Here is a 111104-nt window from a genome sequence, read left to right on the forward strand (position 1 = left end):
GCGGCCGACAAGCAGGCGGAAGGAGCGATCCGCGCGCTGATCGAACAGGAGTATCCGGAGCACGGGATCATCGGCGAGGAGTTCGGCGCGGTGCGCCAGAACGCGTCGCATGTGTGGATCATCGATCCGATCGACGGGACGCGGGCCTTCATCTCCGGGCTTCCGGTCTGGGGCACGCTGGTCGGGCTGAAGGTCGACGGCGCGGCGCGCGCCGGCTTCATGTCGCAGCCCTATACGGGCGAATTCTTCGTCGCCGACGGCGAAAAGAGCCAGCTGATGCGCGACGGGCATTCGCCGGTCACGCTTTCGACCCGCAAGCACCATTCGGTGGCGGAGGCGACGCTGTTCACGACGACACCGGCGCTTTTCGGCACCGGGTCGATGCGCGAGGCCTGGGATCGGCTGGAATCCAAGGTACGGCTGTCGCGCTACGGCTGCGATTGCTACGCCTTCGCGATGCTGGCGGCCGGATTCACCGACATCGTCATCGACCCGGGCCTGAAGACCTACGACATCGCGGCGCTGATCCCGCTGATCGAGCAGGCCGGCGGCGTGGTGACGACCATGGACGGCGGCACCGCCATCAATGGCGGCGACGTCGTCGCGGCGGCGACGCCCGAGCTGCACGCCGCGACGCTGGACATCATGAACCGCTAGAAATCAGTCACCGCTTCCCGGAATGAAGGCCTCGACGGCGGCGAGAAGCTGCTCGCGATAGACATCGGCCTCCTGCATCAATTCATGGCGCGCGCCGTCTATCGTCAGCAGCGACGCGGAGCGCAGATTGGCCGCCAGGGATTCAATCGCCGCGTTCGACACGATGCGCTCCTCGCCGGCCATGAAGACCAGGATCGGGATCACGGTCTGGGCCATATGCGCGGGATCCCTGACGCGGTCGATGGCCTTGAAGACGGCGGTCATCCATGTCGCCGAGGGGCCGCCGAGCGCCAGCTCGGGGTGGCGAATGGGGATGGAGATGTTGCGCGCGTAGCGGTGGGCGCCCGTGGTCAGGGGATTGATCTCGAAGGGCTTGCGCATCCGTTCGGCCGACCCGCCGGAGACGTAGAGATTGCCGAGGCCGAGAAAGGCCATCGATTTCGTGACCGCGCGCATCGCCGAATGGCGGAAGTTGGAAACCGGCAGGCCGAGAAACGGAGCCGACAGCACGATGCGCCGGATCCGGTTGACCATGGCGGGCGCCGTGTAGAGCGCGACGAGCGCGCCGGTCGAATGGGCCAGCATGAAGAAGGGCGGCCGGCAGTCCGGCAGCACGACGTGCTCGAAGACCGTTTCCAGATCGATGGCGTACTGGTCGAAGGAATCGACATAGCCGGCATCGGTGCGCTCGAAGAAGCGGTCGGAGCCGCCCTGGCCGCGCCAGTCGAAGGTCGCGACGTCGAAGCCGAGCCGGCCGAGATCGGCGATGGTCTCGAAATATTTCTCGATCGTCTCGTTGCGCCCCTGCAGGAGAAGAATCGTGCCCTTGGAAGGCTGATGTTCCGAGCGGAACAGCGCATAGCGGATCGAAAACCCGTCGGGCGTTTCGATGAAGCCGTCGGAATGGATGTCCGGAGCGGGATTGGTATCGGAAAACCGGAGTGTGGTCATGGCTGGCGAAGGTCTGCCTGCGGAAGCGGTCGCACAAGGTCTAGGGTTCGTCCGCTCAAACGTCAAAGAAAAACCGGGGGCGCCGCGAAGGCACCCCCGGCAAATGACCGGACAGGAAGGGACGATACAGTCCGGCCAAGCCCTGTCCGGTCAGTAGATGCCGAACGAATAGGTGAAGCTGCCGTTCGAGCCCTGGAAGCGGACGCCGGGCTGGTGGCCATGGCGGTGCAGCGGCTGGCGCGACAGGATGCGCGCGGTGCGACCGTCGACGACGAGCCGGACCGGGCCGCGGTAGCCGCGGGCATGGACGACATAGTCTCCGCGGATCCGGCGAACGTCACGGATGTGCCGGAAACCGCGGTGGCGCAGCGAGCGGACGATCACATGCCGCGGCAGGACGCGGTGATGGCCGCGATGGGCGCCGGGACCGCGATAATGGACGAGTTCGACCGGTGCGGCCGTGGCGGCGCCGGTAGCCGGTGCGGCGGCAGGCATGGCGGAAGCAGCGCCGAATGCGCCGATGGACAGGAACGTGGCGAGGGCGGTGGTGGTGAGAGCGTTCTTCATGGTCAGTCTCCTCTTTCGGGTTCGTGCCGGGGCGTCCGGCGGTTCGTTTCCCTGATCGTGGAGACAATTTGCCCGATGCCGGCTGAACGGAACCGGAAGGGCCCGTTCATCCGGCGTTCATGCCGCAAAAGGGCGCTTTGGCGGTGGTCTTGAACCGCTCTTCGGCAATCACCAAATAGGTTCTGCGGACGCCCCAACGGGTCCGCTGGCATCACCGGGTTGCGCCTATGAAGGGCAATCGAACATGCCAAACGCAAACCAGTCGCTCACGAATGGAGGACATCCAATGCGTCACGTCGATTATTCGCCCCTGTTCCGTTCCACCGTCGGTTTCGACCGTCTTTTTTCGATGCTGGACACGCTTGCCCAGCCGGAAAACAACGGCCAGACCTATCCGCCCTACAATATCGAGCGGACTGGTGAGAACGCCTACCGCATCACCATGGCCGTCGCCGGTTTCTCCGAAGACGACCTGACGATCGAAGCCCGCTCGAACGTGCTGAGCGTCGCCGGCGCCAAGCCGGAGGAAAGCACCGAAGAGAAGCGCGAATTCCTGCATCGCGGCATCGCGTCGCGGGCTTTCGAACGTCGCTTCCAGCTTGCCGACTATGTCGAAGTAAAGGCCGCCGAACTGAAGAACGGCCTGCTGCATATCGACCTGCAGCGCGAAATCCCCGAAGCGATGAAGCCGCGCAAGATCGATATCAAGAACGGCAAGGACGCCAAGCAGATCGAGGCCAAATCGGTCAACTGATCCCGCCGCGCGCCGGTTTCTCCCGGCCGGAAAGCGCGAGGATGAAAGGCGGGGGAGACCCCGCCTTTTTTCGTTTCAGGATTTTCCGGACGCGATGTCAGCGGAAACGACGGCCGAGAAGGTGGTCGAGCGACAGTTTTCCCGGACCGTTCACGACGATCATCAACAGGACGAAGATCCACAGCATGCGCTGGTCGAAGATGATCGCGTCGGGAAACCGGTCGAACATCGATCCGATGAACTTTCCTTCCAGACCCAGATAGGTGACGTCGACATAGCTCTGCACGACGATGAAGACGATCATGCCGAGCGCCGCGACGCGGCTGAAAAGGCCGACGACGATCAGCAGCGGCAGCAGGATCTCGGACCAGGTGCCGAGAAGGACGATGACGTGCCAGGGGAAGAACGGCAGGGCCGTTTCGGAGTAACCGTATTGCTCGAATATCGGCGGCAGGATCGAGGCATAGGCGCCGGTCGAGGGATGCAGGAAGCCGAACAGGCCGTCGCCGAGCTTGTTCCAGCCGGAATTCAGGTAATAAAGCAGCAACAGGCTGGCGAAGACGAAGCGGGCGGCAAAGCCGTTGAACCATCCCGAAAGAAGGCGTTCCAGCCCCGAAAAAACCGCCTCATGAAGCCGGACGATCGCGCCGAGCGGCGCGGGAAGAGCGTGTCCCCGGATGTGTTTCATGTCTGCCGTGTCAGCCATGGCGATCTCCCCGTCCTCGTTATTGCGCCGTTTCGGCGGCGATGAATGCGCCGGTGGACAAGATCCCGCCGATCGCCTCGTTTATGTCGAATGTTTCCGCGGCCTCCATGCCGGCCTCCGCGGCCTCGCCGAGCGTTCCGCCGGACAGGAGGCGTTCAAAGAAGGCGTCGTGGCCGTCGGGCAGGGCGGTGACCATAATCTCCGTGCCGGGCCTGGTCACGAGCACGCTTTGGGCGCGCGCGGCATCGATCCGGCCGACCGTGTCCTGGCTGCGGTTGGCGTCGAAGATGTCGAAGACCGCGAAACCCGAGCGCACGAGCGCGGCGGCGGGGTGCGGCCGGAACGTCACGTCGGCGAGACAAGCGGGATCGATCGCGGCCAGCGCCTGCGGCGCCAGCGGCTCCAGATCGGCGGCGTGATAGGCCGTCAGCCAGGCGCGCTCGACCCGCGCGACATCGGCGAGATAGGGCATGCGCGCAGCGTGTTCGAAATCCGCGACGAACGCCGGAAATTCATGGCCGTAGAGAAACAGGAGCGGCGAGACCGGCGGATGGGCGCGCACGAATTCACGCGCCATGTCGCGGAAGAAGGATTCGCCGGTGATGCGCTGCACCGCCGGAAAGGTATCCGCCAGGGCGTTGATCAGGCTGACCGTGACATTGTTGCGATAGACATTGAACCGCTTGTCGGCCTGTTTGCCGTGCGGTCCGGTGACGGTTTGCGGCCTGGCGCGCGCCGGGTCGAGAATGGCGGCGCGGAACCCGACGGCGTCGAGGTCATGGATGTCGTCAGCCGACGGCATGGCTGATTTTCCCGTGGCTCTTGCCCATCATGAAGGAATGCGCGGCTTCGTCGAGAATCCGGTCGGCGGCGGCGGCCTCGGAACGCAAAACCGGCCATTCCGGCAGATCGGAATCCCATTCGATCAGCGTCGGGATCGGGCCGGCCTGCCTGACGACGATGGCGTAGAGATCCCAGACCGCATCGGCGACCGGGGCATCGTGGCTGTCGATCAGCAGGGGCTCGCCCTCGTCGTCTTCCTGCACGGCGTGGCCGGCGAGATGGATCTCGCCGACATGTTCCATCGGATAGTCCATCAGGTAGGAGAGCGGCGAAAAGCCGTGATTGGTGGCGGAGACGAAGACGTTGTTGACGTCGAGAAGCAGACCGCAGCCGGTGCGGTGCACGATCTCGCGGATGAAGTCGGTTTCGCTCATGGTCGAATTCTCGAAGACGACATAGGTCGAGGGGTTTTCGAGCAGCATCTGCCGGCCGATGACTTCCTGCATGCGGTCGATGTGATCGCAGACATGGGCAAGCGTCTCGTCGGTGTAGGGCAGCGGAAGAAGGTCGTTCATGAAGACGTCGTCATGGGTCGACCAGGCCAGATGTTCGGATACGAGCCCCGGTTCGTAGCGGTCGACCAGCGCCTTGAAGCGGGCCAGATGGTCTTCGCTGAGCGGTTGCGGACCGCCGATCGACATGCAGACTCCGTGCAGCGACAGCGGGAAATCGCGGCGAACACGCTCCAGCGCGCGATGCGGAAAGCCGCCGTCGCCCATGTAGTTTTCGGCATGTACCTCGAGGAAACCGACCGGATCCGGGTCGTCCAGGATGGCGTCGAGATGGGTATGCTTGAACCCGACCCCGGCCGAAGCCGGGATACGGGCGGTTCGCGCTGCAAACCGGGACGTGCCGGCGGCCGGGGCCGGGTCTTGCGAAAGGCGGGTCCTGTTCATGGCAGTATCTCCGATTTGCAGCGTTTTCAGGCGATCAGGCCGGCCGGTCGCGGTCGAGAGGCTCGGTCGAGCCGTGGCGGCCGCCCGGAACCATGATGTTGGCGCAGGTGCCGCCGGGGACGAAGACCCAGGCATTACCCTGGAAGTCGACCGTCGACGTGCCCTGGCAGGTCGTGCCCGGGCCGGCGGCGCAATCGTTCAGTCCGGCGAGCGCGACGCCGTAGCATTTCTCCTTGCCGGCATCCATTGCCGCCTTGCCTTCTTCCTGCGTCAGCGGCCCGGCATGGGCCATCGACGCCATGGCGGTTGCGACTGCGCCAGCGAGAATGGCGCTGCTAAGTGCTGTCTTGGTTGTCTTGGACATGTGAAGCTCCTCTGTACTTCGGGTGCCGGGCTTTCGGCCGTCCGGCGAGGCCGGGTGCCGCCGGAAACCCGGCGGCGGGGAAGGCGGAAATATCCGCCTCCATTTCGCCTCGCGGCGAAATTCGGGAAACCGCCGCGGTCAGGCCGGACGGTCGCGATCGAGCGGCTCGAGCGAACCCATGCGGCCGCCCGGCAATTCCATCGATTCACAGGTGCCATCCTCGACGTATTTCCAGGAGTTGCCCTGGTAATCCATCGTCGACGTGCCCTGGCAGGTCGTGCCCGGACCGGCGGCGCAGTCGTTCTGGCCGGCCATCGCGACGCCGTAACATTTCACGTTGGCGGCGGCGGCGTCGGTCGCGGTGACGAGCTGCGCCCCCGAAATGGCGGCTGCGACGGCGCCGGCGAGAATTGCGCCGCTGAAAGCGGACTTGGTTGCTTTGGACATATGTGACTCCTCTGAAGGTCGTTGGCCGGGCTTTTCAGCCGCCCGGTGACCGCAGGAGTCGCAGAGGCGTCAATAAAACGGAAATCAACGCGGCGTTATCGGCCGTCACTTCACCGTGAGGAAAAGTTGAGCGGCGATTTTTTCCTTATGCGCCAAGAGTTTCGGCGAAGCGCTCGATATCGGCCTCTTCCGTCGCAAAGCTCGTGACCATGCGCACGATCGTTTCCGAGGCGGCGAGACCGAGATTCATTCCCGCCGGCTCCGGCCAGTCGTAGAAGCGGACACCGGCTTCCTGCAGGCGCTCGAACTCGGTTTTCGCGAGCACGGCGAAGACCTCGTTTGCCTGCGGCGCCCAGGCAAGGCGGGCCTTGTCGCTCGCGGCGATCGCGCCGGCCAGCGCCTTGGCCATGGCGTTGGAACGGGCGGCCATGTCGAGCCAGAGGCCGTTTTCGAAATAGCCGAGAAACTGCGCGGCGGCGAAACGCGACTTGGAGAACAATTGCCCGGAGCGCTTGCGCAGATAGGCCATGTCGCGCGCCATGGCGGGATCGAAGAAGACGAGCGCCTCGGCGCACCAGCAGCCGTTCTTGGTGCCGCCGAAGGACACGATATCGACGCCCTGGCGCCAGGTCATGTCGGCGGGCGAGCAGCCGAGCGAGACCAGCGCATTGGCGAAACGCGCGCCGTCCATGTGCAGCGGCAGGCCATGGTCGCGGCACACGGCGGCAATCGCGGCGATCTCGCCGGGGTCGTAGACGGTGCCGATTTCCGTCGCCTGCGTGATCGACACCGCCATGGCGCGGCCGATGTTGACGTTGCCCGGCGAAAACGGCTCGACCGCGTGGCGCAGGGTTTCGGCCGAGAACTGGCCGTTCCCGCCTTGCACCGGGCGGATGCGCACGCCGCTTGCCAGAAACTCCGGCGCGCCACCCTCGTCCTCGCGGATATGGGCGTCGGGATGGGCGAAGGCGACGCCGCCGGTACGGTTGACGGCGGCAAGCGCCAGCGAATTGGCTGCCGTGCCCGTCGGCAGGAACCAGACCGAGACCTCGTGCTCGAAGATATCCGCGAACCGCTGCTCGGCCTCCCGGTCGATATCGCCGGTCCCGTAGGCGGCGTTGAAGCCGCCGGCGTGCCTTGCGAGGGATGCCGAGATTTCGGGATGGGCGCCGGCCCAGTTGTCGGAGGCGAAGAACATGTCGGTTTCCCTTATTGCCTGGCCGCGGGGATCGCTCAGACTACCAATTGCGAAAGGAAGTAACCCGATTCGCCGCTCTGGCGACATTTTCGATCATTTCCGAGGCGATTTTTTTGCATTTGCATCTTGAGAAAAGTCCCGGTATCTGTCATACGAATATGACAGTAATGCTGTCCTATTTTGCATTGAGGGTCAAACGGTGTGGAAATCGCCGTTCGATCCGTATACGCGTCTGCAGGCGCAGGGCACCGATCCGATCCTGACGAGCGGTATTCCGACCTCACCGGCAGCAAGGCCGGCGAAGCGTCGGAGCGACGGTCCAGGGCGGGTGTCAGCCATGGCCCGAAATGCTAGATAGGACGACTGAAACGCGCGCTTGCGCCGAGACGGAGGATTGAGCGATGACCTGGATGCCGCAATCCGGACCTGCCATATCGGGCGGGAACACCGGTTCGAAAGCCACGGCCGACCGCAAGACCGCCGCCGGGTCGCCGGGGGCGCAGGGGCTTTACGACCCGCGCAACGAGCACGATGCCTGCGGCGTCGGCTTCATCGCGCACATGAAGGGCAAGAAGTCCCACAAGATCATTTCCGACGGCCTTGCCATGCTGGAAAACCTCACCCATCGCGGCGCGGTGGGCGCGGATCCGCTGATGGGCGACGGCGCCGGCATGCTGCTGCAGATCCCGGACGAACTGTTCCGCGCCGAATGGGCCGAAAAGGGCGTCACGCTGCCGCCGGCCGGCGAATATGCCGTCGGGCATTTCTTCATGCCGCAGGACGAAGAACTCTGCGCGCATATCGAGGACATCATCGCCAATGTGGTGGCCGAGGAAGGCAAGGAACTGATCGGATTCCGCGACGTGCCGGTCGACAATTCGTCGCTGTCCAAGGCGCCTGATATCGTGGCGACCGAGCCGGTTCACCGCCAGGTCTTCATTGCAAAAGCGGACGACCTCGAAGGCGGCGATGCTTTCGAGCGGCGGCTGTTCATCCTGCGCAAAGTGATTTCGGCGCGCATCCATGCCGAGACCGAAGGCCGCGACAACGGCTTCTACCCGGTGTCGATGTCGTCGCGCACCATCGTCTACAAGGGCATGTTCCTGGCCTTCCAGGTCGGCGCCTATTACAAGGACCTGACCGACGAGCGCTTCGTCTCGTCGCTGGCGCTGGTGCACCAGCGGTTCTCGACCAACACCTTCCCGTCCTGGAAACTGTCGCATCCCTACCGGATGGTCGCGCACAATGGCGAGATCAACACGTTGCGCGGCAACGTCAACTGGATGGCGGCGCGGCAGGCCTCGGTCCAGTCGGAACTGTTCGGCGACGAGATCGAGAAGCTGTGGCCGATCTCCTATGAAGGACAGTCGGACACCGCCTGCTTCGACAACGCGCTCGAATTCCTGTTCCAGGGCGGCTACTCGCTCGCGCATGCCGTCATGATGCTGATTCCTGAAGCCTGGGCCGGCAACAAGCTGATGGATGACCAGCGCAAGGCGTTCTACGAATATCATGCTGCGCTGATGGAGCCGTGGGACGGCCCGGCGGCGGTGGCCTTCACCGACGGCCGCCAGATCGGCGCGACGCTCGACCGCAACGGGCTGCGGCCGGCACGCTATATCGTCACCGACGACGACATGGTCATCATGGCGTCGGAAGCCGGCGTCATCACCGTTCCCGACGAGAAGATCGTCACCAAGTGGCGGTTGCAGCCGGGCAAGATGCTGCTGATCGACATGGAAGAGGGCCGCATCGTCTCCGACGAGGAGATCAAGCGGCAGATGGCGACAATGCACCCCTACACGGAATGGCTGGAGAATACCCAGCTGATCCTGGAGGAGCTGAAGCCCGTCGCGCCGCGCGCGCTGCGCGAGGATGTCAGCCTGCTCGACCGGCAGCAGACCTTCGGCTACAGCCAGGAAGACACCAAGATCCTGATGGCGCCGATGGCGACGACCGGCCAGGAAGCGATCGGCTCGATGGGCACCGACACGCCGATTTCGGCGATGTCGAACAAGTCGAAGCTGCTCTACACCTATTTCAAGCAGAACTTCGCCCAGGTCACCAACCCGCCGATCGACCCGATCCGCGAGGAACTGGTGATGAGCCTCGTCTCGTTCATCGGCCCGCGGCCGAACATCTTCGATCTGGAAGGTGCGTCGAAGCGCAAGCGGCTCGAGGTGCGCCAACCGATCCTGACCAATGGCGACCTCGAAAAGATCCGTTCCATCGGCCACACCGAGGACCTGTTCGACTCCAAGACGCTGGATACGACCTACAAGGCAAAGGACGGCGCCGCCGGCATGGCGGGCGCGCTCGACCGGCTGTGCGACCGCGCCGAACAGGCGGTGCATGGCGGCTACAACATCATCGTCCTGTCCGACCGGCAGGTCGGGCCGGACCGGATCGCCATTCCCGCGCTGCTGTCGACGGCGGCTGTGCATCATCACCTGATCCGCAAGGGGCTTCGCACCTCGGTCGGCCTCGTCGTCGAATCCGGCGAACCGCGCGAAGTGCACCATTTCGCCTGCCTCGCCGGCTACGGCGCGGAGGCGATCAATCCCTATCTCGCCTTCGACACGCTGCTCGACATGCATTCCAAGGGCGAGTTCCCGCCGGAAGTCGACCGTTATGAAGTGGTCCACCGCTACATCAAGTCGATCGGCAAGGGCATCCTGAAGGTGATGTCCAAGATGGGCATCTCGACCTACCAGTCCTATTGCGGCGCACAGATCTTCGACGCGGTCGGCCTGTCGAGCGAGTTCGTCAAACAGTACTTCACCGGCACGGCGACGACCATCGAGGGTATCGGGCTGGCAGAGGTCGCGGAAGAAACGGCGCGGCGGCATCGCGCGGCGTTCTCCAACGACCCGGTGCTGATCAACGCGCTGGAGGTGGGCGGCGAGTACATGTACCGCGTGCGCGGCGAGGAACATGTGTGGACGCCCGACGCGGTCGCCTCGCTGCAGCATGCCGTGCGCCAGGGGCAGCCGGACACGTTCCGGGCGTTCTCCTCCCAGGTTAACGCCGATGCGCGCCATGCCAAGACGGTCCGCGGCCTGTTCCACATCAGGTCCGCCGAGGAGACCGGGCGCAAGCCGGTCGCCATCGACGAGGTCGAGCCGGCATCGGAAATCGTCAAGCGGTTCTCGACCGGCGCGATGAGTTTCGGCTCGATTTCCCGCGAGGCGCACACGACGCTGGCGCGGGCGATGAACGCGATCGGCGGCAAGTCGAACACCGGCGAGGGCGGCGAGGAGCCGGACCGCTATCTGCCGCTGCCCGACGGGACGGCGAACCCGGAGCGCTCGGCGATCAAGCAGGTCGCCTCGGGCCGGTTCGGCGTGACGACGGAATTTCTCGTCAACGCGGACATGATCCAGATCAAGGTCGCGCAGGGCGCCAAGCCCGGCGAGGGCGGCCAACTGCCCGGCCACAAGGTCGACGCGACCATCGCCAAGACGCGGCACTCGACGCCGGGCGTCGGCCTGATCTCGCCGCCGCCGCACCATGACATCTATTCGATCGAGGATCTGGCACAGCTGATCTACGACCTGAAGAACGTCAATCCGGCGGCCGACATCTCGGTCAAGCTGGTGTCGGAAGTCGGCGTCGGCACGGTCGCGGCCGGTGTCGCCAAGGCGCGCGCCGACCACATCACGATCTCCGGCTATGACGGCGGCACCGGCGCATCGCCGCTGACCTCGCTGAAACATGCCGGCAGCCCCTGGGAAATGGGCCTTGCGGAGACACACCAGACGCTGGTGTTGAACGGTCTGCGCAGCCGCGTGGCGCTGCAGGTCGATGGCGGGCTGAGGACCGGGCGCGACGTCATCATCGGTGCGCTTCTGGGCGCCGACGAATACGGCTTCTCAACCGCGCCGTTGATCGCGGCCGGCTGCATCATGATGCGCAAGTGCCATCTCAACACCTGCCCGGTCGGCGTGGCGACGCAGGACCCGGTCCTGCGCAAACGCTTCAAGGGCACGCCCGAGCACGTGATCAACTACTTCTTCTATCTCGCCGAGGAAGTGCGCGAGCTGCTGGCGTCGATGGGCTACACCAAGCTCGACGAGATCATCGGCGAAACCCAGTTGCTCGAACAGGAAGCGCTGATCGAACACTGGAAGGCGCGCGGGCTCGACTTCTCCAAAATCTTCTACAAACCGGAAGCCGAGAAGAGCGCGACCTACTGGACCGAGCGGCAGAAGCACCCGATCGACGACATTCTCGATCGCAAGCTGATCGCCGAGGCCGCACCGGCGCTGGAAAGCCGGCAGGCCGTCCATATCGATACGCCGATCCACAATGTCGACCGGTCAGCGGGCGCGATGCTGTCGGGCGAAGTGGCGAAGCGCTTCGGCCACAAGGGGCTCGCCGACGACACGATCCATGTGACGTTGCGCGGCACGGCCGGCCAGTCCTTCGGCGCGTTCCTTGCCAACGGCATCACGTTCGACCTGATCGGAGACGGCAACGACTATGTCGGTAAGGGCCTGTGCGGAGGCCGGCTGATCGTCAGGCCGCCGGAAAACGCGAAGATCATCGCCGAAGAGTCGATCGTCGTGGGCAATACCGTGCTCTATGGCGCGATCCAGGGCGAGGCCTATTTCCGCGGCGTCGCGGGCGAGCGCTTTGCCGTGCGCAACTCGGGCGCGGCGGCGGTCGTCGAGGGCGTCGGCGATCATGGCTGCGAATACATGACCGGCGGAGTCGTCGTCGTGCTCGGCCAGACGGGCCGCAACTTCGCGGCCGGCATGTCGGGCGGCGTGGCCTATGTCCTCGACGAGGACGAAACCTTCGAGACGCGCTGCAACATGGCGATGGTCGAGCTGGAACCGGTGCCGGAAGAGGACGACATCCTCGAGAAGCTGCACCACCATGGCGGCGACCTCGCCCACAAGGGCCGCGTCGACGTCTCCGGCGACATGACGCGGCACGACGAGGAGCGGCTGCTGCAGCTGATCTCCAACCACCGTCACCTGACCGGCTCGACGCGCGCGGCGCATATCCTGGAGAACTGGGAGAACTTCCGCTCGAAATTCCGCAAGGTGATGCCGGTCGAATACCGGCGTGCGCTGGAGGACATGGAGCGCATGCGCATGAACGTGGCGGCGGAGTGAGCGGATGATCGTTTCGACCACCAACACGATCGAGGGCCGCCGGATCGTGGAATACAAGGGTGTCGTCACCGGGGAAGCGATCCTCGGCGCGAACATCTTCCGCGATTTCTTCGCCGGCATCCGCGACATCGTCGGCGGACGCTCCGGCGCCTACGAGAAATCGTTGCGCGAGGCGCGCCAGATCGCGCTGCGCGAAATGGAAGAGGAAGCGGCCCGGTTGGGCGGCAACTCCGTCATCGGGGTGGACCTCGATTATGAAAACATCTCGGCCGGTAGCGGCTCGATGCTGATGGTCTCGGCATCGGGCACGGCGGTCGTCATTGAATAGTTCCGGGAATTGACATGGGCAAGGTAACGGGTTTCCTCGAAATCGACCGGCACACGCCGAAATATCAGCCGGCGTCGGACCGCATTCGCCATTTCAAGGAATTCACGCTTCCGCTGGAAGACGGCGAAGTGGTCAAGCAGGCGGCGCGCTGCATGGATTGCGGCATTCCGTTCTGTCACGGGCCGACGGGCTGTCCGGTCAACAACCAGATCCCGGACTGGAACGATCTGGTCTACAATGGCGACTGGGACTCGGCGATCCGCAACCTGCATTCGACCAACAACTTCCCGGAGATTACCGGCCGTATCTGCCCGGCACCGTGCGAGGAAGCCTGCACGCTGAACCTCGAAGACATTCCCGTCGCCATCAAGACGGTGGAGCAGGCGATCGCCGACAAGGCCTATGAGAGCGGCTTTGTGGTGCCACAGCCGGCGGTCACGAAGACCGGCAGACGAGTCGCCGTCATCGGCTCGGGTCCGGCGGGGCTTGCCGCCGCGCAACAGCTCGGACGCGCCGGCCACGAGGTGCATGTGTTCGAGCGCGAAAGCCGCGTCGGCGGGCTGATGCGCTACGGCATTCCCGACTTCAAGATGGAAAAGCACTATATCGACGCGCGCGCCAAGCAGATGGAAGGCGAGGGCGTGACATTCCATGTCAACGTCAATGTCGGCGTCGACAAGACGGTTGCGGAGCTGGCCGCGGAATTCGACGCGATCATCTATTGCGGCGGTTCGGAAAAGCCGCGCGACGCGGGCATTCCGGGCGACGATTTTTCCGGCGTCCATCCGGCGATGAACTATCTCGTGCAGCAGAACAAGCGCGTGGCGGGCGAGAATATCGCCTCGGTCGCCTGGCCGTCGGATCCGATCCTCGCCAATGGCAAGCATGTCGTCGTGGTCGGCGGCGGCGATACCGCGTCGGACTGCATTGGCACGGCGTTCCGGCAAGGCGCGGTGAAGGTCACGCAGCTCGACATCCGGCCGCAGCCGCCGGAAAAGGAAGACAAGCTCGCGGTCTGGCCGTACTGGGCGACCAAGATGCGCACCTCGTCGAGCCAGGCGGAAGGCGCGCAGCGCGAATTCCAGGTCGCGACGCTGGAATTCATCGGCGAGAACGGCCAACTGACGCATGTGAAATGTTGCGAGGTCGACGACAGGCGCAAGCCGATCGCCGGGACGGAGTTCTTCATCCGCGCCGATCTCGCCTTTATCGCGATCGGCTTTTCCGGCCCGCTGGACACCGGCGTGATCGGCGAACTCGGCGACACGCTGAAGATCGACACCGACCGGCGCGGCGGCACCTCGGTCAATGCAGACGAGACCGACTACAAGACCACGGTCGACAAGTTTTTCGCCGCTGGCGATGCGCGGCGCGGCCAGTCGCTGGTCGTCTGGGCGATCCGCGAGGGACGCCAGGCGGCGCGGTCCGTCGACGAGTTCCTGATGGGCGAGACGACGCTGCCACGCTGACGCCGCGTCACGGCTTGAGCCAAATCAAGGCGGGTTATCCGATTCGGGCGGATATTCTCTTCGTTGAATATGACGAAGGGGGTTTTCCATGTTCACGTTGTTTCTTGCCGCCTATCTCCTGACCGCGCCGACGCTGATGGGGATCATCGTGATCGGGCTGCTCACCGCCGGCATGTCCTCGGCGAATTACATCATCATGGCCGCTGTGGTCGGCGCCGTCGTCGCCGTTCCGGTGGCGTGGCTGCTGTCGCGCAAACTCGAACATCTCTTCGACGCGCGACGCGGATAATCCACAGTCCGGGACGTTTTCCCGCCAGGTGCGAAAGCGTTGTGCATCGCGCACCGGCACGGTTGACCCGGTCTTGCGGATGCGGCATCGGTGGATGAACATTTCCATCGATTCAGGAGCCTGCCCATGTCCGACGTGAATGGCGTCGCCCGCGACCAGTTGCGTGCATTCATCGAGCGTATCGAGCGTCTCGAGGAAGAAAAGAAGACCATCGCCGACGACATCAAGGATGTCTATGCCGAGGCGAAGGGCACCGGTTTCGACACCAAGGTGCTGCGCAAGGTGGTGAGCATCCGCAAGCAGGACCAGAACGAGCGCATGGAGCAGGAAGCCGTGCTCGATCTCTACCTGCACGCGCTCGGCATGGCGCCCGCGCCGGAAGAAGAGGGCTGACGCCGGTTCTGCGGCGGCATCAGGGTAACCAAACCCAAATTGCCGTTTCCGGCGATGGCCGGTAGGGTCTTCCTGTCGCACAGGAGACCGCATTGGACGACATTCATCACGGCTTCCCGCTGGTCGACATCGCCATCGTCATCGTGATCGCGGTGCTGGCCGGCCTTGGGCTCATGCGCCTGAAGCAGCCGCCGCTGGTCGGCTTCATCCTGGCCGGCGTCATCATGGGGCCGACCGGCTTCGGGCTGATCAGCAACAATGACAACGTCACCGCGCTCGCCGAAATGGGCGTGCTGGTGCTGCTGTTCTTCATCGGCACCGAATTGTCGCTGAAGGCCTTCGTGGCGACGCTGAAACCGGCGGTCATCGTGGCCGCGGGCCAGCTCGCCGCGGCGATGCTGATCGGTTTCGCGATTGCGTGGCTGACCGACGCGACCGTCGCCGAGGGCACGATCCTCGGCTTCATCATCGCGCTGTCGAGCACGGTCGTGGCGATGAAGATGCTCGACGACATGGGCGCGTTGCGTCGCATGCCGGGCCGGATCACGGTTGGCGTGCTGATCGCCCAGGACATCGCGGTCGTGCCGATGCTGATCCTGGTCTCTTCCTTCGGGGGCGCCGAAACCAGTGCGCTCGGGCTGTTGGCGAAGATCGCCGTCGCCGTCGGATTGCTCGGCGCGCTGCTGTGGTGGCTGGGGCGGAGCCCGAAAATCAAGGCGCCGTTCGACGAGCAGGTGGGCGATAATGTCGAATTGCTGGCGCTCGGCTCGCTTGCCGCGTGCTTCGGCGCGGCGGCGATATCCGGCACGATCGGCCTGTCGCCCGCCTATGGCGCCTTTGTGGCGGGCCTGGTGATCGGGAACTCGACCCTGCGCAACAAGGTCATCCCGGTGATCGAGCCGATCCAGAGCGTGCTGCTGGTCGTGTTCTTCCTGTCGATCGGCCTGCTGATCGACCTGACCTATATCCGCGAACATTTCGGCGTGGTGCTCGCGGCGTCGCTCTTCGTCGTCGCGATGAAGACGATACTCAACGTGTTCCTGCTGCGGATCGCGGGCTTCGACCGCGAGACGGCGCTGGTCGGCGGCCTGTCGATGGCGCAGATCGGCGAATTCTCCTTCGTGCTCGCCGCCGCCGGTTTCACCGCCGGCGCCCTCGGCTACGACATCTACCGCCTGTCGATCGCCGTTACCGCGATCACGCTGCTGTTCTCGCCGGCCTGGATGGCGCTGATGCACCGGGTCGAGGAAATCGCGATGGAGAACTATTCCTCCTATCGCGAGGCGCTGGCCGAGGCCTATCACGACGAGATCGAGAACGTCGAAGAGGGGCTGTGGTGGGTGAAGGTCCGCTACCGGGCCGGGCGGATCGCGCGGCGCAAACGCCGCGAAAAGAAAACCGAACTGAAGAAAGCGAAGGCGGCCGAGGCCGCACAGAAGGAGCTCGTTGCAAGCGGGGAGCCTGCAACCGGGACGGAGGAATCCACGGGTCAACCGCCCGGCTGACATTCCGGCGCGACCAAATCGACGTGTCTTGCGGTCAGTTGGTCAGCGGGATCTGAAGCGTCAGGGGCTGGCCGTCGCCGCCGCTGCCGCCGGAGAATTTCGCCACCGCGAGGAATGTCACCGCCTTGCCGGAGAACCGGCGCGGATCGGGCGTGGGGAATTTCCGGAAGCCTTCGATATAGACCTCGGTCGGCGCTTCGCGCAGCGCGTTCCGGATGAAGATGGGACGCTCGGAAGCGCGACCATGGTCGGTGACCGACAATTGCGCGGTCATCCAGGACCCGAAGCGCGAGGGATTGATCTCGTCGACCGGAACAATATCGGCGCCGGGCGTTTGGTCACGCTGTGTCGAGGCGGTTGCCAATGCCGGCCGCGGCGATTTTTCGGTTGTCGCAACGCCGGTATCGTAGCTGGCGATGACGCGCGGATCTTCCTCCGCCGGCAGGGAGGCGAGTTGCACATCGCCGTTGTGCGCGGGGCGCGGGCCGGGCGTCGGCGGCGCATAGGCGGCGGCCAAGGGCGCCGGGACCTGATCCCGGATCTGATCCCGGATCGACGGTTCTTCGAGCGATGCGACAGCGATTTCGGGCTGCGGCTCGGGCCGCGGGGCCGGGCTCGGCAGCGGAATACGCATCGCCTGTTTCGCGGGCGCTGCGGCGCGGGAGGCGGATGCGATCAGGGCCTCGACCGTCGGGGCCCGCTCGGACGGCGCGCGCGCCGCCGCGTTCAATGCGGCTTCGATCTCGGCCGCCGAGCGGCGTGCGGTCAGCGGCGTGCGATCGGCGGAGGCGAGCAGAACCGGCGGTCTGGAATCCGGCAGCGGGATATCCGCCGGCGGGACGGGGGCAGTCTGCGGCGAAGCGGATGCGATCAGCTCCTGCTGCGGCTGGCCGGCCGGAACGAGAGCCTCGGGGCGGGGCGCGAATTGCGGCAGCGGCGTCTCGCGCGGCGCCAGCGCGGCAATCAGCGTGCCCGGCGTTTCTACCGGCTCCACCGGTTCGGGCTGCGGCTGCGGCTCGCTGCGGATGACGCTTGTTGCCCGCGCGACCGGCGCGGCCGCCTCGACATTGTCCTCTTCCTCGTCGGCGCCGCCGCCAAACAGATTGGCCAGCAATCCGCCGCTCTTCTTGCCGCTGCGGCCGGTTTCGAGGGACGCGATCGCCGTTGCCTGGCCCTTCTTCTTGCGCGCCTGGTAAGAGGCAAGCGCCTGCTGATAACCGGGAAGCGGCTTGCCGTCCGGCGGCAGGTGCAACGTCTTGCCGTCCGGGAAAATACGCACGAGCTGATCGCGGCTCATACGCGGCCAGGCGCGCACGTTTCCGGTATCGAAATGGACGAAGGGCGACCCGGACTTCGGATAGTAGCCGACGCCGCCGCCCTGCAGCTTGAAACCGATCTCCCGAAGCCTGGAGAGCTTGACGCCGGGGATGAAGAAATCCATCGCCTTGCCGAGCATGTGCTGGCTTTTCTTGGCCTGTCCGCCGCGGGTCCGGCGCAACATCTCGTTGGTGGCCGGCGACCGGTAGCCCGAAACGACGTGAATGTAATCCCTGGAGCCGGACATCTGGTAGGCTTCCCAGATGATGTCGAAGAGCTGCGGGTCCATCTTGGTCGGCTCGTTGCGCCGCCAGTCGCGCAGGAAGCGGTTGAGCTTGTTCAGGCCGCTCGGGATGTATTTCCCGTCCTTCTTGAAGGTGATTTCGGCGCGTTCGCCGGTGTGGATGAAATAGAGTTTCAGCGTCCGGGTTTCGGCGGATGCGGATGCCATCGCCGCAAAAGACACGGACATCACGACGCAGGAGAACGCGATCATGCGCACTGCCGTGTGCATGGCCTCATGGCAGATGCCAGTCGCCCCTCTTGTCGTTCCGAATATCAATACGCACCAACCTGTGAAGACAGAGCCGTTACGGAAGCTAGCGGAAACATGGTTAACCGCATGTTATCGAGGTGATCGCACCGTAGTCCTGCAGTATCCAGATTGAATGCGCGAGATTGGCAGACGTGCACAAGACTATCCCCGGTCTTCCCCTTTCGCCATGGGTGATGGCCGGGAAATGCGGTGATAGGATGGCAAGAAATCGCAGTTTTCGGAACGCCAAACGCCCTTGGTTACCAAACGCATAAGCGTTTTGGCTTGAGCGGCGCGTCAGGCCGTGCGGGCGCCGTTACTCGGCGGCGATGCCGGTATCGCCGAGATTGTATTCCTTGAGCTTGCGATAAAGCGTCGAGCGGCCGATGCCGAGGCGGCGTGCGACTTCGCTCATCTGGCCGCCATAGTGCTCGATCGCGAAGGCGATGGCTTCCGATTCCAGCTCGACCAGCGGGCGGACATTGCCCGTTTCGTCGAGGATGCGAAGCGTGTCGCCGACGTCGAAGGCTTCCGACCAATCGGACGTGTCGCGCATCGAGGGCGTATTGTTGCTGTTGTTGCCCGACGGCGAGGCCCTGTCCCGCTCGGAACCGGATTTGTCGGGTTCGCCGATTTCCTTCGGATCGATGCCGTGGACCTGGGCGGAGATTTGCGGGAAATCGTCCTCGGCGAGCGTGTTGCCGTCGCACAGGACCATTGCGCGGAAAACCGCGTTCTGGAGCTGGCGGATGTTGCCCGGCCAGTCATGCGCCTGCAGGAGGGCCAGCGCCCGCGGCGAGATGCCGCGTGCCTTGAAGGCCGGTTCCTCGCGGCGGTAGGTCTCGATGAAATGGTGCACCAGCTGCGGGATGTCGGATTCGCGCTGACGCAGCGGCGGCACGAGTATCGGGAAGACGTTGAGCCGGTAGAACAGGTCCTCGCGGAAATGGCCTTCCTTGATGGCGGCGATCAGGTCGAGGTTGGTTGCCGAAATGATGCGGATGTCGACCTTCCTGGACGACTTGGCGCCGACGGGTTCGATCTCGCCTTCCTGGATGGCGCGCAGCAGCTTGACCTGGGCGTCGAGCGGCAGTTCGCCGATCTCGTCGAGGAACAGCGTGCCGCCATTGGCCTCCAGGAATTTGCCGGTGTGCTTTTCCGTGGCGCCGGTGAACGCCCCCTTCTCGTGACCGAACAGGATGCTCTCGATCAGGTTCTCGGGGATCGCGCCGCAGTTGACGACGACGAACGGCTTGTTCTTGCGGGCGCTGTCAGCCTGGATGGCGCGGGCGATGAGTTCCTTGCCGACGCCGGATTCGCCTTCGATCAGGACCGGAATGTCGCTTGCCGCGGCCTTGCGCATCAGCATCTTGACGCGGTCCATGGCCTCGCTGCCGGCGACCATGGCGCGCACGGCGGAGGTGCCGTCGTAATTCGCGCCGAGGCCCGAGGCCTGTTTGGACGTGACCTTGAGCGCGGCCTCGAGCGCCGACTTCAGGCGTTCAGGCGAAACCGGCTTGACGAGAAAATCGAAAGCGCCGGCGCGCATGGCGGTGATGACGACGTCGATGCCGCCCTGCGCGGTCAGCACGATGACCGGCGTCTCGACGTCGCGTTCACGCATGGCGCGCATCACCGTCAGACCGTCGATGTCCGGCATGACGAGGTCGAGCAGGACCGCGCCGAACGGATTGGCATTCGAACCGTCGATGGCGTCCAGCGCGGTGGCGCCGCCTTCGCAGACACGCGCCGTATGGCCGAGCTTTTGAACCGCTGCTTCAAGCAGACGGCGCTGGACCGGATCGTCGTCGACAATGAGGATTTGCGCACTCATCGCTTGAACAGCTTCGAACCTTTTGTATGTTTCATGCGAGGGGAGAAATCCCCGGCATCTCTGTGCGCCAAGTTGGCACATATTCATGAAATGCGGGCTAAGGCGGTCCGTACAAATTTAACGATTGCAAGGCCTTAGGGCTGGCGACCGCAATGAGGCATATGAAAATGGCACATGTTCCGCTTCCCAATCCGGCCGGTGTCCCGATGCGCTCCGCGGGGCAAGCCGGCGCCGTGGTCGAGGATTCGCCCTTCGGCGAGCTTCCGGAATGGAATCTTTCCGATCTCTATCCGGGGCTGGACGCCCCCGAACTGAAGAGCGACCTGGAAAAAGCCGAACGCGGAGCAGTCGCCTTCGCCGAGGAATGGAAGGGCAAGCTCTCGGTCGCCGCCGCCAATGGCAGCCTCGGCAGGGCGGTCGCGCAGTATGAAGGTTTCGAGGAACTGCTCGGCCGCATCATGGCCTATGCCAGCCTCGTCTATGCCGGCGAGACGGCCGATCCGGTCAAGGCGAAGTTCTACGGCGACATGCAGCAGCGCCTTACTGACATCAGTTCCGACCTGCTGTTCTTCGCGCTCGAACTGAACCGGCTCGAGGACGAGGAAATCGAGCGCGCGCTCGCCGCCGACACGGAGCTGGCGCATTACCGGCCCTGGATCGCGGATCTGCGGATGGAGAAGCCATACCAGCTCGAGGATCGCGTCGAACAGCTGTTCCACGAAAAGTCGCTGACCGGGCGCGGCGCGTTCAACCGTCTCTTCGACGAGACGATGACGGCGCTGCGCTTCGAGGTCGATGGCAAGGAACTGCCGATCGAGCCGACGCTGAACCTTCTGCAGGACCATGTGCGGGCGAACCGCGAAAAGGGTTTCCGCGCGCTTGCGAAAACCTTCTCGGCGCATCTGCCGACCTTCACGCTGATCACCAACACGCTGGCCAAGGACAAGGAAATCTCCGACCGCTGGCGCGGATTCGAGGATATCGCCGACAGCCGGCATCTCGCCAACCGCGTCGAGCGACCGGTGGTCGACGCGCTGACGGCGGCCGTACGCGAGGCCTATCCGCGCATCTCGCATCGCTACTACGCGATGAAGGCGCGCTGGCTCGGCCTCGACGTGCTGGAGCCGTGGGACCGAAACGCGCCGCTGCCGGAAACGCCGCAGGCGGCGATCGGCTGGGTGGAAGCGCAGGAAACCGTGCTGTCGGCCTATGGCGCGTTCTCGCCGGAGATGGCCGACATCGCGCGCCAGTTCTTCGAGAAATCATGGATCGACGCGCCCGCCCGGCCAGGCAAGGCGCCGGGCGCCTTCGCGCATCCGACCGTGCCGTCGGCGCATCCCTATGTGCTGCTCAACTACATGGGCAAGCCGCGCGACGTGATGACGCTGGCGCATGAGCTCGGCCATGGCGTGCACCAGGTGCTGGCCGGCGAGCAGGGCGCGCTGATGGCGCAGACGCCGCTGACACTGGCCGAAACGGCGTCGGTCTTCGGCGAGATGCTGACCTTCCGCTCGATGCTGGAACGCACGCATGAGCGCCGCGAGCGCAAGGCGATGCTGGCGCAGAAGGCGGAGGACATGATCAACACCGTGATCCGCCAGATCGCCTTCTACACGTTCGAGCGCAAGGTTCACACCGAGCGCAGGAACGGCGAACTGACGTCGGAGCAGATCGGCGAATTGTGGATGAGCGTCCAGGGCGAAAGCCTCGGGCCGGCGGTGCGGCTGGAGACCGGCTACGAGACCTTCTGGGCCTATATCCCGCATTTCATCCATTCGCCGTTCTACGTCTACGCCTATGCCTTCGGCGATTGCCTGGTGAACTCGCTCTACGCCGTCTACCAGGACGCCGAATCCGGCTTCCAGGCGAAATATTTCGACATGCTCAGGGCCGGCGGTTCCAAGCACCATTCCGAACTGCTGGCGCCGTTCGGCCTCGACGCGTCCGATCCCGCCTTCTGGAGCAAGGGTCTCAGCGTGATCGAGGGGATTATCGACGAATTGGAGGCGATGGACGCGTGAGACGCATGCGATGACCGCAATTCCGCGCGCCCTCTCCATCGGGCTTTCGCCGCTCGCCGATCCCGCCCGCTGGCTGGAGCCGGACGACCGGCTCGCCGCCCAGCTCGGCGAAAAGGAACGGCTGATCGCGACCTATCCGAAGCAGGTCTTCATGGCCGAACCGGACACGCTCGACGCGCAGCGCGAGATCGATGCGCTGCTGCGGGCGCATCTCGTTGCGGCCTTTCCGCAGACATACCGCGCCGGGGGCGATGCCGTCATCGTCGCCGGACGGCGGGTGGAGCGGACCTCGGGCGACGACCGGGTCCTGCAAAATACGGCGCGTCTGGTCGCCGACGATCTCGTGATCATGCGCAAGCGCGCCGACGGCTGGACGCTTGCCGCCGCGTCGCTATGTTTTCCGACCTTCTGGAATCTGGCCGAGAAATTCGCACGGCCGATCACGGCGATCCATGCACCCGTGCCGGGCTTTTCGGAGGGAACGCGCAACGCCGTGCTGGTCGAGCGCATCTTCGACAAGCTGCAGGTGGGACAGCAGGTGCAACGGTCGAACTGGTCGGTGCACAATGACGGCGAGCTGCACCACATCGAGCCGCACGGCATTCCGATCAACTGCTCGGACGCGGCTACGATGGCGAGACTGTTCCTGCGGCGCGAATACCAGACGCTGACCAAGCTCCCCGCCAGTGGCGACATCCTGTTCACGATCCGGGTGCATACCGATCCGCTGGAGGACATCGAGAGCGTGCCCGGCCGATGCGCGGCGCTGGCCGACCGGCTGATGGAACTCGATGCCGAGGGGCTCGCCTACAAGGGGCTGACTGCGGGACGCGACCGGCTGGTCGGCTATCTCCGGCACGCCGCCGAGGTGGCCTGAACCGACTGCCGGACGAAAAAGCGCCCGACCGGCGCTTGACGGATCGCGCGCCGCCGATTTAACGGGCAATGCGGGCGAAGAGCGCCCGTTCACTTCCCTCTGGCCGGATTGCGTGTACCCGATGGGCAGCCGCCCCGCTCCCTATGTCTTCTTCGGGAACGATTTCGACTCCAGCACGATGCTGTTCGATGCGCCGCGCGACATCGTGACGGCGCGGAACGGGCCGGAACTGAGAGACGCCTTCGCGGTCCTCGAACGCGCGCGCCGGGACGGCTATTGGTCCGCCGGATTCGTCGCCTACGAGGCGGGGTCCCATTTCGACGAGGCGCTTGCGCCGCGCGCGCACGGCAGGGCGATGCGGACACCGCTCCTGTGCTTCGGCCTCTTCGACGGTCCCAAGACCGATCCCGTCGGCGCACGGGACTCGGGCGACGAAGGCGTCTTCCTTTCCGGACTGCGCTCTGACTGGGACCTCGATACCTATGCGGAGAAATTCGCGGTGCTGCACGGCCATCTTCGGGCGGGCAATTGCTACCAGGCGAATCTGACATTTCCGATCCGCGGCGAATGGCGGGGCGATGTCCTCGACGCCTTTCACGGGCTGGCGGCGCGGCAGCCTGCGCGGTATGGCGCCTGCGTCAATCTCTGCGATCCCTGTCTGGTCTCCCGGTCGCCGGAACTGTTCTTCAAGGTCGATCGCGACGGCTGGATCGAGACCCAGCCGATGAAAGGCACGGCGCCGCGGCGGACCGATCCCCGCGCCGACGCGGAGGAAATCCGCAAGCTGAGGGAGGATGCGAAAACGCAGGCCGAGAACCGCATGATCGTCGACCTGCTGCGCAACGACATCTCGCGGATCTCCGAGGTCGGCACGCTCGACGTGCCGGCGCTGTTCGAGGTCGAGACCTACCCGACCCTGCACCAGATGATCAGCCGGGTGCGGGCGAAGCTCCTTCCGGAGACCTCGATCCACGATATTTTCTCGGCGCTGTTTCCCTGCGGATCGATCACCGGTGCGCCGAAGATCGCGGCGATGGAGATCCTCGACGACCTGGAAACCGCGCCGCGCGAAGCCTATTGCGGAGCCATCGGCTATATCGCGCCGGGAGGCGAGATGCGCTTCAATGTTGCCATCCGCACCATCTCGCTTTTTGCGGACGGCGAGGCCGTCTTCAATGTCGGCGGCGGGATCGTCTTCGATTCGGTCGCGGAGGCGGAATATGAGGAAGCGTTGCTGAAGGCGCGTTTCGCTGCGGGGGACAGATGGATTTCGCGTTGATCGAAACCCTGAGACGGGAGCCCGGCGAAGGCTTTATCCGGGGAGACCTGCATCTCGACCGGATGGAAGCGTCGGCGGCGGCGCTCGGCTTTGCCTTCGACAGGGCTCGCGTGCTTTTCGAAATGGAGAAGGTCGCGACAGGCGAAACGCCGCTTCGCGTGCGCCTGGAACTGGCGCGGAACGGCGACGTGACGGTTGCCGCCGCGCCGTTCGATCCGCAACCTCCCGACACGACGTGGTGGGTTGCGATCGCGTCGGCGCGGCTGGATTCGCGGGACGCGCTGCTGCGCCACAAGACGACGCGGCGCGACACCTACGCCGCCGCGCGGGCGGAGTTTTCCGGCGCCGAAGCCGACGAGGTCATTCTGCTCAACGAGGACGGCGCGGCGTGCGAAGGCACGATCACGAACATCTTCGCGCGGTTCGAGCCGAATCGGCCGCTCCTGACGCCGCCGGTTTCCTGCGGGCTGCTGCCGGGCGTGCTCAGGAGGACGCTGCTGGAGAGGGGAGCGGCGAGGGAAGCGACGTTGACGCCCGGCGATCTCGCCGGGGTGTCGGAGCTTTTCTGCGGGAATTCGCTGCGGGGACTGATCCCCGCAGCGCTGATCTGAGCCTTATTCCGGCAGGATGCGCACCGCGCCCTTGTCGGCGGAGGCGGCGAAGGCCGCATAGGCCTTCAGCGCGGTCGAGACATTGCGCTTGCGCGGGCCGGAAGGTTTCCAGCCGGCGGCATCCTGTTCGGCGCGGCGCTTTGCCAGTTCGGCATCGTCCACGGCAAGGTTGATCGTGCGGTTCGGGATGTCGATCTCGATCCTGTCGCCGGCCCTGACGAGGCCGATGGCGCCGCCATTGGCCGCCTCGGGCGAGGCGTGGCCGATGGAGAGACCCGAGGTCCCGCCGGAGAAACGGCCGTCGGTGATCAGCGCGCAGTCCTTTCCGAGGCCCTTCGACTTCAGATAGCTGGTCGGATAGAGCATTTCCTGCATGCCCGGTCCGCCCTTGGGGCCCTCGTAGCGGATGACGACGACGTCGCCGGCCTTGACCTCGTTGCCGAGGATGCCCTTGACCGCCGCGTCCTGGCTTTCGAAAACCACAGCCGGGCCGGAGAATTTCAGGATCGACTCGTCGACGCCGGCGGTCTTCACGATGCAGCCGTCGAGCGCGATGTTGCCATAGAGCACGGCAAGGCCGCCATCCTTCGAGAACGGATTCTCGACCGAGCGGATGACACCCTTTTCGCTGTCGGTGTCGAGTTCGCCCCAGCGTGACGACTGGCTGAAGGCGACCTGGGTCGGCACGCCGCCGGGCGCGGCCTTGAAGAATTCGCGCACCGATTCCGAGTTGGTGCGGGTGATGTCCCACCGGTCGATGGCGTCGCCCAAGGTGGCTGCGTGCACGGTCGGGCAATCGCGATGGATCAGGCCGCCGCGCTCGAGCTCACCGAGAATGCGCATGATACCGCCCGCGCGGTGGACGTCCTCCATGTGCACGTCGCTCTTGGCGGGCGCCACCTTCGAGAGGCACGGCACCCGGCGCGACAGCCGGTCGATGTCGTCCAGGGTGAAATCGATTTCGCCCTCATATGCGGCCGCGAGGATATGCAGCACCGTGTTGGTCGAACCGCCCATGGCGATGTCGAGCGACATGGCGTTCTCGAACGCTTCCTTCGAGGCGACATTGCGCGGCAGGACGCTTTCGTCCTCCTGCTCGTAGTAGCGCCGCGCCAGATCGACGATCTGGTGTCCGGCCTCGACGAAGAGGCGCTTGCGGTCGGAATGGGTGGCCAGCGTCGAGCCGTTACCGGGCAGGGACAGGCCGAGCGCCTCGGTCAGGCAGTTCATCGAGTTGGCCGTGAACATGCCGGAGCAGGAACCGCAGGTCGGGCAGGCGGACCGCTCGATCGCCTGCACTTCCGCATCCGTGACCTTGTCGTCGGCGGCGGCGACCATGGCGTCGATCAGGTCGAGCGCCTGGGTCTTGCCGTTCAGAACCACCTTGCCGGCCTCCATCGGACCGCCGGACACGAAGATCGCCGGGATGTTGAGGCGCAACGCGGCATTCAGCATGCCGGGCGTGATCTTGTCGCAGTTGGAGATGCAGACCATGGCGTCGGCGCAGTGCGCGTTGACCATGTATTCGACCGAGTCGGCGATGATCTCGCGTGACGGCAGCGAATAGAGCATGCCGTCATGGCCCATGGCGATGCCATCATCGACCGCGATGGTGTTGAATTCCTTGGCGACGCCGCCGGCGGCCTCGATCTCGCGGGCCACCAGCTGGCCCATGTCCTTCAGGTGAACATGGCCCGGCACGAACTGGGTGAAGGAATTGACCACCGCGATGATCGGCTTGCCGAAATCGCCGTCCTTCATGCCGGTGGCGCGCCAGAGGCCACGGGCGCCGGCCATGTTGCGGCCATGAGTGGTGGTGCGGGAACGATAGGCGGGCATGTCGAAATCCTGTTCTTGCAATTCCTCGTGCGGGGCAAATAGCGCGGATTTGCCGCGACAGAAAGGGATTCATTGCGCAATCCGCGGCGCAACGGCACATTGCCGGGTGCGTTTTTCCTTTATTGTGACAGTCGCGTGTGATTTAGCGGCACCCATCGACAGGGTCAGAGTACGGGGAGCCTATCCGAAATGGCGAAAGAGAAATGGCCGGTATACGGCGAAATCACCGGTCCAATCGTGATGATCGGTTTCGGCTCGATCGGCCGTGGCACGCTGCCGCTCATCGAGCGGCATTTCTCCTATGACAAGGACCGGTTCATCGTCATCGAACCGCGCGGCGACGAAACCCTGAACGGACTGATGGAAGAACACGGGCTCCGGCATGTCCAGGCGGCGTTGACCGAGGAAAACTACAAGGACATCCTGAAGCCGCTTCTCACCGAAGGCGGCGGTCAGGGGTTCTGCGTCAACCTCTCCGTCGACACGTCCTCGCTCGACATCATGAAATACTGCCGCGAACTCGGCGCGCTCTATATCGACACCGTCGTCGAGCCGTGGCTCGGCTTCTATTTCGACGAGAAGGCCGACAATTCGACGCGCACCAACTACGCGCTGCGCGAAACCGTGCGCAAGGAGAAGTGCAAGCATCCGGGCGGCACGACCGCGGTCTCGTGCTGCGGCGCCAATCCGGGCATGGTCTCCTGGTTCGTCAAGCAGGCATTGGTCAATCTTGCGCGCGATATCGGCCTCGACTTCACCGAGCCGAAAACGGACGACCGCGAGGGCTGGGCGAAGCTGATGAAGAAGGCCGGGGTCAAGGGCATCCACATCGCCGAGCGCGACACGCAGCGTTCCAAGACGCCGAAGGAGCCGGACGAGTTTTCCAACACCTGGTCGGTGGAGGGCTTCATCGCCGAGGGACTGCAGCCGGCCGAACTCGGCTGGGGCACGCATGAGGACTGGAAGCCGAAAAACGCGCACAAGCACAAGAAGGGCTGCAAGGCCGCGATCTGGCTCGACCAGCCGGGCGCGTCGACCCGGGTGCGGACATGGTGCCCGACGCCCGGCGCCCAGTACGGCTTCCTCGTCACCCACAACGAGGCAATCTCGATCTCGGATTTCTTCACGGCGCATAACCGGAAGGGCGAGGTGACCTTCCGTCCGACCTGCCACTACGCCTATCACCCGTGTAACAACGCCGTCTTGTCGCTGCACGAGATGTTCGGCCAGGCCGGAAAACCGCAGTCGCAGTTCAACGTCATGGACGAGAACGAACTCTATGACGGCATCGACGAACTGGGCGTGCTGCTCTACGGCCACAAGAAGAATGCCTACTGGTACGGATCGCAGCTCTCGGTGGAGGAAACCCGCAAGCTCGCGCCGTATCAGAACGCGACCGGCTTGCAGGTGACGTCGGCCGTGCTCGCCGGCATGGTGTGGGCACTCGAAAATCCCGAGGCCGGCATCGTCGAAACCGACGAGATGGACTACAAGCGCTGCCTGGAAGTGCAGACGCCCTATCTCGGGCCGGTCAAGGGTTACTACACGGACTGGACGCCGCTTTCGGACCGGCCGGGGCTGTTTCCCGAAGATGTCGACAAAGGCGATCCGTGGCAGTTCCGCAACGTACTTGTGCATTGACGGAACAAACGCGGAGATGGCGCGTTGAAAGGCAATATGACTTCAACCTATTCAGAAAGTGTCGTAAATTGGCACAGCTGATATTCGCTCAAACTTATTCTTGCCCAGGGGTAACCGCATGACTTTCCGTTCAAACGCCAAAATCGCCGCGCTCGGCGCCAGCTTCGTCGCGCTCGCAGCGCTGGGCGGATGCGTCATGGATGCACCCGGGCCGGGATATAACTATTCCGCGCGTTCGGGCGCCGTCGAAGGCAACTGGAGCGATACCGGAGGCGTCGCCACATCGAGTTTCACGAACGGCGTCTTCACCACATTCGCCAACGACACGGGCAACCGGCTCGCCGAGGGCAGCTATCGCTATGTCGATTCGCGCAGCATCGAGATCGATTTCACCTCGCTGGTGCGCCAGCAGCAGGTGCGCGCGAACTGCATCGTCGTCAATCCGAGCCAGATGAACTGCACCAACGACGCCGGTTCGCAGTTCACGCTGGTGCGCCGCGGCGCCATCGGCTGACGCGCCCTTCCGGGCAACATCCTGCCGTTTCTCCAAGGCTTTGGCGTTTCGTTGTGAAAGCGCCTTGCCAAGCGCCGCGCACAATGGAAACATCGTCGCAGCGGCCGCTTTCGCATGTTCGTCACGCGACAATGCGATGAGCGGGCCATGCGGCGTTCCACGACCCCGGCGCGCCGGTCAATGAGGGAGAACACAATGAAACGATTGCTGAAACTCGCCGCTTTGAGCGTGTCGGTTCTTGCGGTCGGCACGGCAACCGCCAGCGCCGACTACACGCTGAACATCCTGCACATGAACGACTTCCACTCGCGCATCGAATCGATCAACAAATACGATTCGACCTGCGGCGCGGAGGACGAGACCGAAGGCAAATGCTTCGGCGGCGTCGCCCGGATGGTCACCGCCGTGGCGGATGCCCGCAAGCGGCTCGACGGCCAGAACGTGCTGTTCCTGAACGCCGGCGACAACTTCCAGGGATCGCTTTTCTACACGACCTACAAGGGCGCGGCCGAAGCCGAGTTCCTCAACAAGATGGCCGTCGACGTGATGACCGTGGGCAACCACGAGTTCGACGACGGCGAACCGGGTCTCGCCACGTTCCTCGACAAGGTCGAATTCCCGGTCGTGTCGGCCAATATTCTCGCCAGCTACAAGTCGGCGCTCGGCGACCGCATCAAGCCCTATGTGATCCTGGAGCGCGGCGGCGAAAAGATCGGCATCGTCGGCGCGGTGGCCAATGACACCGACGAATTGTCGTCGCCGGGCGAAAACGTGGTGATCGCCGAAGACGTCGCCTCGATCACCGCCGCGGTCAACGACCTCGTCGGCCAGGGCATCAACAAGATCATTGCGCTGACCCATGTCGGCTATCCGCGCGACCTCGAAGCCATCGCCAAGATCCCGGGCGTCGACGTGGTCGTCGGCGGTCACAGCCACACGCTGCTGTCGAACACCGACGAAAAGGCACTCGGGCCCTATCCGACCTGGGTCGACAATCCGGTCGGCTACAAGGTGCCGGTCGTCCAGGCCTACGCCTATTCGAAATATCTCGGCGATGTCGTGGTGACTTTCTCCGATATCGGCCTGGTCAAGGAAGCCTCGGGCGATCCGATCCTGCTCGACGCATCGGTGACGCCCGACGAGGCGACGCTGGCGCGCGTCAAGGAACTGGGCGCTCCGATCGAGGAACTGAAGAACAAGGTGATCGGCGAGACCGCCGACGCGATCGAGGGCAGCCGCGAAGTCTGCCGCGCGATGGAATGCTCGATGGGCAATCTCGTCGCCGACGCGATGCTCGACCGGACGAAGGACCAGGGCATCCAGATCGCGATCCAGAACGGCGGCGGTTTGCGCGCCTCCATCGACGCCGGCGAGGTGACGATGGGCGAAGTGCTGACGGTGCTGCCGTTCCAGAACACGGTGGCGACGTTCCAGTTGAAGGGGGCCGACGTCGTCGCGGCGCTCGAAAACGGCGTCAGCCAGATCGCCGACGGGGCAGGCCGCTTCCCGCAGGTCGCAGGCCTGAAATTCACCTTCGACGAGAATGCGGAACCCGGCTCGCGGGTTTCCAACGTCATGGTCGCGGACGGCAGCGGCGGCTTCGCGCCGATCGATCCGGATGCCACCTACGGCGTCGTTTCCAACAACTTCATGCGCGCGGGCGGCGACGGCTATTCCGTCTTCAAGACCGAGGGCATGAAAGCCTATGACTTCGGTCCGGGGCTCGAAGAGGTGGTCGCGACCTATATCGCCGACCACAGCCCGTACAAGCCCTATACGGACGGCCGCATCCAGTCCGCCGCCATGGAGGAAAAGCCCGCCATGGAAGAGAAACCGGCGATGGAAGAAAAGCCCGCTATGGAAGAAAAGCCGGCCATGGAGCCCGAGGTGAAGATCGAGGTGCCACAGACCGGGCTTTCCGCCGGTTCGCTTTCCACGGAAGGGCCGATGGTGCCCGCGCCCGAAGGCATGGAAATGAAAAAGGCCGATGGCGAGATGATGGAAGCCAGGAAGCACGTCATCGTTTCCGGCGACAACTTCTGGAATCTCGCCAAGAAATATTACGGCGATGCGACGATGTGGAGGAAGATCGACGAAGCCAATCCGGGCATGCGCAAGCGCGGCCTGAAAATCGGAACCGAACTGACCATTCCGAACTGAGGACGGCATTTTCGAAACCACGAGGGCGCGGGCAACAACCCGCGCCCTTTTTCGTTCCGGCGGAGGGCAATGCGTCGCCATCCGGCATTGAATTTGCGGCGTTTGCGGCTAGGTTCCACCGCCAAAGGAACGAGACGATGAACATCACGACCAAGATCGACCGCGACGAGGCGAGGGCGGTGGGACCGCTGCCGCCGGACCACCCGCCGGTGAAGATCCAGAAGATCGGCGTCCTGCTGGTCAATCTCGGCACGCCGGACGCGACCGACACCAAGTCGATGCGGCGCTATCTGAAGGAGTTCCTGACCGACAAGCGGGTGATCGAGTGGCCGAAGCCGGTCTGGTATCCGATCCTGTTCGGCATCGTGCTCAGAACCCGTCCGGGCAAGGTCGGCAAGGCCTATGAGACGATCTGGAACAAGGAGCTCGACGAGAGCTATCTGCGCACCTACACGCGGTCGCAGGCCGAAAAGCTGGGCGCGGCGCTTGAAGGACATCCCGAGGTGATCACCGACTGGGGGATGCGCTACGGTAATCCGTCGATCGATTCCCGCATCACGGCGCTGCGCGAGCAGGGCTGCGACCGCATTCTCGTCTTCCCGCTCTACCCGCAATATTCGGCGGCGACGACGGCAACCGTGAACGACAAGGTGTTCGAATCGCTGATGGCGACGCGGTTCATGCCGGCGGTGCGCACGGTTCCGGCCTATCACGACGAGCCGGTCTATATCGAGGCGCTGGCGCGCTCCATCGAGCAGCATCTGGCGACGATCGATTTCGAGCCGGAGAAGGTCATCGCGTCCTATCACGGCATTCCGCAGAGCTATTTCAAGCGCGGCGACCCGTATCATTGCCATTGCCAGAAGACGTCGCGCCTGCTCGAGCAGCGGCTCGGCTGGGAAAAGGGGCGATTGCTGACCTGCTTCCAGTCGCGGTTCGGGCCGGAGGAATGGCTGCAGCCCTATACGGACAAGACGATAGAGGAACTGGCGAAGGACGGCGTGAAATCGCTTGCCGTGTTCAATCCCGGTTTCGTGTCGGATTGCCTGGAGACGCTGGAGGAGATCGCCGTCGAAGGCGGCGAGATCTTCCACGAACATGGCGGCAAGAACTTCACCCACATCCCGTGCCTGAACGATTCCGACGAGGGCATGGCGGTGATCGAGGCGATGGTGCGGCGGGAACTGCAGGGCTGGATTTAGGCGTCCGCATTCAAGCCGATATCGTAATCACCGGTTTACGTCCCCATATTAAAGACAAGATGACGTAATGCCGCTTGCGGCGTCTGGAGGGCTTGATGTTCGGTGGTCTCGATATTGCCATTGCGGTTTTTGCCGCGCTTGTTGTCATCCTGCTGTTTGCGGCGATCAAGACCGTGCCGCAGGGATTTGCCTATACGGTCGAGCGGTTCGGGAAATATACCCGTACGCTGGATCCCGGTCTCAACATCATCGTTCCGTTCTTCGACCGCATCGGTTCGAAGATGAACATGATGGAACAGGTGCTCGATGTTCCGACACAGGTCGTGATCACGCGCGACAACGCGTCCGTCGAGGCGGATGGCGTCTGCTTCTACCAGGTGATGAACGCGCCGAAGGCGGCCTATCAGGTCTCCGGACTCGAAAACGCCATCCTCAACCTGACGATGACCAATATCCGCTCCGTGATGGGCTCGATGGATCTCGACGAATTGCTGTCGAACCGCGACGCGATCAACACGCGGCTGTTGCGCGTCGTCGACGAGGCCGGCAGTCCGTGGGGCATCAAGATCACCCGTATCGAGATCAAGGACATCAATCCGCCATCCGACCTGATCGAATCAATGGGCCGGCAGATGAAGGCCGAACGCGACAAGCGCGCCGAGATTCTCGAGGCCGAAGGCGCGCGGCAGGCGCAGATCCTGCGCGCCGAAGGCATGAAGCAGGCGGCGATCCTGCAGGCGGAAGGCGAGCGCGAAGCGGCCTATCGCGAGGCGGAGGCGCGCGAACGTCTCGCCGAAGCCGAAGCCAACGCGACGCGCTCGGTCTCCGAGGCGATCGCCGACGGCTCGACCCAGGCGATCAACTATTTCGTCGCGCAGAAATATACCGAGGCGTTGCAGGCGATCGGCTCCGCGCCGAACCAGAAGATAGTGCTGATGCCGATGGAAGCCGCGTCGCTGATCGGATCGCTCGGCGGGATCGGCGCGATCGCCAGGGAAGTGTTCGGCGACAATGCGGAACCGGCAACCCAGAGCCGCAGCCGCACGGTGCCCGCCACGCGCCAGCCGCCGCCCGTGGGCGACCGGTCGTAAGGCGCGGAGAGCGGACATGATCCTCGATCTTCTACACGAATTCGGCGGCTGGAGCTGGATCATTCTCGGGCTGATCCTGCTCGGGCTGGAAATCCTCGCGCCCGGCATCTTCTTCCTGTGGCTCGGGGCCGCCGCCCTCGTCGTCGGGGCGATCTCGCTCGTCGTCTGGGGACTTGGCGCCGAACTCTGGGTCTGGCAGGTGCAGGTGCTCGCCTTCCTGATCCTGTCCGTCGTTCTCGCCTATTCCGGACGCTCGTGGCTTTCGCGCAACGAGGGACCGAGCGACGAACCGCTGCTCAACGACCGCGTGGGGCAGCTTGTCGGCCAGACGGCGACGCTGGAGCAGCCGATCGTCAACGGCGTCGGCCATGTGCGGCTCGGCGATACGCTGTGGCGCGTGAAGGGGCCGGACATGCCGGCCGGCACGAAAGTCCGGATTTCGGGCGGCAATTCGGACCGGCTCGACGTCGAGGGCGTCTGAACGCCGTCAGGCCGCGCCGACTCGCAGCAAGTCATGCAGGTGAACGATGCCGACCGGCTTGCCGGCGTCGACCACCATCAGGGCGGTAATCGACGAAGTGTTGACGATGGTCAGCGCGGAAGCGACCAGCATATCGCCGGTAATTGTCTTGGGATTCGTCGTCATGACGTCGTCGACGCTCATCGACAGGAGGTCGGAATCGATGTGACGGCGCAAGTCGCCGTCCGTGATGATACCGCGAAGCTTTCCGCCACCATCTATGACGCCGACGCAACCGAAACCCTTTTCCGAGATGCGCATGATCGCTTCTCGCATGCTCGTACCGACGGCCACCAGCGGCAAGCGGTCCCCGGTATGCATGATCTCGCTGACATGCATGAGGCTCGCCCCGAGCTTGCCGCCCGGATGGAAGGTGCGGAAATCCGACGCGCTGAAACCGCGGCTTTCCAGGAGCGCGACGGCAAGCGCGTCGCTGAGCGCGAGCTGCATCAGCGTCGAGGTCGTCGGCGCCAGACCGTGCGGGCAGGCTTCCTCGGCCTTCGGCAGGGTGAGGACGATGTCGGCCTCGCGCGCCAGCGTGGAACTCGCGCCGGCGGTGATCGCGATCAGCGGGATTTCGAAGCGGCGCGAATAACGCAGGATGCCGCTCAGTTCCTGGGTTTCGCCCGACCAGGACATGGCGACGATCGCGTCGTCGCGGGCGATCATGCCGAGATCGCCGTGATTGGCTTCGGCGGGATGGACGAAGAAGGCCGGCGTTCCGGTCGAGGCCAGCGTCGCGGCCATTTTCGACCCGATATGACCGCTCTTGCCGACGCCGGTGACGATCACCCTGCCGGTGATTTTCCGGATGACGCCGATCGCCTGCATGAACGGTTCGCCAAGGCCGTTGCCGATCGCCGACGCAAGGGCTTCCAGCCCCTTCTGTTCGAAGGAGAGCGTCTTCAGGGCGGACACGACCGGCTCGGCCAAAGGCTCCATTTTATGCGCTTTGCTGTTCATTGCCGACCGCTACTCCACTGCCGCCGTTTTGTCCATGAACTATGCTGCCGCAGGCCGGCGCGGCCGGCCGAATACGCACAGTTTCCCTCTTTTCCTAAGCATTCATTAACCGTGGCTGTTTAGGTTTCGGTAAGGAAAAAACGAGGTGACAGGCCGTGCCGACGGTCCCTATCAGGACGCATCCGATCCGGCGATGGCGCCGGGCGCGCGCCGCGCTGCTTTGCGGCGTGGCGATGGCTGTCGCGCAGGTCCTGCCGGCGGATGCACAGACGCTTGGCGCGCTGCGCGGCGATGTCGGCGACCCGGCCTTGACGGCGACCGACGGCACCGTCACGGGGACAGCCGGGCAGGGCATTTCGTCGCCGACCTACCAGACACTCGATACGGGCGCAGCCGCGGACGGAACGACCGCAGCGTCTACGGACGGGACCGACGATCTCGATTTCGGCACGACGGCTTCGACAACCGCCGTTCCGGCGGCAAAGCCGGTCCCGCAAAGCGAAATCCCCGAGCCGGCAACGCGCGTGCTTCCCGCGCAGCGCATCGGCCCGGTCCAGGGCCAGGGCGTGGCGCCGGAGGACGATCCGTTCGCCGCGACCGGCGTCCGGCTCGGTAGCTTCATCCTGCGTCCGACGGTGGAACTGGGGCTGACGGGGAAGCGCGAAACCACGACGTCCGAAAGTGGCGCGCCGCCCGTCGTCAGCGAATATACTTCGAACTCGCTGCTTGCTGATTCCTCGCTGCGGCTGCAGCTCGATTCCGACTGGGCGCGGCATGCGCTGAACGTGACCGCCTACGGACGGCTGCAGCGCACCGTCCAGAACGGCAACGACCTGACGCCCGAACTGGCGATCGACGGCACGGGCCGGTTCGATATCGGCCGCGACACGACGCTGACCGGTTCGCTCGGCTACAACTACGATCTCGACGACGCGCAGTCGGCCGCCTATCTCGCGGCGACGGACCCGGCGCTGGTTCCCGCCGTGACTGGCACCAACGATCCGGTGACGCAGACCTTCGACGGATCGCTGGCGCTGCGGCACGATTTCGGCAAGCTCTACGGGCAGACGGAGATCGCGGCGACCCGCGAACTCTACGGCGCGGCCGATCTGAGCAACGGCACGAGCGTTTCGCAGAGCGATCTCGACAACACCGTCTATGACGGAAAGCTGCGCGCCGGTTTCGAGCTTTCGCCGGCATTGGCGCCCTTCGTCGAGGCTTCCTACGGCATTCGCCGCATGGACAGCATTCCCGACAGCGGCGGCCTCGACCGCAATGCGACGCGCTACGGTCTGAAAGTCGGAACCGCGATCGATCTCGGCGAGAAACTGAACGGCGAAATCGCCGCCGGCTACATCCGCGAAGACATCGCCGACCCGGCGCTGGAAGATCTCGCCGGCCTTGCGGTCGACGCGTCTTTGAACTGGTCGCCGCGCCGCGAGACCGATGTCAGCCTCGGGCTGTCCACGTCGACGGAAACGAGTGGCACGGCCGGCGCAAGCGGAGCGCTGCTTTACGCGGCGGACCTCGGCGTGACGCATCGGATACGCGCCAATCTGACAGCGGAGGCGGGACTTGGCGCCGATTATCGCGACTCGCATGGCGAGGCGGACGAGTTCACGCTCTCGGCAAGCGCGGCGCTAACCTACTGGTTCAACCGGTTCGCCGGTTTGACGACGCGGATCGGCCACGAGCAGACAATGAGTACGGAGCCGACGAACCGCTCGAAAAAGACAACCGCATTCATCGGTCTGCGGTTGCAACGCTGACCGGCGAATGCCGAAATTATGCCACCTAGTCGGGCAATCCTGACCGCCAAGATCAGAACCCGGCCGGCCGAAATGGCACCCGATTTCGTGCAGCGCCTGAGAAAGGAAGTTTCATCCATGGATCACAAACCCTGTCACCGGTTCGCAGGGCTGATCATATCCGCAGCGGTCCTGCTCAGCCCGCTCATGACCTCGTCCGCGCAGGCGGACGCCGCATTCCAGCGCTGGATCGGCGATTTTCGCCGCACGGCTGTCGCCAACGGGGTCAAGGCTTCGATCTATGACAACGCGTTCGCCGGCATCACGGCGCCCGATCCCGAAGTCCTGCAAAAGGCGCGTTTCCAGCCGGAATTCCAGGACGAGGCGTGGCAATATATTGACGGGCGCGTGCATGAGCGCTCGGTCGCGACCGGGCGCGAGATGGGGCGCAAGTACAAGCGTCTGCTCGACGCCATCGAACGCAAGACCGGGGTGGATCGCAACATCATCCTGGCAATCTGGTCGATGGAATCCGACTATGGCGAGTTCCTGAAACGGGAGGACCGGCTGCACTACGTGCCGCAGGCGCTGGCGACGCTCGCCTATGCCGACCGCAAGCGCGCGAAATATGCGCGCGGACAGTTGATCGCGGCGCTCAAGATCCTGCAGCGCGGCGACGTGTCGCGCAACGGGCTCGTCGGTTCCTGGGCCGGCGCCATGGGGCACACGCAATTCATACCGACGAGCTATCTCGCCTTTGCCGTCGACGGTGACGGCGACGGCCGCCGCGACATCTGGAACTCGGTCCCGGATGCCTTGTGGACCGCCGCCAATCTGCTGAAGCGCAACGGCTGGCAGGCCGGCGAGACATGGGGCTACGAGGTCACCCTTCCGCCGGGCCGAAAATTCCCGGGCGGATCGATGTCGCTGGCGAAATGGCAGGGCATCGGGGTGACGCGCGCCAACGGCAAACCGTTCCCGCGGCCGGGCCAGTCGGCCGTGCTCAAGGTGCTGCAGGGTCGCGACGGGCCGGCGTTCCTGATGGTGAAGAACTTTTTCGTCATCAAGCGTTACAACAACGCCGACAAATATGCGCTGGCGGTCGGACTTCTCGCCGACCAGATCGCCGGATTTCCGCCGCCGCAAAAGGACTGGACACGGCCGTTCACGAAGCTCAACATTTCCGAAAGCGAGGAATTGCAGCAGCGTCTCAAGCGTGCCGGTTTCTATGACGGCGAGGTTGACGGCAAGATCGGCCCGGCATCGCGCACGGCGATCCTCTCGTTCCAGGCCCGCTACGGCCTGCAACAGGATGGTTATGCGTCGATGGAACTGTTAAAGGTGCTGCGGCGCAACTGACGAGGCGCGCGACAGCCGGAAGGCGAGCTGCGGCGCCGGGGATTACGGGTTTTGGCGTATCTGTTTCGCATCTTTCGATTGTTCGTGACGCTGGCGCTCGCCACCGTCTTCGTGCAGGGCGTCGCCGATCTCGCGCGGCTGCCCGGCCTTGCAACGGCGGCGGCGCATGCGCAGGAACAGCAGCGCCAGCGCACCTTGCTCGATCTTCTGTTCCGCGGCGGCGGGTCCCGGCCGCAGATCCAGGAAGTGCCTCCCCAAAGTCGGGCGAAACGGCCGAGTGTCTCCTCTCCGCGCAAAAGCCGGAGCAGTTCCAGCAGCCGCGTCGAACCGGCGAGCGCACCGCCGCAAGATACCGTCGAGAAACTCGAAACCGCCCGCGTCATCCTCGTGGTGGGCGATTTCATCGCCGGCGGGCTTGCGCAGGGGCTGGAAGAGGCCTTCGCCGACGTGCCGACGATCAAGGTCGTGTCGCGCGCAAACGGTTCATCGGGTTTCGTCCGCGATGATTTCTACGACTGGCCGGCGTCCATCGGGCCGATCCTCGAGGAGGAGAAGCCGGCGCTGGTCATCATGATGATCGGCTCGAACGACCGGCAGGCGATGCGCGTCGACGGACACTCGGAGAAGGTGCGCACGGAAGCGTGGGACAAGGAATATGTCGCCCGCGTCAACCGTTTCGCGGCGGCGGTCAGGGCAAGCGGCGTCCCGTTCATCTGGGTCGGCGGGCCGCCGTTCCGCTTCAAGTCCATGTCGGCGGACATTCTCGCCTTCAACGAATTCTACCGCACGGCGGTCGAGGCGGTCGGCGGCTCCTTCGTCGATATCTGGGACGGGTTCGTCGACCAGGACGGCGCATTCGTGCAGACCGGTTCGGACATCAACGGGCAGACCGTGCGGCTGCGCAATTCCGACGGGATCAACTTCACCAAGGAGGGCAAGCGCAAGCTCGCCTTCTATGTCGAGCGGCAAATTCGGCAGATGTTCGGGGATGCGACCGCTCCGTTGCTCACGGTGCTGGCGCCGGAGAGCTATTCGACGATGCGGCTGCCGCCGCTTCAGGGCGAGAGCGAATTCGTGCGTTTCGATCCGATTCCGCTTTCCGACCCGGACCTGGACGGCGGGACGGCGCTGCTTGGCGACATCAACGCGCCGGTGGCGCGGCCGTCCAACAATCCCCTGCAGGCGAAGACCTTGCGCCAGCAGCTGGTCCAGGACGGTGTGCCGCCGCCGCCGAAGCCCGGCCGGGCAAACGATTTCGACTGGCCGGGTTGAACGGCGCGGCGCTCAGCCGTGTTTCGGCGCCACCTCGGCGAAGCGCGCCTTCTTTTCCTCGCTGGCCTCGGTCTGGTATTTTGCGCGCCATTCCTCGTAAGGCATGCCGTAGATGATCTCGCGCGATTCCTCCTTGCTGATCGCCAGGCCGTCGGCTTCGGCGGCCTCGCGGTACCAGTTCGACAGACAGTTGCGGCAAAAGCCGGCGAGGTTCATCAGGTCGATGTTCTGGACGTCGGTGCGTTCGCGCAGATGCGAAACGAGGCGACGGAAAGCGGCAGCTTCCAACTCGGTCTGCTTGTCCGGCGAAATATCTGTCATCGGGAATTCTCCATGTCTCGGCGGTCCTTTCCATATCGGCGCCGCCGCCGGGCGTTCAAGCCTTCGCACGCCGAGGCACGCAAAACGGTGGTGTGTTGCACCTTTGCATTGACATAAAGTGTTGCCATGCGACAAACGTCCAAGGGAATAGCGATTTGTTCTGCGTCACATCAATGTCATCCGGAATGCCGATAAACCGCCTCGATAAATCGATTTGCATGCGGTTATTCGCGATGCTTTTCATCCTGGCCGGTTCGGCGCTTGTCGCCGTGCCGCGGGCGCATGCCGATTTTCGCGTGTGCAATGCAACACAGGATCTCGTCGGCGTCGCCATCGGCTACCGGGCGCGCGCCGGCTGGATCACGGAAGGGTGGTGGGCCATCGAAGGCTCGACCTGCAAGACCCTGATCGAAGGGCCGCTGGAGTCGCGCTATTATTATCTGTACGCCGAGGACGGCGTACGCGGGGGGCGCTGGGACGGGCCGATCAGCATGTGCATCGCAGAACTGCAGTTCAAGATCACCGGCGTGAACGACTGTTACGCGCGCGGCTTCCAGAAGGCGGGTTTCCGCGAATACGACACGGGAAACCAGACGAACTGGATGGTCCAGCTGGTCGATGAACCGGATCCGGCGGCGGGGACCATTCCCCAGACTCCGCTGATCACGCAGCAAGGAGATGGTCAGTGAAGCGCGGCCGAAAAGTCAAGATTCTGGCCACGCTCGGCCCTTCCTCGTCGACGGAGGAGATGATCGCCAAGCTGCACAACGCAGGCGCCGACGCCTTCCGCATCAATATGAGCCATGCCAGCCACGAGCTGATGCGCGAACTCGTCAAGCGCATCCGCACGGTTGAAAAGCAGGTCGGCCGGCCGATCGGCATTCTCACCGACCTGCAGGGGCCGAAGCTGCGGGTGGGCGCCTTTGCCGGGGAATCGGTCGAACTCGAGCCGGGACAGACCTTCACGCTCGACAACCGCGACGAACCGGGGGACAAGACGCGCGTCTATCTGCCGCATCCGGAAATCCTGGAAGCCGTGCAGCCGGGCCACCGCCTGCTGATCGACGACGGCAGGCTGCAGCTCGTCGCCGAAAAATGCGACGGCACCTCGATCGTCTGCAAGGTCGTCTCGGGCACGAAGATCTCCACCAAGAAGGGCGTCAGCCTGCCGGATACGACGCTTGGCGTCGGTGCGCTGACCGAGAAGGACCGGTCCGATCTCGATGCCGTCCTGAAAGAGGAAATCGACTGGGTGGCGCTGTCCTTCATCCAGCGGCCGGAGGATCTCGCCGAAGTGCGCAAGATCGCCCGCGGGCGCGTCGGGTTGCTGTCGAAGATCGAGAAACCGCAGGCCGTCGAGCGTCTCGACGAGATCATCGAATTGTCGGACGCGATCATGGTGGCGCGCGGCGACCTCGGCGTCGAAATGCCGCTGGAAGCTGTTCCGGGCATCCAGAAGCAGATCACGCGCGCGGCGCGCAAGGCCGGCAAGCCGGTGGTCGTGGCGACGCAGATGCTGGAATCGATGATCACCGCGCCGGTGCCGACCCGCGCCGAGGTTTCCGATGTCGCGACCGCCGTCTTCGAGGGCGCCGACGCCGTCATGCTGTCGGCGGAATCGGCCGCCGGCGACTATCCCGTCGAGGCGGTCGAGACGATGTCGCGGATCGCGGAGAAAGTCGAAAAGGACCCTCTCTTCCCGGGGATCCTGAACGCGCAGCGCCCGGATGCGGAGGCGACCGGATCGGACGCGATCTCGGCGGCGGCGCGGCAGATCGCCCACACGCTGAAACTGTCGGCGGTCGTCTGTTACACGGCTTCGGGCACGACGGGGCTGCGCGCCTCGCGCGAGCGTCCGGACACGCCGGTCATCGCGCTGTCGCCGGTGATCGAGACGGCGCGCCGGCTGGCTCTGGTGTGGGGACTGCATTGCGTGGTGACGGAAGACGCCGTCGATCTCGACGACATGGTCGACCGTGCCTGCCGGATTGCGTTTCGCGAGGACTTCGCCAAGCCGGGCGACCGGATCATCATCACCGCCGGCGTCCCGCTGCGCACGCCCGGCGCGACCAACATGCTGCGTATCGCCTATATCGGTTCGGACGGTCTGTCGGGTATCTGACCGGGCGGAGAGATGTCTCCGAGCGACCGTTCGACCGGACCGTAGTGGTCGGAGGCGATCTTCGCCTCGAGCTTGCGTGCCTCGGCCTGGAGATCGCGCGGCTTGCCGGCCAGTTTCTCGATCGCCGCGACCGCGAGGCCGGTTGCGACATAATCCGGCTTGTGGCCGAGATTGCGGACCCAGACCAGTTCGGCGTTTTCGAGATCGCGCTTCAGCCCGAGCGAGTGAACGCGCGGCAGCACGATCGTGTCCTTGTCGCCGGTGATGATCACGGCGGGTGACTTGATCTGCGGATAGAGCGGCGCCGTGCGGGTGACATAGTCGAACAGGCGGGTGACATCGACGGCGTTGGCGCGAAAGTGAAACGGCCGCAGGACCAGCGCCACGCCGGTTCGCTTGATGTAATTGTCGACGGGCCTGTTCGGCGCGAAGACGCCAGCCGTTCCCTGCTCGATCTGGGTCAGGCCGAAGGGCAGCACGAAGGTCTCGGTGAACAGCCGCCCGATCACCGGCACGACCGTCAGGTTGTAATACCAGCTGATGCCGCCCGGCCAAGGATGGCTGACGGCGGAGAGGAACACGGTTCCCGCGGTTTTTTCGGGATGGTTGAGCGCGAACGAGACCGCGATCGCGCCGCCGAAGGAGTGACCGACGATGATGGCTTTCGCGATGCCGAGTTCGTCCATCAGCGCCGCGATTGTCGCCGCCTGACCGTCGGGCAAATCGTTTGTCCCGGGGCCGCGCGACGACCAGCCGTGTCCGGGCCGGTCGACGAAGAGCAGGTCGGCGCGCCCGGCGAGAGAATCGCGGAAGGCGATAATCTGGTCGGCGAGATTGCCGCTTGCGCCATGCAGAAAGACGACCGGCGGCAGATCGGCTCCGTCGTCCGCCTTTTCCAGGACGTAGTGCATCCGCGTGCCGTTCGCGGTCGCGAATTCACCGGTTGGCGGGTGGTTGCGCTCAATGTTGCGGACGCCGATGCGGGTCGCCGCGGCCAGCACGAGGGCAATCGCGGCAATGGACAGCAGCGCCACAGAGACGAGATTCATGTGCAGGCGGCTTTCGTGTCGGGGTGCCGGATCAGACAGGATCAGCGGCGAGTTCGTCAGACAGGCGGATAACCGCCTGTTGTGCCGATTCCATGGCAGGATAGACGTCGAGCGCGCGCTCCCAGGCCTTGAGCGCGGCTTCCTTCTTGCCGGTCCGCTCCAGGATCGTCGCCATGCCGGCGAGCGCGCCGAAATGGCGGGGTTCCAGTTCCAGTGCCTTCTCGATATCGGTCATCGCCTTGGCGAAATTGTCCATCGCGTAGTGAACCGTCGCGCGGCGGTTCCAGCCTTCGGCGAAATCCGGGGCGCGGGTTACGACCTGATCGAGGAAGTCGAGCGCGACGTTGTATTTCTTTTCCTCGAAGGCGGTGTTTGCCCAGCCCAGCATTAGATCGACCGTGGCGCTGCCCGAGCGGAACCACTCCGACCAGATGCTGTCGGCCAGCGTCCGGGCGTAGCGCGGATCGCGCGCCTTCTTCAGTTTGTCGAACAGATCGTCGAGCCGGGTCTTTTCCGGCGCGGCCGCCAGCGGCACGTCGTCATAGACAGGCGGCGGCGCAACGAGGTTTTCCTCGGGGACGGGGAGCGGCTCCCCGGTGCCGGGCTCGTCAAATTCCTGCGCATGGCCGGCAGGCGCGCCAATGGCGAGAATCGCGGAGAGGGTCAGAAAGCGCAAAAACGTTCGCATGCGGACAAGGTATTGACCGCAACGCAAACGTCAAATGCAAAATCGTGTGATACGCCTGCGGCGCGCTCGCGCCGCGACAACAATCAGCCCTGACGCGCCTTGAAGCGGGGGTTCTGCTTGTTGATGATGTAAACGCGACCCTTGCGGCGAACGAGCCGGTTGTTGCGGTTACGGGTCTTCAGCGCCTTGAGCGAGTTCTTGATCTTCATTTTATCGCCTATGGTGGCCCGTCCGGGCTCAAATAAAAACGCGCCTTCAGGCGCGCAAATCCAGTGGGGCGGTGGATAACCGTAAATTCGCCCCGATGTCAACCGATCCGGGGGCGAATGCGCGTGAAATGGCCCATTTTGCGGCCCGGGCGGCTTTCGGACTTGCCGTAGTCGTGGACGAGCACGTCCGCCTCGCCGGCCAGCACGGTAATGCGGGCGATGTCGTCTCCGATCAGGTTTTCCATTACGCAATCGCTGTGACGGGCACCGTCGCCGAGTGACCAGCCCGCAATCGCACGGACATGCTGCTCGAACTGCGAAACCGTGCAGGCCGCTTCCGTCCAGTGGCCGGAATTGTGGACGCGCGGGGCGAATTCGTTGGCGCGCAGGCTGCCGTCGTCCATGACGAAAAATTCCAGGCCGAGTGTCCCGACATAGGAAAGCGCACCGGCGAGCTTCGCTGCCGCGTCCTTCGCGGCGCTGCCGACGGATGCGGTCATTCCGCATGGAACGGTCGAGGTGGCGAGAATGCCGTTCTCGTGCACGTTGCGGGGCGGATCGAAACAGACGACGGTTCCATCCACGGCCCGCGTGGCGATCACCGAGATCTCAGCCACGAAGGGCGCGAATTCCTCCAGAATGGCTGGCACGTTGCCGAGCTCGTTCAGCGCCTCTTCCGGCGAGGGGTCGGTGGCGTCGCCGCGAAAGCGGACCTGACCCTTGCCGTCATAGCCGAAGCGCCTCGTCTTCAGGATACCGCGTCCGCCGAACTCGGCGAGTGCATCGGCGAGGCTCGCGGCGTCCGCGATATCGCGAAACGCCACGGTGCGGATGCCGTTGTCGTTGAGAAAGCGCTTTTCGACGAGCCGGTCCTGGGCGATTTCGAGCGCCAGCGCGCCGGGGCGGAGAAGGCCGGCTTCCTGCAGCGGGCGCACCGCATCGGACGCGATGTTTTCGAATTCGTAGGTGACGACATCGCAGCGCGCCGCCAGATCGGCAAGCGCAGCGGCATCGTCGTAGGCGGCAACGATCTGTTCGTTGCAGAGCTGGGCCGCCGGGCAGTCCCGCTGCGGTTCGAGGACGCAGGTGCGAAACCCGAGGCGGGCAGCGGCCATGGCGAGCATGCGGCCGAGCTGGCCGCCGCCGATAATGCCGATCGTCGCGCCGCGATCGAGGCTCATTGCGCGTCGTCCGACGGCCGGTCGGCGACAGCCGCCGTGCGAGCCGCGCGCCATTCGTCCAGACGTTTTGCGAGCACCTCGTCGCCAAGCGCGAGGATGGCGGCCGCCATCAGTCCGGCATTGGTCGCGCCGGCATTGCCGATGGCAAGTGTGCCGACCGGGATGCCGGCCGGCATCTGGACGATGGAGAGGAGCGAATCCTCGCCGGACAGCGCCTTCGACTGGACCGGAACGCCGAGAACGGGCAGCGGGGTGAGCGCCGCGGTCATGCCCGGCAGATGTGCCGCGCCGCCGGCGCCGGCGATGATGACCTGGAAGCCCTCCGCCTTCGCTGACTTCGCGAATTCATACATGCGGTCGGGGGTGCGGTGCGCGGAGACGATTCGCGCCTCGTGCGAAACGCCGAGCTCGTCGAGGATCCCGGCGGCGTGGCGCATGGTCGGCCAATCGGACTGGCTGCCCATGATGATGGCGACTTTTGCAGGCATGGCGGTGTTCCGGTGTCGGTATCTGTGGCGGGGCGTTCAGGCGATGATGTCGGGGATGATCTGGTCTTCCAGCTTCTGCAGCGTGTCCTTGATCGCCAGTTTCTTTTTCTTCATGCGCTGGATCTGCATCACGTTGCAGCCGACGGTGATCATGGCGTCGATGGCTGTATCGTAGTCGGCGTGCTCCTGCTTGAGCCGCGCATAGGCAAGCCGCAAATCGGCCTGGTCCTGGTCAGACATGCCCTGTCCTTTTTGTTTTCGTTCGGCCTTTTCAAGGGGCGGTTCGCGAAGGTCGCAATTGCTATCCTCTTTGCAACAATTCTCTACCTATTTCCACACCTGCGTATTCGACAGAAAGCGCATTTCGTGCGACCATATCAAGTCCGGCCGGGATTGGCCGAACAAACTGGAAGGAGGCATACTCATGTCGGTGGAAGCTCACCTTGAATCCCTTTTGCGCAAACATGGTGTTCTGGAAACGGAAATCTCCCAAATCATGTCGCGACCTGTGCCCGATCAAGCCGAGCTGACGCAATTGAAGCGTGAGAAGTTACGCCTGAAAGAGGAAATCGAACGCCTCCGCTCCGAGACGCGGCACTGAAGCGTTCAAAAGGACCGGCGCATCAGCCGCCGGTCCAGAACTGATCCAGCCAGAGGGTAAGCGGCATGAATGCCGCTTCGTTGAGAGAATATATCCGTCGCGTCCCCTCGGTCTTAACCGAGACAAGATTTGCGTCGAGAAGTATCTTCATGTGCTGGGATACGGCAGGCCGCGAGACCGGGAGATTCTCGGCAAGATCGCCGACCGTTCGAGAGCTCCGGCGCAATTCCTCGAGGATGAAGCGCCGATGCGGGTCCGCGATCGCAAAAAATGAGTCTCCGATGCTCATTTACTATGCGTAAAATCGCGCTTACGCGCCGTCAAGCGGCAAAACTGATTATTCCGTCGTATACAAGCTTCAATCCAACCAGAAATACCATCGTATACATGAATGGATAAAATATCGTCCTGTTCATGCGCCTGACCACCCATGCGCCGGCAATCGTGGCGATCGGCGCGATCGGCATGAGCACCAGTGATGTCGACAGATTCGCGGCGTCAAACTGGCCGAGCGCGAAATAGGGCACCAGCTTGATCGCGTTCACGACCGCGAAGAAAATCACCGACGTGCCGACATAGAGTTTCGGGTCCTGGCCGAGTGGCAGGGTGTAGACCTGATAAGGCGGGCCGCCGGCATGGGAAACGAAGCTTGTGAAGCCGGCAAGCGTGCCCCAGAAGCTGCCCTTTGCCACATTGTGCGGTTTCGGTTCTTCCGGCGCGGTGCGCAGACGCTGCCGGACATAGTCGGCGGCGAACAGCAGCGCGATGACGCCGACGAGCAGGCGGACCTGCGGCACGGTCACCCAGGCGGCGGTGAACCAGCCGATCCCGATTCCCAAAATGCCGGCGGGCAGCATGATCTTCAGCGTGCGCAGGTCGTAATTGCCGCGCCATGTCCAAAGGCTGACTATGTCCATGACGATCAGGATCGGCAGCATGATCGCGGCCGCTTTGACGGGCGAGGTAACAAGGGCCATCATCGGCACGCCGATCAAGGCCATGGCGCCGCCAAGCCCGCCCTTCGACAGGCCGACGAAAATGACCGCGGGAATGGCGGCCAGATAAAACAGGGGATCGGAAATGAAAATCATGCGGGATCCGGGTTTCGGAAGGCGTTCTCGCTCATGCACAGCGAAAGTCAACGAGGGAATGCAGGCATCGGGCGGGCGGGGTTGTCGTAAAACCGTCGTTTTTACAGTTGAAGCGCGGACGCCGTAACCATAGTAAGCCGGTCATGACACATTCCATAACAAATCGTTGCAGGCTCGTCCTGATTGCCCCGGACGGATCGTCCGGGCCCGAATTCGCCGCCCGGCTCGAGGCGGCGCTGACCGGCGGCGATGTCGCATCGGTGATCCTTCCCGCCTACGGAATGGACGCGTCGTCTTACCAAAGGCATCTGGAGGCGTGCATTCCGGTCGTCCAGGCACACGGCGCCGCGGCGATCGCGGTCAACGACACGCAGGCATTCGGCCGGTCCGGCGCCGACGGACTACACGTCGATACCGGCGTCGAGGCCCTCGCCGAGGCAGTGGAGAAATCGCGCGGCCAGCAAATCGTGGGAACCGGCGGGGCCGAGACGCGCCACCGGGCACTGGATCTCGGCGAAGTGCGGCCGGACTACATGTTTTTCGGCCGGTTCGGCCAGGACACGCATCCGGGACCTCATCGCAAGAACCTGGCACTGGCCGAATGGTGGGCCAGCATGATCGAGATTCCCTGCATCGTGATGGGCGGTGCGTCGCTTGCCACACTCGGGGAGGCGGCCGCGACCGACGCGGAGTTCGTCGCGCTTTCGCGCGCGGTCTTCGGTGAAGGCATCGATCCCGCCGCGGCGGTCACGCAGGCAAACGAAATCCTCGAAGATTACGCGTTTTCGGGAAAAGGATGACGGCCGGCCGGACATACCGCGCCGGGACGGTTGTGTCGGCGGCGCTCGCGGCGATGCTGGTATGCGCTCCCGCGACGGGTATTGCCGCGCAAATGCCGGCGGATGCGGGCACCGCTGCCGGCGAAGCGTCGAATACGACCGGCGCACGCCCCGCGACGGACAACGGGCCCGTTCCGGATGAAACCAGCGTCGCGCCATCGCGGTTCGGGGAACGGCCGCCGGACGAGGCCTTCGGCGCCTATCAGCGCGGGCTCTACCTGACGGCGCGCAATCTCGCGCTGCCGCGCGCCGAAAAGGGCGACGCGGCGGCGCAGACCCTTCTTGCCGAGATCTATGCCCGCGGTCTCGGCGTGCCGCGCGACCGGAGCAAGGCCGCGGACTGGTACATGAAGGCGGCGAAACAGGGCGTGCCGGAAGCGCAGCTGCAATATGCGCTGATCCTTTTGCAGGGCAAACCGGACGAGGCGCAAAAGGAACAGGCGCGCAGCCTGATGAAGGCGGCCGCCGATGCCGGCAACGGCAATGCCGAGTTCAATTACGCGCAACTGCTGATCGACGAGCGGCCGGGCAGCCAGAACATCAAGGAAGCCTATCCCTATTTCCTGAGCGCGGCGCAAAAGGGCATCGCCGACGCGCAATATGCCGTCAGCCAGTATCTCGCCAACGGGACCGGTGGCATCACCCAGGACTATGCCGAAGCGCGCAAGTGGCTGACGAAGGCGGCGCGCCAGAACTACGACACGGCGCAGTTCGAACTCGGCAACTGGTACCTGCATGGCGTCGGCGGGAAACGTGACCTCGAAAAGGCGTTCGCCTGGACGCTGCGCGCCGCCAGGGCCGGCAATGTCGCGGCACAGGCAGGTGTCGCCAAGCTCTACTGGGGCGCGCTCGGCACGGACCCCAACGAGGCGGAAGCGGCGGCCTGGTATATCGTCGCGCGGCGCGCGGGCCTGCGCGACCGGGCGCTGGACGATTTCTGGGAAGGGCTGACCCAGGAGGAACAGCGGGCCGCCCTCGACCGGGCCAACCAGCTGCGCTGAAACGGCCGGGATCGCGCGTTCCCGCGCGTGCCGCTTGAAAGATCGACGCAATTGTGGTCTTGAACCGCCCAATCTCAGGCCCGTCTGGTTTCGGGCCCAAAATCGGTGAACTCAGATGAAAATCAACGGTAACGAAATCAGGCCGGGCAATGTGGTCGAGCACAATGGCGGTCTTTGGGTCGCGGTGAAGTGCAATGCGGTGAAGCCGGGCAAGGGCGGCGCCTTCAATCAGGTGGAACTGAAGAACCTGATCGACGGCACGAAGCTGAACGAACGCTTCCGCGCCAGTGAAACCGTCGAGCGCGTCCGCCTCGAACAAAAGGACTTCCAGTTCCTCTACGAGCAGGACAATGCTCTGGTGTTCATGGATACGGAAACCTACGAGCAGCTGGAACTGCAAAAGGAATTCGTCGGCGACCGCGCCGCGTTCCTGCAGGACGGCATGATGGTGACCGTGGAAATGCACGAGGAACGGCCGATCGGCATCAAGCTGCCCGACCAGGTCGTGCTCGAAATCGCGGAAGCCGATCCGGTGGTCAAGGGCCAGACGGCGGCGTCGTCCTACAAGCCGGCCGTGCTCGAAAACGGCGTGCGCATCCTGGTGCCGCCCTTCATCGCGTCCGGCGAAAAGGTCCTCGTCGATACCAACGAAATCGCCTATCTGCGCCGCGCCGACTGACCGGCGGCGTTACCCGGAAAAGCAGAGGAAAGACAATCAATGGCGCGCTCCGCACTCATGAACGTGATGGTCCAGGCCGTTATGAAGGCCGGCCGTGGCCTGTCGCGCGATTTCGGCGAGGTGCAGAACCTGCAGGTCTCGGTCAAGGGGCCGGGCGACTTCGTCAGCCAGGCGGACATGCGCGCCGAGCAGACGCTGCGGGCGGAACTGGAACGCGCCCGCCCGGATTACGGCTTCCTGATGGAAGAAAGCGGCGAGGTGGCCGGCAAGGACGCCCAGCACCGCTGGATCATCGACCCGCTCGACGGAACGACGAATTTCCTGCACGGCTTTCCGCATTTCGCGGTCTCGCTGGCGCTGGAACGGCAGGGCCAGCTTGTCGCCGGCGTCATCTTCAATCCGGCGACGGACGAGCTCTACACCGCCGAAAAGGGTGGCGGCGCGTTTCTCAATGACCGCCGCTTGCGCGTGGCCGCGCGCAAGAGCCTGTCGGACAGCATTGTCGGCTGCGGCATCCCGCATCTCGGCCGTGGCGACCATGGCCGTTTCCTTGTGCAGTTGCGCAATGTGATGTCCGATTCCGTCGGCATCAGGCGTACCGGCGCGGCGGCGCTCGACCTTGCCTATGTCGCCGCCGGACGCCTCGATGGTTTCTGGGAGGAAGCGCTTTCGCCCTGGGACATGGCCGCCGGGATCGTTCTTATCCGCGAGGCGGGCGGCTTCGTTACGGATTTGGCCGGCGGCACCGACATGTTCGGGCGCGGCGACATAGTCGCCGGCAACGAGGCGATCCAGAAGGCGCTGATTTCGACGATCAGCAAGCCGCTGGCAAAAAGCTGAGCACGCGGCGCCGAAGCGTCGATCGGTTCTTTTATTTCTGCCATGTTTTTCGCTAAGGTCGCCGCATCCGAAAGGACAATCGCGGGCAAAGGAAATACGGAATGACGATGGGCGAAACTGAACAGACGAGCGCGCCGACGCCGGCGCATGGCCGTTTCGATCCCTACCGCCTTTCGAATCCGCAGGTCTTCCTCCTTTCGATGATCATCTTCCTGGTCATCGTCGGTTTCGTGGCGGCGATCCTCTATCGCCAGGTCTCGACGGCCTTCGTGACGAATCCCGGTCTGAACGGGCTCATCCTCGGCGTTCTCGCCGTCGGGATCATCCTGGTGTTCCTGCAGGTGATCGGACTTTTCCGCGAAGTGCGCTGGGTCAACACGTTCCGCTCCGGCGACACGCTGATGGCGGCGCGGCGCGAGCCGGTGCTGCTGGCGCCGATGCGCTCGCTTTTATCCCGCCAGCAGGCGGTGACGCTGTCGACGCTGTCGACGCGCTCGATCCTCGATTCGATCGCGACACGGCTCGACGAGTCACGCGATACCTCGCGCTACCTGATCGGCCTTCTCGTCTTCCTTGGCCTTCTCGGCACCTTCTGGGGCCTGTTGCAGACCATCGGCTCGATCGGCTCGACGATCCAGTCGCTGGAACCGGGATCGGGCGACGTCAACGACATCCTCGAGACGCTGAAAGCCGGGTTGAGCTCGCCGCTGGACGGCATGGGCACGGCGTTTTCGTCGTCTCTCTTCGGGCTTTCCGGATCACTGGTGCTCGGTTTCCTCGACCTGCAGGCCGGCCGCGCGCAGAACCGTTTCTACACCGAACTGGAAAACTGGCTCGCGTCAGTGACAGATCCCAATTCCGGCCTGGCGCAAGTGGCGGCGGGCGGCGACGGACAGGACATGAAGACCGTCGCCGAGGCGCTGAAAACCATGCAGGGCGGCACCGGCGGCAGCCAGCGGGCGACTGCGGCGATGGCCAATCTCGCCGAGGGAATCCAGGGGCTGGTGCGCAACATGCGCTCCGAGCAGCAGATGATGCGTGACTGGGTCGAATCCCAGGCCGAAGAACAGAAAGCCATGCGCAAGACCCTCGACAAGCTCACCGCTTCGATCGAGAAGAACGACAGGAGCAAATAGCGGTGGCGCTTGCCCGGAACCGCCGCCATGACAGGCGTGTGGACTATTGGCCCGGTTTCGTCGATGCCCTGTCGACGCTGCTCCTGGCGATCATGTTCCTGCTGTCGGTCTTCGTCTTGGCGCAGTTCCTGCTCAGCCAGGAAATCTCCGGCAAGGACGCCGTTCTCAACCGGCTCAATTCGCAGATCAACGAGCTGACGCAACTGCTGTCGCTGGAACGAAGCAACCGCCAGGACGCCGAGGACCAGCTGGTCGCGCTGCAGGCTTCGCTTGCGACGGCCGAGCAGGAGCGCTCGCGGCTCGAAAGCATGCTGGCGGCCGGCAGCGGAGCTTCGGACGCCGCCGAGGCGCGGATCGGCGAATTGTCGCAAACGCTCGACAACGAGCGCCAGATCAGCCAGCGCGCGCTCAGCCAGGTCGAGCTGCTCAACCGGCAGATCTCGGCGTTGCGCAAGCAGATCGCGGTGCTCGAGGACGCGCTGGACGCGTCCGAGGCGCGCGACCGCGAATCGAACACCAAAATCGCCGATCTCGGGCGGCGTCTGAACATCGCGCTCGCTCAGCGGGTGCAGGAACTGAACCGCTACCGCTCGGATTTCTTCGGGCGGCTGCGCGAGATCCTGTCCGACCGCGAAAACATCCGCATCGTCGGTGACCGTTTCGTGTTCCAGTCCGAGGTGCTGTTCGGCTCCGGCTCGGCGGATATCAATCCGGCGGGCGCGGAAGAGATGAAGAAGCTCGCCTCCGCGATCATCGACCTGCAGCGCGAGATTCCCGAGGAGATCAACTGGGTGCTGCGCGTCGACGGCCACACCGACAATGTGCCGATCTCCGGCGGGCGCTTCAAGGACAACTGGGACCTTTCGGCCGCGCGCGCCATCTCGGTGGTGAAGTTCCTGATCGGACAGGGCGTGTCGCCGCAAAGGCTGGTGGCCGCCGGTTTCGGCGAATATCAGCCGCTCGATCCGGCCGACACCGACGAGGCGCGGGCGCGCAACCGCCGCATCGAGCTCAAGCTGACCGAGCGCTGACCGGCTTCTTACGCCGCGTTTTCGGACGGCGAAGCTGATTTCGCTTTGTTGGGAAAACCTTTATTCGGCGGCGCCGGCTACGGCGGAATCGTCGAACTGCAGCTTGGCGAGGCGCGAATAGATGCCGCCCTCGCGCTTCGTCAGCGACTGGTGGGTGCCTTCCTCGACGATGTGACCTTCCTGCATGACGAGAATGCGGTCGGCCTTCAGAATGGTCGCGAGGCGGTGCGCGATGACGATGGTGGTGCGGCCGCGCATCAGTTCCTCGAGCGCCTTCTGCACCAGTTTTTCGCTTTCGGCGTCGAGCGCCGAGGTCGCTTCGTCGAGCAGCAGGATCGGTGCGTCGCGCAGGATCGCGCGGGCGATGGCGATGCGCTGGCGCTGGCCGCCGGACAGCGTCAATCCGCGCTCGCCGACCTCGGTGTCGTAGCCATCGGGCAGGGCTTCGATGAAGACGTGGGCCTGGGCGGCTTTCGCGGCATCGATCACCGCGTCACGGGTTGCGCCGGGCCGGGCGAAGGCGATGTTGTCGGCGACGGTACCGGAAAAGACCGTCACGTCCTGCGGCACGATGGCGAAACGCGACCGGGCCTCGGGGAGCGCTGCCTGGCGCAGATCGACGCCGTCGATCAGGATGCGGCCGTCGGTGGGATCGTACTGGCGCAACAGCAGCGCGAAGAGCGTGCTCTTGCCGGCGCCGGACGGTCCGGCCACGGCGACGGTCTCGCCGGGTTCGATCGTGAAGTCGAGATCCCTGACGGCGCGGTCGTTCGGGCGTGTCGGATAGGCAAACGAGACCTTCTCGAAAGCGACTGCGCCTTTCGCCGGGACAGGGAGCGGAACCGGATTTTTCGGCGACACGATCACCGGGGCTTCGTCCAGAAGCTCGGTCAGGCGTTCGGCGGCGCCGGCGGCCAATTGCAACTCGCCCCAAACCTCGGACAGGGCGGCAAGCGCGCCGGCAGCAAAGACGGCGTAAAGCAGGAACTGGCCGAGTGTGCCGGCCGACATGGCGCCGGTGAGGACGTTCTGGGCGCCGATCCACAGGACCGCGACGACGCTGGAAAACACCAGGAAGATCGCGAATGCCGTCAGGCCCGCGCGGGTGCGCGCCGATATGCGCGCGGCGTTGAACGCCGCCTCGACCGCGCCGGCAAAACGCGTCGTCGCCATCGCCTCGTTGGTGAAGGCCTGGAAACTGCGCACCGAGGAGATCGCCTCGCTGGCATAGGCGGTGGCGTCGGCAAGGGTGTCCTGCGCGATGCGGGAGCGTGCGCGCACGCGGCGGCCGAAAGCGACGAGCGGAAGAATGATGATCGGAATGGCGGCGATGACGATGCCCGAAAGCGCCGGGCTGGTGATGACCATCATGCCCAGCGCGCCGATGCCGAGAATGGCGTTGCGCAACGCGACGGACGCGGTGGCGCCGACGACGGATTTGATCTGCGTGGTGTCGGCGGTCAGGCGCGAGACGATTTCACCGGACATGGCGCTGTCGAAGAAGGAGGAGGAGAGCGTCATGACATGCGCGAAGACGTCGCGGCGGATGTCGGAGACGACGCGCTCGCCGAGCGTGATGACGAAATAATAGCGGGACGCGCTGGCGGTGGCGAGCAGCGCCGCGATCAGCACCAGCATGGCGAAGTAGTTGTTGATCAGCTGGCCGTCGCTGTTGGAGAAACCGTGATCGATCATCCGCCGCACGGCCGTGGGAAGCGACAGCGTCGTTCCAGCCGCGACGACGAGCGAAATGCCGGCGCCGGTCACGAGGCCCTTGTAGTTTTTCAGATAGGGCCACATCCGCGCAAGCGGCCGCAACGGCTGGCGTTTGCGTTCAGCCGGGGCATTTTGCGGCGTGTCAGTCATGTTTTTTCCATCCCGTTTTCTGTTCCGGTGCGATTCGGGCCGTTTTGTGTTTTGCGCCGGTCTTGAGCTTCAGGCGAGGGTGATGTATAGGCTGCGCATCTTTTTGGGAAGCCGTGGCCAAATGGCGCACGGCTTTCGTGATTTCGGACACGCGGGACGAAGGCGGACATGCCGGCCTATCACCCGCCCGCAAGGCAGGACAGAGAACATGAAGGCTGATATCCATCCCGAATACCACATGATCAAGGTCGTCATGACCGACGGCACCGAATACATGACCCGGTCGACCTGGGGCGCCGAAGGCGAGACCATGAATCTCGACATCGACTCCAAGTCGCATCCGGCATGGACCGGCGGCCAGCAGAACCTGCTCGACCGCGGCGGCCGCGTTTCGAAGTTCAAGAAGCGTTACGAAGGCCTCGGCGTCTGATCGCACGCAACTCTTCGCTGAATCAAAAAGCCCGGACGATGCGTCCGGGCTTTTTTGTTGCGCGAGCACGGCCCTGATCAGCGGGCTGCGAATGCCGTGCGCAGAAGTTCGAGCTGCGAGCCGACCGGATTATCCTTGGCGGCCGGCAGGGCGGGGGTCTCTTCGGGCTCGCCGAACAGATCCTGATCGAGGCGGTAGACATAGGACTGCAGCCGTAGCGAGCGGTTCACCAAAAGCTTGAAGGCATCGGGAAGCTCGTTCCAGCCGGCCGCGGTCAGCTTGGCGGACGTCGTGTCGAGGCGGATCTTCTTCTTTTCCGACATCATCTGCTCGCGGCTCATCTCGCCGGAATTGAGCGCGCGCTGGAGCAGCAGCCAGGAGGCGATCTGCATCAGCCGCGTGGTCAGACGCATCGATTCCGCGGCATAGAGGGTGGCGGACACGCGGCTGAGGCGCTTGGCCTCGGCGCGGCCTTCGCCGTCGAGATAGGCCGCCGTTTCCTCAACGAGGCCCATGCCGTCGGCATAGAGCTTCTTGAATGCGGTGGACGACGCTTTGCGTTCGATGAAACTGATGGTGTTTGATCGTTTGATCAACTCAGACATACCGGGGACCCTGCCTAAACGCTGCGCCGTTTGTTGTTGCTGGTGATGTATGCGCTGAGGCGCTGCAGCACACTGGCATATTGGAGATGTTAACAGTTCAGCGCAAGAACATGCTTAATGCAAGGTTAACGGCCGGGATGGCCTGTGCCGGGATGGGGCAGCCGGAATGCGGACAAAAAAAAGAGCCGCAAAAAGCAGCTCTCAGGAGTTAAACAGGGAGGCGTCAAACAAAGCAACGGTGTCACTTCGTATGAGTCCGGAAAATCCGAACAAACACAGTAAACACCTGTAAAGCTTAATGGCGGGTTAACGGAATTCCAAAATCATGCCGTTTTGACCAAAATCGGCACAAATCAGCGCTTGAAGAACGCTTCCGCGGCATTGCGGCTGGCCGATTTCGACGCCATTTCCGCCTCGATACGGGCGATTTCCTGCTTCAGGACGTTAACGGTCTCCTGCAGTTCGCCGGCGGAGAGAAGCGACAGGTCCTGACCGATCTCGAAGGGCTTTTTCTTTTTCGGCAGATCTTCGTCCATCATCTCCTCCTGCGTGGTTGCCGCCCCGGATCGCTGACCCTACAGTCCGCGCGAACGGAAGAAAAGACAGGCGACGGAACCAGTCCATGAGCATGATGAAAGCGATCGAAATCAGCGAACCGGGCGGCCCGCGCGCCTTGCAAGCGACCGAACGGCCGGTGCCGCAGCCGGGCGAGGGCGAAATCCTGGTGCGGATCAAATGCGCCGGGGTGAACCGGCCGGACGTCCTGCAGCGCACCGGCGGTTATCCGCCGCCGCCCGGCGCGTCGGACATCCCGGGGCTGGAAATCTCCGGCACGGTCGAGGCGTTCGGGCCGGGCGCGTCGAAATTCGGACAGGGTGACGCGGTCTGCGCGCTGGTGCCGGGTGGCGGCTATGCCGAATTCGCGACCGTGCACGAGACGAACGCCCTGCCGGTGCCGTCGGGCTTCACCTTCGCCGAGGCCGCGGCCGTGCCGGAAACCTATTTCACCGTCTGGCACAACGTGTTCCAGCGCGGCGGGCTGCAACCGGGCGAGACGCTTCTCGTGCATGGCGGCACGTCGGGCATCGGCACGACGGCGATCCAGCTTGCCAAGGCGTTCGGCGCAACCGTCATCACGACGGCGGGCAGCGCCGACAAATGCGCGGCCTGCACGAAACTCGGCGCCGACCGGGCGGTCAATTACCGCGAGGAGGATTTCGTCGAGGCGGTGAAGGAGACGACCGGCGGCAAGGGCGCCGACGTGATCCTCGACATGGTCGGCGGCGACTACATCACCCGCAACTACCAGGCGGCGGCGGTCGAGGGGCGGATCGTCCAGATCGCGTTTCTCGGCGGGGCAAAGGCGGAGGCCAATTTCTCGCTGCTGATGGTCAAGCGGCTGGTGCATACCGGCTCGACGCTGCGCGCGCGGACGGTGGAGTTCAAGGCGGGACTCGCGGCCGAACTGCAAGAACATGTCTGGCCGCTTTTCGCCGAGCGCAAGGTGCAGCCGGTGATGGACATGATCTATCCGCTCAGCGAAGCCTGGCGGGCGCATGAGCGCATGGAAGCCGGCAGCCATATCGGCAAGATCGTGCTGGATGTGGGGTGAGGCGCGGCGGGACCCTCCGATGTCGGCGCCGTCCCCCCTCTGTCCGCGCGGCATTGCTCCCGCGCTTCAATTTCCAAGCCGGATTTACGGGCATGCGCTGTCTTCCGCGCCTCACGACGAATCCTCGCGCTGCGCGTCATGCGCCAGCGCGTGGCATTCTCGCAGGACATCGTCGACCTCGACGATCAGGCGGGCCTCGAAGCAGACGAAGTCGAGGATGTAGCCTTCAAGGGGCACCTGCCGCCTGAACTTGAAGCCTTCGAGCTGACTGCCGCGCAAGGCTTGCCAGAGCAGGTTTTCCGCGTTGGTCGCGTCGGCGCGCATGGATTTTGCGTGTCTGCGGTGAGCTGTCGGCGGTTCCCTGTGAGGCATCGGCGCTTTTGCCCCTCTCTTGTGATTTCCAAGGACTTAGCAAGCTAAGCCCGGGAAACATCGCCCTTCGCTTGCGCTTCGGGCGTTCGTCGCTCCAATCGACAAATCGTTGTCGATTAGCCGGCCGCGCCGGCCGCGTCTCACCCCGCCGCAAGGGGGGAGATAGGTGGCCGCCATCGCCGAGCCCGGCCATGGCGAACAGCAGGTCCACGATGCGCGAAAGCGCGGCGCGGTTGCGGGTAATCGCCATCGGCCAGTTTACCATGTTTTTCCTATGCCCTTTCGTTGAACCGCGACAAAAGGGTAAGTCAAAAGCGAGGATGGTGGACAAGTTTGCCGCATTTTGGTCATGGCGATTGTTATTGATCTGCCGCAATGCGGATGCGGGCAATCTTTGATTTACCATACGCTGATAATTTGAAGATCACGGGGACCGAGGGTCCCGACGAGAGCCGTATCCTGGATGGGGATCAGGCTCTTGTACTTGAATCCGATTGGCGCGTGCCTTATTCGTCACGGGCATAATTTGGCCTTCGTCAGCCATTTGCCAATCGCCGCTCCGTAATGTCGGGGACGGAATCCGCATTTGGGGATGCATTTTGAGGGATGAGACTTGTAAAACGGGGACGTCGCGCGCTCGTGGTATGTCGAGGCGCCTTTCCCTTTCGGTAAGTGTTGCGGCAATCGCCGGCCTCGCAGGTTCGCTGGCGGTGGCGCCGCTTGTGGCCGGTGGCGTCGCGCAACTGTCCGCCGGCTTCGTCGCCGTGCCGGCCTCCGTGCATGCATCCGTGTCCGAAACCGCGGGCGCGCGCCGGTTCGAGCCGCGCGCCAACGACAGGCATACGCAACTGGCGGAAGACAATCTCCGGGAGCGTCTCGATCTTGCTTTCCAGGCCTCCGCGCGTGGAGACCGGACCGGCGCGCACCCGGTGGCGCCGCATTTCGCCGATCTGGATCCGCGGCGTCTTTCGGCGCCGCCCGCGACCGAAACACGGCCGCCGGCCGTCGAACATTACGCCTGGATTTCCGGCGATACCGATCCCGTTTCGCCGGCCGGCCTCGACCAGAGATTCGCGTCGGCGCCATCGCCCGCCGCCCTGGCCGCGGTCTCGACGACATTCGCGATTGCCGAGGCGCGCACGGACGACTCGATGAGCGTTCCCCTGCCGGAGCCGAAACCGCGGATCGCCACCGCATCCGGCGAAGCAAATGACGAACCGGCTTCCGTCGCCATCGCCATGGCGGCCCCCTTGCCGGAACGGCGTCCGAAGCATTCCGGCGGCGCGCGGAAAAGCCAGCCCAGCGCGGCGCTCGCCTATGCGAGCCCGGACGTGCAGACCGAGGAGGAGAAACCGGACGGCTTGTTCGGCCGGCTGTTCGGCCAGCGCGGCAATGCGAATCTTCCCGGCCCCGGCAGCAAGGTCGCCGTCTACGATATCGGCGCGGCGACCGTTTACATGCCGAACGGCGACAAGCTGGAGGCGCATTCCGGCCTCGCGAAAATGAAGGACAATCCGCGCTACGTCGCCGAGAAAAACCGCGGCCCGACGCCGCCCAATCTCTACGATCTGAGGATGCGCGAAAGCCGCTTCCACGGCGTCGAGGCCATCCGCCTGCTGCCGGCCGACGGAAAGAAGAAATTCAACCGCGACGGGCTGCTCGCCCACACCTACATGTACATAGCCAACGGCGGCATGGACAAATCCCAATCCAATGGTTGCGTGGTCTTCAAGGATTACGACCGGTTCCTGAAAGCCTTCAAGCGCGGCGAGATCGAACACCTGATCGTCGTGCCGCATCTGAAAGAAGTGCCGACCTACATGGCTGCGCTGTAGGGGACGTCAAGAAGAGCTCGGCGCCTCCGCCCGCTCTATTACTTCCCTCGCAAGCACGAAAAAAGCCGGGGCGTTGCCGCCCCGGCTTTCGTTTTCCGTCCTGCGTTTTCCGTCCGGGGAACCGGAAGACAAGTCAGTCGACTTGCATCCCTTCCATTGCGCCGAGGCGCATGAAGACCGTTTCGCCGTTGGAGTCGTCGACGCCGTCATTGTCGGTGACCGCGAAGGCATTGCCGGCGGCGTCGATGGTGAAGTCCTCGACCTTGTCGACGAAAAAGACATGACAGGGCCGCGAAGAAATGATGACGGAACGCCGCCTCACATCCGGTTGCACGAGGCGGCCTGACGCGCTATAGAGCGCGCATTCTCCGGAAATTGTGGTTCGACACCACGCCCGCGGTACCGGCCCGGGCGAACAGGAAAGGTTTTTCCAATGGCCAACACGCTTCTGATGCCCAAAGCGACCGCCGTCTGGCTGGTCGACAACACCGCCTTGTCGTTCGAGCAGATCGCGCAGTTCTGCAAGCTGCATACGCTCGAGGTGAAGGCGATTGCCGACGGCGAATCGGCACAGGGCATCAAGGGCCTCGACCCGATCAATACCGGCCAGCTGACGCGCGAGGAAATCGCCAAGGCGGAATCGGATCCGAATCACGCGCTGAAACTCGCGACGTCGAAATACACGGTGCCGGAACTGCGCAAGAAGGGCCCGCGTTACACGCCGGTCTCCAAGCGCCAGGACCGCCCGAACGCGATCCTGTGGCTGGTGCGCAACCATCCGGAACTGAAGGACGCGCAGATCTCGCGCCTCGTCGGCACGACCAAGAACACGATCGAGCAGATCCGCAACCGCACGCACTGGAACTCGGCCAATTTGCAGCCGGTCGATCCCGTCGCGCTCGGGCTGTGCTCGCAGATCGATCTCGATTTCGAGGTCCAGAAGGCGGCGAAGAATCGTCCGCCGGAAATGCAGGAACAGGACAATAGCCTGCTGCCGGCTTCCGAGACCGAGAACCTGCCCGTCGACGACCTCCTGTCGCGTCCGCCGACCCCGAAGGAAGAGGAAGAGCTGGACGCCAATGCCGTCTTCGCGCGGCTGAGCTCGCTGAAGGGGCCGGAAACCGAGGACGACAACGACGACGGTGAATAGACGCCGTATCGTTTCACTGATTTGAAGGCCCGCCGCGCGCGGGCCTTTTTGTTTTTACGAGCCGTAATTGAACCCGGACGGCAGGTCCCCGCGGTCCTCCATCTGGCGGTAGAAGTCGCGGATGGTCTTGCCGCGTTCGGCCCGGAAGGTGTCGGCAAGCGTCTCGATCTCGCAGACGCGGTCGATGCGGAACATGCGGAAATCGTCGCGCAGCAGGCACCAGCCGACGCAGGTCCAGCGGCCGCCCCAGAACCACAGGCCGAGCGGCCTGACGGAGCGGCTCGAGGGCTGGCCTTCGGCGTCGACATAATCGAAGCGGATGACGTTGCGGGTTTCGGCGGCGCGCTCGATGACGTCGAGCTTCTCGCGGTCCTCGTCGCGCATCAGGTAGGTCGGCGCGTGGATTTCGGTGGAGCGCAGGCGGGCGCGCTCGGCGTCCGGGAGGATCGCCTCGATCTTGATCAGCGCTTCCTCGGCGGCGCGGGCAAGCGTCGCGCCGCCCCAGGCCTTGACGAGGCGGGCGCCGGCGACGAGGGCGACGATCTCGTCGCGCGAAAACATCAGCGGCGGAAGATCGAACCCCTCGCGCATGATGTAGCCGACGCCCGCCTCGCCGTCGATCGGGACCCCGGTCGACTGCAGGTCGGCGATGTCGCGATAGATCGTGCGCTCGGAGACTTCGAGGATATCGGCCAGCTTGCGCGCCGTGACGAGCCGGCCGCCGCGCAGATGCTGGACGATCTGGAACAGGCGGTCGGCGCGTCGCATCGGATCAGCCCGCTCCCTGTTCGTATTCGCGCGCGAACATGGCGCGCATCCCGGCGACCTGCTCTCCGGCTTCCGGCATCATCGCCGCCAGCATGGCGCAGGCGAAGGTGCCGGGCGCGGAGCCCGGGGCGGACACGACCGGCCCGTCGGCGATCGCGTGCGGGACGTCCCGGTAGCCACCGGAGCCGTCATAGCCGCCCGTCGCCTTCAACAGCCAGTCGCGGCCGTTGCTGGTGTGCGCGCGGCCCTCGAACAGGCCGGCGCGGGCGAGCGGGACAGTGCCGGCGCAAATACCGCCGACAATCGCGCCCGCCGCGAGATGCGTGTGCAGGGCGTTGCCTATGTCGGGCGCGGCGTCGGAGGACCAGACTTCGGAGCCGATGACAGCGAGCGCATCGAGCGATCCGGCATCCTCCTTTTCGAACGCCGCGCCGTCGGCGAAGCGCAGACCGGCGATCGAAGTGACCGCCGATCCGCCGGGCGTCAGGAAACGGACGCCGATGCCGAACCATTCGCACGCGCTGGCGGCGAGAAGCGGGTATTCCCAATCGGCGAAGCCCTCGATCAGGAGCACGCCAAGCGTTTTCGGATTCGGCATCGTGGCGGCTCCTTATTGAGCGTATTTGAAGAGGCCGATGGAATTGCCGTCCGGATCGGTCGCGTAGAAAAAGCTTCCCGACGGGATGTCGATCGCCGGCGAGATCACCTGGCCGCCCGCCGCCCTGACCCGGCCCATCGCGTCTTCGAGGGAGCCGTCGACGGCGAGGTGGACCGTGTTGCCGGCGCCGGCCTCGGCCGGCTTGCCCGGATAAAGATGGCCATGGACGCCGGTGGCGGAGCCGCCGGAGAACATCACCATCGGATTGGGACCCTCGTCAATGCGATTCATCGAGATCGACAGGACTTCCTCGTAGAAGCGCCTGGCGGCATCGAGATCGGTAACCGGGATCTCAAACCAGACGGCGGTGTTTTTCGGTTGTTCGGACATGGCGGTCTTCCTTGCTGGAATTGATTGACAACCGAAGTCTCGCACAGCCCTCCTGACACCATTCTGTCAGGAGGGTCTAGTCCTCGTCGGGAACGGCGACCGTGTAGTTCAGCGCCAGCCGGCCGCCATCGGCATAGATCGTCTGGCCGGTGACGTAGCTGGCGTCGTTCGAGGCGAGGAAGGACACGACGGAAGCGATTTCCGAGGTCTCGCCGATCCTGAGCAGCGGCGTGCGCGACAGGATGCGGTTGCGGGCCTCCGGATCGTCGTTCACCGAGGCGAGCATTTCCGTCATGATCGAGCCGGGGCCGACGGCGTTGACGCGGATGCCATAAGGGGCGAGCGACATCGCCATCACCTTGGTGAGCTGGTTCACGCCGCCCTTGGAGACGCAATAGGGCACCTGGTTGGGAATCGCGACCGCGCCGTTGATCGACGACATGTTGACGATCGCGCCCGCCGGTCCGCCATTCCTGACCTTCTCGACCATCAGCCGGGCGGCGGCCTGGCCGCACAGGAAGGCGCCCTTGATGTTGACGCGCATGACGCGGTCGAAATCCTCCTCGGAAATGTCGAGGAAATCGTCACCATGGACGATGCCGGCATTGTTGACGAGGACGTCGATGTCGCCGAAGGCGTCCATCGTCGAGGCCATCAGATTGTGGACGGAGAGCCGGTCGCCGACATCTGTGCCGATGAAGCGGACCTCGCCAAGCGACGCCAGTTCCTTCTCGGCGGTCGCGCCCTTCCTTTCGTCGATATCGGCGAGCGCGACGCGCGCGCCGTCCTGCAGCAGGCGCTTCGCGATCGCGTATCCGATACCCTGCGCGCCGCCGGTGACGATTGCGTTCTTGCCGTCCAGTGCCATGTCAGCTCTCCCTTCGAGTTGTCGGGGAGTGCTAGGCCCTGCACGCGGCGGGCGTCAAGCCGTCACAGACCGTAGTTGGACCCGTCCGAGCATTTGTCGGTCATCGGATCGGAGGCGCTCGAATCGAGTCCCAGCGAGGTCACGTAACGCAACGGGAAAAACCGCACGACGTCGAACTGGGTGTGGGTGACCGTGTTGTCGGCGGGGTTGAAGTCGAAGACGCCGAGATAGTTGATCGCCGGCGCGACCCAGAGCCGGCCCGCGATCTGGACATAGGTCTGGCCGGCGATGCGCAGTCCGTCGGGAATGTCGATCAGTTCGCCCGGCTTGACTTCGCTTTCGGTATCCATGTCCTCGGGCGTGCGGAAATACTCCCAGCGCACCCGGCCTCTGAGGTCGCCGGTGACCGTTTCCGTGGCCGGGTCCTGCACCGTGACGACGCGGATGACATAGCGGAAGTCGAGCGCGCCGTCGCGGGTGAAGTCGTTGCCGGTCGGGCGCGGACGGCGGGCCCAGTTGCCGGCGGCGTAGGACGAGTAGACAAGCTCCGCGACCTTGTCGAGGCGCGAGCAGGTCATGTCCCTGGTCTGCGAAGCCATGACGTCGCCGACGGAATAGTAGTGCTTCGTGCCGCGCTTGATCTGGGTGTAGATCGTCGCCGCGTCCCAGCTGAGGAACCCGAGCATGATGAAGATCGGCAGGACGAACGCCATTTCCACGGCGATTGCCGCGCGGGTGTTTTTCCGGAAGGCGCGGAACGTGTCTCGAAAGAAGGCGATCGTCTGCATGGTCACCGCTCCGTCAGTAGGGTTCGGTCATGAATGTCAGGCCCGCTTTCGCCGTGATGGCGTCGTCGCCGAAGATGACGCTCGTCAGGAAAAGCTTGGGAACCTCGATACGCGCCTCGACACGCATCAGCACGCCCGAAGCGCCGGCATCGACCGTGTTAGTGACGTCGGAATCCTTGTACAGGTCGAAATCGTTGGTGAAGGTCTGCACCTGGATCTGCAAGTTGGTCATGCAGTCGGGAATCGAGATGTTGGAGCAGATCTCGTTGCGGTACCACTCTTCCGGGTTCCAGCCATTGGCGAGCATCGTCGTGTAGACGTGGCCGGTGCGGATGCTGTCGATCGCGTCCTCGACGGCGCGCTGGATCGATGTCGACGTGTAGGCGAAATAGGTAATTTCGAAGACCGAGGACATGACAGCGAAGAATACCGGCGCCAGGATCGCGAATTCCACGGCCGCGACGCCGTCTTTGTCCCTGAAAAGGAAAGTTCTTATGCGCTTGATCATGGCCCCCACCATTTCAGCCGTGCCTTAGCGTAAGGAGAGATTGATCGAGAAAAAATTAAACCAGTAGTTTCAATTTTAAGCACAGGGGAAAACTTGTCTTAATTTACCCGACGGTAACCTCTCCGTGGCTGGCACGAGGGGTTAGAACAATGATGAATTTGCTTCGTCGTTTCCGACGCGATGAGCGCGGCGCCGCATACATCATGACCGCGCTTTCGCTGATACCGATCTTCGGAATGACCGCGCTCGCGGTGGATTACGTGATCGCCGATCGCAACAAGACCGAAATCCAGACCTCGGTGGAGACCGTCGCGCTGCATCTTGCAAAGCGGATCGCGCTCGATCCGAACCAGGATGCCGACACGCTCATCGCCGAGGGCAAGAAGATCATGGCCGCGACGACCAAGCTTGATCTCGGTTACGACGAGTTCACGGTCGATCCGACGACGGGACGCGTGCGCCTGAATGCGTACACGATGCAGGACACCTATTTCATGCACATATTCGGGCATCCGCAACTGAAGGTCGCCGCCCGCGCCGAGGCGCGCTTCGGGCGCACCGACATCGAGGTTGCACTCGCCATGGACGTGTCGGGCTCGATGAATACCGCCACGACGGTCAAGGACGACAGCGGCAATACCATTTCGTCGACGCGCATCAAGGACGCCAAGAAGGCGGCCAAGAAGCTGGTGGCGTCGGCCGCCGGCAACGTTTCCAACATCGAGAACGCGGATATCGCCTTCTCCGTCATTCCGTGGCATTCGACGGTCGTCGTCGGCACCGAATACAAGAATGCGTGGTGGGTCGACTGGGCAGGGCGCTCGCATGCGCATTACCGCTACCTGCCGCCGTTCAAGCGGAACGCCGGCGGCCAGACGGGCGACATGTATTTCGACGTTCCGGACTCGGAAGCCTATGACGGCTCCAGCACGCTGGACGAGTATGTCTCCTGGCGGCCGCAGTTGGTGAGCGAGGTTTTCCCGGCCTCGGTCACCGTTCCGGAGCCGTCCCCGGGCATCGACGTCGATGCGCTGAAGGCGCTGCCGAATATCGGCGTCGTCACGCGCAAGGACGTGTTCGACATGTTCACCAACGAGGACTGGGCCGGCTGCTTCGAACACCGCTACGGGGACTACATGTTCTCCAGCGCGGCGCCCGACTCGCAGATCGGCGACTCGCTCTTCGTGCCCTATATGGCGCCCGACGAGCGCGGCCAGTCGAGCGAGGAGCCGTGGTCGACCAGCAGCAGCGGCAATATCGAGTACAATCCGTTCGACGGAACCAATCTCGACAACTACCGCAACAATTATCTCGACGATCTCGGCGCCAGCACGGATGCGGACAATGACTGGCTGACCATGCAGGACGGCAGCTATTATTCGAGCGACGCCAAGGAGATCTATTCGCGGGCGCGCATCTTCAACACCGCGAAATACGATTATCCGGCGAATTCGCGGACCCTTTCGAAATCGACCTACCGCTACGGGCCAAATGGCTTTTGCTATGGTGAGAAGATGCTGCCGCTGACGAACGATCTCGACACGATCAACGCGAAGATCGACGCGATGGTGGCGAAGGGCGCAACCGACATCACTACCGGGCTCGAATGGGCTTGGCACACGCTGACGCCGCAGGAGCCCTTCACCCAGGCCAAGCCGCTCGGCGAAGCGCAGAAGATCCTGGTGCTGATGACGGACGGCCAGAACATTCCCGGTTTCGGCGGCTACTCCCAGGAATACATGAACAGCTACACGTCGTTCGGTTTCCCGAAAGACGACCTGCTGAACCGGGGCATCGGCCTCTACGGCAACGACACCGACACGATCTCGATGTTCGACGACGGCACGAAGCGGTTCTGCGACGCGATCAAGGCGGAGGGCATCACGCTGTACTTCGTCTATTTCGGCGAAGCCTCGGTGGATTCGGTCGATCTCGTCAACCACTGCGCCTCGTCGGCCGAGACCGCGATCGTCGCCTCGAACAGCGACGAACTGATCGACGCCTTCGAGAAGATCGGCGAGAATATCGGCAAGCTCAGGCTGACCTACTACCAGAACTGAGCGGCGACGAGCGCCAGGACACCATCCTCCCGAACGAGACAGCCCCGCCATGGCGGGGCTGTCTTGCATCCGGCCTCAGGCGGCGGCCTGGCCGACCCTTCTTTGCTTCAGCGTATCGCCGATTTCGTCGAGGATCACGGGATCGTCGATCGTCGCCGGCATCTTCCAGTCTTCGCCGTCGGCGATCTTCTGCATGGTGCCGCGCAGGATCTTGCCGGAGCGGGTCTTGGGCAGGCGGCCTACGGTGAGCGCGATCTTGAAGGCGGCGACGGGGCCGATCTCGTCGCGCACGAGCTTGACGACTTCCTTCTCGATCTCCTCGGCGGAGCGGTCGACGCCGGAATTGAGCACGATGAAGCCGGCGGGCAATTGCCCCTTCAACTGGTCCGCGATGCCGATGACGGCGCATTCGGCGACGTCCGGATGGCCGGCGATGACCTCCTCCATCGCTCCGGTGGACAGGCGGTGGCCGGCGACGTTGATGATGTCGTCGGTGCGGGCCATGATGAAGAGATAGCCGTCCTCGTCCATGTAGCCGGCGTCCGACGTCTTGTAGTAGCCCGGGAACTCGTCGAGATAGGCCGAGCGGAAGCGCTCGTCGGCGTTCCACAGCGTCGGCAGGCAGGACGGCGGCAGCGGCAGCTTGACGACGATGTTGCCGAGCGTGCCCGGCGCAACCGGATGTCCGGCGTCGTCGATTATCTGGACGTCGTAACCCGGCATGGCCACCGTTGGCGAACCGATTTTCACCGGCAGCGCGCCGAGGCCGAGCGGATTTCCGGCGATGGCCCAGCCGGTCTCGGTCTGCCACCAGTGGTCGATGACCGGGACGCCGAGCTTTTCCTGCGCCCATTTGATGGTGTCCGGGTCGGCGCGTTCGCCGGCGAGAAACAGCGAGCGCAGGCCCGAGAGGTCGTATTTCGGGATGAATTCGCCTTTCGGATCTTCCTTCTTGATCGCCCGGAAGGCGGTCGGCGCGGTGAACAGCGAGGCGACCTTGTATTCCTCGATGATGCGCCAGAAGGTGCCGGCGTCGGGCGTGCCGACCGGCTTGCCCTCGAACAGGATGGTCGTCGCGCCGTAGATCAGCGGCGCGTAGACGATGTAGGAATGGCCGACGACCCAGCCGACATCCGATGCCGCCCAGAAGACCTCGCCCGGCTTGACGCCGTAGAGCGCGTCCATGGACCAGTTGAGCGCGACCATGTGGCCGCCATTGTCGCGGACGACGCCCTTGGGCTGGCCGGTGGTGCCGGAGGTGTAGAGGATGTAGAGCGGATCGGTCGCCTCGACGGGAACGCAGGGCACTTTCGTACCGGCCTCCATGTGGGCCCAGACCGATGCGGCGTAGTCGACGTCGCGGCCCGGCTCGAGGTCGTAGGGGTGTTCCTCGCGTTCGAGGACCAGGCAATGCGCGGGCTTTGCCTTCGCCATGGAAATCGCGTTGTCGAGCAACGGCTTGTAGGGCACCTGGCGGGCCGGCTCGATGCCGCAGGAGGCGGAGATGACGACCTTGGGGTGGCAATCGTCGATGCGGGTTGCCAGTTCGTGGGCGGCGAAACCGCCGAAGACGACGGAGTGGACGGCGCCGAGGCGCGCGCAAGCGAGCATCGCGAAGGCCGCTTCGGGAACCATCGGCATGTAGATCAGGACGCGGTCGCCCTTTTCGACGCCGAGATCGCGCAGCACGGCGGCGAGCGCCTCGACCTCGCGGAGCAGTTCGGCAAAGGTGATCCGGCGTTTCCTGCCGGTGATCGGGCTGTCATAGATGATCGCGTCCTGCTGGCCGCGCCCGGCCTCGACGTGGCGGTCGACGGCGTTGTAGCAGGTGTTGCACTGCGCGCCGGTGAACCAGCGGCCGTAGACGCCGGCTTCACCGTCGAACACCTTGTCCCATGGCTTCACCCAGTCGATGGCGTCGGCCAGGCCGGCCCAGAACCCTTCCGGATCCTGCTTCCATTCAGAGTGAACCGCGTAGTAGCGCGATGTTTCGCTGTTGGCCGTATCCGTCATGGCGCGACATTCCTCCCAGCATGCACATGAACTCATCCGGGCTGGCGCCCGATTATGGTTCATTCCTGCCAGAACGGATGCTATTCGTCCATCTGACTAACGCATAGTCGCGACAAAGCCGCACAGGCCGAAAGTCGAATCCGCGGGGGAACCTTGGTTAAAATTCTGAGCGTGTTCGTGATCCTGGCGATGATCATTCAGATCATCAAACCGATCGGCCTGCCGGGACTGCGCAAGCGCGCCGATTTCTGGAAACTGCCGCTAGCCGGTTTTGTGGTGATCGTCGTGATCAGCACGTTGCAGTTTTAAAACATTGCTCGGTTCGGGCATGTCGACGAGATAACCGGCGAGGTGTTCCGCCCAGGAGCGGTAGCCGGCCGGCCCGGCATGGAAACCGTCGCGGGCAAAGCCCTGCGGACCGTGGATCGGCACCGGTTCGGCGGCGACGGCGCCGCGTTCGCCGCACAGGCGCGCACCCATGGAATTTATCAGTTCGGCGCGCATCTGCAGGATACGGCCGAGGGCGCGCGGCAGCGCCGGGATCCTGGTCATGTCGGCGACCGGCGCCCAGACGATACGGGCCTGCGGGAAGCGGGCATGCGCGGTGTAGAGCAGGGTGCCGAAGCTCTTCTTGAAGCGTCGGATGACATGGAAGTTCTTCATGTCGTTGGTGCCGACGGCCAGCACCACATGGGTGAAGTCACGCCGTTCGACATGCGGCAGGACGTGGTCGCGCAGATCCGCCGATGTGGCGGAATTGGCGCCCGCGGCGCGCCAGTAGACCGGGCGGCCGGTGCGCTCGGCAACCGTTCTGGCGAGATTGAAGGTGAGGGTGTCTTCCAGCGCAGTCATGCCGACAGCGGCGACGGATGAATCGCCCGTGACGAGAAGCCGGATTTCCTCGCCCTTGCCGGGGAAGCGGCCCTCATGGGGAATGGATGCCGGATGCAGGCGCTCGATCCGCAGCCGAACGGCTATGCCCTGCCAGACATAGACGGGAAACGCGATCCAGGTGAACAGCGCCTTGGACAACATGATCGGGGCATTCTCTCGCAATCAAAAACCGCGGCGCCGGCGGGGCGCCACGGTTGCATATAGAGACCGCGGACGTCTCAGCAATATGACAGCGCGGTGAAGGCCGCGGTTCCCGGCGGCTCAGCCGGCCCGGGAGGCCTCGAAAATGCTGTCAATCGCCGCGCCCAGCTTGGCGTCGAATTCCGCGTCGCTCTGGTCGGCCGACAGGCCCTCGGTCAGCGCGCGCGAGAACGAGGCGATGACGCCGGTGTTCTTCGCCAGAAGCGCGTTCGCCTCGTCGCGGGAATAGCCGCCCGACAGCGCGACCACGCGCATGACGCGCGGATCGTCGACAAGCGATTTGTAGAGATTTGCCCTGGTCGGAAGGGTCAGCTTCAACATGATCTGCTTGCCGGCCGGAACGCCGTCGAGATGCTTCGTGATCTCGGCGAGGAGAATGTCTTCCGCCTCGGCCTTGTCGTCGATCGAGATCGTGACCTCCGGCTCGATGATCGGGACGAGGCCATGCGACAGGATCTGCTTTCCGATCTCGAATTGCTGGTCGACAATTGCCGCGATGCCCTTGGGATTGGCGGCGTCGATAACCGAGCGCATCTTGGTGCCGAAGACGCCCTTGGCAACCGCGCGTTCCAGCAGCGCATCGAGATCCGGCATCGGCTTCATCAGCTTGACGCCGTCGGCCGCCTCGGCGAGGCCCTTGTCGACTTTCAGGAAGGGCACGACGCCGCGCTTTTCCCAGAGATACTGCGCCGTCGGCACGCCGTCGATTTCGCGGTCCATGGTCTGTTCGAACAGGATCGCGCCCATCACCTTGTCGCCGGTAAAGGCGGGCGACTTGATGATCCGCGTGCGCATCTGGTGCACGAGATCGAACATCTCGCCGTCATTCGACCAGGCGCTTTCCGGGACGCCGTAAAGTTTCAGCGCTTTCGGCGTCGAGCCGCCCGACTGGTCGAGGGCCGCGATAAAGCCGTCCTTGTTCGCGACCTGTGCCGCCATATCCGCTTGCGTCATCCAATTCTCCCGAAGTCTACAAAATTCCAAAACGTTCAGCGCCAGCCAAAGCTCCGGCACCGGGTCATTTCCAGTCTACCCTGATCGTCACGCGGAATTATCAGAGCACTGTAACAGGGGAAATAAGCCGAAAGGCTGCTTAAACGATTGAATTTTTTTCAATCGTTTTAATCGCGTAAAAAATTGCAGTGAATGTTAAAATCTTTAATCGCGGCCACCCGGACATTCCCGCATTGACCGCCGTCAAGGCCGTTTCATCTTCCGCGGTTATCCTGCCGCAAACGACGTCTGCAAGCGAGGATGGGACGATGGTCAGGCTGATGCGCAGAATTCTGGCCGCCGTGGTGATCGTGCTCGTCGCGGCGGGCGTCGCGCTGGCGTGGCTCAACTGGCGGGTTCACCAGGAAACCGTGACGCCGCTGGAAACGCTCAATTCCGGCGGGACGGCGGGACGCGTGCTCGCGGTGCTGAGCCCGGGCTTGAGTTCTTTTCCCGCCGATGTCATGACCGCGTTCGACAAGGGGCTGGCCGAAAAGGGCTGGCGCGTCGACCACACAACGGCAAGCAGCGAGGCGACCACCGATATCGGTGCCTACGACCTGATCGTTCTGGCCGCTCCGGTCTATTTCAGCCGGGCCGCGCCGCCGCTGCAGGACTATGTCGGCCGGGTCGGCGATTTCGGCGGCAAGCAGATCGCGGTGCTGGTGACGGCGGGGGGCGATCCGGCGGAAGCCGTCGCGGCCACCAAGGCGCTGATCGCCGCGCATAACGGCACGCTTGCATGGATTTACGGTTACGCGGTCTACGAGCCGAACGATCCGGACGGAAAATACGAGGGCAGTAACACGGAACGCGCCGTCCGCATGGCGCATGACGCGGCGCTGGCGCTCGCCGGCACCCTGCCATGACCCGCCGGACTCCGTTCCTGCTGCGCGCCTCGCCGGACCTGCTGACGGGATTGCGGCTGGCGCTGGCGCCGGTGCTGTATCTGCTGATCGTCGGGGGCAGGGGCGACGCGGCTGCGGCATGCCTGGCGCTGGCGATGGTGACGGACGCGCTCGACGGGCCGCTGGCGCGGCATTTCGGCGTCGCGTCGCGGGCCGGCGCGCATTTCGACTTCTGGGCGGATTTCGTGTTGATCGAGGCGGTGTTCTCGGCTTTCGCCATGTCCGGGGCGGGGCCGTGGGCGATACCGCTGCTGACGGCAATCGCCTTCGGCTTCTTTGTCGCGACCGTGCGGCTAACGCCCGCGATCTACGACCCGATCGGCCGCAATATCGGCGGCATATTGATGGGGTCGGCCTTCAGCGTGCTGGCGCTGCGCGACCTGTTGGTCGCGCAGGCGGCTTTCATGGTGGCGCTCGGCGCGCTGACGCTGACGCTTTGCGCGCGGGCGGCGTTCGTGGCCGGCGCCGTCAGGCGCTCAGCGCCGTGACGCCCGGCAGTTCCTTGCCTTCCATCCATTCGAGGAAGGCGCCGCCTGCCGTCGAGACATAGGTGAACTGGTCGGCCACTCCGGCGTGGTTGAGGGCGGAGACGGTGTCGCCGCCGCCGGCAACCGAAACCAGCTTGCCGGCGACCGTCTGCTCGGCAGCAAATTTCGCGGCCGCGACGGTTGCGGCGTCGAAGGGTTCGATTTCGAAGGCGCCGAGCGGTCCGTTCCAGACCAGCGTCTTCGCCTTGTCGATCCAGCCATTGATCAGCATGACGGAGGCGGGGCCGACATCGAGGATCATGGCGTCGGACGGCACGGCGGAGACGTCGACGGTGTCGTTGTCGGCACCGGCCTTGAATTCGCGCGCGACGACCGCGTCGACCGGCAGGACGATGGCGCAGCCGGAGGCATCCGCCTCCTTCATGATCGCGTTGGCGGTGCCGGCGAGATCATGCTCGCACAGGGACTTGCCGACATCGACGCCCTTGGCGGCGAGGAAGGTGTTGGCCATGCCGCCGCCGATCACCAGCGCGTCGACGCGTTTAACGAGGTTCTGCAGCAGGTCGATCTTGGTCGACACCTTGGCGCCGCCGACGATGGCGACGACCGGTTTTTCGGGCGAGCCGAGGCCTTTTTCCAAGGCTTCCAGCTCCGCCTGCATGGTGCGTCCGGCATAGGCGGGCAGCAGGCGGGCGATGCCCTCTGTCGAGGCGTGGGCGCGGTGGGCGGCGGAAAAGGCGTCGTTGACATAGATGTCGCCGTTCTCGGCCATTGCCCTGGCGAGGTCCGGGTCGTTCTTTTCCTCGCCGGGATGGAAGCGGGTGTTTTCGAGCAGGACGACGTCGCCGTCGGCCATCTCGCCGATTTCCTTTTTGGCTTCATCGCCGGTGCAGTCGGTGGCGAAATCGACGCGGTGGTCGAGCTCTTCCTCCAGCGCCTGGGCGACGGGGCGCAGCGACATCTCGGGGACCACCTTGCCCTTGGGGCGACCGAAATGGGCGAGCAGGATGACCCTGGCGCCCTTCCGCGACAGTTCCGAGATCGTCGGGACGATGCGTTCGATGCGGGTGCGGTCGGTGACGATGCCGTCGGCCATGGGCACGTTGAGATCGACGCGCACGAGCACGCGTTTGCCGGCCAGATCGGCGGGAAGATCGTCAAGCGTCTTGAAGCTCATTTACCCTCTCCCTGTTTGGATGGAACGTCCTATAGCCTTGGCGGGCGGGGCCAAGCAATGCGTCATATGTGCCGTGCCGGATCGCCCGGACACGGATCGTCAGTCCTTCGTCTTCGATTCCGGCTCGATGGTGCAGCCGCGCCAGATGCAGCGCAGCTTCCAGAAAAGCGCGAGCGCGATGAGGACGATCAGGGCGGTGGCGGCGAGCGAGGGCATGAGGTCAATATTAGAGCCGAGGCTCGGCAATGTCAGCTCCGGGCCCAAACTGCCGATTCCAATGTCCGGGATGGAGGCCGGCTACCAGGCTTATGCGGGGATTGCATCCCGGGAAGCAGAAAAGGCGACGCTCGCATCCCGGCTCGGGGGCAAACCGAATTTCCTCGAGTAGTCGCGGCTGAAATGCGTCGGGCTTTCGTAGCCCACGGCGTAGGCGGCCTCGGAAACCGTATGGTCCGCCAGCAAGACCTTCGCCTCGATCAGGCGAAGATCCTTTTGATATTGCAGCGGCGTCGTGCCCGTGACCGACTTGAAGTGTTCGTGAAAGGACGACGCGCTCATGCCCGCGGTTTTCGCCAGGTCCGCGACGCTGAGCGGAGACCGATATTCGGCTCTCACCTTTCGGATGGCCTTTGCGACCCGGCTGGCGTGGCTGTCCGCGACAAGCAGATTCCGCAGCATCTTTCCGATCGGTGAGAGCAAAAGGCGGTAGTGAATTTCGCGCCGGATCGAGGGCCCGAGGACTTTTGCGTCCAGCGGGTTTTCGATCAGCTCAAAGTATCTGACCAGCGGCGCAAGCCAAGCCGGATCGGCCGGCCCTGCGGATAGGGACCGGGCGTCGTCGTCTGGCGCCAGCGCATCGGCAACCTGATCGTAGAGGCTCCGAACCAGTCCCAGATCGAGCGACAGGATCGCCGCGAGATATGGTTCCTCGACGCTCGCGCCGGTTATCCGGGAAACGACGGGCAGGTCGTGGCTGACAAGCAACGCATCGCCCGGGTGCAGGTTCACGGACTGATTGCCGATGGAGGTGACTTTGCTACCTTGAAGGATCAGGCAGACGACCGGTTCGTATATCACGGCCTCGATGTCGCTTTCCGCTTCCCTGCGGAGAATGGACAGACCCGGCAAAAGCTTAAATGCTTCCGGCGCGGTAACGGAATAGTGGTTGCACAGATCGGTGAGGCGTGAAAGATCTATGTGTTGCTCCATGCCTGCGGTCCCTATCAGACTTCGCATGTCGATGCAGCCAATAATTCTCTGGTTTGGAGGAATTAGCAGATCTTGTGGAGGATGTGGCAGGCGCGGAAGGACATTCCCTTCTATTTGTTTTCACCACAGACATCGTCGGAAACAGGGAGCGTCCAATGTCGTCCATTCAGACCCAGTTCCTCGAACTCGCGGCTCATCACGCCAGATATGACCAGATCGACCCGACCTCGGCGCTGAAGGACAGCGCGTCGGACAAGGTCGTCTTCATCGCAGGCGCGTCCCGGGGGATTGGTCAGGCCACCGCCGTTGCTTTCGCCGAGGCCGGCGCCAGGGCGGTCTATCTCACAGCAAGGTCGGAAAACGCTCTTAAGGAGACGCGAGACCTGGTCAAGCAGGCCAATCCGGAAACGCAATGTGCCTTTTTCGTTTGCGATGTCACCAGCGCGGAACAGGTCAAGGCCGCAGTGGAGGATTGCGTGGCGCAGTTCGGCGGCATCGACGCGGCGGACGCGAATGCCGGTTATCTCGGCCCGTGGACGAAAATCGGCGAGTCCGACCCGGAGGGCTGGTGGCGAAGCTTCGACGTAAACGTGAAGGGCACCTATCACGTGATCCGCTTCACGCTTCCCCATCTCATCCAATCCGCGAAGAGGCGCGCCGCCGAAGGTCGGAGCGGCGGTCATCTCATCCTGCTCTCGTCGATCGGCGCACAACTGCTGATGAAGGGGGCGTCCGACTACCAGACCTCGAAGCATGCCATCAATCGCCTTTGCGAGTTCGTCCAGAGCGATCACGACGAAGACGGCATCAAATGCTTCGCCATCCATCCTGGCGGCGTCGCGACCGAACTCGGGTTGAAAATGCCAGAAGACTTGCACGCCTATCTCGACGACAAGCCGGACCTGGCGGCCAGCTTCGCGGTCTGGCTTTGCTCCGGCAAGGCGGACTGGGCCAAGGGCCGGTATCTGAGCGCAACCTGGGATGTCGGAGAACTCACCGCGCTCAAGGACGAGATCCTGCGGGACGATCTGTTGGTGAACCGTCTGCGCGCCAAGGCGTGACGCTTCGGGCGAGGGGCACCCAGGGCGAACTCGGAACCGCAGTTCCTGCTGCGGCGGGAGGAGCAAGGCGGCCTTGCCGTCTTGCTCACGAGCCTTTGGCCCGGCCCTTCGCCGAAGCGTGGAAATCCATGTAGGCGCGCTGGATCGCAATCTGGTCGGCGATGAACCGGGCGTCGTGCCAGACGCCCCAGATGAAGGACGAGCCCCGCCGCGACTGCCATGGCAGGCCGACGAAATAAACCCCGGGCTCCTTCGAGACGCCGCGTTGGTGGATCGGCCTGCCCTTCTCGTCGAAGGTGTCGACCTTCAGCCAGCCATAGTCGAAGGCAAAGCCGGTCGCCCAGATGATCGTCGTGATCCCGGCTTCGGCCAGGTTCAGTTCGAGGATCGGATCGGTCAGGCAGTCCGGGTCTGGTCCGATGACATGGGCCTCCGGCTCTTCGGGAAGGTCGAGACCGTTGCTGGCGATATAGGCGTCGGCCTCGTCGAGTACGGAGAGATAATTCGCATCCCCGCGGGCGATGTTGCGCGCGAGGTCCGGCGCAAACGACATCGCGCCGTCGCTGTAGCCCTCGGCCCGGCCAAGCAACGTGATGCCGGTTTCGGCAAGGCGCCGGAAGTCGACCGTCTTGCCGCCATCGGCTCCGCTCACCGCGATCGTGACATGTTCAGCGCCCGCCGCGGGCGTCACGGCATCCCATTTGCCGAGGACGCCAAGCCACCAGCAGTAATCCATGCCGCGATAGCCGCGCGGCGGCCTGTCGTGCGGGCCGACCGAGAGGTAGACGCGCCTGCCGGACTGCCGCAATTCGTCGGCGATCTGGGTTCCCGACGATCCCGCACCAATCACCAGAACCGCGCCCTCGGGCAGCTGGCCGGGATTGCGGTAGCCGGTGGAGTGGATCTGCAGCACGCCCGCGCCTTCGGGAACCATGTCCGGGACGATCGGGCGCTGGAACGCCCCGGTGGCGGCGACCACATAGGTGGCCTCGATCGGGCCGGCCGACGTCTCGACGCGGAAACCCGGCCGGCCTTCATTGCGGGTGACCGACGTCACCTCGACGCCGGTGCGGATCGGCGCGGCGATCTTTTGCGCGTAGGCATCAAAATAGTCGGCGACACTCTCCTTCGGCGCGAAGCCGTCGGGATCGATCTCGTCGAATGTCATGCCCGGAAACCGGTCGTGCCAGGCCGGTCCGTTGGCGACCAGCGAGTCCCATCTTTCGGAGCGCCAGCGCTCGGCGATCCGGCCGCGTTCGAGCACAAGATGCGAAATGCCGGCCCTGCCCAGGTGCTCGCTCATAGCCACCCCGGCCTGGCCGCCGCCCACGACGAGAACCTCGGTCTTTTCGATCGGCATGTCGGCGCCCTCTTTACGGCTTGTTTCATTCATCGCCCGGTACTCCGTAGGACGGCGCTTGCGTCGGGTCCTCGGCGCGCTGGACATAGGCAGCCATCTGCGGGCGGTAGACGTCCCAGGCGGCGCGCAGCATCCCGATCGGTTCGTCCGCCCAGTCGATGCGCAGGTCGGCGAGCGGCCATGACAGCCGGTCCGCCACCTTTAGCCCCGCCGAACGAACAGGTCCGGCCTCGCCGCCGGCGGCAAGCCCCGTTTCCAACGCGGCCATCAGCCGGTCGCCGAGGTGGCCTTGCGCGCCCTCGAATGCAGCGACCATGGCAGCGGGAACGCCCTCATCGGCAAGGAGATTGCCGCCCGCGGCGCAATCGCGGCCCTTCGCCTCGCCCCAGAGGCCCAGTACCTGGCGCCCGGAGTGGATGGCCACCGCCCCCGCGGCGTCCACGACCATCAGCTGGCGGTAGTCGATATGCGGCCTTCCGGCGGTGATATCGGCAAGCGCCCGCGCCGCCGGAAGGCCGGCCTCGAGCCGGTCCAGCAGCAGGGAGCCAAGCGCCGGGTCGGTGACGTTCTGGCTCGCCACCGCGCCGACGCCCGCGCGCACATGGGCGCAGCGCGCCGCCACGGCGGGGGACGACGAGGAAATCACCATGCCGAACTGCCCTGTCCGGGCGCATCGGGCGATAAGGGAAAAGGTCATGCCGGACTCCGCACCATCAATCGGGGATGACGGCGGTGCCGTCGATCTCGACCAGCCAGTCCGGGCGGGCGAGCGCGGTCACGACCACTCCGGTCGAGACGGGATAGACGTCCTTGATGTATTCGCCCATCGTCCGGTAGACCGCCTCGCGGTGGCGCACGTCGGTGAGGTAGACCACGACTTTGCACAGATGCTCCATGGAGCCGCCGCACTCCTCGAGAAGCTGGCGGATGTTCTGCATCACCTTGTGGGTCTGTTCGACCGGGTCGTGGCTGTCGATGTTCTTTGCCGTATCGAGATCCTGCGGGCACTGGCCGCGCAGGAACACCATCCGTCCCCGGGCGACGACGGCCTGGCAGAGGTCGTTGTCCAGCTTCTGTTCGGGGTAGGTGTCCCTGGTGTTGAACTTCCGGTGGCGCGTGTGGGCCATGGTCTCGTTTCCTGGTTCGGTCTTCAAAGAGGGGTATCGTTGGCCGGAGAGACACTGAACCTCTCCAAGGCAGCATCGAGCATCGCGTCGCAGGCGACAAGCTCGGCTTTCGCGATGAATTCGTCCGGCCGGTGGCCCTGCGCCATGTCGCCGGGACCGCAGACCACGACGGGCACGCCGAGCTTCTGCGCGAACAGGCCGCCCTCGGTGCCGAAGCTGAGCCTGCAGTCGGGCGTCCCGGAAGGCAGGCATTCGGCGAAGACGCGCACGGCGGGGGCATCACGGTCGGCGGCAAGTCCGGGATAGCGGCCTGTCTCCGTCACGGTCAGGCCGGCTTCCGGGAAGGTGGCGCGATGCGGCGCGACGATTTTCGCCGCCGCGTCGTGGAGGCGCGCCGCCAGGCCACCGGCGTCGTCGGCCGCGAGCACTCGGATTTCCATCAGCAGCTCCGCGCTATCCGGCACGAAATTGACCACCGTTCCGCCCGTCAGCCTGCCGACATGCACCGTCGCGTAGGGCACCGAATATCCGTCCTCGCGCGGACCGTACACAGCGATCTCGTCCTGCAGGCCGCGCATCGCCGCCATGAAGTCGCCGGCCAGATGCAGGGCGTTGAGCGCCAGCGGGGCTTCCGCCGAATGGCGCGCCACGCCTCTGGCCTCGATCGTGAACGCCATCTTGCCCTTGTGTCCCAGTCCGAGGCGCATTGAAGTGGGCTCGCCCACGACCACGAGATCGGGCCTGATATTGCGTGCGGAAATGGCGTCCAGCATCGGGCGGACCCCGATGCAGCCGATCTCCTCGTCATAGGAAAACGCCAGCCACAAGGGCCGCGCCAGCGTGCGGGAGCCGGCCCGTTCCGCCAGCGCCAGCATGGCGGCGACGAAGCCCTTCATGTCGGTCGCGCCGCGCCCGTAGAGCCGGTCGCCCTTGTCCGTCAGTTCGAAGGGCGGCATTGTCCAGGTCTGGCCGTCGACGGGAACGGCGTCGAGATGGCCGGACAGCATCAGGCCGCCGGGCAGATCGGGGCCCAAACGGGCGAGCAGAGCCGCCTTCGTTTCCGTTTCGTCGGGAAACCGGGTGCAGACGGCGCCCGCGGCCACCAAGGCAGCCTCGATCTCCGCGACAAGCGGCAGGTTCGTCTCGGCGCTGACGGTGGCATGGCCGACCAGTCGCGCCAGCCAGTCGTGGGTCGGGGTTGTCAAGATCGCGATACCTCGTTGCCATCATCCAGTAGCAAATTGGCCGGGGCAAGCAAGACGAGGACCCGCGGATCGCAGAATTGCCGCGTGGCCCAAGAAAAAAGCCGCCCGGAGACCGGGCGGCTTTTTCGATTTCCGTTTTTCGGCTTGCTTAGATCAGCTTGCCCATCGCGATGGCCGTATCGGCCATGCGGTTGGAGAAGCCCCACTCATTGTCGTACCAGGACAGGACCGAGACCATCGTGCCGTCCATGACCTTGGTCTGGTCGAGCGCGACCGTCGAGGAATGCGGATCGTGGTTGAAGTCGATGGAGACGTTCGGATGGGTCGTGTAGCCGAGGATGCCCTTCAGGCGGCCGTCGGCGGCCGCGACGAGGGCGTCGTTGATCGCCTCGACCGTGACCGGCTTGGACGGAATGAACTTGAAGTCAACCAGCGAGACGTTGGGCGTCGGCACGCGCACCGAAATGCCGTCGAGCTTTCCGGCGAGATCGGGGATGACCAGACCGATCGCCTTGGCGGCGCCGGTCGAGGTCGGGATCTGGCTCATCGCCGCCGCACGGCCGCGGTAGAGATCCTTGTGCATCGTATCCAGCGTCGGCTGGTCGCCGGTGTAGGAGTGGATCGTCGTCATCATGCCGCGTTCGATGCCGAAGGTGGAGTGCAGCACGTCGACGAGCGGCGCCAGGCAATTGGTGGTGCAGGACGCGTTGGAGACGACGAGGTCGTCCTTGGTCAGCACGCCGTGGTTGACGCCGTAGACGATGGTCTTGTCGGCGCCGGAGGCCGGAGCGGAAACCAGAACGCGCTTGGCGCCGGCTTCCAGATGCAGCGCCGCCTTTTCCCTGGCTGTGAAGATGCCGGTGCATTCCATGACGATGTCGATGCCGAGTTCGCCCCAGGGGAGATTTTTCGGATCGCGCTCGGCGAAGACCTTGAAGCTGTCGCCGCCCTCGATATGGATCGTGTCGCCCTTCACCTCGACGGATTTCGGGAACCGGCCGTGCACCGAGTCGTAGCGCATCAGGTGGGCGTTGGTCTCGACCGGGCCGAGATCGTTGATGGCAACGATGTCGATGTCCTTGCGGCCGGATTCGTAAATGGCGCGGACGACATTGCGGCCGATGCGGCCAAATCCGTTGATGGCGACTTTGACGGTCATGGAATTTCCTCCGTTACAATGGGGGGCGAAGTTACTGGTGTTGCCTGCCTGCGTGAATGCGTGTTTCAGCCGCAGCGACGACCGCCTCCGGCGTGATCCCGAAATGGGCGTAAAGCTGCTCGTAGGGGCCGGATGCGCCGAAGGAATCCATTCCGACGAAATCGCCGTCGGAGCCGATGACGGCGTCCCAGCCCTGGCGGATTCCGGCCTCGACGGCGATGCGGACCGGTGCGCTTCCGATCATCGCCTTGCGGTAATCCTCCGACTGCTGGCGGAAGAGGTCAAGGCTCGGCACGGAGACGACCCGGGTCGGGTGGCCGTTGGCTTCGAGGGCTTCCTTCGCCTTCATCGCGATTTCGACTTCCGAACCGGAGGCGAAGATCGACACGACGGCGTCGTCGCTGGCCGGCGCCAGTTCATAGGCGCCATTGGCGCAACGGTTGTCGGCCGAGAACTCGGTGCGCAGCGCCGGCAGGTTCTGCCGGGTCAGTGCCAGGGTCGAGGGGGTCGTGACGGTTTCCAGCGCGATCTGCCAGCATTCCGCGGTTTCCATCGCGTCGGCCGGGCGGAAAACGGTGTGGTTCGGGATCGCGCGCAGGGCGGCGAGATGCTCGACCGGCTGGTGCGTCGGGCCGTCCTCGCCAAGGCCGATGGAATCATGCGTCATGACGAAAATGGAGCGGATTCCCATCAGCGAGGCGAGGCGCATCGCGGGGCGCGCGTAGTCGGAAAAGACGAGGAACGTGCCGCCATAGGGGATCAGGCCGCCATGCAGCGCGATGCCGTTCATGGCCGCGGCCATGCCGTGTTCGCGGATGCCGTAATGGAGATAGCGGCCGGAGAAATCGTCCGGCGTGATCGGCGCGGTCTGGCTCGTCCTGGTGTTGTTGGAGCCGGTCAGGTCGGCGGACCCCCCGAGCGTCTCGGTGACGACGGCGTTGACGACCTCGAGGGTCATCTCCGACGACTTGCGGGTCGCGACATTGGGCAGGTCGGCGGCGAGCTGCTTGCGCCAGGTCTCCATCGCCGAGCCGAAGGAGGCCGGAAGGTCGCCGCGCATGCGGCGCTCGAATTCGCCGCGAAGCGTCGCATCGGCCTCGCCGAGGCGTTTTTCCCAGGCGACGCGTTCCTTGCCGGCGTTCAGGCCGACGAGACGCCAGTCGTCGAGGATTTCGGACGGGATCTCGAAGGGCGCGGACTGCCAGCCGAGCGCCTTGCGGGCGCCGGCGATTTCCTCGGCGCCGAGCGGCGAACCGTGCGCCTTGGAGGTGCCGGCGCGGGTCGGAGCGCCGTAGCCGATGGTGGTGCGGCAGGCGATCAGCGTCGGGCGGTCGGACGAGCGCGCCTGTTCGACCGCGGTCGCGATGGCGTCCGGGTCATGGCCGTCGACCGAGAGCGTTTCCCAGCCCGAGGCCGCGAAGCGCGCCTGCTGGTCGGTCGAATCCGAGAGCGACACCTTGCCGTCGATGGAGATGCCGTTGTCGTCCCAGAAGACGATCAGCTTGTCGAGCTTGAGGTGGCCGGCAAGCGACAGGGCTTCCTGGCTGATGCCCTCCATCAGGCAGCCGTCGCCGGCAAGCACATAGGTATAATGGTCGACGAGATCGCGGCCGAATTCATCGGCGAGCTTGCGCTCGGCGATCGCCATGCCGACGGCGTTGGCCAGACCCTGGCCGAGCGGGCCGGTCGTCGTCTCGATGCCGGCGGCGTGGCCGTATTCCGGATGGCCGGCGGTTTTCGAGCCGATCTGACGGAAATTCCTGATCTCGTCGATCGTGATGTCCTCGTATCCGAGCAGGTAGAGCAGCGAATAGAGCAGCATGGAGCCATGGCCGGCCGACAGGACGAAGCGGTCGCGGTCGGGCCATTTCGGGTTCATCGGATCAAATTTCATGAACCGCGAAAACAATACGGTGGCGATGTCGGCCGCGCCCATCGGAAGGCCGGGGTGGCCGGAGTTCGCGGCTTGCACCGCGTCCATGGAAAGGAATCGGATCGCATTTGCCATCCGGTCGTGTTTTTCGCGTACCGTCATGAGTTTTCCTGTTTGTGCCGACCAGGCCGGGGCCGCTGCCGCGGGCCGTCTCGAACGAAATCGCGCGACACATAGCAGGTCGCCGAGACGAGTCAATAAAACGGCAGGGGGGCGTAGCCGGCGTCAACAGGCGGGGCTAGACGGCGCCTGTATACTCGCCACGTGCCGGATAATCGTTCCTGATCGCGAAATCGAGCGCGCCGACAAGTTCGGAGAAATGCGGCCGCACGAAGGGCATGGTCTGGACGGAACCGTAATACAGCGTTTGCGCGGGCGTCACCATGAAGAGGCCCGGTTCCGAAAACAGCGGCGGTTCCTCGATGCCGATCGACGTCTTGCCGCGGGACGTCGAGATGTAGAGCCCCCACTCGCGCGCCTTGGCGAGCGGCAGGCCATAGGCAAAGCGCAGTGTGTCCGCCCCGATCTTGTCGGCCATGGCGCGGGCCCGCTCCTCGCTGTCACTGCTGACCGCGATCGTGGCGACGCCGCGGTCGGCGAAATCGGCGACGCGTTTCTGGAACTCCGTCAGGTAGGTCGCGCAGATCGGACAATGCAGTCCGCGGTAAAAGCAGATGATCGTTCCGCGTTCGGATGGATCGGTCGTCAGGTCGAATACGCCGTGATCGAGTGTCGGCAGGTTCAGGTCGGGGGTTTTCTGGCGGGGCAGGAGCATGGATGATCCTCGGGGCGGGTTCAGGTTGCGTTGCCGCAAGAATACAGGTATCGATGTCTGATAAATCCTGAAAAACCGACCGTATCACCGATATGTCCGATTTCGACCGCCTGTCCACACTGATGGAACGCTTCAGCCTCGACGTCCGGCCCGCGCCGCTCGAAGCGGCGATGCTGGTGGTGGAAGGGCGCGGCGGCGTCGCCCGCAAGGCATTGCTGCGCACCGGCGCCTCCGGATTCGGGATCAGCGCCGACCGGATCGTTTTCGCGGCGGCCGTCGACTGGGGCGGCGCAGCCAACCCGCTGATGTCGGCGCTTCCGGAATTCGTCGAATTCGATCTGGAAAACGACGACGAAAGCCGGAGCCTGATCGCACTCGTCCAGTCGGAACTGACCGCCGATCGGTGTGGCTCGGGCTCGGTGGTCAACAGGCTTTGCGAGGTGCTTCTGGTGCGCATCCTGCGGGCGCAGATCGAGGCGGGATCGGCCGAACCCGGCCTGCTGGCGGGATTATCCGACCCGCGGATCAGCCGCGCCATCGTCGCCATGCACGACCAGCCCGGACGCCAGTGGCGCAACGAGGACCTGGCGCGGATCGCCGGCCTGTCGCTCAGCCGGTTCGCCGAAATCTTCACGACGACGGTCGGGGAACCACCGAGCGCCTATCTGCGCCAATGGCGGCTGATCCTGGCGCGGCAGGACGTTTCCAGAGGCCACCGGATCGACGCCATCGCGCGCCGCTACGGCTATGCCTCGCCGGAAGGATTTGCGCGGGCTTTCAGGAAACGCTTCGGCGAAAACCCGATCGCGTTGCGTCCCAGGCAGGCCGCGTGAGCCGCGCGTCCGCGTCCGGCCGCGACTTCCCCGCTGTTTCGTTGCCGGAGCGCCATTCTGTCCTGTGGGTTAATGCCGGCGGCATTTGAAAACGCGCCGTAAACTGGGTACCTTGACGCACTGCCTTATCGGGCAGGCGTAAAGCACTCAATTGAAAGGCGTTCGTCTTTCCCCGATTTAGTCGAGAGAATCCGGCATGGCTTCACAACAGACGCTTTCGGAGGTTTTGAACCGGCTGGACAAGGCCGTGGCGACGCTCGAGGACGCAATCGACCGGCAGATGGACGTGCGCGAGAACTACCGCGACGCCGAGGAAGAGGTCCAGAGGATGAATTCCGACCGGAGCCGTCTGGCCGGCGAGCTCGACGCGGCGGAATCGCGCTCCGAACGTCTCGAGGACGTCAACAAGGAAGTGTCGCGCCGCCTCGTCACCGCCATGGAAACCATTCGCGCGGTTCTCGACCGCTAGCAACGACTTGAAGAGGGTTCATGTCCCAGGTCACAGTGACAATCGACGGCAAGGCCTACCGGATGGCGTGCGATCCGGGCCAGGAGGAGCATCTCCATGAACTGGCCAGCAGTTTCGACCAGTATGTCGGTCATCTGAAAGGCTCGTTCGGCGAGATCGGCGACCAGCGCATCACGGTGATGGCGGGGATCATGGTCATGGACGAGCTTGCCGAACTGCGGAAGCGGGTGACGGGACTGGAGTCGGAGATCGAGTCGCTGCGCCGCACGCGCGACGAGGCGCTGCAGCGCGCCGACAGCACCGACGGGCAATTGATGGAGCGGCTTTCGGCCGTGGCCGGCAAGATCGAGGCCGTCGCGGCGAAATTGTCGTGATCCCGGAGCTCCTGCCACTGGCGTTTGTGCCGGCGGAGGCCTATATCGCGGTTTGGCTGACTGCGCTTCGCGGCAGGAAACAATTTACCCGGGGCCTTACGCATCTCAAGGGAGCTGTCCCTGATTGGACCCGTGGGTCCCGTCACACGGCACCCACCTACATAAGTAGGTTCCCGGGATGCCGCTTTCCACCGGTTGTCGTGGTCGGTCCATCTCCCGCCGGAGAGAATTTTCTTGGCGCCTGATCCCTCCGAATTGAAGAAGGCGATCCGCCGCGACTGCCTTGCGCGGCGCGACGCGCTGGCGCCGGATTTGCGCATCGAGAAGAGCCTTTGCATCGCCGAGCACGGCGCCGGCATCGCCATCGAGCCCGGCACGATCGTCTCCGGTTTCTGGCCGATCCGTTCGGAGGCCGATATCCGGCCGCTGATGTTCGCGCTCCGGGAACGCGGCGCGCGGCTTTGCCTTCCCGTCGTCATGGACCGCGAAACAATCATTTTCCGCGAACTCGTGCGCGGCGCGCCGATGGTCGATACCGGCTTCGGCACGGCCGGTCCGGGCGAGGAGGCGGAGATACTCGATCCACAACTGCTGCTGGTGCCGCTGTCGGCCTTCGACGCCGCGGGCAACCGGATCGGCTATGGCGCCGGGCATTACGACCGGGCGATCGCCCGGCTGATCGCAAAGGGCATGACGCCGCAACTGATCGGCATCGCCTTTGCCTGCCAGGAGGTTGAGGCCGTGCCGGCCGAGCCGCATGACGTGCCGCTTGCCGCCGTTTTGACCGAGGAAGGCTTGCGCGGCTTCGCAGATGACGCGTAGGAGGATGGCGCGTAGGAGAACTGCATGAGACTTCTGTTTCTGGGCGACATGGTGGGGCGGTCCGGGCGTGTCGCGGTCTATGACCGGCTGCCCGGCCTGATTTCGGATTACCGGATCGATTTCACCATCGTGAACGGCGAAAACGCGGCCGGCGGATTCGGTATCACGGAGACGATCCTGACCGAGACGCTGGACGCCGGCGCCGACGTGGTGACGACGGGCAACCATGTCTGGGACCAGCGCGAGGCGCTGGTCTTCGCCGACCGGCATTCGCAGTTCCTGCGGCCGGCGAATTTCCCGAACGGCTCGCCCGGCAAGGGCATGGGCGTCTACGAGGCGAAGAACGGCGCGCGCGTCATGGTGTCGAACATCATGGGCCGCGTTTTCATGAGCCCGGATCTCGACGATCCCTTCGCCTGCGCGGAAGCGCAGCTTGCGACCGGCGGTCTCGGGTCCGAGTTCGATGCCGTCGTGTTCGATTTCCACGCCGAGGCGACGTCGGAAAAGATCTGCTTCGGCCATTTCGTCGACGGGCGCGCCAGCCTTGTCGTCGGCACGCACACGCATACGCCGACGGCCGATCACCAGATCCTGTCCGGCGGCACCGGATACATGTCGGATGCCGGCATGTGCGGAAATTACGACTCCTCGCTCGGCATGGACAAGGAGGAGCCGCTCAACCGGTTCCTGTCGAAGATCCCGAAAGGGCGGTTCGAGGCCGCCTCGGGGCCGGCGACGATTTGCGGCGTGGCGGTGGAAATTTCCGACCGGACGGGCCTCGCCGAAAAGATCGCGCCGTTGCGGCTCGGGCCGCAATTGTCGGAAACCGTGCCGGACTGGTGGTAGACGGGGCGTCCCGGCCGTGGATTGGCCGGGACGATCGATCGCTATTTAATTTCGGTTATCCCGACCGGTTTCCGGTTCACTCGGAGTGCAAGCCGGCGTGCCCTGGCCCCCGCCGATCGGCACGCAGCGCTGGACGACGCATTCGGGATTGTCCGATGCCGGCACGGTCGCGGGCGCCACGTCTTCGCCCGGATCGCAATAGGCGCAAGAGCTGACATAGCGGTCGTAGAGCAAGAGATTGGCGACCCGGGCGGACGGATATTGAATGATCAATGCGCCCGCGCTCTGAAGCGTTTCCTGGATTTTGGCGCATGTGTTTTCATCGGCGCGAATGCGTTCGACAGCCCCGGCCGGCACAGAGACGGAAAGCAGAACGGACGCCGCCAATACGGCGCCGACATATCGTTGAGCGGGATTTAAACGGTTGCGGGTCATGGTGGTCCTCCTCAATTAACAAGGCAACGGACGCAAATGTCCGTTGCCACCCATGCGGCCGATACAGTTTGCCCGGTCCAAGCCGGTGCTCATTGACGGGCGACAAGAATCCGGTGCGTCATGCGTTACAAATGGTCGCATCCATCGAAATGTGAGCACGCCCGGGGCAGGCTTCGGGCTTCAGGCCGGCATGCCGGAAACAACCGTGCTGTCCTCAGACGAACAGCCTTGGCATCAATTGCGATCGAAAAGATTGAACAGCGGCTCGACCCGCTCGCAGCGGTGAACGACGCAGCGCGGATTGTCGGCGGAGTTTATCCTGCGGGTGACGGGCACTTCCGGCGGCACGCAGAAATAATGCGGACTGACGTAGCGGTCATAGAGGAAATAGTCCGGGATGCGTTTCGAGGGGAAACGGATCACCACGGCGCCCTCGTCGCGGAGGATGCGCTGGATCTCGGCGCAAGGCGTCAGATCACCACGGATGCGGGTGATCGCGTGGGCGGGCACGGTCACGCCGAAAAGCAGGAGCGCGACCGCACTCGCGTGCAACGGTCCGGCGCGCCGGTTCGAACGGAATTTTCGCACTGAACTCATCCCCTGAAGGCCAGGTTTTCCGGTACCATGATCGTCGGCCGTTTCGGAAGGTCGCGCACCGTGATGGTGAGCGAATTTCCGTCCATGTACCGGATCGCGAATTCGCCGCTCATCTTCGACAGGAAATTGTCGAGCACCGTGCCGCGCAGATGCATCGGCAGGACGATCGACGAGCGCAGCCGGCTGGTGATCTCCGCCATGCCGGTATGCGACAGGGTGAGGCCGCCGTCGACCGGAACCATGACGATGTCGAGCCGTCCGATCTCGGCATAATGCGCGTCGGTCAGCGCGTGATGCAGATGGCCGAGATGGCCGATGCACAGACCCGCAACCTCGAAGATGAAGATGGAATTGGCATCGGGGATCATGCCGCCGTCGGCCCAGGAGCGGATATCGGTCGTGACGTTGCGGATATAGACGTCGTCGACCACGACATGGTGTTCGACCGGGCTCGGGCTTTCGGGGTCCCATCCCGGCAGGACGACCTCGATCGCCGGATCGGGGGTGAGGGTGTAGTGCGAGGTATGGGCGCGGTTCATGGTGACGACGCGTGGCACGGGAACGGCGCCGTAGAGACCGGAAAAGTCGGTTGCGATGGTGACGCCCGCGGGCGTTTCGATGCGGTAGGTCGAGTGGCCGGCGAAGGTGATGGTGACCGCGTCGGGCACGGCGAGCGGATTTTCGGCGGCCGATGCCGAGGCGTAGATCACGTTCGGCAGCGCCTGCGCGACGGCGAGGCACTGGCTCGGCGGCTTTTCCCCGCCCGGTTCCTGGGCGCGGGCGGGCCCGGCAACAACAAGGCCGGAAAGGACTGCGAGGCAGGCGGCGGTCAGCGCGCGCATGGAACGCATGGCGGTCTCCCTGATCTGTTCCCTGGCTTGGCTTCGCCGGGATTGTAGACGCGGCTTCGCGGAAGGCGAATCAAATTCGCGGCACGTGGCGGCGGCGCGAAGCCGCATCGGGCCGGCGTCACGGCTCGCGCGGGACGAGCATGCCCCTTTCCTTGAGAAACGGATGCAGCGCCACGGCCTGACGCAGAATCGCCTGGCCTTCGTCGAAGCGGTTCGTCTGCATGAAGATCAGCGCCTTGCCGGCAAGGGCACCGAAATGCATCGGTTCGAGTTCCAGCGCGCGGTCGAGATCGGCGAGCGAGGCGTCGTAGTCCTCCTTCAGGAAATGGATGAAGGCGCGCTGGTTCCATCCCTCGGCATAGTCCGGGTCGGTCTCGATGACGCGCGAGAAGGTGGCGAGCGCGCCATCCCAGTCATAGCTTTCGCGCTGGCGCATGCCCGTGGCGACGGCGTCCCGGATCGCGGGATCGGGATGGTCGATCCAGAACTGCCAGATCGCGTCCTCGGCGCGGCGTCCCTCCGCCTCGGTCGTGGCGGCGGCGAGGTTTTCGAACAGGCGGGCATGGATTTCCGCGCGGTCCGGCCCGGCGGCGAACGCAGCGGCCGGCCATGCCGCCAGAACGGCGGCAAGGAGTGCGAATATCACGCCACGCGCTGTCGCCACGGCTAATTGCTCCCTGCAGGTCCGGGTTCCAAACTATCGCGCGCCGCCCGATCGGCAAGGGCGGCGCACATGGCGAAGCGAGCCCGCTGGACGATGACGAGGAACTTTCATATAAGCCGCGCACATTTCACTCATCGCAGATGCCAGAGGAGACCATGGCCGGTCATTCGAAATTCAAGAATATCATGCACCGCAAGGGGCGCGCGGACGCGGCCCGGTCGAAACTGTTTTCCCGCCTTTCGAAGGAAATCACCGTCGCGGTGAAGATGGGCGGCGGCACGACCGATCCGGACATGAACCCGCGTTTGCGCCTGGCTGTGGCCAACGCCAAGGGCCAGTCGATGCCCAAGGACAACATCCAGCGCGCCATCAACAAGGGCGCAGGCGGCGACGCCGAGGACTACAAGGAAATGCGCTACGAGGGCTACGGGCCGGGCGGCATCGCCGTCATCGTCGAGGCGCTGACCGACAACCTCAACCGCTCGGCTTCCAACATCCGCGCCTGCTTCTCGAAGAACGGCGGGTCGCTCGGCGAGACCGGCTCGGTGTCGTTCATGTTCGACCGGGTTGGCGAGATCGTCTATAAACCGGACGCCGGCGATGCCGACGCGATCATGGAAGCGGCGATCGAGGCGGGCGCCGAGGACGTCGAAACCGACGAGGACGGGCACACGATCACCTGCGCCTTCGAGGATATCGGCGCGGTGTCGAAGGCGCTGGAAGACGCGCTCGGCGAGCCGGAATCGGTGAACATCATCTGGAAGCCGCAGAACCGCACGCCGATCGACGAGGACAAGGCGGGCACGCTGATGAAGCTGCTCGACGCGCTCGACGACGACGACGACGTCCAGAACGTCTATTCCAACGAGGACATCGCGGAAGACGTGATGACGAAACTCTCGGCGTGACATGACGCAAACCGAAACGCCGCGCCGGAGGACGCTTTTTCTCTCGTTCGCCGGCCTCGGCGTTTTCGGCTGCATCTGGGGCGCGACCCAGCCGATGACGAAGGTCGCGGTGTCGACGGGCCATCCGCCGATCGGCCTGCTCGTCTGGCAACTGGCGTTCACGGCAGGCTGCCTCGGGCTGATCGTCGCCATCCGGCGGATGAAGATCGGGCTGACGCGGCGCCATCTTTTCTATTATGCGGTCATCGGCCTGCTCGGCACGATCCTGCCGGATATGTTCGTCTATCTGGCCGCGGCGCATCTGCCCGCCGGGATCCTGTCGATCGCGTTGGCGACGGTGCCGATCTTCTCGTTCGGGATCGCGCTTGCCGCGGGCAATGAAAGTTTCAGGCCGCACCGGGGCATGGGGATCGTGCTCGGCGTCGCGGCGATGACGATGATCGCCGTGCCCGATGCCAGCCTGCCGGAACCCGGCATGGCGCCGTGGATATTCGTCGCCCTGGTCGCGCCCGTCTGCTACGGGCTGGAAGGCAATTTCATCGGGCGGCTCGCGCCCGATGACGTCAGCCCCGTCGCGGTGCTGTTTGCCGCATCGATTTTCGGGCTGATGGTCGCGGCGCCGCTTGCCTGGTATTCCGGTGACCTGATCGATCTCACGCAGCCATGGGGCGACGCCGAATGGGCGCTGTTCGCTTCCTCCGTCGCGCATGCCGCCGCCTATGCCGGCTATATGTGGCTGGTCGGGGTCGCGGGCGTCGTCTTCTCCAGCCAGATCTCCTATGTCGTCATGGCGTCGGCGGTGGGATTGAGCATGATCTTTCTCGGCGAGGCGTATTCGGTCTGGGTGTGGCTGGCGATCGGGCTGATGGGCTTCGGGCTGACGCTGGTGCAGCCGGTCGGAAAACTGCCGAAACCCGTCGCCGCCTGAGGTTTCCTAGGAGCGCAGCGCGTCGAGCGCCGGCAGGGTCAGGATCGCCGCGGCCATGACGATCGCCAGCGCGATGCGGCGGTAGGCCGCCTCGCTGGAAAAGCCAAACAGCCGCGCGCCGACCAGCAGCCCGACAAGATAGACCGGCGCGTAAAGGACGCCCATCGTCACCGACTGCTTCGTGGTGAGTCCGGCCAGGAAAAGGCCGGTTCCCGAAAACAGCTGGGTCAGCGCGAAGTAAATGATCAGGTTGGCGCGCACGAAACCCGCGCCGGTTCGCAGCGCCATCCAGTAGAGGATGACGGGCGGCCCGCCAATGCCCGCCGCGCCGCCGAGAAAGCCCGAGACGCCGCCGACCGCGAGACGTACCGGCACGTTGCGCGGGCCGCGGTAATACCAGCCGGACCACAGGACGGCGACCGCGGTCACGATCACCGCCGACATGAACCAGCGCAACGTTTCCGTGTCGCCGGTCTTCAGGAACCAGATGCCGAGCGGCATGATCAGCCCGTAGCCGGCGGCAACCGGCAGCAATTCGCGTAAGCTGATCTTCTTCAAAGCACTGATGATCAGCGGAACCATCGGCAGCGTGTCGATGACCAGGAGGATGACGATGGCGATCTGCGGGCTGAAGGTCATCGCGCCGACCGGGCCGACGATCATGCCGGTGCCGAAGCCGGAAAAGCCGCGCACGATTCCGGCGATGCCGATGGCGATCATCAGCACGAAGAAGGCCGCATCGACAGGAATGCCAAGAATCGTCACGGATTGTTCCCGGGAAAACTGAGACGCCGAGGCAATCGCATGGCGGACTTTCGAGGGCAAGTTGTGATTATTTGTTTTCTTTTTGTTCACATCGTTCGTGGCAGAAGCTAACGTGACAGCGGAGGCGAGATGGGACAAGCGATTCGCATTATCGGGATCGATCCGGGTTTGCGCCGGACGGGTTGGGGCATCGTCGAGAGCCTCGGCAACAGCCTGCATTTCGTTGCTTCCGGCACGATCCGCTCCGACGACAAGGCGGACCTCGCCTCGCGGCTGTGCCAGCTGCATGACGGGCTTGCCGAGATATTGCACGCGCACGTGCCGCAGGAGGCCGCCGTAGAGCAGACCTTCGTCAACACCAATGCGGCGGCGACGCTGAAGCTCGGCCAGGCGCGCGGGATCGCCATGCTGGTGCCGGCACGCACGGGCATCCGGGTGGCCGAATACGCGCCGAACGCGGTGAAGAAGGCCGTCATCGGCGTCGGCCACGGCGACAAGAAACAGATCCACATGATGGTGAAGGTGCTGATGCCGAAGGCGACATTCGACACGGACGACGCCGCCGACGCGCTCGCCATCGCCATCTGCCATTCGCATCACCGGATGAGCGCGGTTCACCAGGCGAGGCTTGCGACGGCATGATCGGAAAACTGAAGGGAACGGTCGACGAGATCGGCGAGGATCACGCGATCATCGACGTGCACGGCGTCGGCTATGTCGTGTTCTGCCCGATGCGCACGCTGTCCGGCCTGAACGCGGGCGAGGCGGCGGTGCTGCTTATCGAGACCTATGTGCGCGAAGACATGATCCGGCTCTACGGTTTTGCGACGCATCTGGAGCGCGAATGGTTCCGGCTGCTGCAGAGCGTGCAGGGCGTCGGCGCGAAGGTGGCGCTGGCGGTGCTGTCGACGCTGACGCCGTCCGATCTCGCCAACGCGATCGCGCTGCAGGACAAGGCGATGGTGGCGCGCGCGCCGGGGATCGGGCCGAAGGTGGCGCAGCGCATCGTCACCGAACTGAAATCGAAGGCGCCGGCCTTTGCCGGCGAGGCATCAGGCACGATCGGGCTGAAGCAGGAACTGGGCGAGGGCGTCGCCGCGGCTCCGGTGGCGGACGCGGTCTCGGCGCTGACCAATCTCGGCTACAGCCGCGACCAGGCCGCGAACGCGGTGGCCGCCGCCGTGAGGGAAGCGGGCGAAGGCGCCGACAGCGCGAAACTGATCCGGCTGGGGCTGAAGGAACTGTCGCGGTGAGCCCGGCTTGCCTTGAAGACCATGCAGTGCGAATGACGACCCATGGATGACGAAGCCCGCCTGATAACGCCGGAGAAACGCGGCGAGGACATGGATGTCTCGCTGCGGCCGCAGACGCTGGACGATTTCACCGGCCAGGCGGCGGCGCGCGCCAACCTGAAGGTGTTCATCGAGGCCGCGCGGGGCCGCGGCGAGGCGCTCGACCACGTTCTGTTCGTCGGCCCGCCCGGCCTCGGCAAGACGACGCTGGCGCAGATCATGGCCAAGGAACTGGGCGTGAATTTCCGCGCCACCTCCGGTCCGGTGATCGCCAAGGCGGGCGACCTGGCCGCGCTTTTGACCAATCTCGAAGACCGCGACGTGTTGTTCATCGACGAGATCCACCGGCTCAATCCGGCGGTGGAGGAGATCCTCTATCCGGCGATGGAGGATTTCCAGCTCGACCTGATCATCGGCGAGGGGCCGGCCGCGCGGTCGGTGAAGATCGATCTGGCGAAATTCACGTTGGTCGCGGCGACGACGCGGCTGGGCTTGCTGACAACGCCGCTGCGCGACCGTTTCGGCATTCCGGTGCGGCTCGAATTCTACACGGTCGAGGAGCTGGAGACGATCGTGCGGCGCGGGGCGCGGATCATGGGTCTGCCGATGAGCGACGATGGCGCGCGCGAAGTCGCGCAACGGGCACGCGGCACGCCGCGCATCGCAGGCCGGCTGTTGCGCCGGGTGCGCGATTTTGCCGATGTGGCGAAGGCCGGACAGGTGACACGCGAGATCGCCGACGCGGCGCTGACGCGGCTCGATGTCGACGCCATCGGGCTCGACGCGCTCGACCGTCGCTACCTGACGATGATCGCACGGAATTTCGGCGGCGGGCCGGTGGGGATCGAAACGATCGCCGCGGGCCTTTCGGAACCGCGCGATGCCATCGAGGACATCATCGAGCCGTTCCTGATCCAGCAGGGCTTCATCCAGCGCACGCCGCGCGGGCGCCTGCTGACGGCAAGGGCCTGGAGCCATCTCGGCCTCGCCGCGCCGAAGGACCTCGCGGCGATGCAGGCGACCCTGTTCGACGAAGAATGACCATGCAAGGGCCGGCATGCCGCATGGCGTTGCCTCTGCTTTTGCAGCCCGGCCGGGAGAAACCAGGAAACCCGTGATCCTCAATATCGGTATCCTTGTGGCGGTGCTGCTGACCGCCTTGCTGTTGTGGTTGCCCAAGGTGCGGACCAGGCCGACATGGCGGGCGATGACCACGCCGCTTGCCTCGATCATCGGCAGTGGCTTCCTCGTGCTCGGCCCCATTCTCGACGAGGCCTATGGAAAATACGCGCCTCTCGTCATGGCCGCGCTTTGCCTTGGCGCCTATCTCTATGGCTCGGCAATCCGCTACAACATGGCGGCGCTCGAAGCGGGCGGTTCGCACCGCAGCCGGCTTGTGGAAGGGCTCGAGACGGCGGCGTCCTGGTCGCTCGGTTTCGCCTATGTCATCTCGGTCGCCTATTATCTCAACCTGTTCGGCGCCTTCGGGGTCAGCCTGACGGCCATGAACGAGCCATTGCAGGCCAAGATGGTGACGACCGCCGTTTTCGGCGTCATCGTGTTTGCCGGCTGGACGCACGGGTTCAAGTCGCTGGAGCAGATGGAATATGTCTCGGTCACGGCCAAGCTCGCGATCATCGCCGGGCTGCTGCTCGGCCTTGGCGCCTATTTCGCCGGCCGGGCGAACGATGGCGGCGTGCTTTTCAATCTTCCGAAAATGACCGGCTGGCCGGCGGTGGCGCTCGCCTTCGGCCTGATCGTCACCGTGCAGGGATTCGAGACGTCGCGCTATCTGGCGGCCGATTACGACAGCCGGACCCGCGAGAAATCCATGCGCTGGGCGCAATGGCTGTCGACGGGGATCTACATGACCTACATCCTGCTGCTCGCCTATGTCTTCGAGCGCGGCGAGGTGAAGCTGACCGAAACGGCGATCGTCGACATGATGGGTCTCGTCGCACCGATTCTGACGGTGCTGCTGGTTGCCGCGGCGCTGGCGGCGCAGTTCAGCGCGGCCGTCGCCGACACCAGCGGCTCGGGCGGATTGATCGCCGAACTGACCGGAGGCCGGATGTCGCCGCGCGGCGCCTATGCCGTGCTGGCCGCGGTCGGTGTGGCGCTGACCTGGTGGGCCGATGTGTTCGATATCATCGCCTACGCCTCGCGCGCCTTCGCCATCTACTACATGCTGCAGGCGGCGATTGCCGCGGTGACGGCGTGGAACGCCAACGCCCGCACGCGGAGTGCCGGCTTTGCGGCGCTTGCCGCAATCGGCGCGGCGATCGTGGTGTTCGGGCGGGCGGTGGAAGGCTGAGGCAGCCGGGTCACGCACCCGTTTTGGACGGTTCGAAGCAATCGACGATCCAGTCGGCGACGGTCCTCGCGGCGGCGTCCTTCTTCAAATGCGGCTGGATGAGCAGCCAGGCCTCGCGGGACGTGCCGAGCGGGGTCGCGCGGACTGCCGGAGGCGTCCTGATGTCGCCGCCAAATACGGGAAGCACGGCGACGGCGCGGCCGGACTCGGTGACGGTGCGGATCGCGCGCGCGCTGTTGGAAATGAAGCGCGCCTTTTCCCGTAGCCCGATGCGCGCCAGTTCGGCCATCTCGGGCGTGTCCTGCAGACTGTCCGGATAAGCGCAGACAATCGTCGTGTCACCGCCGTTCGTCCGGACGGGTTCGAAGAGTACCAGCGGGAGGGTGTCCAGCTTGCGGATCACGAAGCCGCCGCGCTGCGGTCTCGCGAGGCGGATGGCCATGTCGGCTTCGTAACGCGAGAAACTGACATTGGCGTCGGATGCGAGCAGCGACAGGGTGAGCCCCGGATGGTCTTCGAGCAGGCCGGCGGCGTGCGGGGCGAGAACACGGTCGCATATGCTTGCCGTTGCGGCGACGCGGACATGGCCGGTGACGCCGGATTCCGTCGCGGATATCGCGCCGATGGCGGCGGCGTGTTCCGTCATTGCCTCGACATGGGAAAGCACCTGCGCGCCGCGCGCGGTCGGACGGCGCAGGCCGTCGGCGGCGTGGAAGAGCGGATAAGGCAACGCGGCTTCGAGACGGGCGATGCGGCGGGCGACCGTCGTCGCGTCGAAGCCCAGTTCGGCGGCCGCGCCGGCAAAGGTTCCCGTGCGCGCCAGCGCCGCCGCGATCCTGAGGTCCTCCCAGTTGAGGCGGGAAAGGTCCGGCATGAATTTCCTTCCTGTAAAATTGCAGGCTGATACTGCAATATCACTGCATGATTGCAAGCCTTCCCCGATATAGGAATGATGGCGAACCGAGGAGATCCATCCCATAAACACGCCGAAATCCCTGCCGAAAACCCTGCTGGAAATGGCCGGCGCCGACCTGACGCCCGCCCGCTTCGACGAAGCCTGCCTGGTGTTGATCGACTGCCAGAACGAATATCTTTCCGGCCCGGTGGCGTTGCCCGACGCGCAGGCCGCGGTCGGGGAAGCGAAGCGCCTGCTGGCGGCGGCGCGGTCAGCCGGCGCGCCGGTCGTTCACGTCGTGCATCGTGGCCGTGCCGGCGGGATGTTCGATCTCGATGCCGAGCGCGGCGCGATCATCGACGGCCTGACGCCGGAGGCGGGCGAGGTGGTGATCGAAAAGCCGCTACCCAACGCCTTCGCGCAGACCGGGCTGGAGGAAGCGCTGGCGGCGACCGGACGGCGCAAGCTGATCGTCGCCGGTTTCATGACGCATATGTGCGTCAGCGCGACGGCGCGCGCCGCGCTCGATCACGGTTTCGGGGCGACAGTGGCGGCCGATGTCTGCGCCACGCGCGACCTGCCGGACGGAACCGGCGGCGTGGTCGCAGCCCGCGATGTCCATCGCGTCGCGCTCGCCGAACTGGCGGACCGCTTCGCGATCGTTGCCCGTGGCCCCGACTGGTTTTAGCGACGGGGCAAGGCCCGGACGACGTTCATGACGTCCGGCGCGGCTTTCTCTCCGTCATAGGCGTCGACGACGCCGAATGCGCCGCCATAGGACCACATCGCCCAAGAGAAACCGTTTTCCTCGGCGAGCGCGATCATGTCGCGGTAGTAGGCGGCGCGCCATTCGGGCCTGGTTGCGGGCGCCTTGCCGTATTCCTGGCGGATCATGCCGAACTCGCCAAGCAGGATGCGGTCATGCGGGATGTTGTTCCTGGCAGCCCAGCGGGCAACAGTGCGGAACGGTTCTCGCATTGTGCGTTTCAGCCGTCTCGGGCTGGCGAGGCGTTCGGCGTTCTTGACGAGGAAGTCGGCCGCCTTGCGCCTCTGGCCGTTCGGGGCATCGCGGTCGATGCGCTCCAGATTGACGTCGACGGCCGCCTTGCGCTCGCGCCGGCGCAGGCCCGAGAACGGGTAGGCGAGGCCGGACAGATGCTTGACGTCTTCTCCCGCCCAACTGGCGCTTTGATGGGTGAGGATGAAGGGATCGTAGGCGTGGAAGCTCCAGATCACATTGGCGTCGCCGAGCGTTTTCGGGTCGAGCGCGGCGAGGCCGTCCGCCGATCCCCAGCAGGCGCCCTGAACCACCAGGGTGATCTTCGGATTGACGGCGCGGGCGGCGGCATGCAGATCGACAAGCTGGCGCGGCCATTGCGTGTCGTGCCGGCCGCATTCGAGCAGGGGCTCGTTGACCAGTTCGAGCGCGACGGCATCGGCATCATAGCGCGCCAGATGGCCGGCCACGTCGTTGACGAGACGCCGATAGGCCGAAAACAGCGCGGGGTCCGACAGGATCCGGTTGGTTCCGGGTGCCTTTTGCCCCTTGCCGCGCGGAATGGTGTGCAGGTCGACGATGACCTTCAGCCCGGCGACCCTGATCCGGTCGACCGCGCCGGTCACCCCGTCGAGCAGGCGTTTCCGGCGCGCCGCATCCGCATTGACCAGAAATACCGCCGGATCGACCGGCATGCGCAGGAAATCGAGACCGGCCGCGCGCAGGCCGGCGAGATCGTCGTCCGAGACGAAGGCTTTCCATTCGGGGAAATTTCCAAGAACCTTTTTCAAGTCCCAGCGGTCCGGTCCCGGCCACGTCACCCACTGGTCGAGATTGAGGCCGCGCGACACGGTAAACTGTGCCGCGTGAGCGGGCGCCGCGGTCAGTGCGAGGACGGCGGCGAGCGTCGCCAGGGTTGCACGGATCGGCGAAATCATGGACATGGGGCCTCTTACCATGCGTGCATGACAACCGGTGAAACTCGATCTTGCAAGGGAAACCGATGACAGAGGATGCCGATGCACTTGCGGGACGGCTGACGGCCTCCGGCCACGAGTTGCAGGCGCGGGTCTATTATGCCGACACGGATTTTTCCGGCGCGGTCTATCACGCGCGCTATCTGGAATTCCTCGAGCGCGGGCGGTCGGACTATCTGCGCCTGATCGGCGTGCACCATACCGATCTCGAAGCCGGAAGCACCGGCGAGACGCTCTACTGGGTGGTGCGGCGCATGGAGATCGATTTCCGCGCGGCGGCGCGCATCGACGACGTGCTGACGGTTCTCACCCGCGTCGCGGAGGTCGGCAAGGCGCGCATCCGCATGGCGCAGGAAATCCGGCGCGGCGACGCGCTGCTGATCACGGCGGCGGTCGAGGCGGCGCTGATCAACGCCGAGGGCAAGCCTCGGCGGTTTCCGACGGAATGGGCGGCCCTGTTCGCGCCTGGCTGAGGCCATCGCGGCAAAAACAGCCAAAATGTCATGAAATGAACGCAATTGGCTTTGTTTCACTAACGCGCCGTTAAGGATAACAATTCATGAATGGGCTGGTCCGAAAAGGGCCGTCTCAACGCCTTTGTTTAAACCAAATTATCGTTGAGAGCCGATGCAGCCCGTTCGAACAGGTCATGCCGGACCATCGGGCGCGGACCGTTTAGCAGTGATTGACCGCAAATCCGGGACTTGAGGATTTACACATGGAACAGATTGGCTTGGCCGCACCGGGAAGCGAGCTTTCGCTGTGGGCGCTATTCATTCAGGCCGGCTTCGTCGTCAAACTGGTGATGCTCGGCCTGCTTGCCGCTTCGGTGTGGTCGTGGGCGGTGATGATCGACAAGACGCTGGCCTATGGCCGGATGCGGCGTGCCTTCAACCGTTTCGAGGACACGTTCTGGTCGGGCCAGTCGCTCGAAGAACTCTACCGTTCGCTCGCCGACAGCAAGGCGGCCGGCATGGGCGCCTTGTTCGTGGCGGCGATGCGCGAGTGGAAGAAATCATTCGAGCGCGGCGCGCGTTCGCCGATGAGCCTGCAGAGCCGGATCGACCGGGCGATGGACGTCGCGCTGTCACGCGAGATGGAAAGCGTGGAAAGCCGGCTCGGCTATCTGGCGTCGGTCGGCGCCTCGGCGCCGTTCATCGGCCTGTTCGGAACGGTGGTCGGCATCATGACCTCGTTCCAGGCGATCGCCGGATCGGAATCGACAAACCTTGCCGTCGTCGCGCCGGGTATCGCGGAAGCGCTTCTGGCGACAGCGCTCGGCCTCGTCGCGGCCATTCCGGCGGTTATCGGCTACAACAAGCTGTCGGCCGACGCCGCGAAGCTCGCCAGCCGGATGGAGGCTTTCGCGGATGAATTCTCGGCCATCCTGTCGCGCCAGATCGATGAACGCGCCAATGCGAGCGCCCGCCCGCAGGCGGCCGAATAGCGCGATGGCGCGGAGGTAATCCCATATGGCCATTTCCCTGAATTCCGGCAGCGCCGGCCGCGGTTCGCGGCGCGGACGCCGCCAACACAGCGCCCGGCTGATGTCGGAGATCAACGTCACGCCCTTCGTCGACGTGATGCTGGTGCTGCTCATCATCTTCATGGTGGCGGCGCCGCTCCTGACCGTCGGCGTGCCGATCGACCTGCCGGAAACGCGCGCCGCGGCGCTCAATTCCGACACCCAGCCGATCACGATCTCGATCCGCGACAATGGCGACATCTATGTCCAGGAAACGCAGATCCCGATCGAGGAAGTGGTGCCGAAGCTCGAGGCGATCGCACAGACCGGTTACAACGAGCGCATCTATATCCGCGGCGACCAGAATGCCGACTACGGCACGATCATGCGCGTCATGGGCCGCATCAACCAGGCCGGTTTCAAGAATCTCGGCCTTGTCACGCTGCAGGAAAAGGACGGCTAGTCCACCATGAGGGTCGGCCTCATCACATCCGGCGTTTTGCATGCGGTCATTCTCACCTGGGGAATGTTCACGCTGAGCGCGCCCAAATCCTTCGACGTGGCCGACGTGGAATCGCTGCCGGTCGACCTGATCACGGTCGCCGAACTGACGCAGATCCAGAAGGGCGCCAAGGACGCGCCCAAGGACGGGCCGTCGGCGCCGGAGCCGACCGTCGCCGTGCCGACGCCGAAACCGGCGGAGAATATCGGCAACAAGGAACGCGACCAGGCGGCGCCGGAAACCGAGACGCAGAAGCCCGTCGAAGTGGACCAGGCCAAGCTGCCGAAACCGTCCGACACGCCGGCCCCCGAGATCGCGCAGCGCCCCGATACGGCGCCCGAGCCGGCGCCGAAACCGGAACCCGTGCCGACGACGGAGGTCGCCTCGATCCCGGAACCGCCGAAGGACGTCCAGCCCGATCCGGTCAAGGACGCGATCGACACGGCCGAGCCGCTGCCGGCGGAACCGAAGCCCGAGGCGCGCATTCCCGACCAGGTGCCGGTGCCGTCGGCGCGTCCGGAGCGGCCGCAGGCGCAGACGGCGAAAACGAACGAGCGGAAGCAGGCCGAGCCGCGCCAGCAGGCGAGCGCACCGCCGCCGGCGCCGGACAGCCAGTCGCAGGAAGACCAGGTCGCCGCGCTGCTCAACCAGGAACAGGCTTCGGGCGGCGGCGCGCAGCGCTCCACCGAGCAGGCCTCGCTGGGCGGCAAGCGCAACACCGGCGGGTCGGAACTGACGCAGAGCGAAATGGATGCGCTGCGCGCACAGATCCAGGCCTGCTGGAACCCGCCTGCCGCGATCGATGCCGGCGACCTCAAGGTCTCGATCCGGTTCAAGCTCGATTCCTCGGGCATGCTGGAGGAGCCGCCCTCGATCCAGAAGAGTTCCGGCAACCGGGCGGCCGACGAGAGCGCACGGCGCGCGATCATGATTTGCGAACAACGCAACCAGGGCTACAAGCTGCCGGCGGAAAAATACGATGCATGGCGCGATGTGGTGGTGAATTTCGATCCGAGCGAGATGTTCCGGTGAGCGCGGCTCCCGAACAGACATGCGCCCGGCCAAGGGGACTGAAAGGGACGACCCGATGAGACTGCTGATGCTGAGATTTATTGCCTTCGTGACGATGGCGGCCGCTGCGGTCGCATTCGGCGGACAGCCGGCGCGCGCGCTGGTCGAGATCGACATCAACCAGGGCAATGTCGAACCGCTGCCGATCGCGATCACCGATTTCATCTCCAGCGACGGGATCGGCGCCGACATTTCCGGCGTGATCGCCGCCGACCTGAAGCGGTCCGGCCTGTTCGCGCCGGTGGACAAGGGCGCCTTCATCGAGAAGGTGAGCAATCCCGATGTCGCCCCGCGCTTCGAGGACTGGCGCGTCATCAACGCTCAGGCAGTCGTCATCGGCCGTGTCGTGGAAGAGGCAGGAGGGCGGCTGCGCGCCGAATTCCGCCTGTGGGACACGTTCGCCGGCGAGCAGATGGCGGGCGAGCAGTTCTTCACCAATCGCGACAACTGGCGCCGCGTCGCTCACATCATCGCCGATTCGATCTATGAGCGGCTGACCGGCGAAAAGGGCTATTTCGACACCCGCGTCGTCTTCGTCGACGAGACGGGACCGAAGGAAAAACGCGTCAAGCGGCTGGCGATCATGGACCAGGACGGCGCGAATGTGCGTTATCTGACGCGCGGCGACGACATTGTCCTGACGCCGCGTTTCTCGCCGACGCGCCAGGAAGTCACCTATATGGACTTCGCCGGCCCCGAGCCTCATGTCTATCTGCTGCAGCTGGAGACCGGGCAGCGCGAGCTGGTTGGCGACTTTCCGGGCATGACGTTCAGTCCGCGCTTCTCGCCCGACGGCCAGCGCGTCGTCATGAGCCTGGAGCAGGGCGGCAATGCGAATATCTACACGATGGATTTGCGCACCCGCCAGACGACCCGGCTGACCAGTTCGGATGCGATCGACACGTCGCCCTCCTATTCGCCGGACGGGTCGCGGATCGTCTTCGAATCCGACCGCGGCGGACGCCAGCAGCTTTACGTGATGGGCGCCAATGGCGGCGAGCCTCAGCGCATTTCCTTCGGCAACGGCTCCTATTCGACGCCGGTCTGGTCGCCGCGCGGAGACCTGATCGCCTTCACCAAGCAGTCGGGCGGGCAGTTCTCGATCGGCGTGATGAAGCCCGACGGTTCGGGCGAGCGCATCCTGACGACGGGCTTCCACAACGAGGGGCCGACATGGGCGCCGAACGGACGGGTGCTGATGTTCTTCCGCCAGGCGGCGGGCGCGGGCGGGCCGCGGCTCTTTTCCATTGACCTGACCGGCCGGAACGAGCAGCAGATCCCGACGCCGGACTTCGCGTCCGACCCGGCATGGTCGCCGCGTCTCGAATAGCTGCCCGGAAGCCGCCGCAATTTCGCCTTACCGCGGCGGCGGGACCACGTCGCGATTAACGGGCGGTTAACCGTCTTCCTTGAACGGCGGTTAACTGCAACAGGGTTACCAAAGGTTCAACGAAGTAGTTCAAATTCCAGGAGACACGGCCATGCGCCGCATTCCAGTCAATATCATCAAAATCATCGCGATCTGTCTCGTGGCCGGACTGGCCGTGACCGGTTGCGCCAGCAGGAAGGGCCTGCCGAACAATGCCGGCGATCTCGGGCTGGGCGCGAATGGCGCGGTTCCCGGCACGTCGCAGGACTTCACGGTCAATGTCGGCGACCGCATCTTCTTCGACACGGACTCCTCGGCGATCCGCCAGGACGCGCAGCAGACGCTGGCGCGCCAGGCGCAGTGGCTCAACCAGTATCCGCAATATGCGATCACCATCGAGGGCCATGCCGACGAACGCGGCACGCGCGAATACAACATCGCGCTCGGCGCACGGCGCGCGGCGGCGACCCGCGACTTCCTCGTGTCGCGCGGTGTAAACCAGGGCCGTATCAAGACGATTTCCTACGGCAAGGAACGGCCGGTCGCGACCTGCGACGACATTTCCTGCTGGTCGCAGAACCGCCGCGCGGTCACCGTGCTGGGCGGACAGGGGAGCTGACCGGCACCATCACGCCGATCTGAAAAAGCGGCTTCGGCCGCTTTTTTATTGCGCGGACCCAAGGAGGCGCGCGGAACCAGCCGTCAGACAAAGTTTTGTCGAACTTGACGGCTTAATGATAAACGGTTGGATGGGCCGGGTTACGGATTTTGGAGTTTTCAGACGAAATGGTTTCATTGCCAAGATGGTTGGGCGCGACGCTGGCACTTGCCGTGCTTGCCGGCGGGCCCGCGCAGGCCGGGGAAAGACGGGCCTTGCCCGAGGGGAGCTACCAGGTGGCGCAGGTCACCGATCCACGCGTCTACGCGCTCGAGGATCAGGTGCGCCAACTCAACGGCAAGGTCGAGGAACTGACGTTCCAGCTGCTGCAGTTGCAGGAGCAAATCCGGAAAACGCAGGAAGACAACGAATTCCGCTTCCAGCAGCTCGAGGGCAGCGGCACCCCGCCGGCGACCAGCGAGCCGATGGATTCGGGCCAGGCCGAGACGCCGCCCGCGAAATCCGACACGGCCGCGGCGGCACCGGCGAACGCGCCGGCCGCCGCACCGGTCAGATCGGCCGAGGCGGGTGGCGCGAAAGCGCGCGGTACGCCGCCGCACGCACTCGGCACGCTGACGATCGACGGTTCGGGCAAGGTGGTCGACGGCTCGATCGATTTCTCCGAACAGAAGATCGATTCCGCCATCGACGGCGAGGCGGTGGCCAGCGTTCCGGCGACGGAAGAACCGGAAACGCTTTACCGCGAAGGCTACGCGCATGTGCTGGACGGCGACTACAATATCGCCGAGGGCATCTTCCGCTCCTTCGTGGAAACCTATCCGCAAGACCCGCTGACGCCGGATGCACGCTTCTGGCTTGCCGAAAGCGTTCGCGCGCAGGGACGGCTGGAAGAGGCGGCGCAAATCTTCATCGCCGTGCGCAAGGACTATCCGAAGTCCCAGAAGGCGCCCGAAACCCTGCTCAAGATCGGCCAGATCATGGCCCAGCTCGGCGACCGCGACGTCGCCTGCGTCACCTTTGCCGACGCCGAAAACTCCTATCCGAACATGTCGGACTCCGTTCGGGCCCGTATCCGCGAAGAACGCGCGAAAGCGAAGTGCTGACGCCGGATCGCGTCGCCGCGCTCACACGGCGCACCCTTTCTTCCATTCAGTTTCCAGAGACCGGCAAGGTCGTCATCGCCTTGTCGGGCGGCAGCGACTCCACAGCCCTGCTGATGCTCGCGCATGCGATGTTTTCCGATCGCGGCGAAGCGGGCCGCCTGCTGGCGGTCACGGTCGACCATGGCCTGCGCGCGGAATCGGCCGACGAGGCGCGCCACGTCGGCGCGATGTGCGCCGCGCTCGGCATTGCCCATGACATCCGGCGCTGGGACGGACCGAAACCCGCGACCGGCCTGCAGGCCGCGGCGCGCGAGGCGCGCTACCGGTTGCTGGCCGACGCCGCTGGAGATGCCGGCGGCGCGATCGTGCTCACCGGGCATACGCACGACGATCAACGCGAAACCGTGGCGATGCGTTCGGCGCGCGGGCCCGGACGCGGGCTATCGGGCATCGCGCCGGCGACGCTTTATGCGCGACGGACATGGTTCGTCCGTCCGCTGATTGCCCGGCGCAGGCAGGAACTGCGCGACTGGCTGGAAACGACCGGACAGGGCTGGATCGAGGATCCGTCCAATCGCGACCGGCGGTTCGAACGGGTCCGGGTGCGCCAGGACGCGCCGGAACAGGCGGCGGACGACGCCGGGATCCGCGCCGCCTTCGCCGCGCGTCAGGCGGAGACGGCCCGCGCCGCCGCCCTGCTGCGCGACGAGACGGTCTGGCGGTTCGATGCAGCGACCCGGACCGCGGAACTTTTTCCCGGTGCGGCTGCCGGAAGGGACGGCTTTGCGTTGGCTCTCGGCACGGTGATGAGCTGGACGGGCCAATGCGCCAACCTCGCCTCGCAAGGCATTCTCGACAAGGCCGCGGCGTTTGCCGTCGAAGCGGCGCCGGGCAAGCGAATGACAGCGTCGGGATGCCTGCTCGCGAAGGCGGGAGAATCGGTGCGGATCAGCCGCGAAGCGCGCAACCGGCGTGAGTCGGGATACGGCTTCGACCATCTCCTTCCGAGCCCGGATTTCGATGCCGCGCAGGCGCTGGCGGAGCGTTCGCGGGCGCCATCCTACCCTAATCCACCGATTTCCGGTTACCCTGTTTGAACACAATCGCCGCATGGGGGCGCTGTCGCCTTGGCAACGACCATCTTCATACCTATGTTTGGCCCTAAGAGTTGCCGCTGTTTCAGATGCGGCACAGCTACGAGAAAGACATGAACCCGAATTATCGAAATTTCGCGCTGTGGGCGATCATCGCTCTGATGCTGATCGCGCTGTTCAACATGTTCGACAACCAGCCGCAAACGACGGCAAGCCGCGACGTGTCCTACTCGCAGTTTCTGCAGGACGTTTCGACCGGCCGGGTGAAGTCGGTCACGATCATGGGCGAGCAGATCACCGGCACCTACTCCGACTCCGGTGCGAGCTTCCAGACCTATTCGCCGGGCGACGCCAATCTCGTCCAGCGTCTCGAAGGGCAGGGTGTCGAGATCCGCGCGCGGCCTCAAACGGACGGTTCGAATTCCTTCATCTCATATCTGTTCACCTGGCTGCCGATGATCATCATCCTCGGCGTGTGGATATTCTTCATGCGCCAGATGCAGGGCGGCGGTTCGCGCGCCATGGGATTCGGCAAATCTCGCGCCAAGCTTCTGACCGAGGCGCACGGCCGCGTGACCTTCGCCGACGTCGCCGGCGTGGACGAGGCCAAGCAGGACCTGGAAGAGATCGTCGAATTCCTGCGCGATCCGCAAAAGTTCCAGCGGCTCGGCGGCAAGATTCCGCGCGGCGTGCTGCTCGTCGGCCCGCCCGGCACCGGCAAGACGCTTCTGGCGCGCTCGGTCGCCGGTGAAGCCAATGTGCCGTTCTTCACCATTTCGGGTTCGGATTTCGTCGAGATGTTCGTCGGCGTCGGCGCAAGCCGCGTGCGCGACATGTTCGAGCAGGCGAAGAAAAATTCGCCCTGCATCATCTTCATCGACGAAATCGACGCCGTCGGCCGTCATCGCGGCGCCGGTCTCGGCGGCGGCAATGACGAGCGCGAGCAGACGCTGAACCAACTGCTGGTCGAGATGGACGGCTTCGAGGCCAACGAGTCGATCATCCTGATCGCGGCCACAAACCGTCCCGACGTTCTCGATCCGGCGTTGATGCGTCCGGGCCGCTTCGACCGCCAGGTCGTCGTGCCGAACCCGGACATCATCGGCCGCGAGAAAATCCTCAAGGTGCATGTGCGCAACGTGCCGCTGGCGCCGAATGTCGATCTCAAGGTCATCGCGCGCGGCACGCCGGGCTTCTCCGGCGCCGACCTGATGAACCTCGTCAACGAAGCGGCCCTGATGGCGGCTCGGCGGAACAAGCGTCTCGTCACCATGGCCGAATTCGAGGACGCCAAGGACAAGGTGATGATGGGCGCGGAGCGCCGGTCCAACGCCATGACCGAGGAAGAAAAGCAGCTGACCGCCTATCACGAGGCGGGTCACGCCATCGTGGCGCTCAACGTGCCGTCGACGGACCCCGTCCACAAGGCGACGATCATTCCGCGCGGCCGCGCTCTCGGCATGGTGATGCAATTGCCGGAAGGCGACCGCTACTCGATGAGCTACAAATACATGATCTCGCGGCTGGCGATCATGATGGGCGGGCGTATCGCCGAGGAAATGAAGTTCGGCAAGGACAACATCACCTCGGGCGCGGCGTCCGACATCGAGCAGGCGACCAAGCTGGCGCGTGCGATGGTGACGCAGTGGGGCTTCTCCGACAAGCTCGGACAGGTCGCCTATGGCGAGAACCAGCAGGAGGTCTTCCTCGGCCACTCGGTGGCGCAGCAGAAGAACATCTCCGAGGACACCGCCCAGATCATCGACATGGAAGTCCGTCGGCTGATCGACGAGGCCTACGAGGCCGCGCGCAAGATCCTGACGACCAAGAAGAAGGACTGGATCACGCTCGCCGAAGGCCTGCTCGAATACGAGACGCTGTCGGGCGACGAGATCAAGTCATTGCTTGCCGGCGAAAAGCCGTCACGCGATCTTGGCGACGACACGCCGCCGTCGCGCGGCTCGGCCGTGCCGAAGGCCGGATCGAAGGAAAAGGCCGACAAAAAGCCGGGCGACGAGCCCGGGACCGGCGGCATGGAACCGCAGCCGCAGGGTTAACCCTGAAAACCAGACTTGTGTGAAAGGCCGCCCTGGCGGCCTTTTTTCATGGTTTTGCGTGGTGTATATCAAGCTGCCAGAGCGGGCCGGAAAAAACGGCAAGCAGATCGAACGGAAATCGTATGACGCGGAAATATTTCGGCACTGACGGCATTCGCGGCACGGCCAACGTCCATCCGATGACGCCGGAAGTGGCGATGAGGGTAGGCATGGCCGTCGGCGTCGCATTTCAGCGCGGCGGTCATCGCCACCGGGTGGTGATCGGAAAGGATACGCGGCTTTCGGGCTACATGCTGGAAAATGCGATGGTCGCCGGGTTCACCGCGGCCGGCATGGACGTCTTCCTGCTCGGTCCCGTGCCGACGCCCGCCGTCGCGATGCTGACGCGGTCGCTGCGCGCCGATATCGGCGTGATGATCTCGGCATCGCACAATCCCTTCGAGGACAACGGCATCAAGCTGTTCGGCCCGGACGGCTACAAGCTTTCCGACAGGATCGAAATGGAAATCGAGCGCTTGCTGGCGTCCGATCTTTCGCGTTCGATGGCCAGGGCCGACAAGGTCGGCCGCGCGAAGCGCGTCGACGGCGATCTCTACCGCTATATCGAGTTCGCGAAACGAACCTTCCCGAAGGAAATGACGCTTTCGGGTGTCCGCGTCGTCGTCGATTGCGCCAACGGCGCCGCGTACAAGGCCGCGCCGGCGGCGTTGTGGGAACTGGGCGCGGAGGTCGTCACGATCAACAACGAGCCGAACGGGCTGAACATCAATCTCGAATGCGGATCGACCAATCCGGTCGGCCTGTCGAAGAAGGTTCACGAGGTGCGCGCCGATCTCGGCATCGCGCTGGACGGCGACGCCGACCGGGTATTGATCGTCGACGAGAAAGGCAAGGTCGTCGACGGCGACCAGCTGATGGCGATGATCGCCGAGGACTGGCATGCCGACGGCCGGCTGACCGGCGGCGGCGTGGCCGCGACCGTGATGTCCAATCTCGGTTTCGAACGGTTCCTGAATTCCAAGGGACTGGACCTGGCGCGCACGAAGGTCGGCGACCGCTACGTCGTCGAATGCATGCGCGAGAACGGCTACAATGTGGGCGGCGAGCAATCCGGCCATATCGTCCTGTCGGACTATTCGACCACCGGCGACGGGTTGATCTCGGCACTGCAGGTGCTCGCCTGCATCCGGGCCGCCGACAAGCCGGCGAGCGAGGTGTGCCGCAAGTTCGAACCGGTTCCCCAGGTCCTGAAAAACGTTCGCTTCGGCGGCGGCAAGCCGCTGGAAGACGAACACGTGAAATCGGCCATCGACGAGGGCCGCGACCGGCTGGGCAATTCGGGGCGGCTGGTGATCCGCCCGTCGGGAACCGAGCCGGTGATCCGCGTCATGGCCGAGGGTGACGACCGATCCATGGTCGAAAAGGTCGTCGACGATATCGTCAGCGCGATCGCGGGCCTCAAGACCGCGGCCTGAAGCCTCCCGGACAAGCGAACGGATAGCGGCGCCAGAAGGCGCCGTTTTTTTATTAAAACTGTATGCGTTAAGGCTAATAAACACGGTAAAAGAACAGGGTTAAGTGCGTTTTAACCTTTCCTATCCAATATCCCGACCGAGGGTTTTGAGGGCCCTGTATTGAGTTTTTGGGCTGTTGGAAGGATCAAACCAATGAAGACTGCAGCGAAATATCTGCTTGGTGGCATTGCGCTTGCGATGACGGGCGCCGCGCCGGCCATGGCGGCCGATATCATGGAGCCGCCGGTGATCGAAGCGCCGATGTACCAGGCGCCCGAAGTCATGCCCGCTGCAGTCTCCGGCTGGTATCTGCGCGGGGACGTCGGCTATGCCTGGCACAAGTTCAAAACCGGCGAATACGGAATTGCCGCAGCCGGTCCGGTCCTTCTGACCAATTCGATTTCCGAGACCAGCTTCCGCGGTTCCTATACGATCGGCGGCGGCGTCGGATACCAGGTCAACCATTATCTGCGCGGCGACCTGACGCTCGACTATTGGGGTAACGGCGAGTTCACCGGCTACACCACCGGGTCCTGCGGCGTCGCGGCGGCTTGTACCTCGACCGACATCGCGAAATTCACCGCGCTTACGCTGATGGCGAACGCCTATGTGGACTTCGGCACCTATGGCCGCTTCACACCTTATGTCGGCGGCGGCATCGGCGGATCCCATGTCCATTGGGGCACGCTCGCCAACACGGCCTGCGAAACCGGCAACCCGACCAACTGCGACCCGACCGTGTGGCACGGCGGCGCCTATGACTGGCGCTTCGCCTACGCGATCATGGCCGGCGTTTCTGTCGACGTGACCTGCAACATGGCCGCCGATTTCGGCTACAAGTACCAGCGCATCACGAGCGGCGAGATGTTCGGTATTGTCGGCAACACCGGTTACGGACATGACGGCGGCATTTCGAGCCATCAGGTCAAGGCCGGCCTGCGCTACAAATTCGGCGGATGCCCGCAGCCGACCCAGGTCGTCTACCAGCCGGAACCGCTGCCGGTTTACAAGTAAAACCGGACAAAATCCGACTTCAAAGCCCGGCTGCGAAAGCAGCCGGGCTTTTTGTTTGCGCCCAAAACCACGGTTAAGAAACATGCTTAACCACGGCTTAACCCTTATCCTTAATAGTGCGTGAAGACGGCAGAGAGCGGATGCGAATCCGACCGATCCCGGTCAACGCGAGAGAGTTGAGCCATGACGAGAATGATGAAAAGGATTTGGGCGCTTGGGTTTGTCTCGCTGTGCCTGCTGGTATCGCAGGCAAGCGCCTCTGACCTGGACGGCGTGGTCTTCACCGACGACGCGAACTTCGCCAGACCCGCCGAACTGGGCTCGGGCTGGTATATCCGCGGCGATATCGGCCTGAACTTCAATGGCGTGCAGGATGTCAGCATCAACGGCAATCCGGCGGCCGGCCTGTACATGAACAACAACTACACCGACAAGATTCATTTCGACGCCGGCGTCGGTTACCGCTTCAACAACTATCTGCGCGTGGACGCTGGCATCGGCCGGCTCGCGGGAACGGACTACTCTACCTCGCAGCTGATGTACGAGGCCGGGACGGAGCCAGTTGGCACACCCGCAAGTCTCGTTGTGCAACCCGGCGACGCCAATCCGTGTAATGGCTGGGGCACGTTTGTCGACACGACGTCCGGCGTCGAATCGATCGGCCCGGATTTCATCACCAACTGCGTCGACAAGGACAAGGTCGAGTATGACACGACCTATATCATGGCCAATGTCTATGCCGATCTTCCCAAATTCTACGGCTTCGTCCCGTTTGTCGGCGCCGGCGTCGGCATCGGGCGGCTTGCCTGGCGCGAAGAAATCGATTCCATCGAGTGTACTCCGCGCGCCGCCGACGTGCGCGTCGAGGGTTGCCGCGCCTATGGCGTTGGCGACCAGCCGGCGGCCAACGCTCCCTATACGCAGCCGGGCACGGTCAGCGAGGGCGTCGATTACCGGCTAGGCTTCGCCTTAACCGCGGGCATCGGCTACAACATCAACGAGAACCTGACCCTCGAAATGGCCTATCGCTACATGAACTTCGGCGCGACGCTGCTGTCGCAGAACGGCTCGACGGGCTCCGGCCTGGCCTCCAGCGGTTACGGCACGCATCAGGTCAATCTCGGTCTGCGCTACGCGATCTGGTAACAACCGCTTCACGGTGGGAACGGGAGAGGCTGCTTCGGCGGCCTTTTTCGTTTGCGCCGATTAATTTGACGCGCATCGACAAGAAATCGTCTTGACCGCGACGCATCAAGGGGATAACGCCGCACGTGGGACACCTCTCCCCAACGAGAGGCTACTATCTGGAAGGATAGAACCATGATAGCGACTATATCCACGCCGGACATGCGTCCGGCCAATCCCCGTTTTTCTTCTGGTCCGTGCGCGAAGCGTCCCGGTTGGGCGCCCGAAAATCTCGACACGTC

At 64.4% G+C, this 111104-nt stretch carries 117 protein-coding genes and 1 other RNA gene (1 of these 118 running past the window's edge); 66 read left to right on the top strand and 52 right to left on the bottom strand.

Annotated elements, in window-relative coordinates; genetic code table 11:
- Positions 1–657 (top strand): histidinol-phosphatase (hisN, locus tag IG169_RS04195; RefSeq protein WP_193174915.1); only part of this gene is annotated, 657 nt, incomplete at its 5' end.
- Between the two features lie 3 nt (positions 658–660).
- Here hisN and IG169_RS04200 read toward each other — a convergent pair.
- Positions 661–1608 (bottom strand): alpha/beta fold hydrolase, encoded by a 948-nt coding sequence (locus IG169_RS04200; RefSeq protein ID WP_193174916.1) that lies wholly within the window; start codon positions 1606–1608, stop codon positions 661–663.
- A gap of 150 nt (positions 1609–1758) precedes the next feature.
- Positions 1759–2175, bottom strand: coding sequence for a hypothetical protein (locus tag IG169_RS04205; RefSeq protein ID WP_193174917.1), 417 nt, complete (start codon positions 2173–2175; stop codon positions 1759–1761).
- 286 nt (positions 2176–2461) lie between these two features.
- Between IG169_RS04205 and IG169_RS04210 the strand changes: the two genes are divergently transcribed.
- Complete coding sequence (locus IG169_RS04210; RefSeq protein WP_193174918.1) at positions 2462–2929, top strand: Hsp20 family protein; 468 nt, start codon at positions 2462–2464, stop codon at positions 2927–2929.
- A 97-nt stretch (positions 2930–3026) separates the two neighbouring features.
- Here IG169_RS04210 and IG169_RS04215 read toward each other — a convergent pair whose 3' ends face one another.
- From IG169_RS04215 to IG169_RS04240, 6 genes are all read right to left on the bottom strand, one after another.
- Positions 3027–3635, bottom strand: a complete 609-nt coding sequence (locus IG169_RS04215) for a DoxX family protein (protein WP_246717122.1) — start codon at positions 3633–3635, stop codon at positions 3027–3029.
- Positions 3636–3654: 19 nt separating this feature from the next.
- The gene (locus tag IG169_RS04220; RefSeq protein WP_193174919.1) at positions 3655–4437 is read right to left on the bottom strand and encodes an HvfC/BufC N-terminal domain-containing protein; all 783 of its coding nucleotides are present in this window, start codon (positions 4435–4437) and stop codon (positions 3655–3657) included.
- Positions 4424–5374, bottom strand: a complete 951-nt coding sequence (gene bufB / locus IG169_RS04225) for an MNIO family bufferin maturase (RefSeq protein WP_193174920.1) — start codon at positions 5372–5374, stop codon at positions 4424–4426. The genes IG169_RS04220 and bufB overlap by 14 nt, the downstream gene beginning before the upstream one ends.
- 34 nt (positions 5375–5408) lie before the next feature.
- Positions 5409–5738 (bottom strand): BufA1 family periplasmic bufferin-type metallophore, encoded by a 330-nt coding sequence (locus IG169_RS04230; RefSeq protein ID WP_193174921.1) that lies wholly within the window; start codon positions 5736–5738, stop codon positions 5409–5411.
- A gap of 138 nt (positions 5739–5876) precedes the next feature.
- Entirely contained in the window at positions 5877–6185 is a 309-nt protein-coding gene (locus IG169_RS04235) for a BufA1 family periplasmic bufferin-type metallophore (RefSeq protein WP_193174922.1), read from the bottom strand.
- Between the two features lie 145 nt (positions 6186–6330).
- Positions 6331–7383 (bottom strand): threonine aldolase family protein, encoded by a 1053-nt coding sequence (locus IG169_RS04240; RefSeq protein WP_193174923.1) that lies wholly within the window; start codon positions 7381–7383, stop codon positions 6331–6333.
- 431 nt (positions 7384–7814) lie between these two features.
- Here IG169_RS04240 and gltB point away from each other — a divergent pair, with 431 nt between their 5' ends.
- The 6 genes from gltB (at position 7815) to IG169_RS04270 (ending at position 16490) form a co-directional block, all read left to right on the top strand.
- Positions 7815–12506 (top strand): glutamate synthase large subunit, encoded by a 4692-nt coding sequence (gene gltB / locus IG169_RS04245; protein ID WP_487345381.1) that lies wholly within the window; start codon positions 7815–7817, stop codon positions 12504–12506.
- A gap of 4 nt (positions 12507–12510) precedes the next feature.
- Entirely contained in the window at positions 12511–12834 is a 324-nt protein-coding gene (locus tag IG169_RS04250; protein ID WP_193174924.1) for a heavy metal-binding domain-containing protein, read from the top strand.
- Between the two features lie 14 nt (positions 12835–12848).
- A complete protein-coding gene (locus tag IG169_RS04255; RefSeq protein WP_193174925.1) occupies positions 12849–14303 on the top strand; it encodes a glutamate synthase subunit beta in 1455 nt (484 codons plus the stop codon).
- A gap of 88 nt (positions 14304–14391) precedes the next feature.
- On the top strand, positions 14392–14592 hold the full coding sequence (locus tag IG169_RS04260) for a CTP synthetase (protein WP_193174926.1): 201 nt from the start codon (positions 14392–14394) through the stop codon (positions 14590–14592).
- Between the two features lie 126 nt (positions 14593–14718).
- Positions 14719–14985: a DUF2312 domain-containing protein gene (locus tag IG169_RS04265; protein ID WP_193174927.1), complete on the top strand. Its 267-nt coding sequence runs from the start codon at positions 14719–14721 to the stop codon at positions 14983–14985.
- A 92-nt stretch (positions 14986–15077) separates the two neighbouring features.
- A complete protein-coding gene (locus tag IG169_RS04270) occupies positions 15078–16490 on the top strand; it encodes a cation:proton antiporter (protein WP_246717123.1) in 1413 nt (470 codons plus the stop codon).
- Positions 16491–16524: 34 nt separating this feature from the next.
- On the opposite strand, the gene mepK is transcribed toward IG169_RS04270, so the two are convergent.
- Together mepK and IG169_RS04280 are read right to left on the bottom strand one after the other, a co-directional pair.
- Positions 16525–18321, bottom strand: a complete 1797-nt coding sequence (mepK, locus tag IG169_RS04275) for a peptidoglycan L,D-endopeptidase MepK (RefSeq protein ID WP_246717124.1) — start codon at positions 18319–18321, stop codon at positions 16525–16527.
- Between the two features lie 337 nt (positions 18322–18658).
- On the bottom strand, positions 18659–20176 hold the full coding sequence (locus tag IG169_RS04280; protein ID WP_193174928.1) for a sigma-54-dependent transcriptional regulator: 1518 nt from the start codon (positions 20174–20176) through the stop codon (positions 18659–18661).
- Between the two features lie 206 nt (positions 20177–20382).
- On the opposite strand from IG169_RS04280, the gene IG169_RS04285 reads away from it, so the two are divergent.
- From IG169_RS04285 to IG169_RS04300, 4 genes are all read left to right on the top strand, one after another.
- Complete coding sequence (locus IG169_RS04285) at positions 20383–22197, top strand: M3 family oligoendopeptidase (RefSeq protein ID WP_246717143.1); 1815 nt, start codon at positions 20383–20385, stop codon at positions 22195–22197.
- A 10-nt stretch (positions 22198–22207) separates the two neighbouring features.
- Positions 22208–23074: a heme-dependent oxidative N-demethylase family protein gene (locus tag IG169_RS04290; protein WP_193174930.1), complete on the top strand. Its 867-nt coding sequence runs from the start codon at positions 22208–22210 to the stop codon at positions 23072–23074.
- Between the two features lie 121 nt (positions 23075–23195).
- Positions 23196–24353: an aminodeoxychorismate synthase component I gene (locus IG169_RS04295; protein ID WP_193174931.1), complete on the top strand. Its 1158-nt coding sequence runs from the start codon at positions 23196–23198 to the stop codon at positions 24351–24353.
- On the top strand, positions 24338–24964 hold the full coding sequence (locus tag IG169_RS04300) for an aminotransferase class IV family protein (protein WP_193174932.1): 627 nt from the start codon (positions 24338–24340) through the stop codon (positions 24962–24964). The genes IG169_RS04295 and IG169_RS04300 overlap by 16 nt, the downstream gene beginning before the upstream one ends.
- 3 nt (positions 24965–24967) lie before the next feature.
- Here IG169_RS04300 and ilvD read toward each other — a convergent pair whose 3' ends face one another.
- On the bottom strand, positions 24968–26803 hold the full coding sequence (gene ilvD, locus IG169_RS04305; RefSeq protein WP_193174933.1) for a dihydroxy-acid dehydratase: 1836 nt from the start codon (positions 26801–26803) through the stop codon (positions 24968–24970).
- A 189-nt stretch (positions 26804–26992) separates the two neighbouring features.
- On the opposite strand from ilvD, the gene IG169_RS04310 reads away from it, so the two are divergent.
- The 6 genes from IG169_RS04310 to IG169_RS04335 all read left to right on the top strand — a co-directional run bounded on the left by IG169_RS04310 (position 26993) and on the right by IG169_RS04335 (position 33892).
- A complete protein-coding gene (locus IG169_RS04310) occupies positions 26993–28444 on the top strand; it encodes a homospermidine synthase (RefSeq protein WP_193174934.1) in 1452 nt (483 codons plus the stop codon).
- Positions 28445–28562: 118 nt separating this feature from the next.
- The gene (omp10, locus tag IG169_RS04315; RefSeq protein WP_193174935.1) at positions 28563–28958 is read left to right on the top strand and encodes an outer membrane lipoprotein Omp10; all 396 of its coding nucleotides are present in this window, start codon (positions 28563–28565) and stop codon (positions 28956–28958) included.
- A 195-nt stretch (positions 28959–29153) separates the two neighbouring features.
- On the top strand, positions 29154–31118 hold the full coding sequence (locus IG169_RS04320; RefSeq protein WP_193174936.1) for a 5'-nucleotidase C-terminal domain-containing protein: 1965 nt from the start codon (positions 29154–29156) through the stop codon (positions 31116–31118).
- A 137-nt stretch (positions 31119–31255) separates the two neighbouring features.
- A complete protein-coding gene (hemH, locus tag IG169_RS04325; RefSeq protein WP_193174937.1) occupies positions 31256–32320 on the top strand; it encodes a ferrochelatase in 1065 nt (354 codons plus the stop codon).
- A 95-nt stretch (positions 32321–32415) separates the two neighbouring features.
- Positions 32416–33411, top strand: a complete 996-nt coding sequence (locus IG169_RS04330) for an SPFH domain-containing protein (RefSeq protein ID WP_193174938.1) — start codon at positions 32416–32418, stop codon at positions 33409–33411.
- 16 nt (positions 33412–33427) lie between these two features.
- A complete protein-coding gene (locus IG169_RS04335) occupies positions 33428–33892 on the top strand; it encodes an NfeD family protein (RefSeq protein WP_193174939.1) in 465 nt (154 codons plus the stop codon).
- Between the two features lie 6 nt (positions 33893–33898).
- On the opposite strand, the gene IG169_RS04340 is transcribed toward IG169_RS04335, so the two are convergent.
- On the bottom strand, positions 33899–34894 hold the full coding sequence (locus IG169_RS04340) for a KpsF/GutQ family sugar-phosphate isomerase (protein ID WP_193174940.1): 996 nt from the start codon (positions 34892–34894) through the stop codon (positions 33899–33901).
- Positions 34895–35049: 155 nt separating this feature from the next.
- Between IG169_RS04340 and IG169_RS04345 the strand changes: the two genes are divergently transcribed.
- From IG169_RS04345 to IG169_RS04355, 3 genes are all read left to right on the top strand, one after another.
- Positions 35050–36663, top strand: coding sequence for an outer membrane beta-barrel protein (locus tag IG169_RS04345; RefSeq protein WP_193174941.1), 1614 nt, complete (start codon positions 35050–35052; stop codon positions 36661–36663).
- 117 nt (positions 36664–36780) lie between these two features.
- Entirely contained in the window at positions 36781–38001 is a 1221-nt protein-coding gene (locus tag IG169_RS04350) for a lytic murein transglycosylase (RefSeq protein ID WP_193174942.1), read from the top strand.
- A 51-nt stretch (positions 38002–38052) separates the two neighbouring features.
- Positions 38053–39273, top strand: coding sequence for an SGNH/GDSL hydrolase family protein (locus IG169_RS04355; RefSeq protein WP_193174943.1), 1221 nt, complete (start codon positions 38053–38055; stop codon positions 39271–39273).
- A 12-nt stretch (positions 39274–39285) separates the two neighbouring features.
- On the opposite strand, the gene IG169_RS04360 is transcribed toward IG169_RS04355, so the two are convergent.
- A complete protein-coding gene (locus IG169_RS04360) occupies positions 39286–39594 on the bottom strand; it encodes a DUF1244 domain-containing protein (RefSeq protein ID WP_193174944.1) in 309 nt (102 codons plus the stop codon).
- Positions 39595–39827: 233 nt separating this feature from the next.
- Between IG169_RS04360 and IG169_RS04365 the strand changes: the two genes are divergently transcribed.
- On the top strand, positions 39828–40283 hold the full coding sequence (locus tag IG169_RS04365; protein WP_246717125.1) for a DUF1036 domain-containing protein: 456 nt from the start codon (positions 39828–39830) through the stop codon (positions 40281–40283).
- Entirely contained in the window at positions 40280–41716 is a 1437-nt protein-coding gene (pyk, locus tag IG169_RS04370) for a pyruvate kinase (protein WP_193174946.1), read from the top strand. The genes IG169_RS04365 and pyk overlap by 4 nt, the downstream gene beginning before the upstream one ends.
- Here pyk and IG169_RS04375 read toward each other — a convergent pair.
- From IG169_RS04375 to IG169_RS04400, 6 genes are all read right to left on the bottom strand, one after another.
- Positions 41683–42765, bottom strand: a complete 1083-nt coding sequence (locus IG169_RS04375; RefSeq protein WP_193174947.1) for an alpha/beta fold hydrolase — start codon at positions 42763–42765, stop codon at positions 41683–41685. The two genes, pyk and IG169_RS04375, sit on opposite strands and share 34 nt — an antisense overlap.
- A 31-nt stretch (positions 42766–42796) precedes the next feature.
- A complete protein-coding gene (locus tag IG169_RS04380; protein ID WP_246717126.1) occupies positions 42797–43441 on the bottom strand; it encodes a tetratricopeptide repeat protein in 645 nt (214 codons plus the stop codon).
- A 95-nt stretch (positions 43442–43536) separates the two neighbouring features.
- Positions 43537–43662 (bottom strand): type B 50S ribosomal protein L36, encoded by a 126-nt coding sequence (gene ykgO, locus IG169_RS04385; RefSeq protein ID WP_193174949.1) that lies wholly within the window; start codon positions 43660–43662, stop codon positions 43537–43539.
- 98 nt (positions 43663–43760) lie between these two features.
- Complete coding sequence (locus IG169_RS04390) at positions 43761–44843, bottom strand: 5-(carboxyamino)imidazole ribonucleotide synthase (RefSeq protein WP_193174950.1); 1083 nt, start codon at positions 44841–44843, stop codon at positions 43761–43763.
- Complete coding sequence (gene purE, locus IG169_RS04395; protein ID WP_193174951.1) at positions 44840–45331, bottom strand: 5-(carboxyamino)imidazole ribonucleotide mutase; 492 nt, start codon at positions 45329–45331, stop codon at positions 44840–44842. Before purE ends, IG169_RS04390 begins: the two co-directional genes overlap by 4 nt.
- Positions 45332–45367: 36 nt before the next feature.
- Positions 45368–45571, bottom strand: a complete 204-nt coding sequence (locus IG169_RS04400) for a YdcH family protein (RefSeq protein WP_193174952.1) — start codon at positions 45569–45571, stop codon at positions 45368–45370.
- Between the two features lie 184 nt (positions 45572–45755).
- Between IG169_RS04400 and IG169_RS04405 the strand changes: the two genes are divergently transcribed.
- Positions 45756–45932 carry a YdcH family protein gene (locus tag IG169_RS04405; RefSeq protein WP_193174953.1) on the top strand — a complete coding sequence of 59 codons (177 nt, stop codon included), beginning with the start codon at positions 45756–45758 and terminating at the stop codon, positions 45930–45932.
- Positions 45933–45954: 22 nt separating this feature from the next.
- On the opposite strand, the gene IG169_RS04410 is transcribed toward IG169_RS04405, so the two are convergent.
- Positions 45955–46221 carry an ArsR/SmtB family transcription factor gene (locus IG169_RS04410; protein WP_193174954.1) on the bottom strand — a complete coding sequence of 89 codons (267 nt, stop codon included), beginning with the start codon at positions 46219–46221 and terminating at the stop codon, positions 45955–45957.
- Positions 46222–46252: 31 nt separating this feature from the next.
- Positions 46253–47023: a sulfite exporter TauE/SafE family protein gene (locus tag IG169_RS04415; RefSeq protein ID WP_193174955.1), complete on the bottom strand. Its 771-nt coding sequence runs from the start codon at positions 47021–47023 to the stop codon at positions 46253–46255.
- A gap of 143 nt (positions 47024–47166) precedes the next feature.
- Between IG169_RS04415 and IG169_RS04420 the strand changes: the two genes are divergently transcribed.
- From IG169_RS04420 to IG169_RS04445, 6 genes are all read left to right on the top strand, one after another.
- Positions 47167–47823 (top strand): thiamine phosphate synthase, encoded by a 657-nt coding sequence (locus IG169_RS04420; RefSeq protein ID WP_193174956.1) that lies wholly within the window; start codon positions 47167–47169, stop codon positions 47821–47823.
- Positions 47820–48863, top strand: coding sequence for a tetratricopeptide repeat protein (locus IG169_RS04425; RefSeq protein WP_210325856.1), 1044 nt, complete (start codon positions 47820–47822; stop codon positions 48861–48863). The genes IG169_RS04420 and IG169_RS04425 overlap by 4 nt, the downstream gene beginning before the upstream one ends.
- Positions 48864–48978: 115 nt before the next feature.
- Positions 48979–49542: an elongation factor P gene (gene efp, locus IG169_RS04430; RefSeq protein WP_193174957.1), complete on the top strand. Its 564-nt coding sequence runs from the start codon at positions 48979–48981 to the stop codon at positions 49540–49542.
- Between the two features lie 39 nt (positions 49543–49581).
- Complete coding sequence (locus IG169_RS04435) at positions 49582–50382, top strand: inositol monophosphatase family protein (RefSeq protein WP_193174958.1); 801 nt, start codon at positions 49582–49584, stop codon at positions 50380–50382.
- Between the two features lie 107 nt (positions 50383–50489).
- Complete coding sequence (locus tag IG169_RS04440) at positions 50490–51518, top strand: flagellar motor protein MotA (protein WP_193175221.1); 1029 nt, start codon at positions 50490–50492, stop codon at positions 51516–51518.
- Between the two features lie 2 nt (positions 51519–51520).
- On the top strand, positions 51521–52549 hold the full coding sequence (locus IG169_RS04445; RefSeq protein ID WP_193174959.1) for a peptidoglycan -binding protein: 1029 nt from the start codon (positions 51521–51523) through the stop codon (positions 52547–52549).
- Between the two features lie 60 nt (positions 52550–52609).
- Here IG169_RS04445 and IG169_RS04450 read toward each other — a convergent pair whose 3' ends face one another.
- The gene (locus IG169_RS04450) at positions 52610–54415 is read right to left on the bottom strand and encodes an ABC transporter transmembrane domain-containing protein (RefSeq protein WP_193174960.1); all 1806 of its coding nucleotides are present in this window, start codon (positions 54413–54415) and stop codon (positions 52610–52612) included.
- Positions 54416–54623: 208 nt separating this feature from the next.
- Between IG169_RS04450 and rpmE the strand changes: the two genes are divergently transcribed.
- Positions 54624–54845 carry a 50S ribosomal protein L31 gene (gene rpmE / locus IG169_RS04455; protein WP_193174961.1) on the top strand — a complete coding sequence of 74 codons (222 nt, stop codon included), beginning with the start codon at positions 54624–54626 and terminating at the stop codon, positions 54843–54845.
- Between the two features lie 77 nt (positions 54846–54922).
- On the opposite strand, the gene rcdA is transcribed toward rpmE, so the two are convergent.
- Both rcdA and IG169_RS04465 read right to left on the bottom strand, forming a co-directional pair.
- Positions 54923–55450: a protease adaptor protein RcdA gene (rcdA, locus tag IG169_RS04460; protein ID WP_193174962.1), complete on the bottom strand. Its 528-nt coding sequence runs from the start codon at positions 55448–55450 to the stop codon at positions 54923–54925.
- 353 nt (positions 55451–55803) lie between these two features.
- Positions 55804–55989: a DUF1192 domain-containing protein gene (locus IG169_RS04465; RefSeq protein ID WP_193174963.1), complete on the bottom strand. Its 186-nt coding sequence runs from the start codon at positions 55987–55989 to the stop codon at positions 55804–55806.
- Between the two features lie 83 nt (positions 55990–56072).
- On the opposite strand from IG169_RS04465, the gene IG169_RS04470 reads away from it, so the two are divergent.
- Positions 56073–57062: an NAD(P)H-quinone oxidoreductase gene (locus tag IG169_RS04470; RefSeq protein ID WP_246717127.1), complete on the top strand. Its 990-nt coding sequence runs from the start codon at positions 56073–56075 to the stop codon at positions 57060–57062.
- Positions 57063–57173: 111 nt separating this feature from the next.
- Here the strand turns inward: IG169_RS04470 and IG169_RS04475 are convergent, their stop codons facing one another.
- A complete protein-coding gene (locus IG169_RS04475; RefSeq protein ID WP_193174964.1) occupies positions 57174–57434 on the bottom strand; it encodes an endonuclease domain-containing protein in 261 nt (86 codons plus the stop codon).
- 191 nt (positions 57435–57625) lie between these two features.
- Between IG169_RS04475 and IG169_RS04480 the strand changes: the two genes are divergently transcribed.
- Together IG169_RS04480 and IG169_RS04485 are read left to right on the top strand one after the other, a co-directional pair.
- Positions 57626–57832: a hypothetical protein gene (locus IG169_RS04480; RefSeq protein WP_193174965.1), complete on the top strand. Its 207-nt coding sequence runs from the start codon at positions 57626–57628 to the stop codon at positions 57830–57832.
- 246 nt (positions 57833–58078) lie between these two features.
- A complete protein-coding gene (locus IG169_RS04485) occupies positions 58079–59269 on the top strand; it encodes a DUF2778 domain-containing protein (protein WP_193174966.1) in 1191 nt (396 codons plus the stop codon).
- A gap of 133 nt (positions 59270–59402) precedes the next feature.
- Here IG169_RS04485 and IG169_RS04490 read toward each other — a convergent pair whose 3' ends face one another.
- On the bottom strand, positions 59403–59591 hold the full coding sequence (locus IG169_RS04490) for a hypothetical protein (RefSeq protein ID WP_193174967.1): 189 nt from the start codon (positions 59589–59591) through the stop codon (positions 59403–59405).
- A gap of 111 nt (positions 59592–59702) precedes the next feature.
- Here IG169_RS04490 and IG169_RS04495 point away from each other — a divergent pair, with 111 nt between their 5' ends.
- Positions 59703–60419, top strand: coding sequence for a DUF1013 domain-containing protein (locus IG169_RS04495; protein ID WP_193174968.1), 717 nt, complete (start codon positions 59703–59705; stop codon positions 60417–60419).
- Positions 60420–60473: 54 nt separating this feature from the next.
- Here IG169_RS04495 and IG169_RS04500 read toward each other — a convergent pair whose 3' ends face one another.
- The 6 genes from IG169_RS04500 to IG169_RS04525 form a co-directional block, all read right to left on the bottom strand.
- Positions 60474–61187, bottom strand: a complete 714-nt coding sequence (locus tag IG169_RS04500; RefSeq protein WP_193174969.1) for a helix-turn-helix transcriptional regulator — start codon at positions 61185–61187, stop codon at positions 60474–60476.
- 4 nt (positions 61188–61191) lie between these two features.
- Positions 61192–61785, bottom strand: a complete 594-nt coding sequence (locus IG169_RS04505) for a DJ-1/PfpI family protein (protein WP_193174970.1) — start codon at positions 61783–61785, stop codon at positions 61192–61194.
- Positions 61786–61797: 12 nt separating this feature from the next.
- Positions 61798–62175 carry a VOC family protein gene (locus tag IG169_RS04510; protein WP_193174971.1) on the bottom strand — a complete coding sequence of 126 codons (378 nt, stop codon included), beginning with the start codon at positions 62173–62175 and terminating at the stop codon, positions 61798–61800.
- Between the two features lie 76 nt (positions 62176–62251).
- Positions 62252–63043, bottom strand: a complete 792-nt coding sequence (locus tag IG169_RS04515; RefSeq protein WP_193174972.1) for an SDR family NAD(P)-dependent oxidoreductase — start codon at positions 63041–63043, stop codon at positions 62252–62254.
- 62 nt (positions 63044–63105) lie between these two features.
- Entirely contained in the window at positions 63106–63831 is a 726-nt protein-coding gene (locus IG169_RS04520) for a TadE/TadG family type IV pilus assembly protein (protein ID WP_193174973.1), read from the bottom strand.
- 13 nt (positions 63832–63844) lie between these two features.
- Positions 63845–64339: a TadE/TadG family type IV pilus assembly protein gene (locus IG169_RS04525; RefSeq protein ID WP_193174974.1), complete on the bottom strand. Its 495-nt coding sequence runs from the start codon at positions 64337–64339 to the stop codon at positions 63845–63847.
- Between the two features lie 203 nt (positions 64340–64542).
- Between IG169_RS04525 and IG169_RS04530 the strand changes: the two genes are divergently transcribed.
- The gene (locus IG169_RS04530) at positions 64543–66399 is read left to right on the top strand and encodes a vWA domain-containing protein (RefSeq protein WP_193174975.1); all 1857 of its coding nucleotides are present in this window, start codon (positions 64543–64545) and stop codon (positions 66397–66399) included.
- A gap of 75 nt (positions 66400–66474) precedes the next feature.
- Here the strand turns inward: IG169_RS04530 and IG169_RS04535 are convergent, their stop codons facing one another.
- A complete protein-coding gene (locus IG169_RS04535; protein WP_193174976.1) occupies positions 66475–68412 on the bottom strand; it encodes a propionyl-CoA synthetase in 1938 nt (645 codons plus the stop codon).
- A gap of 153 nt (positions 68413–68565) precedes the next feature.
- Here IG169_RS04535 and IG169_RS04540 point away from each other — a divergent pair, with 153 nt between their 5' ends.
- On the top strand, positions 68566–68721 hold the full coding sequence (locus IG169_RS04540) for a hypothetical protein (protein WP_193174977.1): 156 nt from the start codon (positions 68566–68568) through the stop codon (positions 68719–68721).
- Here the strand turns inward: IG169_RS04540 and IG169_RS04545 are convergent.
- Positions 68674–69447 carry an SGNH/GDSL hydrolase family protein gene (locus IG169_RS04545; protein ID WP_193174978.1) on the bottom strand — a complete coding sequence of 258 codons (774 nt, stop codon included), beginning with the start codon at positions 69445–69447 and terminating at the stop codon, positions 68674–68676. The genes IG169_RS04540 and IG169_RS04545 overlap by 48 nt on opposite strands.
- Positions 69448–69567: 120 nt before the next feature.
- A complete protein-coding gene (locus IG169_RS04550; protein WP_193174979.1) occupies positions 69568–70461 on the bottom strand; it encodes a fructose bisphosphate aldolase in 894 nt (297 codons plus the stop codon).
- Positions 70462–70769: 308 nt separating this feature from the next.
- Here IG169_RS04550 and IG169_RS04555 point away from each other — a divergent pair, with 308 nt between their 5' ends.
- Complete coding sequence (locus tag IG169_RS04555) at positions 70770–71369, top strand: flavodoxin family protein (RefSeq protein ID WP_193174980.1); 600 nt, start codon at positions 70770–70772, stop codon at positions 71367–71369.
- Positions 71366–71896 (top strand): CDP-alcohol phosphatidyltransferase family protein, encoded by a 531-nt coding sequence (locus IG169_RS04560; protein WP_193174981.1) that lies wholly within the window; start codon positions 71366–71368, stop codon positions 71894–71896. Before IG169_RS04555 ends, IG169_RS04560 begins: the two co-directional genes overlap by 4 nt.
- On the opposite strand, the gene IG169_RS04565 is transcribed toward IG169_RS04560, so the two are convergent.
- The 3 genes from IG169_RS04565 to IG169_RS04575 form a co-directional block, all read right to left on the bottom strand.
- Entirely contained in the window at positions 71877–73073 is a 1197-nt protein-coding gene (locus IG169_RS04565) for a phosphoglycerate kinase (RefSeq protein WP_193174982.1), read from the bottom strand. The two genes, IG169_RS04560 and IG169_RS04565, sit on opposite strands and share 20 nt — an antisense overlap.
- A gap of 99 nt (positions 73074–73172) precedes the next feature.
- Entirely contained in the window at positions 73173–73319 is a 147-nt protein-coding gene (locus tag IG169_RS04570; RefSeq protein ID WP_193174983.1) for a hypothetical protein, read from the bottom strand.
- 60 nt (positions 73320–73379) lie between these two features.
- Positions 73380–74309, bottom strand: a complete 930-nt coding sequence (locus tag IG169_RS04575) for an AraC family transcriptional regulator (protein WP_210325857.1) — start codon at positions 74307–74309, stop codon at positions 73380–73382.
- 128 nt (positions 74310–74437) lie between these two features.
- Here IG169_RS04575 and IG169_RS04580 point away from each other — a divergent pair, with 128 nt between their 5' ends.
- Positions 74438–75343, top strand: coding sequence for an SDR family oxidoreductase (locus tag IG169_RS04580; RefSeq protein WP_193174984.1), 906 nt, complete (start codon positions 74438–74440; stop codon positions 75341–75343).
- Positions 75344–75428: 85 nt separating this feature from the next.
- Here the strand turns inward: IG169_RS04580 and IG169_RS04585 are convergent, their stop codons facing one another.
- The 7 genes from IG169_RS04585 to IG169_RS04615 all read right to left on the bottom strand — a co-directional run bounded on the left by IG169_RS04585 (position 75429) and on the right by IG169_RS04615 (position 82902).
- Entirely contained in the window at positions 75429–76703 is a 1275-nt protein-coding gene (locus tag IG169_RS04585) for a flavin-containing monooxygenase (protein WP_193175224.1), read from the bottom strand.
- A 25-nt stretch (positions 76704–76728) separates the two neighbouring features.
- Positions 76729–77400, bottom strand: coding sequence for a DUF1028 domain-containing protein (locus IG169_RS04590; RefSeq protein WP_193174985.1), 672 nt, complete (start codon positions 77398–77400; stop codon positions 76729–76731).
- A gap of 16 nt (positions 77401–77416) precedes the next feature.
- The gene (locus IG169_RS04595) at positions 77417–77830 is read right to left on the bottom strand and encodes a RidA family protein (protein WP_193174986.1); all 414 of its coding nucleotides are present in this window, start codon (positions 77828–77830) and stop codon (positions 77417–77419) included.
- 23 nt (positions 77831–77853) lie between these two features.
- Positions 77854–79035, bottom strand: coding sequence for an acetylornithine deacetylase (gene argE / locus IG169_RS04600; protein WP_210325858.1), 1182 nt, complete (start codon positions 79033–79035; stop codon positions 77854–77856).
- A gap of 148 nt (positions 79036–79183) precedes the next feature.
- Positions 79184–80194: a type I glyceraldehyde-3-phosphate dehydrogenase gene (gap, locus tag IG169_RS04605; RefSeq protein WP_193174987.1), complete on the bottom strand. Its 1011-nt coding sequence runs from the start codon at positions 80192–80194 to the stop codon at positions 79184–79186.
- Between the two features lie 31 nt (positions 80195–80225).
- A complete protein-coding gene (tkt, locus tag IG169_RS04610; RefSeq protein ID WP_193174988.1) occupies positions 80226–82229 on the bottom strand; it encodes a transketolase in 2004 nt (667 codons plus the stop codon).
- Positions 82230–82365: 136 nt separating this feature from the next.
- On the bottom strand, positions 82366–82902 hold the full coding sequence (locus IG169_RS04615) for a peroxiredoxin-like family protein (RefSeq protein WP_193174989.1): 537 nt from the start codon (positions 82900–82902) through the stop codon (positions 82366–82368).
- A gap of 92 nt (positions 82903–82994) precedes the next feature.
- On the opposite strand from IG169_RS04615, the gene IG169_RS04620 reads away from it, so the two are divergent.
- The 6 genes from IG169_RS04620 to IG169_RS04645 all read left to right on the top strand — a co-directional run bounded on the left by IG169_RS04620 (position 82995) and on the right by IG169_RS04645 (position 86246).
- Positions 82995–83735, top strand: a complete 741-nt coding sequence (locus IG169_RS04620; protein WP_246717129.1) for a helix-turn-helix transcriptional regulator — start codon at positions 82995–82997, stop codon at positions 83733–83735.
- Positions 83736–83931: 196 nt separating this feature from the next.
- Positions 83932–84204 (top strand): DUF4164 domain-containing protein, encoded by a 273-nt coding sequence (locus IG169_RS04625; RefSeq protein WP_193174990.1) that lies wholly within the window; start codon positions 83932–83934, stop codon positions 84202–84204.
- A 20-nt stretch (positions 84205–84224) separates the two neighbouring features.
- Complete coding sequence (locus tag IG169_RS04630) at positions 84225–84578, top strand: cell division protein ZapA (protein WP_193174991.1); 354 nt, start codon at positions 84225–84227, stop codon at positions 84576–84578.
- A gap of 54 nt (positions 84579–84632) precedes the next feature.
- Positions 84633–84789, top strand: a non-coding RNA gene (gene ssrS, locus IG169_RS04635) — 6S RNA.
- Between the two features lie 23 nt (positions 84790–84812).
- A complete protein-coding gene (locus tag IG169_RS04640; RefSeq protein ID WP_193174992.1) occupies positions 84813–85400 on the top strand; it encodes a 5-formyltetrahydrofolate cyclo-ligase in 588 nt (195 codons plus the stop codon).
- Between the two features lie 24 nt (positions 85401–85424).
- Positions 85425–86246 (top strand): TIGR00282 family metallophosphoesterase, encoded by an 822-nt coding sequence (locus tag IG169_RS04645; protein WP_193174993.1) that lies wholly within the window; start codon positions 85425–85427, stop codon positions 86244–86246.
- A 45-nt stretch (positions 86247–86291) separates the two neighbouring features.
- Here IG169_RS04645 and IG169_RS04650 read toward each other — a convergent pair whose 3' ends face one another.
- The 4 genes from IG169_RS04650 to IG169_RS23985 form a co-directional block, all read right to left on the bottom strand.
- A complete protein-coding gene (locus IG169_RS04650; RefSeq protein ID WP_193174994.1) occupies positions 86292–86681 on the bottom strand; it encodes a hypothetical protein in 390 nt (129 codons plus the stop codon).
- Positions 86682–86915: 234 nt separating this feature from the next.
- The gene (locus tag IG169_RS04655; RefSeq protein WP_193174995.1) at positions 86916–87269 is read right to left on the bottom strand and encodes a hypothetical protein; all 354 of its coding nucleotides are present in this window, start codon (positions 87267–87269) and stop codon (positions 86916–86918) included.
- A gap of 5 nt (positions 87270–87274) precedes the next feature.
- The gene (locus IG169_RS04660) at positions 87275–88120 is read right to left on the bottom strand and encodes an MBL fold metallo-hydrolase (protein ID WP_428982234.1); all 846 of its coding nucleotides are present in this window, start codon (positions 88118–88120) and stop codon (positions 87275–87277) included.
- A gap of 127 nt (positions 88121–88247) precedes the next feature.
- Positions 88248–88793, bottom strand: a complete 546-nt coding sequence (locus IG169_RS23985; RefSeq protein ID WP_343225575.1) for a tetratricopeptide repeat protein — start codon at positions 88791–88793, stop codon at positions 88248–88250.
- A gap of 155 nt (positions 88794–88948) precedes the next feature.
- Here IG169_RS23985 and IG169_RS04670 point away from each other — a divergent pair, with 155 nt between their 5' ends.
- Positions 88949–89701: a YebC/PmpR family DNA-binding transcriptional regulator gene (locus IG169_RS04670; protein WP_193174997.1), complete on the top strand. Its 753-nt coding sequence runs from the start codon at positions 88949–88951 to the stop codon at positions 89699–89701.
- A gap of 1 nt (position 89702) precedes the next feature.
- Complete coding sequence (locus IG169_RS04675) at positions 89703–90629, top strand: DMT family transporter (RefSeq protein ID WP_193174998.1); 927 nt, start codon at positions 89703–89705, stop codon at positions 90627–90629.
- Positions 90630–90635: 6 nt separating this feature from the next.
- Here IG169_RS04675 and IG169_RS04680 read toward each other — a convergent pair whose 3' ends face one another.
- A complete protein-coding gene (locus IG169_RS04680; RefSeq protein ID WP_193174999.1) occupies positions 90636–91394 on the bottom strand; it encodes a TSUP family transporter in 759 nt (252 codons plus the stop codon).
- 129 nt (positions 91395–91523) lie between these two features.
- On the opposite strand from IG169_RS04680, the gene ruvC reads away from it, so the two are divergent.
- The 4 genes from ruvC (at position 91524) to IG169_RS04700 (ending at position 95000) form a co-directional block, all read left to right on the top strand.
- Positions 91524–92036 carry a crossover junction endodeoxyribonuclease RuvC gene (gene ruvC, locus IG169_RS04685; RefSeq protein ID WP_193175000.1) on the top strand — a complete coding sequence of 171 codons (513 nt, stop codon included), beginning with the start codon at positions 91524–91526 and terminating at the stop codon, positions 92034–92036.
- A complete protein-coding gene (gene ruvA, locus IG169_RS04690) occupies positions 92033–92647 on the top strand; it encodes a Holliday junction branch migration protein RuvA (protein WP_193175001.1) in 615 nt (204 codons plus the stop codon). Before ruvC ends, ruvA begins: the two co-directional genes overlap by 4 nt.
- Before the next feature lie 42 nt (positions 92648–92689).
- Positions 92690–93727, top strand: coding sequence for a Holliday junction branch migration DNA helicase RuvB (ruvB, locus tag IG169_RS04695; RefSeq protein WP_193175002.1), 1038 nt, complete (start codon positions 92690–92692; stop codon positions 93725–93727).
- Between the two features lie 73 nt (positions 93728–93800).
- On the top strand, positions 93801–95000 hold the full coding sequence (locus tag IG169_RS04700) for a hypothetical protein (protein ID WP_193175003.1): 1200 nt from the start codon (positions 93801–93803) through the stop codon (positions 94998–95000).
- 10 nt (positions 95001–95010) lie between these two features.
- Here the strand turns inward: IG169_RS04700 and IG169_RS04705 are convergent, their stop codons facing one another.
- On the bottom strand, positions 95011–95874 hold the full coding sequence (locus IG169_RS04705; protein ID WP_193175004.1) for a LysR family transcriptional regulator: 864 nt from the start codon (positions 95872–95874) through the stop codon (positions 95011–95013).
- Between the two features lie 142 nt (positions 95875–96016).
- On the opposite strand from IG169_RS04705, the gene IG169_RS04710 reads away from it, so the two are divergent.
- The gene (locus IG169_RS04710) at positions 96017–96583 is read left to right on the top strand and encodes a cysteine hydrolase family protein (RefSeq protein WP_193175005.1); all 567 of its coding nucleotides are present in this window, start codon (positions 96017–96019) and stop codon (positions 96581–96583) included.
- On the opposite strand, the gene IG169_RS04715 is transcribed toward IG169_RS04710, so the two are convergent.
- Complete coding sequence (locus IG169_RS04715; protein WP_193175006.1) at positions 96580–97836, bottom strand: glycoside hydrolase family 5 protein; 1257 nt, start codon at positions 97834–97836, stop codon at positions 96580–96582. The genes IG169_RS04710 and IG169_RS04715 overlap by 4 nt on opposite strands.
- A gap of 59 nt (positions 97837–97895) precedes the next feature.
- Here IG169_RS04715 and ybgC point away from each other — a divergent pair, with 59 nt between their 5' ends.
- From ybgC to IG169_RS04780, 13 genes are all read left to right on the top strand, one after another.
- Complete coding sequence (gene ybgC / locus IG169_RS04720; RefSeq protein ID WP_193175007.1) at positions 97896–98342, top strand: tol-pal system-associated acyl-CoA thioesterase; 447 nt, start codon at positions 97896–97898, stop codon at positions 98340–98342.
- Between the two features lie 245 nt (positions 98343–98587).
- Entirely contained in the window at positions 98588–99316 is a 729-nt protein-coding gene (gene tolQ / locus IG169_RS04725) for a protein TolQ (protein ID WP_193175008.1), read from the top strand.
- Positions 99317–99341: 25 nt separating this feature from the next.
- Entirely contained in the window at positions 99342–99797 is a 456-nt protein-coding gene (gene tolR, locus IG169_RS04730) for a protein TolR (protein WP_193175009.1), read from the top strand.
- 6 nt (positions 99798–99803) lie between these two features.
- Entirely contained in the window at positions 99804–100868 is a 1065-nt protein-coding gene (locus IG169_RS04735; RefSeq protein ID WP_193175010.1) for a TonB C-terminal domain-containing protein, read from the top strand.
- Positions 100869–100935: 67 nt separating this feature from the next.
- Entirely contained in the window at positions 100936–102237 is a 1302-nt protein-coding gene (gene tolB, locus IG169_RS04740; RefSeq protein WP_193175011.1) for a Tol-Pal system beta propeller repeat protein TolB, read from the top strand.
- Between the two features lie 151 nt (positions 102238–102388).
- Positions 102389–102895, top strand: coding sequence for a peptidoglycan-associated lipoprotein Pal (gene pal, locus IG169_RS04745; RefSeq protein WP_193175012.1), 507 nt, complete (start codon positions 102389–102391; stop codon positions 102893–102895).
- A 176-nt stretch (positions 102896–103071) separates the two neighbouring features.
- Positions 103072–103998, top strand: a complete 927-nt coding sequence (ybgF, locus tag IG169_RS04750; RefSeq protein ID WP_193175013.1) for a tol-pal system protein YbgF — start codon at positions 103072–103074, stop codon at positions 103996–103998.
- Complete coding sequence (gene tilS, locus IG169_RS04755) at positions 103992–105095, top strand: tRNA lysidine(34) synthetase TilS (RefSeq protein WP_193175014.1); 1104 nt, start codon at positions 103992–103994, stop codon at positions 105093–105095. The genes ybgF and tilS overlap by 7 nt, the downstream gene beginning before the upstream one ends.
- Positions 105096–105205: 110 nt before the next feature.
- Positions 105206–107149, top strand: coding sequence for an ATP-dependent zinc metalloprotease FtsH (gene ftsH / locus IG169_RS04760; RefSeq protein WP_193175015.1), 1944 nt, complete (start codon positions 105206–105208; stop codon positions 107147–107149).
- 122 nt (positions 107150–107271) lie between these two features.
- On the top strand, positions 107272–108624 hold the full coding sequence (gene glmM, locus IG169_RS04765) for a phosphoglucosamine mutase (RefSeq protein ID WP_193175016.1): 1353 nt from the start codon (positions 107272–107274) through the stop codon (positions 108622–108624).
- A 192-nt stretch (positions 108625–108816) separates the two neighbouring features.
- Positions 108817–109677 carry an outer membrane protein gene (locus tag IG169_RS04770; protein ID WP_193175017.1) on the top strand — a complete coding sequence of 287 codons (861 nt, stop codon included), beginning with the start codon at positions 108817–108819 and terminating at the stop codon, positions 109675–109677.
- 192 nt (positions 109678–109869) lie between these two features.
- The gene (locus IG169_RS04775; RefSeq protein ID WP_193175018.1) at positions 109870–110823 is read left to right on the top strand and encodes an outer membrane protein; all 954 of its coding nucleotides are present in this window, start codon (positions 109870–109872) and stop codon (positions 110821–110823) included.
- Between the two features lie 174 nt (positions 110824–110997).
- A protein-coding gene (locus tag IG169_RS04780; RefSeq protein WP_210325860.1) for a phosphoserine transaminase crosses the window boundary here: on the top strand, positions 110998–111104 show its beginning. The gene runs 1072 nt beyond the window's last position; 107 of the gene's 1179 nt are visible here — the first part of the coding sequence; the start codon lies at positions 110998–111000; its stop codon lies beyond the right edge, outside the window.

The sequence above is a fragment of the Oricola nitratireducens genome, from assembly GCF_014904745.1.
Taxonomy (GTDB): Bacteria; Pseudomonadota; Alphaproteobacteria; order Rhizobiales; family Rhizobiaceae; genus Oricola; species Oricola nitratireducens.

What these genes read in the sequence shown, in the direction of transcription:
- IG169_RS04200 (WP_193174916.1), bottom strand. Translation starts at nt 1,608, where the DNA reads ATGACCACACTCCGGTTTTCCGATACCAATCCCGCTCCGGACATCCAT.
- IG169_RS04205 (WP_193174917.1), bottom strand. Translation starts at nt 2,175, where the DNA reads ATGAAGAACGCTCTCACCACCACCGCCCTCGCCACGTTCCTGTCCATC.
- IG169_RS04210 (WP_193174918.1), top strand. Translation starts at nt 2,462, where the DNA reads ATGCGTCACGTCGATTATTCGCCCCTGTTCCGTTCCACCGTCGGTTTC.
- IG169_RS04215 (WP_246717122.1), bottom strand. Translation starts at nt 3,635, where the DNA reads ATGGCTGACACGGCAGACATGAAACACATCCGGGGACACGCTCTTCCC.
- IG169_RS04220 (WP_193174919.1), bottom strand. Translation starts at nt 4,437, where the DNA reads ATGCCGTCGGCTGACGACATCCATGACCTCGACGCCGTCGGGTTCCGC.
- bufB (WP_193174920.1), bottom strand. Translation starts at nt 5,374, where the DNA reads ATGAACAGGACCCGCCTTTCGCAAGACCCGGCCCCGGCCGCCGGCACG.
- IG169_RS04230 (WP_193174921.1), bottom strand. Translation starts at nt 5,738, where the DNA reads ATGTCCAAGACAACCAAGACAGCACTTAGCAGCGCCATTCTCGCTGGC.
- IG169_RS04235 (WP_193174922.1), bottom strand. Translation starts at nt 6,185, where the DNA reads ATGTCCAAAGCAACCAAGTCCGCTTTCAGCGGCGCAATTCTCGCCGGC.
- IG169_RS04240 (WP_193174923.1), bottom strand. Translation starts at nt 7,383, where the DNA reads ATGTTCTTCGCCTCCGACAACTGGGCCGGCGCCCATCCCGAAATCTCG.
- IG169_RS04250 (WP_193174924.1), top strand. Translation starts at nt 12,511, where the DNA reads ATGATCGTTTCGACCACCAACACGATCGAGGGCCGCCGGATCGTGGAA.
- IG169_RS04255 (WP_193174925.1), top strand. Translation starts at nt 12,849, where the DNA reads ATGGGCAAGGTAACGGGTTTCCTCGAAATCGACCGGCACACGCCGAAA.
- IG169_RS04260 (WP_193174926.1), top strand. Translation starts at nt 14,392, where the DNA reads ATGTTCACGTTGTTTCTTGCCGCCTATCTCCTGACCGCGCCGACGCTG.
- IG169_RS04265 (WP_193174927.1), top strand. Translation starts at nt 14,719, where the DNA reads ATGTCCGACGTGAATGGCGTCGCCCGCGACCAGTTGCGTGCATTCATC.
- mepK (WP_246717124.1), bottom strand. Translation starts at nt 18,321, where the DNA reads ATGCACACGGCAGTGCGCATGATCGCGTTCTCCTGCGTCGTGATGTCC.
- IG169_RS04280 (WP_193174928.1), bottom strand. Translation starts at nt 20,176, where the DNA reads ATGAGTGCGCAAATCCTCATTGTCGACGACGATCCGGTCCAGCGCCGT.
- IG169_RS04285 (WP_246717143.1), top strand. Translation starts at nt 20,383, where the DNA reads ATGCGCTCCGCGGGGCAAGCCGGCGCCGTGGTCGAGGATTCGCCCTTC.
- IG169_RS04290 (WP_193174930.1), top strand. Translation starts at nt 22,208, where the DNA reads ATGACCGCAATTCCGCGCGCCCTCTCCATCGGGCTTTCGCCGCTCGCC.
- IG169_RS04295 (WP_193174931.1), top strand. Translation starts at nt 23,196, where the DNA reads ATGGGCAGCCGCCCCGCTCCCTATGTCTTCTTCGGGAACGATTTCGAC.
- IG169_RS04300 (WP_193174932.1), top strand. Translation starts at nt 24,338, where the DNA reads ATGGATTTCGCGTTGATCGAAACCCTGAGACGGGAGCCCGGCGAAGGC.
- ilvD (WP_193174933.1), bottom strand. Translation starts at nt 26,803, where the DNA reads ATGCCCGCCTATCGTTCCCGCACCACCACTCATGGCCGCAACATGGCC.
- IG169_RS04310 (WP_193174934.1), top strand. Translation starts at nt 26,993, where the DNA reads ATGGCGAAAGAGAAATGGCCGGTATACGGCGAAATCACCGGTCCAATC.
- omp10 (WP_193174935.1), top strand. Translation starts at nt 28,563, where the DNA reads ATGACTTTCCGTTCAAACGCCAAAATCGCCGCGCTCGGCGCCAGCTTC.
- IG169_RS04320 (WP_193174936.1), top strand. Translation starts at nt 29,154, where the DNA reads ATGAAACGATTGCTGAAACTCGCCGCTTTGAGCGTGTCGGTTCTTGCG.
- hemH (WP_193174937.1), top strand. Translation starts at nt 31,256, where the DNA reads ATGAACATCACGACCAAGATCGACCGCGACGAGGCGAGGGCGGTGGGA.
- IG169_RS04330 (WP_193174938.1), top strand. Translation starts at nt 32,416, where the DNA reads ATGTTCGGTGGTCTCGATATTGCCATTGCGGTTTTTGCCGCGCTTGTT.
- IG169_RS04335 (WP_193174939.1), top strand. Translation starts at nt 33,428, where the DNA reads ATGATCCTCGATCTTCTACACGAATTCGGCGGCTGGAGCTGGATCATT.
- IG169_RS04340 (WP_193174940.1), bottom strand. Translation starts at nt 34,894, where the DNA reads ATGAACAGCAAAGCGCATAAAATGGAGCCTTTGGCCGAGCCGGTCGTG.
- IG169_RS04350 (WP_193174942.1), top strand. Translation starts at nt 36,781, where the DNA reads ATGGATCACAAACCCTGTCACCGGTTCGCAGGGCTGATCATATCCGCA.
- IG169_RS04360 (WP_193174944.1), bottom strand. Translation starts at nt 39,594, where the DNA reads ATGACAGATATTTCGCCGGACAAGCAGACCGAGTTGGAAGCTGCCGCT.
- IG169_RS04365 (WP_246717125.1), top strand. Translation starts at nt 39,828, where the DNA reads ATGCTTTTCATCCTGGCCGGTTCGGCGCTTGTCGCCGTGCCGCGGGCG.
- IG169_RS04375 (WP_193174947.1), bottom strand. Translation starts at nt 42,765, where the DNA reads ATGAATCTCGTCTCTGTGGCGCTGCTGTCCATTGCCGCGATTGCCCTC.
- ykgO (WP_193174949.1), bottom strand. Translation starts at nt 43,662, where the DNA reads ATGAAGATCAAGAACTCGCTCAAGGCGCTGAAGACCCGTAACCGCAAC.
- IG169_RS04390 (WP_193174950.1), bottom strand. Translation starts at nt 44,843, where the DNA reads ATGAGCCTCGATCGCGGCGCGACGATCGGCATTATCGGCGGCGGCCAG.
- purE (WP_193174951.1), bottom strand. Translation starts at nt 45,331, where the DNA reads ATGCCTGCAAAAGTCGCCATCATCATGGGCAGCCAGTCCGATTGGCCG.
- IG169_RS04400 (WP_193174952.1), bottom strand. Translation starts at nt 45,571, where the DNA reads ATGTCTGACCAGGACCAGGCCGATTTGCGGCTTGCCTATGCGCGGCTC.
- IG169_RS04405 (WP_193174953.1), top strand. Translation starts at nt 45,756, where the DNA reads ATGTCGGTGGAAGCTCACCTTGAATCCCTTTTGCGCAAACATGGTGTT.
- IG169_RS04410 (WP_193174954.1), bottom strand. Translation starts at nt 46,221, where the DNA reads ATGAGCATCGGAGACTCATTTTTTGCGATCGCGGACCCGCATCGGCGC.
- IG169_RS04415 (WP_193174955.1), bottom strand. Translation starts at nt 47,023, where the DNA reads ATGATTTTCATTTCCGATCCCCTGTTTTATCTGGCCGCCATTCCCGCG.
- IG169_RS04420 (WP_193174956.1), top strand. Translation starts at nt 47,167, where the DNA reads ATGACACATTCCATAACAAATCGTTGCAGGCTCGTCCTGATTGCCCCG.
- IG169_RS04425 (WP_210325856.1), top strand. Translation starts at nt 47,820, where the DNA reads ATGACGGCCGGCCGGACATACCGCGCCGGGACGGTTGTGTCGGCGGCG.
- efp (WP_193174957.1), top strand. Translation starts at nt 48,979, where the DNA reads ATGAAAATCAACGGTAACGAAATCAGGCCGGGCAATGTGGTCGAGCAC.
- IG169_RS04435 (WP_193174958.1), top strand. Translation starts at nt 49,582, where the DNA reads ATGGCGCGCTCCGCACTCATGAACGTGATGGTCCAGGCCGTTATGAAG.
- IG169_RS04440 (WP_193175221.1), top strand. Translation starts at nt 50,490, where the DNA reads ATGGGCGAAACTGAACAGACGAGCGCGCCGACGCCGGCGCATGGCCGT.
- IG169_RS04450 (WP_193174960.1), bottom strand. Translation starts at nt 54,415, where the DNA reads ATGACTGACACGCCGCAAAATGCCCCGGCTGAACGCAAACGCCAGCCG.
- rpmE (WP_193174961.1), top strand. Translation starts at nt 54,624, where the DNA reads ATGAAGGCTGATATCCATCCCGAATACCACATGATCAAGGTCGTCATG.
- rcdA (WP_193174962.1), bottom strand. Translation starts at nt 55,450, where the DNA reads ATGTCTGAGTTGATCAAACGATCAAACACCATCAGTTTCATCGAACGC.
- IG169_RS04465 (WP_193174963.1), bottom strand. Translation starts at nt 55,989, where the DNA reads ATGATGGACGAAGATCTGCCGAAAAAGAAAAAGCCCTTCGAGATCGGT.
- IG169_RS04470 (WP_246717127.1), top strand. Translation starts at nt 56,073, where the DNA reads ATGAGCATGATGAAAGCGATCGAAATCAGCGAACCGGGCGGCCCGCGC.
- IG169_RS04475 (WP_193174964.1), bottom strand. Translation starts at nt 57,434, where the DNA reads ATGCCTCACAGGGAACCGCCGACAGCTCACCGCAGACACGCAAAATCC.
- IG169_RS04480 (WP_193174965.1), top strand. Translation starts at nt 57,626, where the DNA reads ATGGCGAACAGCAGGTCCACGATGCGCGAAAGCGCGGCGCGGTTGCGG.
- IG169_RS04485 (WP_193174966.1), top strand. Translation starts at nt 58,079, where the DNA reads ATGTCGAGGCGCCTTTCCCTTTCGGTAAGTGTTGCGGCAATCGCCGGC.
- IG169_RS04495 (WP_193174968.1), top strand. Translation starts at nt 59,703, where the DNA reads ATGGCCAACACGCTTCTGATGCCCAAAGCGACCGCCGTCTGGCTGGTC.
- IG169_RS04500 (WP_193174969.1), bottom strand. Translation starts at nt 61,187, where the DNA reads ATGCGACGCGCCGACCGCCTGTTCCAGATCGTCCAGCATCTGCGCGGC.
- IG169_RS04505 (WP_193174970.1), bottom strand. Translation starts at nt 61,785, where the DNA reads ATGCCGAATCCGAAAACGCTTGGCGTGCTCCTGATCGAGGGCTTCGCC.
- IG169_RS04510 (WP_193174971.1), bottom strand. Translation starts at nt 62,175, where the DNA reads ATGTCCGAACAACCGAAAAACACCGCCGTCTGGTTTGAGATCCCGGTT.
- IG169_RS04515 (WP_193174972.1), bottom strand. Translation starts at nt 63,043, where the DNA reads ATGGCACTGGACGGCAAGAACGCAATCGTCACCGGCGGCGCGCAGGGT.
- IG169_RS04520 (WP_193174973.1), bottom strand. Translation starts at nt 63,831, where the DNA reads ATGCAGACGATCGCCTTCTTTCGAGACACGTTCCGCGCCTTCCGGAAA.
- IG169_RS04525 (WP_193174974.1), bottom strand. Translation starts at nt 64,339, where the DNA reads ATGATCAAGCGCATAAGAACTTTCCTTTTCAGGGACAAAGACGGCGTC.
- IG169_RS04530 (WP_193174975.1), top strand. Translation starts at nt 64,543, where the DNA reads ATGACCGCGCTTTCGCTGATACCGATCTTCGGAATGACCGCGCTCGCG.
- IG169_RS04535 (WP_193174976.1), bottom strand. Translation starts at nt 68,412, where the DNA reads ATGACGGATACGGCCAACAGCGAAACATCGCGCTACTACGCGGTTCAC.
- IG169_RS04545 (WP_193174978.1), bottom strand. Translation starts at nt 69,447, where the DNA reads ATGTTGTCCAAGGCGCTGTTCACCTGGATCGCGTTTCCCGTCTATGTC.
- IG169_RS04550 (WP_193174979.1), bottom strand. Translation starts at nt 70,461, where the DNA reads ATGACGCAAGCGGATATGGCGGCACAGGTCGCGAACAAGGACGGCTTT.
- IG169_RS04555 (WP_193174980.1), top strand. Translation starts at nt 70,770, where the DNA reads ATGGTCAGGCTGATGCGCAGAATTCTGGCCGCCGTGGTGATCGTGCTC.
- IG169_RS04560 (WP_193174981.1), top strand. Translation starts at nt 71,366, where the DNA reads ATGACCCGCCGGACTCCGTTCCTGCTGCGCGCCTCGCCGGACCTGCTG.
- IG169_RS04565 (WP_193174982.1), bottom strand. Translation starts at nt 73,073, where the DNA reads ATGAGCTTCAAGACGCTTGACGATCTTCCCGCCGATCTGGCCGGCAAA.
- IG169_RS04575 (WP_210325857.1), bottom strand. Translation starts at nt 74,309, where the DNA reads ATGCGAAGTCTGATAGGGACCGCAGGCATGGAGCAACACATAGATCTT.
- IG169_RS04580 (WP_193174984.1), top strand. Translation starts at nt 74,438, where the DNA reads ATGTCGTCCATTCAGACCCAGTTCCTCGAACTCGCGGCTCATCACGCC.
- IG169_RS04585 (WP_193175224.1), bottom strand. Translation starts at nt 76,703, where the DNA reads ATGCCGATCGAAAAGACCGAGGTTCTCGTCGTGGGCGGCGGCCAGGCC.
- IG169_RS04590 (WP_193174985.1), bottom strand. Translation starts at nt 77,400, where the DNA reads ATGACCTTTTCCCTTATCGCCCGATGCGCCCGGACAGGGCAGTTCGGC.
- IG169_RS04595 (WP_193174986.1), bottom strand. Translation starts at nt 77,830, where the DNA reads ATGGCCCACACGCGCCACCGGAAGTTCAACACCAGGGACACCTACCCC.
- gap (WP_193174987.1), bottom strand. Translation starts at nt 80,194, where the DNA reads ATGACCGTCAAAGTCGCCATCAACGGATTTGGCCGCATCGGCCGCAAT.
- tkt (WP_193174988.1), bottom strand. Translation starts at nt 82,229, where the DNA reads ATGACGGTACGCGAAAAACACGACCGGATGGCAAATGCGATCCGATTC.
- IG169_RS04615 (WP_193174989.1), bottom strand. Translation starts at nt 82,902, where the DNA reads ATGCTCCTGCCCCGCCAGAAAACCCCCGACCTGAACCTGCCGACACTC.
- IG169_RS04620 (WP_246717129.1), top strand. Translation starts at nt 82,995, where the DNA reads ATGTCCGATTTCGACCGCCTGTCCACACTGATGGAACGCTTCAGCCTC.
- IG169_RS04625 (WP_193174990.1), top strand. Translation starts at nt 83,932, where the DNA reads ATGGCTTCACAACAGACGCTTTCGGAGGTTTTGAACCGGCTGGACAAG.
- IG169_RS04630 (WP_193174991.1), top strand. Translation starts at nt 84,225, where the DNA reads ATGTCCCAGGTCACAGTGACAATCGACGGCAAGGCCTACCGGATGGCG.
- IG169_RS04645 (WP_193174993.1), top strand. Translation starts at nt 85,425, where the DNA reads ATGAGACTTCTGTTTCTGGGCGACATGGTGGGGCGGTCCGGGCGTGTC.
- IG169_RS04650 (WP_193174994.1), bottom strand. Translation starts at nt 86,681, where the DNA reads ATGACCCGCAACCGTTTAAATCCCGCTCAACGATATGTCGGCGCCGTA.
- IG169_RS04660 (WP_428982234.1), bottom strand. Translation starts at nt 88,120, where the DNA reads ATGCGCGCGCTGACCGCCGCCTGCCTCGCAGTCCTTTCCGGCCTTGTT.
- IG169_RS04670 (WP_193174997.1), top strand. Translation starts at nt 88,949, where the DNA reads ATGGCCGGTCATTCGAAATTCAAGAATATCATGCACCGCAAGGGGCGC.
- IG169_RS04675 (WP_193174998.1), top strand. Translation starts at nt 89,703, where the DNA reads ATGACGCAAACCGAAACGCCGCGCCGGAGGACGCTTTTTCTCTCGTTC.
- ruvC (WP_193175000.1), top strand. Translation starts at nt 91,524, where the DNA reads ATGGGACAAGCGATTCGCATTATCGGGATCGATCCGGGTTTGCGCCGG.
- ruvA (WP_193175001.1), top strand. Translation starts at nt 92,033, where the DNA reads ATGATCGGAAAACTGAAGGGAACGGTCGACGAGATCGGCGAGGATCAC.
- ruvB (WP_193175002.1), top strand. Translation starts at nt 92,690, where the DNA reads ATGGATGACGAAGCCCGCCTGATAACGCCGGAGAAACGCGGCGAGGAC.
- IG169_RS04705 (WP_193175004.1), bottom strand. Translation starts at nt 95,874, where the DNA reads ATGCCGGACCTTTCCCGCCTCAACTGGGAGGACCTCAGGATCGCGGCG.
- IG169_RS04710 (WP_193175005.1), top strand. Translation starts at nt 96,017, where the DNA reads ATGGCCGGCGCCGACCTGACGCCCGCCCGCTTCGACGAAGCCTGCCTG.
- IG169_RS04715 (WP_193175006.1), bottom strand. Translation starts at nt 97,836, where the DNA reads ATGTCCATGATTTCGCCGATCCGTGCAACCCTGGCGACGCTCGCCGCC.
- ybgC (WP_193175007.1), top strand. Translation starts at nt 97,896, where the DNA reads ATGACAGAGGATGCCGATGCACTTGCGGGACGGCTGACGGCCTCCGGC.
- tolQ (WP_193175008.1), top strand. Translation starts at nt 98,588, where the DNA reads ATGGAACAGATTGGCTTGGCCGCACCGGGAAGCGAGCTTTCGCTGTGG.
- tolR (WP_193175009.1), top strand. Translation starts at nt 99,342, where the DNA reads ATGGCCATTTCCCTGAATTCCGGCAGCGCCGGCCGCGGTTCGCGGCGC.
- IG169_RS04735 (WP_193175010.1), top strand. Translation starts at nt 99,804, where the DNA reads ATGAGGGTCGGCCTCATCACATCCGGCGTTTTGCATGCGGTCATTCTC.
- tolB (WP_193175011.1), top strand. Translation starts at nt 100,936, where the DNA reads ATGCTGAGATTTATTGCCTTCGTGACGATGGCGGCCGCTGCGGTCGCA.
- pal (WP_193175012.1), top strand. Translation starts at nt 102,389, where the DNA reads ATGCGCCGCATTCCAGTCAATATCATCAAAATCATCGCGATCTGTCTC.
- ftsH (WP_193175015.1), top strand. Translation starts at nt 105,206, where the DNA reads ATGAACCCGAATTATCGAAATTTCGCGCTGTGGGCGATCATCGCTCTG.
- glmM (WP_193175016.1), top strand. Translation starts at nt 107,272, where the DNA reads ATGACGCGGAAATATTTCGGCACTGACGGCATTCGCGGCACGGCCAAC.
- IG169_RS04770 (WP_193175017.1), top strand. Translation starts at nt 108,817, where the DNA reads ATGAAGACTGCAGCGAAATATCTGCTTGGTGGCATTGCGCTTGCGATG.
- IG169_RS04775 (WP_193175018.1), top strand. Translation starts at nt 109,870, where the DNA reads ATGATGAAAAGGATTTGGGCGCTTGGGTTTGTCTCGCTGTGCCTGCTG.